This window comes from Pseudomonas sp. (genome assembly GCF_030684895.1).
Lineage (GTDB): Bacteria > Pseudomonadota > Gammaproteobacteria > Pseudomonadales > Pseudomonadaceae > Aquipseudomonas.
Window position 1 is genome coordinate 56,479 of sequence record NZ_JAUXXP010000001.1, and the last position, 89,371, is coordinate 145,849.

79 protein-coding genes and 1 tRNA gene (1 of these 80 cut by a window edge) are annotated in these 89,371 nt (G+C 62.6%); 42 read left to right on the forward strand and 38 right to left on the reverse strand.

Features of this window, described 5'->3' with window-relative positions:
• The 9 genes from Q8M42_RS00270 to Q8M42_RS00310 form a co-directional block, all read left to right on the forward strand.
• Positions 1-1,979: the 3' portion of a putative virulence factor gene (locus tag Q8M42_RS00270; protein ID WP_304865752.1), read on the forward strand. The gene continues 727 nt to the left of window position 1, outside the view; the window shows 1,979 of its 2,706 coding nt (coding positions 728-2,706); its start codon lies off the left edge, out of view; it ends in the stop codon at positions 1,977-1,979.
• 3 nt (positions 1,980-1,982) lie between these two features.
• Complete coding sequence (locus tag Q8M42_RS00275; protein WP_304865749.1) at positions 1,983-3,011, forward strand: hypothetical protein; 1,029 nt, start codon at positions 1,983-1,985, stop codon at positions 3,009-3,011.
• On the forward strand, positions 3,008-4,987 hold the full coding sequence (locus tag Q8M42_RS00280; protein WP_304865746.1) for a vWA domain-containing protein: 1,980 nt from the start codon (positions 3,008-3,010) through the stop codon (positions 4,985-4,987). Before Q8M42_RS00275 ends, Q8M42_RS00280 begins: the two co-directional genes overlap by 4 nt.
• Before the next feature lie 3 nt (positions 4,988-4,990).
• Positions 4,991-5,686, forward strand: a complete 696-nt coding sequence (locus tag Q8M42_RS00285; RefSeq protein WP_304865743.1) for an ABC transporter ATP-binding protein — start codon at positions 4,991-4,993, stop codon at positions 5,684-5,686.
• Positions 5,673-6,899, forward strand: a complete 1,227-nt coding sequence (locus Q8M42_RS00290) for an ABC transporter permease (RefSeq protein ID WP_304865740.1) — start codon at positions 5,673-5,675, stop codon at positions 6,897-6,899. The genes Q8M42_RS00285 and Q8M42_RS00290 overlap by 14 nt, the downstream gene beginning before the upstream one ends.
• Positions 6,900-6,933: 34 nt before the next feature.
• The gene (locus Q8M42_RS00295) at positions 6,934-8,466 is read left to right on the forward strand and encodes an SUMF1/EgtB/PvdO family nonheme iron enzyme (RefSeq protein WP_304865902.1); all 1,533 of its coding nucleotides are present in this window, start codon (positions 6,934-6,936) and stop codon (positions 8,464-8,466) included.
• Between the two features lie 14 nt (positions 8,467-8,480).
• Positions 8,481-9,194, forward strand: a complete 714-nt coding sequence (locus Q8M42_RS00300) for a hypothetical protein (RefSeq protein WP_304865738.1) — start codon at positions 8,481-8,483, stop codon at positions 9,192-9,194.
• A gap of 12 nt (positions 9,195-9,206) precedes the next feature.
• On the forward strand, positions 9,207-9,698 hold the full coding sequence (locus tag Q8M42_RS00305; RefSeq protein WP_304865735.1) for a hypothetical protein: 492 nt from the start codon (positions 9,207-9,209) through the stop codon (positions 9,696-9,698).
• A 77-nt stretch (positions 9,699-9,775) separates the two neighbouring features.
• Entirely contained in the window at positions 9,776-11,437 is a 1,662-nt protein-coding gene (locus tag Q8M42_RS00310; protein WP_304865732.1) for a VWA domain-containing protein, read from the forward strand.
• A gap of 9 nt (positions 11,438-11,446) precedes the next feature.
• On the opposite strand, the gene Q8M42_RS00315 is transcribed toward Q8M42_RS00310, so the two are convergent.
• The 9 genes from Q8M42_RS00315 to Q8M42_RS00355 form a co-directional block, all read right to left on the reverse strand.
• Entirely contained in the window at positions 11,447-13,399 is a 1,953-nt protein-coding gene (locus Q8M42_RS00315; protein WP_304865728.1) for a DUF4105 domain-containing protein, read from the reverse strand.
• Entirely contained in the window at positions 13,396-13,716 is a 321-nt protein-coding gene (locus tag Q8M42_RS00320) for a DUF2388 domain-containing protein (protein ID WP_304865726.1), read from the reverse strand. The genes Q8M42_RS00315 and Q8M42_RS00320 overlap by 4 nt, the downstream gene beginning before the upstream one ends.
• A gap of 364 nt (positions 13,717-14,080) precedes the next feature.
• Positions 14,081-14,398, reverse strand: a complete 318-nt coding sequence (locus tag Q8M42_RS00325; RefSeq protein WP_304865723.1) for a DUF2388 domain-containing protein — start codon at positions 14,396-14,398, stop codon at positions 14,081-14,083.
• Between the two features lie 79 nt (positions 14,399-14,477).
• Positions 14,478-14,684, reverse strand: a complete 207-nt coding sequence (locus Q8M42_RS00330; protein ID WP_304865721.1) for a DUF1127 domain-containing protein — start codon at positions 14,682-14,684, stop codon at positions 14,478-14,480.
• Positions 14,685-14,950: 266 nt separating this feature from the next.
• Positions 14,951-15,166 (reverse strand): DUF1127 domain-containing protein, encoded by a 216-nt coding sequence (locus Q8M42_RS00335; RefSeq protein ID WP_090254359.1) that lies wholly within the window; start codon positions 15,164-15,166, stop codon positions 14,951-14,953.
• A gap of 381 nt (positions 15,167-15,547) precedes the next feature.
• Complete coding sequence (locus tag Q8M42_RS00340) at positions 15,548-16,999, reverse strand: NAD(P)(+) transhydrogenase (Re/Si-specific) subunit beta (protein WP_304865714.1); 1,452 nt, start codon at positions 16,997-16,999, stop codon at positions 15,548-15,550.
• A 2-nt stretch (positions 17,000-17,001) separates the two neighbouring features.
• Complete coding sequence (locus Q8M42_RS00345; protein WP_304865712.1) at positions 17,002-17,316, reverse strand: NAD(P) transhydrogenase subunit alpha; 315 nt, start codon at positions 17,314-17,316, stop codon at positions 17,002-17,004.
• A 14-nt stretch (positions 17,317-17,330) separates the two neighbouring features.
• A complete protein-coding gene (locus Q8M42_RS00350; RefSeq protein ID WP_304865710.1) occupies positions 17,331-18,452 on the reverse strand; it encodes a Re/Si-specific NAD(P)(+) transhydrogenase subunit alpha in 1,122 nt (373 codons plus the stop codon).
• Between the two features lie 554 nt (positions 18,453-19,006).
• The gene (locus tag Q8M42_RS00355) at positions 19,007-19,915 is read right to left on the reverse strand and encodes a LysR family transcriptional regulator (RefSeq protein WP_304865708.1); all 909 of its coding nucleotides are present in this window, start codon (positions 19,913-19,915) and stop codon (positions 19,007-19,009) included.
• A 196-nt stretch (positions 19,916-20,111) separates the two neighbouring features.
• On the opposite strand from Q8M42_RS00355, the gene Q8M42_RS00360 reads away from it, so the two are divergent.
• A complete protein-coding gene (locus Q8M42_RS00360; RefSeq protein WP_160014009.1) occupies positions 20,112-21,290 on the forward strand; it encodes an acyl-CoA dehydrogenase in 1,179 nt (392 codons plus the stop codon).
• A gap of 166 nt (positions 21,291-21,456) precedes the next feature.
• Positions 21,457-22,680 (forward strand): CaiB/BaiF CoA-transferase family protein, encoded by a 1,224-nt coding sequence (locus Q8M42_RS00365; protein WP_304865705.1) that lies wholly within the window; start codon positions 21,457-21,459, stop codon positions 22,678-22,680.
• A 6-nt stretch (positions 22,681-22,686) separates the two neighbouring features.
• Here the strand turns inward: Q8M42_RS00365 and Q8M42_RS00370 are convergent, their stop codons facing one another.
• The 3 genes from Q8M42_RS00370 to hmpA are packed head-to-tail and all read right to left on the reverse strand — an operon-like array spanning position 22,687 to position 25,330.
• Complete coding sequence (locus Q8M42_RS00370) at positions 22,687-23,877, reverse strand: NnrS family protein (protein ID WP_304865703.1); 1,191 nt, start codon at positions 23,875-23,877, stop codon at positions 22,687-22,689.
• Positions 23,864-24,118: a transmembrane sensor/regulator PpyR gene (locus Q8M42_RS00375; protein WP_304865701.1), complete on the reverse strand. Its 255-nt coding sequence runs from the start codon at positions 24,116-24,118 to the stop codon at positions 23,864-23,866. Before Q8M42_RS00375 ends, Q8M42_RS00370 begins: the two co-directional genes overlap by 14 nt.
• A gap of 30 nt (positions 24,119-24,148) precedes the next feature.
• A complete protein-coding gene (hmpA, locus tag Q8M42_RS00380; protein WP_304865699.1) occupies positions 24,149-25,330 on the reverse strand; it encodes an NO-inducible flavohemoprotein in 1,182 nt (393 codons plus the stop codon).
• 174 nt (positions 25,331-25,504) lie between these two features.
• On the opposite strand from hmpA, the gene norR reads away from it, so the two are divergent.
• Together norR and Q8M42_RS00390 are read left to right on the forward strand one after the other, a co-directional pair.
• Entirely contained in the window at positions 25,505-27,058 is a 1,554-nt protein-coding gene (gene norR / locus Q8M42_RS00385; RefSeq protein ID WP_304865697.1) for a nitric oxide reductase transcriptional regulator NorR, read from the forward strand.
• A 180-nt stretch (positions 27,059-27,238) separates the two neighbouring features.
• The gene (locus Q8M42_RS00390; protein WP_304865695.1) at positions 27,239-28,474 is read left to right on the forward strand and encodes an HD-GYP domain-containing protein; all 1,236 of its coding nucleotides are present in this window, start codon (positions 27,239-27,241) and stop codon (positions 28,472-28,474) included.
• 8 nt (positions 28,475-28,482) lie between these two features.
• On the opposite strand, the gene Q8M42_RS00395 is transcribed toward Q8M42_RS00390, so the two are convergent.
• The 5 genes from Q8M42_RS00395 to Q8M42_RS00415 form a co-directional block, all read right to left on the reverse strand.
• Complete coding sequence (locus Q8M42_RS00395; RefSeq protein WP_304865693.1) at positions 28,483-28,935, reverse strand: hypothetical protein; 453 nt, start codon at positions 28,933-28,935, stop codon at positions 28,483-28,485.
• Between the two features lie 59 nt (positions 28,936-28,994).
• Complete coding sequence (locus Q8M42_RS00400; protein WP_304865691.1) at positions 28,995-31,814, reverse strand: M66 family metalloprotease; 2,820 nt, start codon at positions 31,812-31,814, stop codon at positions 28,995-28,997.
• Between the two features lie 458 nt (positions 31,815-32,272).
• A complete protein-coding gene (locus tag Q8M42_RS00405) occupies positions 32,273-32,512 on the reverse strand; it encodes a hypothetical protein (protein ID WP_304865689.1) in 240 nt (79 codons plus the stop codon).
• On the reverse strand, positions 32,481-33,053 hold the full coding sequence (locus tag Q8M42_RS00410) for an N-6 DNA methylase (RefSeq protein ID WP_304865687.1): 573 nt from the start codon (positions 33,051-33,053) through the stop codon (positions 32,481-32,483). Before Q8M42_RS00410 ends, Q8M42_RS00405 begins: the two co-directional genes overlap by 32 nt.
• 91 nt (positions 33,054-33,144) lie before the next feature.
• Positions 33,145-33,221: transfer RNA gene (locus Q8M42_RS00415), tRNA-Arg, on the reverse strand.
• A gap of 348 nt (positions 33,222-33,569) precedes the next feature.
• Between Q8M42_RS00415 and gabD the strand changes: the two genes are divergently transcribed.
• The 3 genes from gabD (at position 33,570) to Q8M42_RS00430 (ending at position 38,027) form a co-directional block, all read left to right on the forward strand.
• Entirely contained in the window at positions 33,570-35,018 is a 1,449-nt protein-coding gene (gene gabD, locus Q8M42_RS00420; RefSeq protein ID WP_304865685.1) for an NADP-dependent succinate-semialdehyde dehydrogenase, read from the forward strand.
• A gap of 177 nt (positions 35,019-35,195) precedes the next feature.
• A complete protein-coding gene (gabT, locus tag Q8M42_RS00425) occupies positions 35,196-36,476 on the forward strand; it encodes a 4-aminobutyrate--2-oxoglutarate transaminase (RefSeq protein ID WP_304865683.1) in 1,281 nt (426 codons plus the stop codon).
• Between the two features lie 339 nt (positions 36,477-36,815).
• A complete protein-coding gene (locus tag Q8M42_RS00430) occupies positions 36,816-38,027 on the forward strand; it encodes an HDOD domain-containing protein (protein ID WP_304865681.1) in 1,212 nt (403 codons plus the stop codon).
• A 16-nt stretch (positions 38,028-38,043) separates the two neighbouring features.
• Here Q8M42_RS00430 and Q8M42_RS00435 read toward each other — a convergent pair whose 3' ends face one another.
• Positions 38,044-38,916 (reverse strand): LysR family transcriptional regulator, encoded by an 873-nt coding sequence (locus Q8M42_RS00435; protein ID WP_304865680.1) that lies wholly within the window; start codon positions 38,914-38,916, stop codon positions 38,044-38,046.
• Positions 38,917-39,029: 113 nt separating this feature from the next.
• Between Q8M42_RS00435 and Q8M42_RS00440 the strand changes: the two genes are divergently transcribed.
• The 5 genes from Q8M42_RS00440 to Q8M42_RS00460 all read left to right on the forward strand — a co-directional run bounded on the left by Q8M42_RS00440 (position 39,030) and on the right by Q8M42_RS00460 (position 41,944).
• Positions 39,030-39,743, forward strand: a complete 714-nt coding sequence (locus tag Q8M42_RS00440; protein ID WP_304865678.1) for a class I SAM-dependent methyltransferase — start codon at positions 39,030-39,032, stop codon at positions 39,741-39,743.
• Between the two features lie 97 nt (positions 39,744-39,840).
• Entirely contained in the window at positions 39,841-40,215 is a 375-nt protein-coding gene (locus Q8M42_RS00445) for a hypothetical protein (RefSeq protein WP_304865676.1), read from the forward strand.
• A gap of 97 nt (positions 40,216-40,312) precedes the next feature.
• The gene (locus tag Q8M42_RS00450) at positions 40,313-40,804 is read left to right on the forward strand and encodes a DUF4189 domain-containing protein (RefSeq protein WP_304865674.1); all 492 of its coding nucleotides are present in this window, start codon (positions 40,313-40,315) and stop codon (positions 40,802-40,804) included.
• A gap of 151 nt (positions 40,805-40,955) precedes the next feature.
• Positions 40,956-41,453: a DUF4189 domain-containing protein gene (locus Q8M42_RS00455; protein WP_304865672.1), complete on the forward strand. Its 498-nt coding sequence runs from the start codon at positions 40,956-40,958 to the stop codon at positions 41,451-41,453.
• A gap of 80 nt (positions 41,454-41,533) precedes the next feature.
• A complete protein-coding gene (locus tag Q8M42_RS00460; RefSeq protein WP_304865671.1) occupies positions 41,534-41,944 on the forward strand; it encodes a hypothetical protein in 411 nt (136 codons plus the stop codon).
• A gap of 74 nt (positions 41,945-42,018) precedes the next feature.
• On the opposite strand, the gene Q8M42_RS00465 is transcribed toward Q8M42_RS00460, so the two are convergent.
• Positions 42,019-44,910 carry an EAL domain-containing protein gene (locus tag Q8M42_RS00465; RefSeq protein WP_304865669.1) on the reverse strand — a complete coding sequence of 964 codons (2,892 nt, stop codon included), beginning with the start codon at positions 44,908-44,910 and terminating at the stop codon, positions 42,019-42,021.
• An 84-nt stretch (positions 44,911-44,994) separates the two neighbouring features.
• A complete protein-coding gene (locus Q8M42_RS00470; RefSeq protein ID WP_304865667.1) occupies positions 44,995-45,429 on the reverse strand; it encodes a BLUF domain-containing protein in 435 nt (144 codons plus the stop codon).
• Between the two features lie 200 nt (positions 45,430-45,629).
• Between Q8M42_RS00470 and arsS the strand changes: the two genes are divergently transcribed.
• From arsS to Q8M42_RS00495, 5 genes are read left to right on the forward strand one after another with little or no spacing between them, the layout of a single operon-like run.
• Entirely contained in the window at positions 45,630-46,595 is a 966-nt protein-coding gene (gene arsS / locus Q8M42_RS00475; RefSeq protein ID WP_304865899.1) for an arsenosugar biosynthesis radical SAM (seleno)protein ArsS, read from the forward strand.
• Between the two features lie 49 nt (positions 46,596-46,644).
• Complete coding sequence (locus tag Q8M42_RS00480; protein ID WP_304865665.1) at positions 46,645-48,036, forward strand: sodium:solute symporter; 1,392 nt, start codon at positions 46,645-46,647, stop codon at positions 48,034-48,036.
• Positions 48,036-49,004: a hypothetical protein gene (locus Q8M42_RS00485; protein ID WP_304865663.1), complete on the forward strand. Its 969-nt coding sequence runs from the start codon at positions 48,036-48,038 to the stop codon at positions 49,002-49,004. The genes Q8M42_RS00480 and Q8M42_RS00485 overlap by 1 nt, the downstream gene beginning before the upstream one ends.
• Positions 48,997-51,138, forward strand: coding sequence for an FAD-dependent oxidoreductase (locus tag Q8M42_RS00490; RefSeq protein WP_304865662.1), 2,142 nt, complete (start codon positions 48,997-48,999; stop codon positions 51,136-51,138). The genes Q8M42_RS00485 and Q8M42_RS00490 overlap by 8 nt, the downstream gene beginning before the upstream one ends.
• A complete protein-coding gene (locus Q8M42_RS00495) occupies positions 51,138-51,851 on the forward strand; it encodes a DUF3047 domain-containing protein (RefSeq protein WP_304865661.1) in 714 nt (237 codons plus the stop codon). Before Q8M42_RS00490 ends, Q8M42_RS00495 begins: the two co-directional genes overlap by 1 nt.
• 99 nt (positions 51,852-51,950) lie before the next feature.
• Here the strand turns inward: Q8M42_RS00495 and Q8M42_RS00500 are convergent, their stop codons facing one another.
• Positions 51,951-53,021, reverse strand: coding sequence for a fatty acid desaturase (locus Q8M42_RS00500; RefSeq protein WP_304865659.1), 1,071 nt, complete (start codon positions 53,019-53,021; stop codon positions 51,951-51,953).
• A gap of 99 nt (positions 53,022-53,120) precedes the next feature.
• Here Q8M42_RS00500 and Q8M42_RS00505 point away from each other — a divergent pair, with 99 nt between their 5' ends.
• The 3 genes from Q8M42_RS00505 to Q8M42_RS00515 all read left to right on the forward strand — a co-directional run bounded on the left by Q8M42_RS00505 (position 53,121) and on the right by Q8M42_RS00515 (position 57,038).
• Positions 53,121-54,134: an AraC family transcriptional regulator gene (locus Q8M42_RS00505; protein ID WP_304865657.1), complete on the forward strand. Its 1,014-nt coding sequence runs from the start codon at positions 53,121-53,123 to the stop codon at positions 54,132-54,134.
• The gene (locus Q8M42_RS00510; protein WP_304865655.1) at positions 54,131-55,207 is read left to right on the forward strand and encodes an FAD-dependent oxidoreductase; all 1,077 of its coding nucleotides are present in this window, start codon (positions 54,131-54,133) and stop codon (positions 55,205-55,207) included. Before Q8M42_RS00505 ends, Q8M42_RS00510 begins: the two co-directional genes overlap by 4 nt.
• 325 nt (positions 55,208-55,532) lie before the next feature.
• Positions 55,533-57,038 carry a methyl-accepting chemotaxis protein gene (locus Q8M42_RS00515; protein ID WP_370870290.1) on the forward strand — a complete coding sequence of 502 codons (1,506 nt, stop codon included), beginning with the start codon at positions 55,533-55,535 and terminating at the stop codon, positions 57,036-57,038.
• Positions 57,039-57,050: 12 nt separating this feature from the next.
• Here Q8M42_RS00515 and Q8M42_RS00520 read toward each other — a convergent pair whose 3' ends face one another.
• Positions 57,051-58,277 carry an NADH:flavin oxidoreductase/NADH oxidase family protein gene (locus Q8M42_RS00520; RefSeq protein ID WP_304865651.1) on the reverse strand — a complete coding sequence of 409 codons (1,227 nt, stop codon included), beginning with the start codon at positions 58,275-58,277 and terminating at the stop codon, positions 57,051-57,053.
• A gap of 77 nt (positions 58,278-58,354) precedes the next feature.
• On the opposite strand from Q8M42_RS00520, the gene Q8M42_RS00525 reads away from it, so the two are divergent.
• The 4 genes from Q8M42_RS00525 to Q8M42_RS00540 all read left to right on the forward strand — a co-directional run bounded on the left by Q8M42_RS00525 (position 58,355) and on the right by Q8M42_RS00540 (position 61,555).
• Entirely contained in the window at positions 58,355-58,771 is a 417-nt protein-coding gene (locus Q8M42_RS00525) for a MerR family transcriptional regulator (RefSeq protein WP_304865649.1), read from the forward strand.
• Between the two features lie 122 nt (positions 58,772-58,893).
• Positions 58,894-59,865, forward strand: coding sequence for a hypothetical protein (locus Q8M42_RS00530; RefSeq protein WP_304865647.1), 972 nt, complete (start codon positions 58,894-58,896; stop codon positions 59,863-59,865).
• Between the two features lie 95 nt (positions 59,866-59,960).
• On the forward strand, positions 59,961-60,134 hold the full coding sequence (locus Q8M42_RS00535; protein ID WP_304865645.1) for a hypothetical protein: 174 nt from the start codon (positions 59,961-59,963) through the stop codon (positions 60,132-60,134).
• A gap of 107 nt (positions 60,135-60,241) precedes the next feature.
• Complete coding sequence (locus Q8M42_RS00540) at positions 60,242-61,555, forward strand: FAD-binding oxidoreductase (RefSeq protein ID WP_304865643.1); 1,314 nt, start codon at positions 60,242-60,244, stop codon at positions 61,553-61,555.
• Between the two features lie 126 nt (positions 61,556-61,681).
• On the opposite strand, the gene Q8M42_RS00545 is transcribed toward Q8M42_RS00540, so the two are convergent.
• The gene (locus Q8M42_RS00545) at positions 61,682-62,368 is read right to left on the reverse strand and encodes a Crp/Fnr family transcriptional regulator (protein ID WP_304865641.1); all 687 of its coding nucleotides are present in this window, start codon (positions 62,366-62,368) and stop codon (positions 61,682-61,684) included.
• Positions 62,369-62,460: 92 nt separating this feature from the next.
• Here Q8M42_RS00545 and Q8M42_RS00550 point away from each other — a divergent pair, with 92 nt between their 5' ends.
• Positions 62,461-62,985 carry a DUF962 domain-containing protein gene (locus Q8M42_RS00550; RefSeq protein WP_304865639.1) on the forward strand — a complete coding sequence of 175 codons (525 nt, stop codon included), beginning with the start codon at positions 62,461-62,463 and terminating at the stop codon, positions 62,983-62,985.
• A 406-nt stretch (positions 62,986-63,391) separates the two neighbouring features.
• Here the strand turns inward: Q8M42_RS00550 and Q8M42_RS00555 are convergent, their stop codons facing one another.
• Both Q8M42_RS00555 and Q8M42_RS00560 read right to left on the reverse strand, forming a co-directional pair.
• Positions 63,392-64,135 (reverse strand): hypothetical protein, encoded by a 744-nt coding sequence (locus Q8M42_RS00555; protein ID WP_304865637.1) that lies wholly within the window; start codon positions 64,133-64,135, stop codon positions 63,392-63,394.
• 102 nt (positions 64,136-64,237) lie between these two features.
• Positions 64,238-65,050 (reverse strand): helix-turn-helix domain-containing protein, encoded by an 813-nt coding sequence (locus Q8M42_RS00560; protein WP_304865635.1) that lies wholly within the window; start codon positions 65,048-65,050, stop codon positions 64,238-64,240.
• Positions 65,051-65,176: 126 nt separating this feature from the next.
• On the opposite strand from Q8M42_RS00560, the gene Q8M42_RS00565 reads away from it, so the two are divergent.
• On the forward strand, positions 65,177-65,608 hold the full coding sequence (locus tag Q8M42_RS00565; protein WP_304865634.1) for a hypothetical protein: 432 nt from the start codon (positions 65,177-65,179) through the stop codon (positions 65,606-65,608).
• On the opposite strand, the gene modC is transcribed toward Q8M42_RS00565, so the two are convergent.
• The 7 genes from modC to nirB form a co-directional block, all read right to left on the reverse strand.
• Positions 65,591-66,733: a molybdenum ABC transporter ATP-binding protein gene (gene modC / locus Q8M42_RS00570; protein WP_304865632.1), complete on the reverse strand. Its 1,143-nt coding sequence runs from the start codon at positions 66,731-66,733 to the stop codon at positions 65,591-65,593. The genes Q8M42_RS00565 and modC overlap by 18 nt on opposite strands.
• Entirely contained in the window at positions 66,733-67,410 is a 678-nt protein-coding gene (gene modB, locus Q8M42_RS00575) for a molybdate ABC transporter permease subunit (protein ID WP_304865630.1), read from the reverse strand. The genes modC and modB overlap by 1 nt, the downstream gene beginning before the upstream one ends.
• 12 nt (positions 67,411-67,422) lie before the next feature.
• On the reverse strand, positions 67,423-68,181 hold the full coding sequence (gene modA / locus Q8M42_RS00580) for a molybdate ABC transporter substrate-binding protein (protein ID WP_304865628.1): 759 nt from the start codon (positions 68,179-68,181) through the stop codon (positions 67,423-67,425).
• A 260-nt stretch (positions 68,182-68,441) separates the two neighbouring features.
• Positions 68,442-68,732 carry a hypothetical protein gene (locus tag Q8M42_RS00585; protein ID WP_304865626.1) on the reverse strand — a complete coding sequence of 97 codons (291 nt, stop codon included), beginning with the start codon at positions 68,730-68,732 and terminating at the stop codon, positions 68,442-68,444.
• A gap of 24 nt (positions 68,733-68,756) precedes the next feature.
• Positions 68,757-70,118, reverse strand: coding sequence for an OprD family porin (locus Q8M42_RS00590; protein ID WP_305282866.1), 1,362 nt, complete (start codon positions 70,116-70,118; stop codon positions 68,757-68,759).
• Between the two features lie 280 nt (positions 70,119-70,398).
• Entirely contained in the window at positions 70,399-70,776 is a 378-nt protein-coding gene (nirD, locus tag Q8M42_RS00595; RefSeq protein ID WP_304865045.1) for a nitrite reductase small subunit NirD, read from the reverse strand.
• Positions 70,776-73,334, reverse strand: a complete 2,559-nt coding sequence (gene nirB, locus Q8M42_RS00600) for a nitrite reductase large subunit NirB (protein WP_304865043.1) — start codon at positions 73,332-73,334, stop codon at positions 70,776-70,778. The genes nirD and nirB overlap by 1 nt, the downstream gene beginning before the upstream one ends.
• A 545-nt stretch (positions 73,335-73,879) precedes the next feature.
• Between nirB and Q8M42_RS00605 the strand changes: the two genes are divergently transcribed.
• Positions 73,880-77,947 carry a bifunctional nitrate reductase/sulfite reductase flavoprotein subunit alpha gene (locus tag Q8M42_RS00605; RefSeq protein ID WP_304865041.1) on the forward strand — a complete coding sequence of 1,356 codons (4,068 nt, stop codon included), beginning with the start codon at positions 73,880-73,882 and terminating at the stop codon, positions 77,945-77,947.
• A 190-nt stretch (positions 77,948-78,137) separates the two neighbouring features.
• Here Q8M42_RS00605 and Q8M42_RS00610 read toward each other — a convergent pair whose 3' ends face one another.
• The 3 genes from Q8M42_RS00610 to hemF form a co-directional block, all read right to left on the reverse strand.
• Positions 78,138-78,764, reverse strand: coding sequence for a bifunctional 2-polyprenyl-6-hydroxyphenol methylase/3-demethylubiquinol 3-O-methyltransferase UbiG (locus Q8M42_RS00610; protein WP_304865039.1), 627 nt, complete (start codon positions 78,762-78,764; stop codon positions 78,138-78,140).
• Between the two features lie 4 nt (positions 78,765-78,768).
• Complete coding sequence (gene aroE / locus Q8M42_RS00615; RefSeq protein ID WP_304865037.1) at positions 78,769-79,593, reverse strand: shikimate dehydrogenase; 825 nt, start codon at positions 79,591-79,593, stop codon at positions 78,769-78,771.
• Between the two features lie 90 nt (positions 79,594-79,683).
• Positions 79,684-80,601, reverse strand: a complete 918-nt coding sequence (gene hemF / locus Q8M42_RS00620) for an oxygen-dependent coproporphyrinogen oxidase (RefSeq protein WP_304865036.1) — start codon at positions 80,599-80,601, stop codon at positions 79,684-79,686.
• Positions 80,602-80,783: 182 nt separating this feature from the next.
• Here hemF and Q8M42_RS00625 point away from each other — a divergent pair, with 182 nt between their 5' ends.
• Positions 80,784-81,761, forward strand: a complete 978-nt coding sequence (locus Q8M42_RS00625) for an NADPH:quinone reductase (protein WP_304865034.1) — start codon at positions 80,784-80,786, stop codon at positions 81,759-81,761.
• 81 nt (positions 81,762-81,842) lie between these two features.
• Here Q8M42_RS00625 and Q8M42_RS00630 read toward each other — a convergent pair whose 3' ends face one another.
• From Q8M42_RS00630 to Q8M42_RS00640, 3 genes are all read right to left on the reverse strand, one after another.
• A complete protein-coding gene (locus tag Q8M42_RS00630) occupies positions 81,843-82,400 on the reverse strand; it encodes an L-threonylcarbamoyladenylate synthase (protein ID WP_304865032.1) in 558 nt (185 codons plus the stop codon).
• 54 nt (positions 82,401-82,454) lie between these two features.
• Positions 82,455-83,558, reverse strand: coding sequence for a DNA-processing protein DprA (dprA, locus tag Q8M42_RS00635; protein ID WP_304865030.1), 1,104 nt, complete (start codon positions 83,556-83,558; stop codon positions 82,455-82,457).
• Positions 83,559-83,654: 96 nt separating this feature from the next.
• Positions 83,655-84,680 carry a LysM peptidoglycan-binding domain-containing protein gene (locus tag Q8M42_RS00640; RefSeq protein ID WP_304865028.1) on the reverse strand — a complete coding sequence of 342 codons (1,026 nt, stop codon included), beginning with the start codon at positions 84,678-84,680 and terminating at the stop codon, positions 83,655-83,657.
• A 152-nt stretch (positions 84,681-84,832) separates the two neighbouring features.
• On the opposite strand from Q8M42_RS00640, the gene def reads away from it, so the two are divergent.
• Genes def through Q8M42_RS00665 form a run of 5 tightly spaced genes read left to right on the forward strand, consistent with a single transcriptional unit; the run spans position 84,833 to position 89,360 of the window.
• Positions 84,833-85,339 carry a peptide deformylase gene (def, locus tag Q8M42_RS00645; protein ID WP_090378757.1) on the forward strand — a complete coding sequence of 169 codons (507 nt, stop codon included), beginning with the start codon at positions 84,833-84,835 and terminating at the stop codon, positions 85,337-85,339.
• 53 nt (positions 85,340-85,392) lie between these two features.
• The gene (gene fmt, locus Q8M42_RS00650) at positions 85,393-86,337 is read left to right on the forward strand and encodes a methionyl-tRNA formyltransferase (RefSeq protein WP_304865025.1); all 945 of its coding nucleotides are present in this window, start codon (positions 85,393-85,395) and stop codon (positions 86,335-86,337) included.
• Positions 86,334-87,647: a 16S rRNA (cytosine(967)-C(5))-methyltransferase RsmB gene (rsmB, locus tag Q8M42_RS00655; protein WP_304865023.1), complete on the forward strand. Its 1,314-nt coding sequence runs from the start codon at positions 86,334-86,336 to the stop codon at positions 87,645-87,647. Before fmt ends, rsmB begins: the two co-directional genes overlap by 4 nt.
• Before the next feature lie 12 nt (positions 87,648-87,659).
• Positions 87,660-89,033: a Trk system potassium transporter TrkA gene (gene trkA, locus Q8M42_RS00660; RefSeq protein ID WP_304865021.1), complete on the forward strand. Its 1,374-nt coding sequence runs from the start codon at positions 87,660-87,662 to the stop codon at positions 89,031-89,033.
• A 9-nt stretch (positions 89,034-89,042) separates the two neighbouring features.
• Positions 89,043-89,360: a hypothetical protein gene (locus Q8M42_RS00665; RefSeq protein ID WP_304865019.1), complete on the forward strand. Its 318-nt coding sequence runs from the start codon at positions 89,043-89,045 to the stop codon at positions 89,358-89,360.
• Positions 89,361-89,371 lie beyond the last annotated feature (11 nt).

The following is an 89,371-nucleotide window of genomic DNA, read 5'->3' on the forward strand; positions in this document are numbered from 1 at the left end:
GTGAAATCGACGAGCTCAGTGAGGCTTACCTGAGCTTCGCCAAAACCCTGAGCCGCCTGGGCAACGCCGACCGCGTGTTTGCGCCGCTCGATGCCCTGGTACGGCAAACCGACAAAGGCCTGTCGCAGGCCGACAGCATCATGAACGTCGACATGCTGGAGCGCCTTGGCCGTGACAGCGACAAGCCCGTCAGCGTACGCCCATTCAGCAACGGCGAGCTGCAAGCTGCGGTTGAACTGACCCTGGCCCAGCTCGCGGTACTGACTGCCGAGCTGGTATTCCCACTGGTGGAGCCGACCAGCGATCCGCTGTTCGAGCAGGTCGATCTGCTCGACTTCCCCGGCTATCGCGGTCGCCTCTCGGTGGAGTCGCTGGACGACGTGCGTCGCGCCGTCAGCAGTGACGAAGCCAGCCCGGTGGCGCAGCTGATTCTGCGCGGCAAGGTGGCTTACCTGTTCGAGCGTTACACCGACAGCCAGGAAATGAACGTGCTGATCGTCTGCACGCCGTCCAACAAGCAGTCGGATGTCACCGCTGTCGGCCCGGTACTGACCCGCTGGATTGAAAAAACCCAGGGGGCCAAACCGGAAGAACGCGCCCTGCGCAAACCCGGCCTGCTGTGGGCCATTACCATGTTCGACATGCGGATCACCAGCGACCTCGACAAGGGCGAGGACCTGCTGCGCCTAGGCTGGGGCAGCGGCGGCATGATGAAGATGACCATGCTCGAACGCTTCGGCCAGTACACCTGGCTGCAAGAATGGACAGACAATCAGCCGTTCAACAACACCTTCCTGGTGCGCAAGCCACGCATGAAGGTGACCTTCCTCGATGTGCTGGATGGCAATGAAATCGGCATCAACACCGCGTCCCAGGATTCACTGACGCTGATGCACAACACCTTCGCTGAAGACGAAACCGTGCAGCGGCATGTCCATCAGCCCGCGCAGGCCTGGGCTGCCATGTTGGAACTGAACGACGGCGGCATGAGCCGGATCAGCCAGTACCTGCGCGGCGTGGCCCTGCGTGAAGTGAAGCTTGGGCGTATCCGTGAGCAGTTGGATGAAGTCGTGCACCTGCTGGATAACCGCCTCGGCCACTGGTTCCAGGCCGAAGGCGCTGGCGAGCTGGAGAAGAAGCGCAAAATCGCGCAACAGATCTTTGAAATGATCTGGCCGCGCCGCGTTTTGCTGGGTGAGCTGCTGCAAAAAATGCAGCTACCGGACGACCTGCTACGCGGCCTCTACCTCAACGCGGGCGAAGATGCTGCGCAGCCAGTAACCAGCGAAAAAACTGCGGATGGTCCAGCCAGCGGCGGGGCACTCAACCTGGGGAATGACTTCGCCAGCGATGACGGCTTCAGCCTGTTTGGCGATGTGCCGGCCGCGCCGACCGCCAGCAACGCCGTGCGCTCCACCGGCAGCGATGCGCGCTTTGCCCAGGCCGTATTGCGCGAATGGATCAGCCATCTGCGCCATCTGCCGGAAGACGTGCGCCTGCTGACCTTCCTGGGCTTTTCCAAACCTGCAGTTGAGGCACTGGTCGACGAGTTGGTGACGGCCGCCAACCGCCTAAATCTGCAAGAACGCCTGCTGCGGACAATCGTCAGCACCGAGCAAATTGGCACCAAACGCGAACAACTGGCAGGGCGTCAGGTGCTCACTGCGAAAACCCTACTGGGTGACTTTATCGGCTGGCTGGGCTTTATCGACATGCCGCTGGAACTGCGCCCGGATAGCCGCATCGAGCACGGCGCCAAACTGTTCCAGGCCCCACCGGCGATTGCCCCCGGCAGGCTGCCGGAGCTGACGCCGCAGCCACTGGAGCACAGCCGCAATTATGTCGGTGACTGGCTGGTGGCCCTGAGCAAGGTTGCCGAAGACAACGCCGGGCACAGCGCCGGTCGGGAAATTACACCAGAACAGAACGAAGCGTTGGGCAAGGTGCTGGCCACCCTGCACGCTAATCGGACGGAATAAGTCATGCTGAGAATCGAACTCAAGGCCGCACAGAGTGGCCAACCCGGCCACGGCGAACTGACCATCCATGGTTGGGCGCAAGACACTGACGGCCTCGAACTGACCGTGCAACGCAACCAGGACGGCCGCTACCTGGCCGCCAATGGCCAGTGGGACAGCAACCCGGTATGGCATCCCCTCGACAGCCTGAGCCTCAACGATGAGGTGCTCAACGGCGAAGTCGGCCCTTGGTTGATCGACCCGCTGATGCAAGACCCGCAAATGGCCTACATGCTGCAACTGCGCAACACCGACGGCAGCGACAAGGGCGTGGTACGGATCATCGGGGCAATCCTCTCATCCATGGCCGCCGGTAACTCCCTCAACGATGAGAAGCGTGCCCAGCGTCCGGCTCAGGTCGTCGTGCCGCCCACACCGGAGCCCGAACCCGAGCCACAACCCCTGCCCGAGCCTGAGCCAGAACCCGAATTGACGCTCGAGCTGGAGCCTGAGCCAGAACCGATCATTCCCGAGCCTCGCCAACCGGCCGTCGCGCCCGAGAAGAACGGCAGCAAGCTGTGGCTGATTCTGCTGATTGTGGTGCTGCTGGTCGCTCTGGCTGCAGCAGCCTGGTGGTTCTTCCTGCGCACGCCCGACGCAACATCGTCAGCCAACAGCCCGGCCTCGGCCAGCAGTAGCAATGCCTTGCCGTGCGGCCCTGAAGCACTGAGCGAAGGTAAAGACGACCTGGTGTTTATCCAGACCTGCCTGAAATCCAGCCCGAGCAGCGAGCAAGTTCTGACGGTGGTCAACGCCGCCAAAGAGGCCAAACGCTGCGGCGTGGTCCAGCGTATTTATGCGCACAAGGCGCAAGCCGGTGATGCCGCCGTGGCCTTCGCCTATGCCCGCGAATACGACCCGCAGCACTTCAAGAGCGGTGGCTGCATCGAAGCGGCTGACGCTGAAACAGCCGCCTACTGGTACGAAATCGCCGTGAACAACGATCCGGCCAACCAGGAAGCCAGCCAACGCCTGGAGGCACTGCGCAAATGACTGTACGTCCATTCAACCTGCCTCTGATCGCCGGCTTTCTGCTCAGTGGCCTGGCTGCGCCCGCACTGGCCAACGACAAACCGTTGTTGCAAGAAGGCAAGCAGACCCTCTACCAGCGCGTGCTGACCACGCCCAGCTGCCAGCTTGCTGACAGCGCAGGTGCCACTGCCGGCAAGGCTCAGCCAGCGTTCACCCGCTTCTACGTCTATCAGCGCGAGCAATCGGGCAACGCCGAATGGCTGAAAGTCGGCCCGGACAGCTACGGTAAGACCGTCGGCTGGATCAAGGCCGACTGCGCCGTGGACTGGAAAATGCAGATGACCCTGGCCCTGACCAACCCGGCCGGACGTGATCCGCTGCTATTTTTCAAGGACAAGGCCAAGCTGGAAGAGTTGTTCGCCAAGGAAGACCCGACACCGCTGCTCAAGCCGATTCAGAACAATATGAAAGACAAGGGTCGCGACCCGGCCGTGGTCGCCCGCGAGCCGGACTACGCGGTTGATCTGGCGAAAAACTTTTACCTGCTGCCGGTGCTGGATGCCGAAGAGGTGTACACCGAAAAAGGCTTTCAGGTGCGTCTGCTGAACGTCGCCTCAGTCAGCGCCGAGCCCTCCGACAAGAGCAAGGCCGACGCCAGCAACGCCACCGCCAACGAAGCCAATACCCTCAAAGGCTTCAGCGCGGCAGTGGTGTTCGTGATCGACTCGACCATCTCCATGGGTCCCTACATCGACCGCACCCGTGAGGCGGTGAAACGCATCTACGGCCAGATCGAACAGGAAAAACTCCTCGATCAGGTCAAGTTCGGTCTGGTGGCGTACCGCTCCAGCACCAAGGCGGTACCGCAACTGGAATACACCAGCAAGATGTTCGCTGACCCGAGCACGGTGAAAGACGGCAAGGACTTCCTCGCCAAAGTGGCCGAGCTGAAACAGGCCAGCGCATCGAGCAGCAGCTTCGACGAAGACACCTACGCTGGCGTGATGCAGGCGTTGGATCAGGTGAAATGGAATGAATTTGGCGCGCGCTACATTGTGCTGGTCACCGATGCCGGCGCACTGGACGGTGACAACAAACTCTCCAGCACCGGTCTTAGCGCCGAGCAGGTGCGTCTGGAAGCCAAATACCGCGGCGTGGCGATTTACAGCCTGCATCTGAAAACCCCGAGCGGCGCGAAGAACCACGCCTCCGCCGAAGCGCAGTACACCGACCTCTCAACCAACGCCTTCCTCAACAAGCCGCTGTACTACCCGGTGGATGCCGGTAACGTCGACAGCTTCGGCTCCATGGTCGACAGCCTGGGCGACGCCATTACCGCCCAGGTAAAAGCCGCCTACCGTGGCGATATGGCCGCTGGCAGTGCGCTGGGGGCTGATACTAAATACGCAGGCGACAGCGCAACGGACAAAGCCATTGTTGAGGATGCCGCGCTGCTCGGCCACGCCATGCGTCTGGCCTACCTCGGCGAGAAAACCGGTGCCAGCGCGCCTCCGGTATTCCAGGCGTGGATCAGTGACCGCGACTTCGTCCAGCAGAACGTGCCCACCACCGACGTACGCGTGTTGATGACCAAAAGCCAACTGAGCGACCTCAGCGATGTGGTCAAACAGATCGCCGATGCCGCCAACGAAGGCCTGATCTCCCCCAACGACATGTTCGAGCGCCTGCGCTCGGTGGCTGCCACCATGGGTAAAGACCCGAACCAGCTCAAGGACAAGACCATCAAGGTGGCCGACATGGGCCTGATGGCCGAGTACCTCGACGGTTTGCCGTACCTCAGCGACGTGCTGAGCCTGGATGAGGAGACCTGGAAAGGCATGGAAGGGCTCGATCAGGAGAAATTCATCCGCCGCCTCAACACCAAGCTCAAGTACTACCAGCGCTACAACGCCGACGCCGACCGCTGGGTGTCTCTGGCCCCAGGCAGCGACGCCCGCGAGCACGTTTACCCGGTGCCGCTGGAGGCCTTGCCCTAAGCCATGCTGCAGATTGAGAACATGAGCATCCGCCGTGGCGCCGACTACCGCATCAGCTTGCCGCGCCTGACCTTAGCGCGCGGTGAGGTGGCGGCGATCACCGGTGCCAGCGGCTGCGGCAAAAGCACCCTGCTGGAAATCATCGGCCTGATCCTGCGCCCGGAACAGCTCGGTCGCTATCAATTGGGGGATGCCGGTGGCCTGGATGTCGCGGCTCTGGTTCAGGCCGATCAGCAATCGCAGCTGGCGGACATCCGCGCTCAACGCCTCGGCTTTGTGTTGCAAACGGGCGGCCTGCTGCCCTTTCTCACCGTGCGGCAGAACATCGAGCTGCCCCGGCGCATGCTCGGTCTACCGGCAAAAAGCGAACGGGTAGAAGAAGCCATCGCTCGCCTGCGCCTGCAAACGTTGCTGGAGAAGCGCCCGGCGCAGTTGTCCATCGGCGAACGTCAGCGCTGCTCTTTCGTCCGCGCCATTGCCCACGAGCCGGACCTGCTGCTGGCCGATGAACCCACCGCGGCCCTGGACCCGCATCAGGCGCGCAACCTGTTCGAGTTGATCATCGAGATCGTCCAACGCTTCCAGATTGCCGCCCTGCTGGTGACCCACGACTGGGACCTGGTCCGCGATTGCGGCATCCGCAATGTCGTCGGCACGCTGCACGACGGTAAAGGCACGGTGTTCCATGACGCCGTCTAAACGACGCCCCAGCCTGCTTCTGCTGGTCGAGCTGGCCGCCCGCGACCTGTGGCACGACCGCAAGGTCTCGTTGTGCATCGTCGCCTCGCTGGTGGCGGTGATCGCGCCGCTGCTGCTGCTGTTCGGCCTCAAGCACGGCGTGGTGTCGCAGTTGAATAACGAACTGCTCAGCGACCCGCGTAATCTGGAAGTGCGCATGCTGGGCAATTACAACCTTGCCGGCGACTGGTTCGAGCAGGTGCGCAACCAGCCGGGTGTTGGCTTCGTCATTCCGCTGACCCGCTCGCTGAATACCACCGCCGACCTGATGCGCGACAACCAGCATTTTGTCGCCAACGCGGAAGTCATCCCCAGCGCCAGCGGTGACCCGCTGATCGGCACATTGCCGGCTCCAGCCACTCAGCAACAGGTGCTGCTCAGCGCCAGCGCGGCCAGCAAACTTGGCGTGAAAAGCGGCGATCAGATGCGCCTGCTGGTGCTGCGCAAACTGCAGGGTAACAACGAGCGCGGCGACTATGCCGTGACCGTCGGCGGCGTGCTGGAGCACAACCTGTTTACCCGTCCGGCCGTACTGGTTCACCTCGACCTGCTGGTGGCCATGGAGAACTTTCGCGACGGCTACGCCGTGCCGCAATTCGGGTTCGACAGCGGTACGCCAGCGCCCGTTCGTGAGCGTTACGCCCGCGCGCGGATTTACGCGCAAGGTCTGGACGATGTCGCCACCATCGCCGCCAGGCTGGAAGGCGAACGGATTGAAAGCAGCACCCGCGCCGCCGAGATCGAATCAGTCAAAGCCATCAGCCATGTACTCGGGCTGATCTTCGCGGTAATCGCCTGGACTGCGGTGATCGGCTGCGTAGCCTCGCTGATCGGTGCCTTTCTGGCCAACATCGACCGCAAACGCAAAGACCTCGCCCTGCTACGCCTGCTGGGCTTCCAGCGCTCGGCGGCCGGGCTGTACATCATGGTGCAAGCGGCGCTGTTGACCTGCCTGGCATTTGCCCTTGGCTACGGCGCGTACCTGATCGGCAGCAGCGTGTTCAACAGCGCGCTGGGTAACAATCTGGTGGGCGATGGTTTCGTCTGCAAGCTGGAAAATATTCATATTCTGCTGGCCTTCGCCAGCGCATTGCTGCTCGCCATTCTGGTGGCGGCTGTAGGAGGTTTTCGTGCGATTCACATTCAACCGGCTGAAAGCCTGCGTGACCTCTAACGCAAGCGGTGCGGCGCTGTTGGGTGGCGTGCTGTTGGCCACCTGTAGCCTGAGCGCCCAGGCCGCCTGGGAAGAAAAGTACTACAACCCCAAGCCGGCGGATGAGGACGTCACTCTGCCAATGCCCTGCGAAGGCTCCCTAACCCTGCGTAAAGTGCAGGTGCCGGTGGCCAGCCCGATGGGTGATTACGGCGTGACCCTGGGCCAGGACAGCGATGAATGGGGTTATATCGAGCAAGCCCGACCGAGCTTTATCGCCGGCAGCTTTACCGTGCAGAAGCCGGCACCGGGCCGCTATTACCTGCTGGCCAAGTACGAACTTAACGAGCTGCAGTATCAGGCGGTGATGAACGACACCTGCCCGACACCTTCGGCCAAGCTGCGCCTGCCGCAAGTGGGCATCAGTTGGTTCGACGCCACCGCCTTTGCCGATAAATACAGCCTGTGGCTGCGCAAAAATGCTGCAGCCAAACTACCCAAGGAGGACGGTGCCGCAGGCTTCCTGCGTCTGCCCACCGAAGCAGAGTGGGAGTTTGCCGCCCGTGGCGGCATGGCAGTTTCTCAGGCTGAATTTCGCGACATCCGCTTCCCCACCCCGGACGGCGGCCTGGGCGGCTATGCCTGGTTTGCTGGCGCGCAATCAGCCAACGGCAAGTTGCAGTTCACCGGCCTGCTCAAACCCAATCCGCTGGGCCTGCACGATGTGCTGGGTAACGTCGATGAAATGCTCTTCGAGCCGTTCCGCCTGAACAAACTGGATCGCCAGCATGGCCAGGCCGGTGGTTACATCGTGCGCGGCGGCAACTACCTGGTCCCGCAAGCCGAACTGCGTACTGCCCTGCGTCAGGAGCAGCCGTACTATTCTGCCGGTGGGGCCAGCGCCAGCGCGCAGACCAAGCTGAAAACCAGCGGCGTGCGCCTGGCCCTGGTGGCTCCAGTGCTGACCTCGCGCGAGCGCATCAAGCAGGTCGAGCAGGACTGGAAGAAACTGGGCACACCCGCCGCCGGCAAAGCGACCGAGAACAAGGATCAACGCGCCGACCCGGTCGCTGAGATCAGCAGCATCGCCAACACGGTTGAAGATGACGCGCTCAAGCAGCAGCTGGAAAAACTGCGCAACGACCTGCGCGCCAACAGCCAGGCTCGCGATGAGCAGCGCGATCAGGCGATTCGCTCAGAGCTGCAACTGGGGGCTTTCCTCTGCACTAAACTGAAAGACGATGGCCTGTTCCTGGATACCCTTGAGGGTAACTTCGAGCGCAGCTGTGGTGCCAACAGCGAAGAGCCGGCCAGCCGCTGCGAGGCACGCAAGGAACAGCTGGAAGGGCACCGCAAAGTGCTGGACTTCATGCTCAACTATTACGCCGACAGCGTCGTCAGCACAGGGCTCAACTACACCCCGGCCACCATCGAACCGCAGGTGGCCATGGTCGCTCAACAGATGACCGCACGTAGCAAAAGCAACCTCCGTGACTACCTGAACAACCACTGGCAAAACCTCTCGGCCTACATGAAGAACGGCAAAGTGGCACGCAGCCAGTGGCTAGACTCCTGCAAATCGATTTAACCAAGGACGCAGACATGAACGCAGTAACCATGCTGGCTAACCCCATGAAACTGGCGACAGTGAGCCTGCTCCTGATGCTGACGGGGTGCCAGACCACCGGCTCCAGCAGTGCCGCTCCGGCAGACCCACGCCTGGTCAACAGCAATTCGGCTCAGTTTTTTAGCAAGTCGGGCTGGCAAGCCTGTGCCGGTGGCGCACTGGTCGGCGCTCTGGCCTGCCAACTCGGCAACCCCAGTGAAAAAACCCAATGCATGATTGCCGCCGGCTTAGTCGGCTGCGGTGTAGGTATGGGGGCCAACTACTACCTGGATAATCAACGCAGCAAATACGCCAACGCCGAAGATCGCCTCGATGCAACCATTGCCGACGTGCGCAAGGACAATCAAGAGCTGACCGCCCTCAGTGATACGGCTCGCAGCGTAATCGCCGACGATAAGCGCAAAATTCAGCAGATCAAGCAAGACATCGCCAGTAACAAGCTTCAGCGCGCCCAGGCCCAGCAGCAGATTGCTGATATTGATGCCAACACCAACTACCTGAAAAAGACCCTGGCCGATGTGCGCTCCAAGCAACAGGAGTGGGTGAAAGTCGCCGCGGCTGAGCGCAACAGCGGTGCCCGTACCGACACCCTGGATGCTGAAATCAACAAGATGCAGAAGCAGGTTGCCCAGCTGGAGTCGGAAATCGATCAGCTCTATCAGCAACGCTCCTCCATCCAACTGGGCTAAGGAATATTCGCTATGTCACTCGCACGCGCTTTTATCCTTCTGAGCGCAGCCGCCACGCTTGGCGGCTGCGCAGTCACCGCAGAACAGTGTGACCCGCGCAATGCCGACGCAGGGTTTGCCACCAAGTTTGGCTGCAACACCCAGGGGGTTTACTCACAGCGAGTGGATGACAAGGAAAAGGTCCTTCTCGATGAGCAAAAGACCAATCAACTGTTCCGTGAGGTGTATGCGTCGATTGAGCTGGAAAAATCAGCCGTCAAAGGCGACCTGAAAAGCCAGCAGCAGCAATATGCGGCGCTCAACAAATCCCTTACCGCGCTGCTCAATGAGCTGAAAAGCAGAGCCAAGGGGAACCAGCGCATCGAAGCGGAGATCGCAGGTATTGAGAAAGACCTGAACACCATCAATCAGCAGGACAATCCAGCCATGTTGCAAAAGCAGCATGAACTGCAAAAGCTCCGCAACAAGGTGTCCAGCCTTGAAGGCGATCTTGGCCTGCGTTGATCCTCGAGTTACGGCCCGCCTACCGGTTACCCCGGTGGCGGGTTTTTACTGAACCCTCCAGCAGGTAAACCAACGCCATGCAGCGCATCTCTCGCCTGTCCACCGAAACCCGCAGTGCAGCAGATGCACTCACCGGCTATGGCGAGCTGACGCAAATCCTGCGCCGCCATCTACCACCCAGCACCGCCGCGCTGTTTGCCAAACCGAAGCAGGCTGACGGCAACATCGTGGAGTGGTATTCGGACCTCGGCGGCCAGCCGGTGCCCTTCAACCAACTGAGTGAGGGCGAGCAACAGCAGGTACGCCATCTACTCAGCGAGCGACTGACCTCCATCGAGGAACTGGCCAAACAGCTGGACAGCCAGGGCGGTGACGGAGTGCGTCAGGCTGAGTTGCTGCGCCAGGCGGCCAGCCACCCGGATACCGCAACCCTGTATTCACTCAACGGCCAGCCGCTGGTGACCTTCTGGGGCGGTGGCCAACCTCCGCCACCACCACCCTCGCTGGCGGCCGCAGCAGCTGCCGGAACCGCCACGCCACTGATTGAAGCCGGCGAGCCAGCACCGCGCAAACGCCGTTGGTGGTTGTGGCTGCTATTGGCGCTGCTGGTGCTGGCCCTGCTCGCCGCGCTCTGGTGGTGGCTGTTCTGCCGCGACAAGGCAGAGCCAGTGCCTCCGGTAGAACCTCCCGTGGCGCAAGAACCTGTCACGGCGCAAGAACCAGCGGCAGAACCCGAGCCAGAACCCGAGCCGGTGGCCGAGGAACCTGTTGTCGAAGAGCCCATGGAGCCTGAGCCGAAACCTATCCCTGAGCCAGAGCCAGAGCCGGTGCCACCGCCAAAACCGGAGCCCAAACCAGAGCCCAAGCCCGACCCGGCCGAACGGCTGAAAAAGCGCATCGACGGCATCGCCCGCGACTGCAAGGCGCTGCAGGCAATGCAGAAAGACGAACCACTGCTCAAGGACAACGCGGCCCTGCGCAAGCAGGTTGAGGACAACCTGGCGAAAAACTGCAAAGAACAACTGATCACCAACGCCAAGAACCTCTGCCCGGACGAACGCCCGAAAGAGTTGGCCCCTGAAATAGTCATCGTCTTCGATGCATCCGGTTCCATGGATATCAGCATGCTTGCCACCGAGAAGGAGATCGAACAAGCCGCCATGGTGCAGGGTGTGGCCAACATCGCCACGCAACTGCTGCTAGGCAGCAACGCGCCAAACACCATGCAGCGGTTGTTCCGCGAGCCGAAGCGCATCACCACTGCACGGGAAGCCACTACCGCTGTGGTGCAAAGGCTGCCCAGTGACGTGAATGCCGGCCTGGTGCTGGTGGAGGATTGTCCGGGCGCGCGCAGTGTTGGCTTCTTCACCCCGAGCCAGCGCGGCAATCTGATCTCGCGCCTGAACGGCATACGCCCGGTACAGGGCACACCGCTGGCCGATGGTATTGCCAAGGCCGGGCAGATGCTCGACGGGGTCAACCGTGAGTCGATCATGCTGGTGGTTTCAGACGGTGGCGAAAGCTGCCGCCAGGACCCCTGTGCCGTGGCGCAGTCCCTGGCTCGCAGCAAGCCACACTTGAAGATCAACGTAGTGGATATTCTCGGCACCGGAGCGGGCAACTGCCTGGCCGCCGCCACTGGCGGTCAGGTCTTCACGGCACGCAACGCTGCCGAGCTACAGGTAATGACCAATCAGGCGGCCAAAGACGTACTGCCACCGGCCCACTGCACACCTTGACCTAAATCCTCAGGGCAGCTGCAGGCCGCCGCCAGCCTTGTGCAGCGCGCGCAGATGCTTACCCAGCTGCGCCAGGTTGGCCTCAGTGGCCTGTAGCTCGGCCAGACGCGCCGGCTCCAGCAGGGTGCGCACTTCCTGGTCGAGGTCATCACTGAGCTGACGCAGCTGCTGCTGACGCACCTGGCTTTCGCTTTCCAGGCGCTGCCATTCGGCGCGCTGCGGCAGGCCGTAGCCGCCCTCAAGCAATTCGGCCGGGCGACTGAGAAAACCGCTGTTGGCGAGGATCTGCTGCAGCGCGCCTCCGGCCTTGTTCAATGTCGGGTCAACACCGTCACGGCCGCTCAGGTAACGGCGTTTAAGCTCATCCTGAGCCAATAAAAGCTGTCGGCGTAACGCCGCCTGTTCGAGCAGCAGCAGGGCTGCGCTGGTGCGCAGATCGGCGCGGACGAACCAGGGCTGTCGCTGCTCGGCGGGCTGACTCAACCAGTCCTCGACCTGCTTCTGCTTGATCGGCAACTGCGCCTGCAGCACGCTGAACATGGCCTGATAGCGGTCACGGAACGAGTCGAAGCGATAACCCACGCGCAGCGCCTCGGCAGAGTCGCTCAGTACGCTGCGGTCGGCCAGATCGCGGGCCACCAGGGTGTCAAGCAGGCCGTTGGGCATGATGCTGTCGAGCGCATGCAGGCGCGGGTGCTGGCTGCCGCTGCGCAGCAGCTTGAGGGTTTCCACGGCGCAGTTGTTGGAGATAAACCAGTAGTCGCCGTCGTAACTCCAGTGCTGCTCGGCGGCGCGGGTGACCAGTTGTTCAAGCTGCGTGCGATCCAGCTTGAGCGGTACCGAGGCCAGGCTGCGCAGTTCAACCTTGGTGTACTCCTCGATCACCTGAGCCAACGGCAGAACAAATAGCCGCGACGGATAAACACCGGTCAGACCATCCCAACTGGACAGTTGTACATCGCCGACAAAGGCGCGGTAGGAGAGCACCAGATGCTCCTGCAGATCCAGCCGACAGTCCGGCCCCAGCGGCCGGCCAGGCGCACAAATGACCAGGCGCAGCATGCTGTGCCCCCAGCGACTGGCCAGCGCGTCGTTGGCCTCGGCCAGCAGGTAATCCACTTGATAAACGCGCTGCGGGTCGATGCTGCCCAGCGGCTGGCGAGCGAAGTCGCGCCCGGCATTCAGGTAGGCCAAGCCTTCGGCACAGGGCTGCTGATTCGCCGGTGTCCAGGCGAAGTGCGCACTCAGGTAACGCGCCAACGAGGGCCGGCGACAGGCGTAGCTGGGGTCGAGGAGGAAGTACTCCATGTTGACCGCGAGAAACTCGCGCGGGTTGCTCAGCTCGTAGCTGTCCGGGCTGCGCGCGACTTGGTGATTGTTCTGCTCGCGCGCGCCGCGCCGACCAACCTGCTGCGGCCAGCCGGCCAGATCGAGCAGCAGCGGGTCATCACTCAGGGTAAAGCGCCGCGCCGTCTGACCGCGGCAGTCATCCGGCAAGCCAACGGCGCCGAGGCTCTGTTCACGCTGGCGACACTGGCGCTGCAGCTGCCGCTCTGCCTGCGGCCAGAGCCGGGCGCGGTCATATAAATGGGTGATTTCATGCAGCACGGTCGCCAGCAGTTCGCGGCGCACAGTGCCATGGAGGCGTGAGGTCAGGGCGGTGGCACTGCTGCCATCGCTTAACGCCGGCAGCAACTTGGCGTTCAGCTCGATACCGCTGAATCGCCCAGCGCGACCATAAACCTGCGCAGGCAGAGCGCCCCAGCGCACGCTAACGCGGCGGTCGAGTCGCTGCTTGAGCTGTGGCGGCAAGGCGGCCAGCGCGTCATGCAACAGTTGCTGGCTGGCCTGGCGCTCAGCAGGGCTGAGTTCGGCGCCCGCGAGCTGCAGGCGCAACTCGGCCTGGCTGCAGGTGCTGGCCAGTAACGCCAGCCCAAACAGCCAGGTACGCGGCCAACTCACAGCGCCAGGATGGCTTCGGCCAATACCAGGTCGGAAGCACCTTGCGCCTCAGGCACCTGGCTGCGGATGGTGCCGATGGCGGCTTCCAGTTGCGCGCCACGGATCTGCCCTTGGCTGGCGACGAAGCTGGCCGCATCGTCACGCGCCGCGAGTACGACTTTCGAGTCGCGCACCGAGGTGGTGGTATCCGAGGTGAAATCGAAGGTGCGATCCAGCGCGCGTACGATGATATTGCTGGTCGCCACCAGGGTTTGCGCCTGTACAGTGGCACTGAACAGAACAACTGCAACTACGGCACTGAGCAAGATAGGGCGCATATGCATCTCCAATAATCAGCCATCACGTCGTTTGGACTGGCTTAGACGGGCAGTGTGCCACACAGTTCCGCCAGCGCTTCTGGCCAAGCGCTGGCGGCACACATACCCAGCTCCTGTTTAGGAGCTCGCGAGCTAGAGTCATGCAAGGCAAAAGCAGGCGAGAAACGCAGCGTAGCGGAGTAACAGCCAACGGCTGGCCCGCAGGGTGAGCGAAGCGAATCACGCGGAGTGTACGAGTTGTACATAAGCATTACTCGTTTCACTCGCCCCTTCGGGGTCGCGCTGAAGCGCGTTAGCCGCAAGCGGCTTCCGAGCCTGCTTTTAACGCCGCAGGACCGACGCGCAGCAGATCGTAAATAGGTTCTCAGAGGCTAAGGATGGCCGTCGCCAACTGCATATCGTCGCCCTGCAGCGTCGGCACCTGCTGACGAATATGCTGCAGAGCGGCCTCCAGGCGCACCCCACGGATGTTGCCCTGACTGGCGACAAACGCAGCAGCGTCGTCGCGGGCGGCCAACACGATCTTGTCATCAGTAAAGGACGAGGACACATCGGAGCTCGCTTCCGAGGTCGCCCCAACCGCCCCGACCACCGCATCGGTGGTGACCACAAAGCTGGTGGCGCTTGCCGTGCCGGCCAGCGCCAGTAATGCCGCAAGGCTTAAGGTCTTTATCGCATTCATATCCACACTCCTGAAAAGGCCCAACAGACAGGCCGAGTTCAGTGTAGACCCTGACTGTACGGGTTGGTTGCCAGGCGGCTTAGCGCCAGAACGGCTTGGCCAGCTCAGCCTGCCGCTGCGCCTCGGTGATACCTGCATCGGCCAGCTGGCGGCTATCGAGGCGCGCCAGTTGGCTGCGGGTACGCATATTGCGCTGCCAGCCGCACAGCGCTGCATAGGCGCGTAACCAGAGCGGCTGATTTACCTGAATGTTTTGCGAGGGCTGGTGTTTAAGCGTGCGTTCCATGGCGCAATTCCTTGTCAGAGACAGAAGAGGGCAGCCTATGGTGCGCGGGCGGGAGCAGCAGATGCAGAGACAGCGCACAGGAATTGTTATGGCGCAGTTAGCTTTTGAAAAGAACTGTACTGCTTAACAGAGCAGCAGACTGTTACAGCCAAGCCATTGCCTGGGCACTTTTCCCGCCACATAAAAAGAAAGCCCCAGCACGCAGGGCGCTGGAGCTTTCAAAAATCCCATAAAGGGAGGAGCAGAAATCGGTGTCTGGGCAGCAGTTAGCGCCAGAAAGGCTTGCTCAGCTCTGCGTGACGCTGTGCTTCGCTGATACCGGCGTCTGCGAGCAGACGGGAGTCCAGACGAGCAAGCTGGCGGCGGCTAACAACGCGGCGCTGCCATTGCAGAACAGAGGCGAGCATACGCAGCGGCAGAGCGCTGGAGCCGGTGGACTGGCTGTGATCGAAAAACAGGTCGGAACTGAGGGTACGTTCCATGATGGTCATCCTTCCGCTTGTGGCGGGTCAGTGGTGTGTTGCGATGGGAGAATTATTGCCGTTGCCCCCGCTTCGCTGTAGCCACAGCTGGATGAAATTGCAGCATAAATAGATAGTTTGCTTTGTAACTGTTTAGCCTGTTTTGAACTCAACTGTACTGGCTATAAGTGCTTTAGCCTAAAAAATGCACATAAGCAGATAAAACGCCTACACATGTGTATCGATTGCAGTGAATACACACAGGTACAGTTGCAAATTGCACTTATGTGACAGCTGACCTGTTTTTCAGATTTATCCCTGGAAAAAACACTTTCCTGATCAAGCAGACAGAAAAAAGCCCGACTCTTGAGCCGGGCTTTTTCTACAACGCTGCAGCGAGGATTACTCGACCGCTTTAACCATGTCTTCGATGACTTTCTTGGCGTCGCCGAAGACCATCATGGTCTTGTCCATATAGAACAGTTCGTTGTCCAGGCCGGCGTAGCCGCTGGCCATCGAGCGCTTGTTGACGATCACGGTCTTGGCTTTATAAGCCTCAAGGATCGGCATACCGGCGATCGGCGACTTCGGATCGTTCTTCGCGGCCGGGTTGACCACGTCGTTGGCTCCGAGCACCAGCACCACGTCGGCCTGACCGAACTCGGAGTTGATGTCGTCCATCTCGAACACTTGCTCGTAAGGCACTTCGGCCTCGGCCAGCAGTACGTTCATGTGGCCCGGCATACGACCGGCAACCGGGTGGATCGCGTACTTCACGGTCACGCCACGGTGGGTCAGCTTCTCCGCCAGCTCCATCAGCGCGTGCTGAGCGCGGGCTACCGCCAGGCCGTAGCCCGGAACGATGATCACGGTGTCGGCGTTGGTCAGCAGGAAGGCCGCATCGTCACTTGAGCCGGACTTAACCGGGCGAGCTTCCTGAGCACCGGCAGGACCTGCTGCTTCAGTTGCGCCGCCGAAGCCCCCGAGGATCACGTTGAAGAACGAGCGGTTCATCGCCTTGCACATGATGTACGAGAGGATCGCACCGCTCGAACCCACCAGGGAGCCGGCGATGATCAGCATCGAGTTGTTCAGCGAGAAGCCGATACCGGCCGCCGCCCAACCCGAGTAGCTGTTGAGCATCGACACCACCACCGGCATGTCCGCACCGCCAATCGGGATGATGATCAGCACGCCGATCACGAAGGCCAGGGCCAGCAGGATGGCGAAAGCGGTGATGTCGCCAATGAAGGTGTACACCAGCCCCAGACCGAGAATCGCCAGGCCGATGGCCAGGTTGACCCAGTGTTGGCCCTTGAACTGTACCGGTGCGCCCTGGAACAGGCGGAACTTGTACTTACCCGAGAGCTTGCCGAAGGCGATCACCGAACCGGAGAAGGTGATGGCACCAATGGCCGCACCAAGGAACAGCTCCAGGCGGTTACCGGCCGGAATCGCATCGCCCAGCGCTGCAACAATACCCAGGGACTGCGGCTCAACCACGGCGGCAATGGCGATAAACACCGCAGCCAGGCCGATCATGCTGTGCATGAAGGCGACCAGCTCCGGCATCTTGGTCATTTCGACGCGTTTGGCCATGATCGTGCCGACCGTGCCGCCGACTAGCAAGCCGACAAGCACGTAACCGATACCGGCGGTGGCACTGCCTTGTGCTAAAGAGAGAGCACCGAGCTTGTAGATCAGGCCAACGGTGGTCAGCACCGCCAAACCCATGCCAAGCATGCCAAACAGGTTGCCGCGACGCGAGGTAGTCGGATGCGACAGCCCTTTAAGTGCCTGGATAAAGCAGATCGAGGCAACAAGGTAGAGAACAGTGATCAGATTCATGCTCATGGTCAGTTCTTCTCCACAGGCGCTTTAGGCGCTTTCTTCTTGAACATTTCCAGCATGCGCCGGGTGACCAGGAAGCCACCGAACACGTTGACCGCAGCCAGAGCCACGGCCAGGGTGCCCATGGTTTTACCCAACGGGGTCACGGTCAGGGCAGCAGCCAGCATGGCGCCGACGATCACGATCGCGGAAATTGCGTTGGTCACCGCCATCAGCGGGGTGTGCAGGGCCGGCGTCACGTTCCATACCACGTGGTAGCCCACGTAGATGGCCAGTGCAAAGATGATCAGGTTGTAGATGCCGTCGGAAATCATATCCATGTGCGGTACTCCCCTTAGCCGTTGGTGCGCACGACGTTGCCGTCGCGGCACATCAGGCACGCGGCGACGATGTCGTCTTCAAGGTTGAGGTGGAACTTGCCTTCGCCGTCGATGACCAGCTTGAGGAAGTCCAGCAGATTGCGTGCGTACAACGCCGAAGCATCCGCCGGCACCAGGGCCGCCAGGTTGCTGTGGCCGACGATGGTCACACCATGCTGCACCACCACCTGCTCGGCGACGGTCAGCGGGCAGTTGCCGCCTTGCGCTGCAGCCAGGTCGATGATTACCGAGCCAGGCTTCATTTCCGCCACGGTGGCGGCATGCAGCAAGGTCGGCGCTTTACGGCCCGGGATCAGCGCGGTGGTGATGACGATGTCAGCCAGCTTGGCCTTCTCGTGCACCGCCTTGGCCTGACGCTCCATCCACGACGCCGGCATCGGCCGGGCATAGCCGCCGACGCCTTGGGCGCATTCGCGCTCTTCATCGGTCTCGAACGGCACGTCGACGAACTTGGCGCCGAGCGACTCGATCTGCTCCTTCACCGCCGGGCGCACGTCCGAAGCCTCGATCACCGCACCCAGACGCTTGGCCGTGGCGATGGCCTGCAGACCGGCCACACCAGCGCCGAGAATCAGGATACGCGCGGCCTTAACGGTACCGGCAGCGGTCATCAGCATCGGCATAAAGCGCGGGTAGTGGTGCGCGGCCAGCAGCACGGCTTTGTAGCCGGCGATGTTGGCCTGTGAGCTGAGCACGTCCAGGCTCTGTGCGCGGGAAGTGCGCGGGGCAGCTTCCAGGGCGAAGGCGGTCACGCCGCGAGCATTGATGCGCGCGATGGTCTCGTTGCTGAACGGGTTGAGCATGCCCACCAGCACCGCGCCGGCTTTCATATGCGCCAGCTCAGCGTCGGTCGGAGCGACCACTTTCAGCACCAGATCGGCAGCAAAGGCAGCGGCGTCGCTACCAATAGCCGCGCCAACCGCTTCATAGGCGCTGTCCGGAATGCTCGCGCTCACGCCAGCACCGGTCTGAACAGTCACCTGATGGCCTTGGCCGATCAGCTTCTTGATGGTTTCGGGAGTTGCGGCAACGCGCGTCTCACCAGCATGGGTTTCGAGAGGAACACCGATGTGCACTTCAATTCTCCTGCGTGATCTTTTTGGTGAACCGGCGCACTGCGGATGGCACGCGGGCATTAGGGAGGATCAGCACAAACCCGCTCAGGCTAAAGTTGCACAATGGCGGGGCGCGGCATTTTGCAGGCGATAGCCATAGCCTTCAAGGCGTTATGAAGTAAAACCTTGTGATAACTACAAGTCACTGCATGACCTTACAGACAGCTAATTCATGGCAGCCCTTTTGGGGCAAGGCCTGTAGCGCATTCACCGGGGCAAAACAGCGCTTATCCATTCCCGAGACAAATACAGCGCCATCAGATCAACGGCGGCGCCCACTATTACGGGATAAAGCGCTGTTTCATTGGGCTGCAGCAGCGTTTGTGTGCAAAAAATGCAACACCCAGTACCGGCCAAGCGCAGAGATAGTGTAGCCATTCAGATAGCTGACTACGGGGTCAACATAACTCCGGCGCGCACTCTAGGCGGCCTGTCTCGTGAGGTAAAGTAATTTCCGACAAATTGCCGCCGAAGGTTTGACGGCCTTTTGCGCCAACAACCTGACAAGCTGTTGTCTATTTCAAGCCATTCGCCAGGGCATAGGCATGCGCCTCGCGCACCAACCAGTCGCGCAGCAGCAGCAATGCCGCCGACTCCAACTTGCGCTCAGGAATCATCAGGTAATACGCCTTGTCGGTCGGCAGGCTGAGCGGCGCGGCAATCACCAGGCGACCTTCATCCAGCTCACGGCGAATCAGAAACGGCGGAATCAGCGCCACGCCCATCTCGTGCATGGCCGCCTGGGCCAGCATGGAGAACAGCTCATAACGCGGCCCGGCCATGTCCCGCGCGGTATTCAGCCCCTGGGCGTTGAACCACTGGCGCCAGGCGTAGGGCCGCGTGGTCTGCTGCAAGAGCGGCAGGCTGGCGATCTGTTCGGCGGTAAGCTGCGCCTGCCCGGCCAGTAGCGCCGGGCTGCACACCGGCATCGGGTTCTCACCCATGAGTAAATGCGCCTGGGTACCGGACCAGTCGCCATCGCCGAAGTACACCGCCGCGTCGAACTCGGTATCGGCAAACAAAAAGGGTCGGGTGCGGTTGGTCAGGTTGACCGTGATCTGCGGATGCAGGCGCTGAAAGTCCTTCAAACGTGGCAGCAACCATTGCGTGCCGAAGGTCGGCACCACCGCCAGCTCGATGCTCATCGCGCCCTGCTGGCCCATCACCGCCAGGGTGTCGCGCTCCACCGCATCCAGCTGCCCGGCCACTCGCCGCGCGTAGGATTGCCCGGCCTCCGTCAGCACCACGCCACGGCGTGAACGGCGGAACAGCTCGATATTAAGGAAGGTCTCCAGCGCGGCTATCTGCCGGCACACCGCGCCCTGAGTCAGGCTCAGCTCCTGCGCCGCCTTGGTAAAACTCTGGTGCCGAGCAGCGGACTCGAAGGCGATCAGGGCGGCGGTGCTGGGGATCTTGCGGCGCATCTGTGCGTCACTCTCACTTAGAGCTATTAAATAGACTGATTAAAGCTATCTCGAAGTGAGCAATTCGCACAACTACGTGCGCAATACTCGTTTGCCTGCCTGCCACAAGCGGCCTAGGATCAATCCACTCACCGGCGAGCGCAGCGCGGCTGCGCAGATACCCGCCCTATCACTGACTGATTTCGAGGTTTTCGCGATGGCCAAGGCAAGCTTCAACTGGATCGACCCGCTGCTGCTCGACCAGCAACTGACCGAAGAAGAACGCATGGTGCGTGACAGCGCCCAGCAGTTCGCCGCCGACAAGCTGGCCCCGCGCGTACTGGAAGCCTTCCGCCATGAGCAGACCGATCCGAAAATCTTCCGCGAGATGGGCGACACCGGCCTGCTCGGCGCCACCATTCCCGCCGAATACGGCGGCAGCGGCCTGAACTACGTGTGCTACGGCCTGATCGCCCGCGAAGTCGAGCGCATCGACTCCGGCTACCGCTCGATGATGAGCGTGCAGTCATCCTTGGTGATGGTGCCGATCTTCGAATTCGGCAACGAAGCGACCAAGCAGAAGTACCTGCCCAAGCTGGCCAGCGGCGAATACATCGGCTGCTTCGGCCTGACCGAACCGGATCACGGCTCCGACCCAGGCTCAATGATCACCCGCGCGAAGAAGGTCGACGGCGGCTACCGCCTGACCGGCGCGAAGATGTGGATCACCAACAGCCCGATCGCCGATGTGTTTGTGGTCTGGGCCAAGGATGACGCGGGTGAAATTCGCGGCTTTGTGCTGGAAAAAGGCTGGCAAGGCCTGAGCACCCCGGCGATTCACGGCAAGGTTGGCCTGCGTGCGTCGATCACCGGTGAAATCGTCATGGACAACGTGTTCTGCCCGGAAGAAAACGCCTTCCCCGACGTGCGCGGTCTGAAAGGCCCGTTCACCTGCCTCAACTCCGCCCGTTACGGCATCAGCTGGGGCGCGCTGGGTGCGGCCGAGTTCTGCTGGCACACCGCGCGGCAGTACACCCTCGACCGCAAACAGTTCGGCCGCCCGCTGGCGCAGACCCAACTGATCCAGAAGAAACTCGCCGACATGCAGACCGAGATCACCATGGCCCTGCAAGGTTGCCTGCGCCTCGGCCGGATGAAGGACGAAGGCACCGCCGCGGTGGAAATCACCTCGATGATGAAGCGCAACAGCTGCGGCAAGTCCCTGGATATCGCCCGTATGGCCCGGGACATGCTCGGCGGCAACGGCATCAGCGACGAGTACGGCGTGGCCCGCCACCTGGTCAACCTGGAAGTGGTGAACACCTATGAAGGCACCCACGACGTCCACGCGCTGATCCTTGGCAGGGCGCAGACCGGCCTGCAGGCGTTCTTCTAGAATCGGTTGAATATCTGCTGCGCTTGGTAATGCTGCGTTGAAAACAGGTTCGGAATGCTCATTGACTGCAGTCAACTCCGCTTCCTCACCTGTTTTCGCCTTGCCTGACCTGCGCTCGCGACGATCTTAAACCGATTCATACCCTTTCATTTTTACGAGGCTCACCATGCCCGGCGCCCTATCCCATATCCGCGTACTCGACCTGTCCCGCGTATTGGCTGGGCCTTGGGCCGGGCAGATTCTCGGTGACCTCGGTGCAGAGGTGATCAAGGTCGAGCGCCCCGGCTCAGGCGATGACACCCGCCACTGGGGCCCGCCCTATGTGAAAGATGCAGACGGCAACGACTCGCGCGAAGCGGCCTACTTCCAGAGCGCCAACCGTAACAAACAGTCGGTGACCCTGGATTTCACCCAGCCGGAAGGCCAGCGCCTGGTGCGCGAGCTGGTGCAGAACTGCGACGTGCTGCTGGAGAACTTCAAGGTCGGCGGCCTGGCGGCTTACGGTCTCGATTACGCCACGCTAAAAGCCATCAACCCACGGCTGATCTACTGCTCCATCACTGGCTTCGGGCAAAACGGGCCCTACGCCAAGCGCGCCGGCTATGACTTTATGATCCAGGGCCTCGGCGGGCTGATGAGCCTGACCGGCAAGCCCGACGGCGAGGAGGGCGCCGGCCCCATAAAGGTCGGCGTCGCTCTTACCGATATTCTCACCGGCCTGTACGCCACGGTCGGTGTGTTGGCGGCGCTCAACCAGCGTGAACAGTCCGGCATCGGTCAGCATATCGACGTGGCACTGCTCGACGTGCAGGTTGCCTGCCTGGCCAACCAGGCAATGAACTACCTCAACACCGGCATCTCGCCCAAACGCCTGGGCAACGCCCACCCGAATATCGTGCCCTATCAGGATTTCCCCTCGGCCGATGGCAACTTCATCATTGCCGTGGGCAACGACGGGCAATTCCGCAAACTTTGCGAGGTCGCCGGCCTTACGGCTTTGGCCGACGACCCGCGTTTTTCTTCGAACAAGGCTCGCGTCGCCCATCGCGCCGAGCTGATTCCGCTGCTGCGTCAGGCCACGGTATTCAAAACCACTACCGAATGGGTGACGCTGCTGGAAGCTGCCGGCGTACCCTGCGGGCCGATCAACGACCTGGCCCAGGTGTTTGCCGACCCGCAAGTACAAGCCCGCGGCCTGCGCCTCGACCTGCCCAACAGCCTGGGCAGCACGACACCACAGGTCGCCAGCCCACTGCGCCTGTCCGAAACCCCAGTGCAATACCGCAACGCTCCACCGCTGCTGGGCGAACACACCGAGCAGGTACTCACCCGCCACCTGGGTCTAAACGCAGAGCAGATTGCCGCCTTGCGTGAAGCTGGGGTGCTGTAGAACGCACTAACCCGGTTGCCCATCCACCCGCGCCGTCCAGAACATCACCGCGTAGTGGCGTATGAACAGGGCAAAAGCCACGATCCACAGCAGGCTGGAAAGCCCCACTCCCGCAGCCGGCGCAAACGGCACCAGCAGCACCCGCGCCAGCACGGCCAGCTGCAGGCTGGCAAACGCCCAGCCCATCACCGCAGGTGGCTGCAACGGCCGGCCGGTATGACCGAGACTGACCCGCGCGAGCATCGCCAGAATCGCCCCGCCGACCGTACCCAGCGCCAGGGCGTGATAGGCCAGGCTGGCGTTGTGCAGCCAACCGGCATGCCAGGCCGCCAAAGCCAGTAACGCCAGCGGTAGCCAGGCGTAGGCCAGGTGCAATGACCACAGCAGCGGCACGCGCCAGATTCCGCTGTTGTACCAGTGCCACAAACGCAAACCATGCAGCGCAACCAAAACCAGCAACAGCGGCAACATCCATAGCGATGGCTGCAAGGCCAGACCACTGGCAAATAGCAGCGCCAGGCTTAGCGACAACAGCAGCACCAGCAGATCCAGGCGCGGCCTTGGAGCAACAGGTGCCAGTCGATTGAGACCACGCTGGGTGAAGAACGGAATCACCCGCCCGCCGATAACGCTCACCAGCGCAGCAATCAGCCACAACCCGGCCAATGCACCGCGCCGCTGCAAGGCACCATCACCCAGCGTCAGGCCATACAGCAGCAACCACTCGCAGCCGGCCATCAGCAACACCACGACCACCAGCGGGTAGTTGCACCATTGGCGCACCGCCCATAGTTGCCGCCCAAGCAACAACGCCAGCAACGGCAGAAAGGGCAGTTGCAGCGCCAGCAAGAGTGGCAACGGCGCACCGAGCAGCCAGGCCAGTCGCGCCAGTAACCAGAGACTGAACAGTGCCGCCAGCGGCCAGCCACTCAGCCCCGGCCGCCCCGTCCAGTTCTGCACAGCGGTAAGCAGAAAGCCGGCAATAATCGCCCCGGCAAAACCGAACGGCAGCTCATGCCGGTGCCAGGCCAAACTCCCGCCCACCGGCTGCCAACCCGGCAGATAACCCAGCAATGCCGCCGCCCACAGGCCAATCGCCAATACGGCAAACAGCGCGCCACCGAGAAAGAACGGGCGAAAGCCCAGCCGCCAAAGCGGCGCAATGCTCAGCTCGCGCTGCCGGTCACGCAGCCACACAGCAAGGCTCCTGTTGCTTGCGCAGATGTTGCTGCGCGGCCAGGCGCAGCACATAACCGAGCTTAAGCAGGCCTGGACCAATGATCGTCAGCGAGTGCGCCGTAACCAGGCTGCCCATGCTCAGCTGCGCCTCCAGGCCATAGGCGCCCAGCAGGCCGCTGAGCAACAGCAGCACGCCGGCCAGCAGCATGCGGTTCGCCAGTTGCAGTACCCGCGATGGGCAGGACAGATACGCCAACATAATCACCTCCCAGGCTGTTAAGCCTCTGTTTTAGCTATCCAGCGCGCTGGCCGGACCAAAGAACTCGTAATGACTCTGCGCCGCCGGCACGCCGAGGCTGTGCAGATGGCGTTTGACCTGCGCCATAAACGGCTTGGGGCCGAGGAAGTAGGCATCCAGATCGCGCTGCTCGGGCAGCCACTCAGCCAACTGTTCCAGGCTGAGCAGGCCTTCGGCATCGCCCGCATCACCCTCACGCGGCTCGCTGTAGCACACGTAGTGACGCAGTTGCGGACGCTCAGCGCGCTGCGCCTCCACCCAATCACGGAAGGCGTGCACACCGGCGTGGCGAGCGCAGTGGATAAAGTGAATATCGCGGCCGCTGTCGCGCGCCGCCTCCAGCATGCTCAGCGCCGGGGTGATGCCGACGCCCGCCGTGATCAGCACCAGCGGCTTGGCCGACTCGCGCAGGACGAAATTCCCCGCCGGGGCAAACAGCTCCAGGCTGTCGCCGACCTGCAGTTGGTCATGCAGGTAATTGGAGACCTTGCCGCCGACCTCACGCTTCACACTGATGCGGTACTCGCGGCCATTGCTCAGGGCCGACAGCGAGTAGTTACGCCGCTGTTCGTCGCCGTCTAGCAGCAGACGCAAACCGATGTACTGGCCCGGCTGGAAATCCACCAAAGCGCCGCCATCGGCCGGTACCAGGTACAACGAGACGATCTCCTCGCTCTCCAGCACCTTGCGGCTCAGGCGGAAACTGCGCGCGCCGCGCCAGCCACCCTCGGCATTGGCGTTGGCGTTGTAGGCGGCCTCTTCGGCACCCATCAGGATGTCCGCCAGCTGCCCATAGGCCACAGCCCAGGCCTCGATCACTGCATCGGTGGCGATCTCTTCACCCAGCACTTCACGAATCGCCCGCAGCAGGCAGCTGCCGACAATCGGGTAATGTTCGGGCAGGATCTGCAGCGACACATGCTTGTTGACGATCTGCCCAACCAACGGCCCCAGCGCCTCCAACCGGTCGATATGCCGGGCATACATCAGCACCGCATTGGCCAGGGCACGCTGTTGGCCACCGCTGGCCTGGTGCGCCTGATTGAACAGCGCGCGCACCTCGGGGTACTCGCTCAGCATCATCTGGTAGAAGTGCCGAGTCAGTGCTTCACCGCCGCTTTCCAGCAGCGGTACGGTGGCTTTGATCAGGGCGTTTTGGGCAGGGGTCAACATAGTGCTTCCTCGTCAGGGCGACACGCTGCACTTGCGCAGCGCTTCGGTTCATATCACTCTGGTTATTACAGGAATCGTGCCAATTATTTTATTTATACAAATCATAGACTTATAAATACCTATGTCTTTATGACAGCAGACATTATGAGTCTTAATGACAACTATCGTGTCCTTATGACAGCAAATCCACTGCTTACCGCGCTGATTCCCCTGGTCGCCGATCTGTCCCGCGAGCTGCCGGAAGTCGAGCGCTATCGCCGCCTGCTCCAAGCGCTGCGGCAGCTGCTGCCGTGCGATGCCGTGGCGCTGCTCAAGCTCGATGGCGATGTACTGATTCCGCTGGCCGTGGAGGGACTGAGCGCCGACACCCTCGGCCGGCGTTTCAAGCTCAGCGAACACCCGCGCCTGCAGGCGCTTCTGGCGCAACGCGGGCCGACCCGCTTTGCCACCGACTGCGACATGCCCGACCCCTATGACGGCCTGGTCGACGGCCATCGCGGCCACTTGCCCGTGCATGACTGCCTCGGCTGCCCGTTGTATGTGCAGGACCAGCCCTGGGGGCTGCTGACCCTCGACTCGCTGGACCCGGCGAGCTTCGGCCGGGTCGATCTGGACAACCTGCAGGCCTTTGCCAGCCTGGCCGCTGCCACCGTGATGGCCAGTGAACGGATCAACGCGCTGCTGCAACGCGCCGAGGATCAGCACCAGCTGGCCGAGGCCTACAAACAGGCCGCAGGCCAGCAACGCCCGCGTGAACTGATCGGCCAGAGCGCCGTGCACAAGCGCCTGGCAGCGGAGATTGCGCTGGTCGGCAACAGCGAGCTGAGCGTGCTGATCAGCGGCGAAACCGGGGTCGGCAAGGAGCTGGTCGCCGAAGCCCTGCACGCCGCTTCGCCCCGCGCAGCCAAGCCGCTGATCAGCCTCAACTGCGCGGCACTGCCCGACAACCTGGTGGAAAGCGAACTGTTCGGCCATGTGCGCGGCGCCTTTACCGGCGCGCACAACGAGCGGCGTGGCAAGTTCGAACTGGCTGATGGCGGCAGCCTGTTTCTCGATGAAATCGGCGAACTGCCGCTGGCCGCGCAAGCCAAGCTGCTGCGCGTGCTGCAGAGCGGCCAGCTGCAACGGGTCGGTGCCGACCAGGAACAGCGGGTCAACGTGCGCGTGCTGGCCGCCAGCAACCGCGACCTGGCCGAGGAAGTCCGCGCCGGGCGTTTTCGCGCCGACCTCTATCACCGCCTCAGCGTCTACCCGCTGAAAGTCCCGGCACTGCGCGAACGCGGCCGCGATGTCCTGCTGCTGGCCGGCTACTTCCTCGAAGAAAACCGCGCCCGTCTGGGCCTACGCAGCCTGCGCCTGACTGCCGAAGCCCAGGCCAGCCTGCTGGCGTACAGCTGGCCGGGCAACGTGCGCGAACTCGAACACCTGATCGGCCGCGCTGCACTCAAGGCCCTGGCCGGCTGCAGCGAGCGCCCACGCATCCTCAGCGTCGACAGCGCGCACTTGGACCTGCCGACCAGCCAAGCCGCCGCAACACCTGCAACTCAAAGCGCAGCAGAGCCGCACAGCGAACTGCCGCTGCGCGAAGCCCTCGACACCTACCAGAAGCAGCTGATTAGCCAGGCCCTCAGCCGCCACCAGCACAAATGGGCCGCCGCCGCCCGCGAGCTGGGCATCGACCGCGCCAACCTGATCCGCCTGGCCAAACGCCTGGGTCTGCAAAATTAATCCGCCATTAGCCCGCGCAGCACCACACAACGGCGGTTCCGTGGCTAATCTTCAAGGCGGGTGCGGCACTTGCTCAACGCGCGCGGAAAACCCACACCACCAATAGGCAAATGCAATTTGCTGCCCGCACGGCATGGGTAGCTAATGGCCATCACCCAGCTACTCCCCTGGAGAGCCTCCATGGCCGACGAAGCCAAAGCGGACCGCATCAAAGTCGACGCAGCCAACCTGACCATCGGTATGTACGTGGTCGAACTGGACCGACCATGGACGGACACCACCTTTCTCTTTCAAGGCTTTCGCATTCGTCAGCAACAGGACATTCGCCTGCTGCAGGAAGTCTGCAGTTACGTCTGGGTGGATGCTCGGCAATCCGTCGCCGTGCATGATCAGGTCGCGGCCAATATCGCCCAGCCGGAAGCACTGCAGCCGGTCATCGCCAAGGTCGATTTCAACCTGGAAATGCTCCAGGCCGCCCCCACCTGGAACGCCGCGCGCGAAGAGTCGTTGCGGATTCTGCAGGCGGTAAAGCTCGGCCAGGAGCTGGATGTTGAAGCGGTCAAAGCCGTCATCAAAGACTGTGTCGAAAGCATCCTGCGCAACCCGGCCGCCATGCTCTGGCTGGCACGCATTAAGAACAGCGACGCCTATACCGCCGAACATTCGCTGCGCGTCTCCATTCTCTCGATTGCCCTGGCCAAGGAGCTGGGCCTGCCGGCTTATCAGCTCGAACAGATTGGCGTGTGCGGCATGCTCCACGATGTCGGCAAGATCAAGGTGCCCAACGAGATCCTCAACAAACCCGGTGCGCTGACCGCCGAAGAGCTGTGCATCATGCAGAGCCACGCTGCCGAAGGGCGCAAACTGCTGATGAGCAACCAGCAGGTCACCGCCGCCACCGTCGACGTCGCCTACTCACACCATGAGCGCCTGGATGGCCAGGGTTATCCGCGCGGCCTGAATGCCAGCAAGATCCCTTACTTCGCCAAGATCATCGCCGTGGCAGACAGCTATGACGCGATCAACAGCGACCGCGTGTACAGCAAGGGCAAATCCAGCCTGGAGTCGCTACGCATCTTGCTGGAGGCGGTCAACAGCCATTTCGACGAAGAGATTGTTAGCAGTTTTATCCGCATGGTCGGCATCTACCCGCCAGGGGAAATCGTCGAGCTGACCAATGGCGAAGTCGGCATCATCATCGGCTGCCCACCTGGCAACAAACTCAAACCCAGGGTACTGCGCGTGCTCGACGGGCAGAAGCAACCCTGCAAGGAAAGCATCATCGACCTGGGAAAAACCGCCAACGACCCCAGCGGCAAACCCTACCGCATCCACGAAGTGCACAGCAGCGGCGCCTTTGGCATTCATATAGATGATTACCGCAGCAAGGGGCTGGTTGTCCCGATGCATTTATAGCGCAGCAGTTACAAACCCGTGCTGCCCGGCGGGCACACTCCCAGGGCTGCCAACTCCTCCAACGGCACCCCGCCGGACAGGTACTGCTGGCAGGTTGCTGAAGGCGCAGCAGGCGGCGGAGACGCATCGGTGACAACCTCGCTGACCACACTCGCTTGCAGCGTGCCGCCGAGTCGCAGAAAGGCTCGCGCCTGACCGCGCTGCAGCCAGATGCCTTCATTCTCGATGGCCGCCAGGCGTATGCCACCCGGCAATACCGCGTCGAACTCAACCCGCTGCGCGGCCACCTGACCGATGCTGAGCAACGCCCAACCGCCGCCACTGCTCTGGCGAAACAGGCCATGCAGCTGCCAATGCTCAAGGCCCGTCAGGGGCTTTGCCGAGGGCAGTATCCACGGCGGATCGGCAGGCAGCAGATCACTCGGCAGTTGCACCGCGCCCACCGGAAATGCCAGGCACAAACCCAGCACCGCTCGGCTTATAGCAACCCTGATGCGCCGGGTGGCTACGCTGCACTCGGTCATAGGCTCGGCACGGGATCTCGCCGTTGTGCGTAGTCGATAAAGCTCATCAGGTTGCGGCTCTTCAGCAGCGGCAGCAAGGCATGGTCATTCAGCGACAAGCCAAACCACTTCTGATTAACCCCGCCGGTGCAGCCGTACATGATCAGCTTGCCACGGCCATTGGTGAGGAAGCCCTGGGACAGGTCCACACAGCGCCCGGCGTACTTCAACTGGGGCAGAGCAGCAAAGTCCCAGGCTTGTGTATCGCGCTGCGCATCGCAGTCGCTGAGGCTGATGTCGTTGGTTGCCGTCAGGCATTTGCTCGGCTGTGCAACGCTGCGAATACGCCCGCTGGCATCGACCAGCCACTGTTCATCAACTCCGCCCGCGCACTGCGCCTTGGCCGCTACGTAGGGGCTCCACACACCCTCCTTCAGCTCCGCGCGTACACAGTTGCCATTGTTCATGGTGAAGCTTTGCGGCGCTGGGAGCAGAGGGCGCTGATCAAACTGCAGGGTTAGCAATAGCGCGTCGAGTGCCGCGCGCGCGGCATCACTGCTCGCCAGTCGAGAACCATGGGCATCCAGCCAGCGGTTCAGGCGCAGTGCACGCTCCTCCTGACTTTTCAGCCGCTGCATCACCTGCAGAGCAGTCGCCGACAGCCCCTCCGTTTGCTCGGCATAGCTGTCATAGAGCAGACGAGCCTCGCCGGTTAAGGCCAGCACCGGCTGGTTGGCAATCGCCTCCAACGCCGCTTGCAGCTTCGGCCGCTCTTCGTTGAACAGCGCCTTGAAACGCTCCTCGCGACCCACCACTACGGGAGCCGGCATCGCGGGTAAGCCCTGAGCAATGGCCAGGCTGGCCAGATCAACCGGGTTGTCGCCCGGTGCCTCGCGGCACTGCAGGGTAGCCGCCAGCGGCCGCTCGGCCTGCGCCAGGTTGATATGCAGCTTGTTGGCGTTGCTGCCCATGCGCAGCGGAGCAATGGCGATGCGCTGGCTGGCGCCGCCGACAAACTCTACTTTCAACCAGCACTGCTTGCTGGCCGCAGCGTCATTGGGGGCAGGCAGGTCATATACCTGGCCCCAGTTACCACGCAGCGCCGGGTAGAGCACGCCGCTGTTGGCCACCGGGTCATAGCCGCCGAGGAGAGTGAAAACCGGCACCCCGAACAGACGTGGCTTGCGGTAGTTGCCATCGGCGCTGTTGTACCAGACCTGATTCGAGCTCGGCACCTTGGGCTGGTTGACCTCCATCTTTCGCGTGCTCGCATCCCACTTGCGGTAGCCCGTAGGCGAATCGGTTGCCCAGACTGCACGGTTATTCAGGTTGGGCTGAATCCAGTTCTTGGTGCTGTAGCCGGTGTAATGGGTATAGCTGGACAACGCACTGGTGAAATCGCCGCCCGACATGGCATCAGGCGCAAATGCATAGGCGTCGGCAAACAGCGGTGTACCGCTCATGGCTGCGCTCTTGTTACGCGCCCACAGCAGGTTGGCGCGCATGCGCTTGCGGTAGGCGATATAGCCCCAGCCGCTGTCGTGATGATGCACGGCCAGAAAATAGTTGCCGTCTTTCTCGCCCGGATAATGGCCTATGCCGTAGTGGTGACCGATTTCATGGCTGAATTCATTCCCCACCGAGCTGTACAGCGTGAGGATGCCATTGCCACCGCTCAATCCATGGCTCTGTACGCCATTGGTGTAATTGCCGGCAGCATGGTGCGCCACCGCGCTCTGCGTCAGTTGCGGCTGCTGCTGGCTGACCATTCCCGCACTGGTGATACCCCAATTGGCCAGATTGATCCCGGTGCTGAAGGTCGATTTAGCGGTGTTCTCACGCATATCGCCGCTGTAAACATCGCCGTTCACCGCACTCGCCGTGTCATAGATAACGCCGCTGCCGACCATCACCCGATCCAGCTTGACGTCTTCGTAATAGCTTGCCAGCAGACGGGCCACAGGCACGGTCTGGAAGTACTCGGTAGCGGCCTGGGCAGTGCGTGCGCGAAACCAGTGACCATTACCGGTAGGCGGCTCGGTCAGCATGCCCAAGCGAATCGACTGCACCACCAACTCGGCCGGCGCGGCAAAATCGAAGGCCGCAGCGCTGCGCTCGCCACGCCGGCCGCGCTCATCGATAACCTGCAGGCTCATCCCCGGCCGGACCCAATCCCAAGGCAACACCGCAGACCAGGCACGCCGTGAATAAACCACATCAGGGCGACTATCCGCCCCGGTGCGATCCGCCCTGGGCAACCGGTCCGGCTCGCTCAATACCAGCTCACCTTTGAGATCACCGTCCACCGTCACCTGCACACGCAGCTGTTGCGGCAGCGGCTCTGTCGGCAGCGGGGTTACCAGCAACAGCGCCTCACGCTCGCTGGTTAGGCGCGGCATGTTCTTCGCCTCGTTGCCCTGCGGATCGACCGAATGGCTCTGCACGAACTGCAGCATGGCCGCCAGATCACCGCTCAGATCATTGCGCACCGCGCGCGGCTGGCCGTCTGCCGCAACATCGTAAAAGCCCTGCGCATTGACCTCATCAACCACCGCAGCGGGCGGCTCGGGGAAGGTCTCACCAGGCGGTGGCGCAACCACCGGCGGCTCTACTGGAGGGATCACTGGCGGCGTGACGGGCGGCTCCACGACCGGGGGTTCAACGGGCGGCACCACAGGTGGCGCGACCGGCGGCGTAACCACGGGCGGCTCAGTCGCCGGCGGACGACTGCCAGTGTTATTACCGCCGCCACTGCTGCTTCCACCACCGCCGCCACCTAGATCCAGACAACCTGTCAGATTAACCAGCGCCAGCAACAACAGGCTTACACGAAGCATGATTTCTCAACCTTATTCTGGAAAATCGTAATAGCGGCCGCACAGTCACCCAGGCCGCGCAGAGGCAGCTCGACATAGGGGTAAACGTCATGGGATAGGCAGAAGTAGCGGGCGAGAACACGCGGGAGTGGTAACCCCTGAAAAACTCGAAACATGCGAGCGGCTCGATATGGTTTCGCGCATCCATGCACTCGATGATTTTCCTATGCGCCGTCACCTTGAATGGAAACCGGCATAAGCGAGCGCGCGAGCATAATTAAAGCTGCTAAGCCGGTCAGTTTTCTGACTGATCGCTGTGATAGTTCTCACAGATTGACTGCGCATCAGTGGCGACTGCCACTAGCCCCCGCAGACCGCTGTGCCGAGCGCACTGTTCATTCAACGCACGGTTTGGCTGGCACCTCTTCTCCAACCTTGGAATACTTCGGCCCATTGCGCATAGAACCACTCCGAACCTCTCAAGCAGAACCCAATGACCAAAGAGCAGTTACAGAAGCTCGAAACCGATCTTTGGCGCGCCGCCGATAGGCGGTCTGCTTGAACTCTTCGCGCAGCTTGTCGAAGTCGATTTTGCTCAGGTCCCAGGTGCGGCCCTTGCGCACGATCTGGTAAGCGCCTTGCGGTTCTTGCTGATGGAAGGCTTCGGCGTTATCCACCACCACGCTTTCATCCAGCAGCTCGTCGATACGCCGGGTCACTGTTGAGGCGGGTCAGTTCGTCATTCATGGCCAGCAGGCCGTCGATAAATTCCTCTTCGGTCTTGCCGTCTTCCTCGATCACCACGCCGACATAGCGGCCGGGGTTGAGCGAGTAGTCCTGCTCTTTTACTTCTTCCGGGTTGGCCAGCTTGCACAGGCCGGTGACGTCTTCGTATTGGGCAGCGGGAAAACGCTCTTGCAGCCAGTGAATATGCTGGAAGTAGCTTTCCGCCCCCTTCACTTCGCCATGAAGTTTTTCCAGGGCGGTTTTCAGCGCCTTGGTTTCGCGGTCGGTGCTGCCGCGTTTGCCTTCGGCTTTGGCGGCTTCGGCCAGGCGCTTTTCGTGCTGGCGCACGGCCTTGTCCAGACGCTTGAGGTTGGCATGCAGGCCGGCGAAGAAAGGGTCGAAAGTTGCGCGCAGGGCATGCTGGGCCTGGTTCTTCGCATCCACCTCGGCATCGTCCAGGTGCTTGGCCTGGTAGGCGGCGTAGGCATCCTGCAGCGGCTTGAGTTCGATCCATTGCTCACGCAGGGCTTGCACCGCTGCGCGGCCTTCGGCTTGATATTTGCCCGATAGTTATCGCCAAACGAAAAAGCCCCGGATTTTCATCCGGGGCTTTTTGCTTTGAAGATGGCGCACCAGGCGGGATTCGAACCCACGACCCCTGCCTTCGGAGGGCAGTACTCTATCCAGCTGAGCTACTGGTGCAGCGCGGGCGCAATCATACGCATCTCGCTGGCGGGCGTCCATGTTGCTGCCTTGTTCGCAATTCTGCACGGCAGTGACTGGCCAGCTGTCTAGCCACATAAAGCGGGTGAATACGTGCAATATTCCGTTAATTTTTTCGAACAGGCTATTGCCCTTTACCCCTTGTGACCCTAGGATTCGTTTGAGATTTCAAACGCTCTTGCTAAAACTGTGTGCAATTCCGGGTGATTGGTCATCCGAGGGGCATACATCAGCAGCCAGGGTGCACACACCGAACCTACACGCGCCGCTTGGCGGCGCACCCAGCGCAAGTGCCGATACCAGGGTGTCGGAATTTAGGAGACTGCCATGCAACTGAAAGACACCCAGCTGTTCCGTCAGCAGGCTTATATCGACGGCACTTGGCTGGACGCCGACAGCGGCCAGACCATCAAGGTCAACAACCCGGCCACCGGCGAAATCATCGGTACGGTGCCGAAGATGGGCGCAGCGGAAACCCGTCGCGCCATCGAAGCCGCCGACCGTGCGCTGCCGGCCTGGCGTGCCCTGACCGCCAAAGAGCGCTCGAACAAGTTGCGCCGCTGGTTTGAACTGCTGATCGAGAACCAGGACGACCTCGGCCGCCTGATGACGCTGGAGCAGGGCAAGCCGCTGGCCGAAGCCAAGGGCGAGATCGTTTACGCAGCCTCCTTTATTGAGTGGTTCGCCGAAGAAGCCAAGCGCGTGTATGGCGACGTGATTCCGGGCCACCAGCCGGATAAGCGCCTGATCGTAATCAAGCAACCCATCGGCGTGACCGCGGCCATCACGCCGTGGAACTTCCCTGCGGCGATGATCACCCGTAAAGCCGGCCCGGCTCTGGCCGCCGGTTGCACCATGGTGATCAAGCCCGCGTCGCAGACGCCGTTCTCCGCCCTGGCCCTGGTTGCTCTGGCCGAGCGTGCCGGCATTCCGAAAGGCGTATTGAGTGTGGTCACCGGCAGCGCCGGCGAAGTTGGCGGTGAGCTGACCAGCAACCCGATCGTGCGCAAACTGAGCTTCACCGGCTCGACCGAAATCGGTCGCCAACTGATGGCCGAATGCGCCAAGGACATCAAGAAGGTCTCGCTGGAACTGGGCGGCAACGCGCCGTTTATCGTGTTCGATGACGCCGACCTGGATAAAGCCGTCGAAGGTGCGCTGATCTCCAAATACCGCAACAACGGCCAGACCTGCGTCTGCGCCAACCGCCTGTACATTCAGGACGGCGTATATGACGCCTTCGCCGAGAAGCTGGCCGCCGCTGTGACCAAGCTGCAGATCGGCAACGGTCTGGATGAAGGCACCACTACCGGCCCGCTGATCGACGACAAGGCCGTGGCCAAGGTCCAGGAACACATCGCCGACGCCCTGAGCAAAGGCGCGCGCCTGCTCACCGGTGGCAAGCCGCACGCACTGGGCGGCAGCTTCTTCGAGCCGACCATTCTGGTCGACGTGCCGAACAACGCTGCAGTGGCCAAGGAAGAAACCTTTGGCCCGCTGGCACCGCTGTTCCGCTTCAAGGACGAGGCCGACGTGATCGCCATGTCCAATGACACCGAGTTCGGCCTGGCCTCGTATTTCTACGCCCGCGACCTGGGTCGCGTGTTCCGCGTGGCGGAAGCCCTGGAATACGGTATGGTCGGCGTTAACACCGGGTTGATCTCCAATGAAGTCGCGCCGTTCGGCGGCGTGAAAGCTTCGGGCCTCGGCCGTGAAGGCTCGAAGTACGGCATTGAGGATTACCTGGAAATCAAATACCTCTGCCTGGGTATCTAATCCTGGCGACGTAGCAGTAACCCCGCCGAAGACGCACGAGAGCGCTGCGCCTTCGGCTTTTATATGGACATAGCTGTGGCCGAGCGTGCTGAGACAGTCGATCATCGAATACTGCCAAGCCGCCGCCGGTGACACATCCTTGAACCACGCCGAGATAAATCGGCGAATGAGGACATCATGAGCAAGACCAACGAATCCTTGATGCAACGCCGCACCGCTGCCGTTCCGCGCGGCGTGGGCCAGATCCACCCGATCTTCGCTGAGTCGGCGAAGAACGCCACCGTGACCGACGTTGAAGGTCGCGAATTTATCGACTTCGCCGGCGGCATCGCGGTACTCAACACCGGCCACCTGCACCCGAAAGTGATTGCTGCGGTGCAGGAACAGCTGACCAAGCTGACCCACACCTGCTTCCAGGTGCTGGCGTACGAGCCCTACGTCGAGCTGTGCGAGAAGGTCAACGCCAAGGTCCCGGGCGATTTCGCCAAGAAGACCCTGCTGGTCACCACCGGCTCCGAAGCGGTGGAAAACGCGGTGAAGATTGCCCGCGCTGCCACTGGCCGCGCTGGCGTGATCGCCTTCACCGGCGGTTACCACGGCCGCACCATGATGACCCTGGGTCTGACCGGTAAGGTCGTGCCGTACTCGGCCGGCATGGGCCTGATGCCCGGCGGCATCTTCCGCGCTCAGTACCCGTGCGAGCTGCATGGCGTGAGCACGGATGATGCGATCGCCAGCATCGAGCGCATCTTCAAGAACGACGCCGAGCCGCGCGATATCGCCGCGATCATCATCGAGCCAGTGCAGGGCGAGGGCGGTTTCTACGTCGCGCCGAAAGACTTCATGCTGCGCCTGCGCGCCCTCTGTGATCAGCACGGCATCCTGCTGATCGCCGACGAAGTGCAGACCGGCGCCGGCCGTACCGGCACCTTCTTCGCCATGGAGCAGATGGGCGTTGCCGCCGACCTGACCACCTTTGCCAAATCCATCGCCGGCGGTTTCCCGGTGGCCGGTGTGTGCGGCAAGGCTGAATACATGGACGCCATCGCTCCAGGTGGCCTGGGCGGTACTTACGCCGGCAGCCCGATTGCCTGCGCCGCAGCCCTGGCCGTGATGCAAGTGTTCGAGGAAGAGCAGCTGCTGGATCGCTGCAAGGCGGTTGGCGAGCGTCTGGTCACGGGCCTCAAAGCCATCCAGACCAAGCACAAGGCCATAGGTGATGTGCGCGCCCTGGGTGCGATGATCGCCGTCGAGCTGTTCGAGGGCGGCGACCTGCACAAGCCAAACGCCGCGCTGACCGCTGCCGTGGTGGCCAAGGCACGCGACAAGGGCCTGATCCTGCTGTCCTGCGGCACCTACGGTAACGTCTTGCGCGTACTGGTCCCGCTGACCGCCGAAGACGCGCTGCTCGACAAGGGCCTGGCGATCATCGCCGAGTGCTTCGCCGAACTGGCCTAAGCACGCAGCGTTAGACCAGCCATAAAAAAGACCCGCTTCGGCGGGTCTTTTGCTTTCGGCGATTGAGTAGGCCATCGAGCTGATAGCCAGGTGTTATTGGTAGATAACAATTCATAGCCTGCACCATGCCGCTCGACACAGCCTTAGCGGCTGCCTCTGCGGCGCTTTGTAGGACAACCAGACCGCTCTAGCACGGCCTATTCAGACCGCATAAGAAAGTTGACGAGTTGTTCAGCACTTCGTCGGCCGACGCTGGTTTTAAAGTGGCCAGCCCTTACACTGCGCGCCGTCATACCGCTGACGCCATTATTTTGCCATCACGCTTCCCCTGAGGTTTTCATGACTGCCCTGGCCAAGGCTCCGGAGATTTTGATCGCCGAAGCAGACCCCTGGACTGCCGATCTGCTCGTGCAACTGGTACTCGATGTGCGCGCCGATGCGCGGGTTATCCGAGTCAGCGATGGCGAGGCGGCGCTGGCCAAGTGCAAACGCCGCCTGCCCGCTTTGGTGATTGCCGATGGCGACCTGCCGGGCCTGGATGGTCTGGAATTACTGCGACAGTTGCGCCGCCATCCGCGCACTCCGGCGCTGCCATTTATCCTGATCAGCAGCCGTCTGGACGCCAGCAGCGTACGCGCCGCGCGACCACTGGCTCCGGCGGCCTACCTGGCCAAGCCGTTCAATGCCGAACAACTGCGCCAGCGCCTGCTGGGCATACTCGGCAGCACCCCAGCCGACGAAACAATGGTAGCCACACCACTGCTGGTCGACAGCCTGGATGACTACCTCAACGCGGTGCGTGAAGAGGGCCAGGGCGCGCCGTTGCTGGCCTCGGTACGCGACTCGGTGAGCCAGTGCCTGAATGGTGACGACAGCGACCTGCGCGAGCTGGAAGAAGTCTTTGCCCGCGACCCGCAGATCACTGCGCGACTGATCGCCGCCGCCAACAGCGCCGCGCAGCACCAGGGCGCACCCTGCCAGACCCTCAGCCAAGCACTTCCACGCCTGGGCCTGGCGCGCACGCTGAACCTGGTATTGGGCATGGCCGTGCAACGCAATGCGCGGCTCAGCGACCCACGCCTGGCCGAGCTGGCCAGCAGTGCCTGGGACAGTGCCCAACGCAGCGCCGAACTGGCGCGCTGGCTGGCTGGCGAGCTGCAACTGGATGCCGAGCTGTGCTTTACCGCCGCGTTGCTGCACAACATCGGCGAGCTGGCCTTGCTGCGCAGCCTGCAGGATTGGCAAGACGCCGGCGGCGTATTGCGCGATGAGGATATTCACCAGAGCTTCCAGCAACGCGCCGCCAGTTTCGGCTCGGCGCTGCGCATCCGCTGGCGCCTGCCGTTTGGCCTGCGTGAGCTGATCGCGGCGTTCTACAACCTCGGCAGTGGCGTATTTAGCCGCGAGGCGCTGGTGCTCAACCTGGTCTGCCAGGTGCTACGCCTGCGCAGCAACCAGTCGCCCAAAGAGCTGCGCGAGGAGCGCTGTGTACGCATGCTGCGCCTGGACCTCAGCCTGCTGGAGCGCATGCCGCTTGCAATCGCTAGCTGACTGCAGCGAACACGGATCAGGCCAGGACCTCGGCCAGCAGATCGAAAACGATACGGATACGCCGCGCCGTGCGCAGCTCGCGGTGGGTGACCAGCCAGATCGGCAGTTGAAAGGGCGCGACATCCTCCAGCACGCGCACCATGCCCGGGGTTTCCCGCGCGATCTCCTCCATGATTGCGCCGATGCCCAGGCCCTGGCGGACCATTTCCCAGTAGGTGACGGAGTTATCTGCGTAGCTGCGAAAATTCGTGTTGCTCAGCAGCAGGCCTTGGCCGTGCAGGTGATGCAGGTAATGGCCGGCGCGGTCCAGGCCGATAAAGTCATGCTGCAAAGCCTCTTCGGCCGTACGCGGTAGGCCATGTACGCGCACCCAGCTCTCGGACGCGTAGAAGCCGGCGGAACTCTGCCGGACCAACCGACCAATCAGCTCCGGTTGTTCGGGGCGCACATGGCGGATGGCGATGTCGGCCTCACGGCGCAATAGGTCGCTGAAACCGTCCGAAGCGACCACCTCAACCTGGATGCCGGGTGCCGCCTGGCGGATATGCAGGAGGATCTTCGGCATCAGGTACGCCGCCACCGCGTCGCTGGTGGCCACGGACACCACACCCTCCACCTCTTCCGAGCGCCCGGTGGCAGCGAGGCCCAACTCATGCGCCGCTGCGCCCATCACCCGGGCATGGCCCAACAACTCCTGCCCGGTGGTGGTCAGCGCCATGGCTTTGCCAACCCGCTCAAACAGCGTCACGCCCAGCGCCAGCTCCAGGGCGGCGACCTGGCGACTGAGGGTCGGTTGCGACTGGCCGAGTTTGCGCGCCGCCGCCGACAGCGAGCCGGTCTCTGCCGTCTCGAGAAAGGCGCGCAGTTGATTCCAATCGACCTTATCCATACGTAAATGCATATGTTGTCTGCAATTTATCGCAATACCCTGTAGTGGTGCGCAAGGATAGCATTCGCACTGTTGTTGGCTCTCGCCTTACATCCATGCACAGGACGCGCCCCATGCACTCACCCCTCATCTCCGCCAGCGACCAACGCACTGCAGCTGCAACCTCTGCTGCCTTGATCAACAAGGCACGTTTCTGGAACCGGATTGCGCGCAAGTACGCGAGTGATCCGATTGCTGACCTGGCCGGTTACGAGCGGACGCTGCAGCGCGTACAAGCCTTGCTGTCGACGGAGAATGAGGTGCTGGAGATCGGTTGTGGCACCGGCTCCACCGCCCTGCGTCTGGCGCCCGCTACGCGGCGGCTGGTGGCCACCGATGTAGCCGAGCAGATGATTGCCATTGCATGCGCGAAACTCGCCAGCCAACCCATGCCACAGCTGCACTTCAAGGTGGCCGACGCCGACGCACCTGCGGCCGAGCAGGGTGCCTACGATGCCGTGCTGGCGTTCAACCTGTTGCATCTCGTGACGGATCTGCCGCAAGCGCTGAGCTCGGCCATTAATGCCCTTAAACCAGGCGGCTTACTGATCTCGAAGACACCCTGCCTGAATGAAATGAACCCACTGATCCCCAAGCTGGTCCTGCCGCTGCTGCGCGCCATCGGCAAAGCGCCGCCTGTGCTGTGTTTCGACGCCCGCCAGTTACAGGCAGCCATGACCGCGCAAGGTCTGCAAATCCTGGCCGTCGAGCGCCATGGCAGCAAGGGCAAAGACTGGCGGGTGTTTATCGTGGCGCGCAAGCCCAATAGCCCGACGCTGGCGGCCTGATCAACGCCTGCACAACCCACCGTACTTGACGATTTTTACCACCCGGACCTGCTGGTCCGTCCCTTTGTTGCACCCATAAAAAACATTGGAGCTTGCCATGTACCTTCGCCCAATCACCGCACTGACCACCGCTTTCCTACTGTCCGGCTGCGCCGCCACCATCAACCAAAGCGGTCTGGAGCAACGCACGTCCCAGGCCATCGGCCAACCCACCGGGCAGTTCAGCATCACCGAGCGCACCGAAGAAACCGGCGGGCGCATCAACTACAACGTCAACACCAAGGATGGCGGCACCTACCGCTGCTACATGTACTCGGCCACCAGTTTCCAGAAGGCCATGAGCTTTGGCATGACGCCACATTCGGACGCTATCTGCACGCCTATGGCAGGTACGCCAGCCGCTAGCGGGCAACGCAGCAATACGTCCGGCAGCACCTGCAATGCCCTGCTGCAAGCGGCAGGTCGATGCTGATTGCCCGGGTTTCCCGGTCAGACATGGCCGGGAATTGCGCTCACTACACTCGACAGCGCTGATGATTTGCGCGGTCACTCATCGGGGTGTTAATGCCATGAAAAAACTGCTCCCTCACCTCCCTCTGCTATTGACTCTGCTAGTGCATGCAGATGCCCGCGCTGAAGGGCGCTGTCCCGATGGTTATTTTCCAATTGGTGGCGGTAGCGCCGGCTGGGAAGGCTGTGCGCCGATGGGGCCCGGAGCCGATGGCGCGCAAGAACCGCAACCCCAGTTGGAAACACGCTGGGGCGCGGTGGCGACTGCTGATGGTGCCTTGGGTGTTGCTGCCGGTCAGGCGTCCCAAGAAAGTGCCGAGCAGCATGCGCTGGCTCATTGCCAAACCCACTCCGAAGGCAAGGTCTGTAAGGTTCTTATCGCTTACTACAACCAGTGCGTCGCAGTCGCCTGGGGCGATGCAGGCAGCCTTTGGGCACGCTCGCCTGACGTATATGACGCGGAAGATATGGCACTGAGTAATTGCCAGCAGAAAACCACTAACTGCGACATCTACTACTCAGCCTGCAGTTATGCCGAACGCGTGCAGTGAGCAGCTTGGTATTACTCCCTGTTTTAGTGCTGACCAGAAGTAGAGGTCAGGCCCCGAGGGCAAACTTCTGTTATGTAAACTAAAGGGGGCGAAGTGATGTATTTCAATCGTACTGATGATTTGAGCGGTCAATCGTTTGGATGTTGATGCCATGAAAAAATTACCTCTTTACCTCCCTCTGCTGATTGTTCTGCTGATACATGCAGATGCCCGCGCCGAAGGGCGCTGTCCAGATGGCTATTTTCCAATTGGTGGCGGTAGCGCCGGCTGGGAAGGCTGTGCGCCTATGGGATCAGACGCGGGGACAGGGACAGCGGAGGAGCCGGAGCCTCAGTGGGAAACACGTTGGGGCGCGGTCGCTACCACAGATGGAGCGATGGGCGTTGCGGCCGGTCAGGAATCCGAAGAAAGCGCCAAGCAACAAGCATTGTCCGAATGTCAAACTCACTCCCAAGGCAAGCCCTGCGAGGTACGCATCGCCTACTACAATCAGTGCGTTGCGGTCGCCTGGGGTGATGCCGGGAGTCGCATGACCCGCTCGCCCGATCTGAAGGATGCGGAAGAGACGGCACTGCGTAATTGTGAAAAGACTACAACCAACTGCGACCTCTATTATTCCGCATGCAGTTATGCCGAACGCGTGCAGTGATGTGTGCGCTATAGATGACGTGCCCGCTCGCTCATTGAAGAGTTATATCCGCATACTCTTCAGACAATTGGAAAGTAAAAATGAAAGCAAAAAAAATCGGCATAGTTCTATTTGCCGCCATTGCACTTGCGGGCTGCGCCACCAGCCAGAATGTCCATATATACACGTCGGAAGAACAAGCGGGGATGACGGCGGACGGTGCTATCGCGACAATGCTTACGCCCTCAGAATTACGGAGCCACTTTGAGAATGCTGGCAAGGTTGCTAAGCCAACCGGGCATGTCTCCTACTGCAATGCAGGTGTCATGAGTGGCTCAGCAAGAAGTGATGCACTCGCGACCATTGGTGGTGTATGTGGTGGTGCAGATCAATTCACCATTGTGCGTGCTGTACCTATGCTGGATGCAGTCAGCACTTCAGTTGGAACCAGTTGCACGCGTTCCGAGATGATTATTTTCAGGTGCACCGGCGTGCAACCTAAACAACAGTAATTTTAGACTGCAGCACAAACTCACGGCCGTGACCTACCTTTTTCTCATTCGGAACAATAGAGAAGTAAATAATATCAAGGGCGGTCAAGAACCAGCTGCATCTGCACTTCACCCTGGGCGCTATCGGCCAGCTGAGTCAACGGCTGCGGATGGCCAATAAAATAACCCTGGGCATAGTCGAGCCCCAGTGCGCGTACGCAGTCGAGGGTGGCCTGGGTTTCGACAAACTCGGCCACCGTACTCAAGCCCAGCTGGTTAGCAATCTGCTGCATCGAACCGACCATGGCCTGGTTGATCGGGTCGCTCTCCAGGCCGCGGATAAAGCTGCCGTCGATCTTCACGATATCCAGCGGCAGATGGCGCAGGTAGGCGTAGGAGGCGAAGCCGCTGCCGAAGTCGTCCAGCGCCACTTTCAGGCCCAGGCTGCGCAGCTGTTTGATCCACTGCGATGACACCCCCAGCTCACCCAGGGCGACCATTTCGGTTACCTCGATGCACAGCTTGTGCGCCGGCAGGTTGTGCCGCAGCAGCTCGCTGTGGAGCATTTCGTGGAAGTGCGCGTTAAGCAGCGAGCTGGCAGTCAGGTTGAAGTTCACCTGGGCCAGTTGCTGCACATGCCGCGGGTTGTCCGCCAGCCATTGCAGCAGGCGCATCACCACCCAGCGGTCGATAGCGCCGAGAAAGCCGTAGCGCTCGGCCGCACCGAGGAACTGCCCTGGGCTGACCCACTCGCCGCTGATCGGGTCGTGGTAGCGCAGCAGCACTTCATAACGCAGGCCGTCGCTGTCGCCCTGCAGCGCCACCACCGGCTGGTAGAACAGCTCGAAGTGGCCCAGCTCGATGGCCTCGCGCAGGCGGGTGATCCATTGCAGCTGGCGTTGATGTTCCAGCAGCACGCCATCGGCCGGGTTGAACTGCTGCACGCGGTTACGGCCCAGGTGCTTGGCCAGTTGGCTGGCGCTGTCGGCCCAGTTCAGTGCGGTCTCCCAGTCGCTGACGCCGCTGTCCAGCTCCAGCATGCCGATACTGGCCTGCACGCGAAACGGTCGACCCTGCCAGCTGAAGACGAATTGCTCGACGCAGTGGCGCAGGCTCTCGGCATGTTCCAGGGCAGCTGCGTTATTGATCTCACGCAACAGCACGGCGAATTCGTCGCCACCAATGCGTGCCAGTTCGGCATGCCGCGGCAGCTGGTGCAACAGGTGGCTGGATAGCTGGCGCAGCAGCTGATCGCCGGCCGAATGTCCGCAGAGGTCGTTGACCTGCTTGAACTGATCCAAATCCAGGCACAGCAGGTGGCTGAAGCGCGGCTTGCCCTGGCCTTTGAGACTTTCACGCAGCAGGCGCTCTAGCTCGCGGCGGTTGAGCAGACCGGTCAGCGAATCATGCGCGGCCAGGTACTGCAGGCGCTCTTCCAGGGCGCGGCGCTCACTGAGGTCGACCACGATGCCTTCGATGCAGTCCTGGGTCGGGCGCAGGTGCAGCGACAGATAGACCCAATGGCTCTGCCCGTCGCGTCCATGGATCTGACACTCCTGACTGATCGCCGGCTGCTCGTTGTGCAGCTGCGCCACCTGCGCGGCCCATTGCTCCGCGCCTAACAGCTGCTGCATGGACAGCTCGCGGCTATCCTGCGCCAGCCCCAGCAGCGCGACAAAACTCGGGTTGGCCTCGATCAGCGCACCACTGCGGGTGCAGCGGAAAATCCCCTCGCCGCTGCTGCTGAACAGCGCCTGGTATTGCTGCAGATTGCCCAGTGCCTGGGCCTTGCTGTGCAGCAGGGCGCGGCGAATCTGCTCCAGCTGTTTGTCGAGGATGCCGCCAAACAGCAGCATGCTCAGCACCGGCAGGTAGGCGTGCATGTAATTGAAGCCCGGCGGCAGCGGAATCACCCCACTGCGTCCCAGTGGCACCAACAGCATCAGCAGCAGCGCCGAGCTCCAGCACAGCAGGTAGGCGCTGGCGTAAGGCCGGCGCTGGCGCACGCCGAGGATCAGCAGCAACAGCTGGAACAGCCCGTTAAGCAGGATCAGCACGTTCAGCGTCTGGTAGGAGCGGAAGTGGCCGTAGCTGACAATGGTCCAGCCGCACACCAGCAGGGTCACGGCAAACAGCGCGTTGCGCAAATGGCGCACGCGACCCAGTTCAAGCTTCAGCGAGCTGGCGAGAAACAGGCTGCTGAAAATCAGCATGCCGGGGTTGGCCAGGTTGGCCATCTGGGCCGACAGCCAGACCCACTGTGGCCACAACAGGCTGGTGATGCCATGCAGGCTGGCGTTGTACAGCGCCACGCTGGCCACCGTCAGGCAGAACCACACCAACTGCGTTTCGCGCAGGGCGCTGAACTTCACCAGAAAGAACAGCGCCAGGCTGAGCAGCGCACCCAGCAGCAGGCCGCTGCGCATCCAGTGCTCGGCCAGCAATAGCGGACTTTGCTCGGCTGCCACCAACTGCATCGGCACACTCACCGCCGAGCCGCTTTGCACCCGCAGTAATAACGTGTGCGAGCCCTCACCAAGGCGCGGCAGGTTGAGCATAAAGTGCGGCGAGGGCGCGCCACGCTCGAGAAAATCGCGGTGGTCGCCGCTGTAGAAGGGCGCGATCAGCCGTTCGCGGTCATACAGCCAGACTTCGATGTCGTCGAGAAAAGGCCGGTCGATGATCAGATCAAGGCGTTCGGCCACCGGCGCATCGAGGCGAAATGCCAGCCACCAGGCGCTGGCCGAGTAACCCAGGCGCGGCACACCATCAATCCGTTTGCCTTCGCTGGCAATGCGCTGCTGCACCTCGCCGGCGGTCAGGTTACCGCTGGGGTCTTCCAGCACCAGGCTGGCGGGCACCTCCACCGGTTGCTTGAGCTGTTCACTGCTCAGCACCAGCAATGGCAGCTCGGCAAACGCCTGGGCGCTGCCCAGTGCAAAGCAGAGCAGCGCAGCCAGCAAGGGAAGGTTGAGCAGACGGTGCATCCTGGCGCCTCAATAAACTGCGAGGTGCGCCAAGGCTCAGGGTGAACACAGCTCGCCTGCTAAGCGAGTTGACGCTCGGGAATTCTAGCTGAGAACTGGCGATTTGATTGCGCTGACGGTCTCACTCAGCTCCAGCAGCAGGCCGGTAATTTGCTCGGCGCTCATGTTGAACGGATCAAAGCGGTCGCTGGCCGAATATTTCAGAAACAACTCGCGGTTGGCCTGCTTGGCCCCGGCCCAGCCCATGCTCCAGCTGCTGTAACGGCGCATGCTGATTTCGGCGTAGTCGAGGATGGTCAGGTCCTTGTGCCGGCTGTCATCCGCCAACCGGTTGTACAAGGCGTTCACCTCGGCACGCGGCCCTTCGAGTGCTTGCAGAAAGATATCGGCGTTGCAGCAGAGTATCCCGGTCAGGCCTTTGCCTGGGTTGTTGCGCTGTGAACTGTCGAGAATCTCGCGGATCAGCTCGGAAGAAACGCTATGACTGGCACGGCTGGCATAGGTAAGGCGGACTAACATAAGCAGATCCTCGCAGGCGGCGGGCAGGGTAACAGCTGCAGATTCTGCATTACTTGTATAGGATCTGTATAACTAATTACGCAACATTCTTCTGCCTGCGTGCGTAACAAAAACCCTCGGCCACTCTCTATAGTGGCTACTTAGCGGCTGACACAATCAGCCGGCGCGCCAGCATCAAGGAACCCAACACCGTGCATGCAATGTTGCCCTTGCTCGACCAACTGGCCTTTCCGGCCATCCGCCGTGGCCAACTGGAAGCGCTGCAGATCAACCTGACCTACCGCTGCAATCAGCGCTGCCTGCATTGCCATGTGAATGCCGGGCCGACCCGCACCGAGGCCATGACCGACGAAAGCCTGGCCCTGCTGCATCAGGTGATCGACGCGCATCCCGTGCAGACCCTCGACCTGACTGGTGGCGCACCGGAGATGCATCCGCGTTTTCGCGAGATCGTTATCCACGCCCGCCGTGAAGGCCTGCGAGTAATCGACCGCTGCAACCTGACCATCTTGAGCGAAACGGGTTATGCAGACCTGGCGCAGTTTCTCGCCGACCAAGGCGTCGAAGTCAGCGCCTCACTGCCCTGTTACTCGCGCGATAACGTCGACAAACAGCGCGGCGATGGCGTGTTTGATGCCAGCATCAAGGGCCTGCAACAGCTCAATGCCCTCGGCTACGGCCAACCCGGCAGCGGCCTGATCCTCAACCTGGTGTACAACCCGCAAGGACCGAGCCTGCCGCCACCCCAGCAGAGCCTCGAAGCTGATTACAAACAGCACCTGGCTGAAGACTTTGGCATCGTCTTCAACCACCTGCTGACCATCACCAATCAGCCGATTGCGCGATTTGGCAGCACCCTGGTCAGCAAGGGCCAGTTCAACGGCTATATGCAGCTGCTACGCGACAGCTATCGCCCGGAAAACCTCGAACCGCTGATGTGTCGCTCGCTGGTCAGCGTCGACTGGCAGGGCTACCTGTACGACTGCGATTTCAACCAGATGCTCGATCTGCCGCTGCAGCTGCCCGAGGTGATCGGGCGTGATCGGGCGCACCTGCGTGACCTGCTCAATGCGTCGCTTAGCGGCAACCCTATTGTTACCCGCGATCACTGTTACGCCTGCACCGCCGGGCAGGGCTCCAGTTGCGGTGGCGCCCTGAATGACTGAACAAACCGCACCCTACGCGACTGCATAACCATTAATTAAGGATTGAGCCATGCAACCCACCAGTCTCACCGGCCTGTTCTTCTGGGGTTTTCTGCTGGTCTACGGCGCGTTGATGCTGGCACTGGCACCGCGCGCTGTAAGCCTGGGCGGCTTCTTCAATGGCGAGGACAACCAGGGCCGCAGCGCCAGCCCCTGGCTGATCACCTCCAGCATCTTTATCAGCTGGATCTTCGCCAAATCGGTGACCAACGCCGCCAATCTAGGGGCGACTTACGGCCTAATCGGCGGCCTGGCCTATGCCATGTACTGGTTATCGATCCCGCTGACGGGTTTTGTGATTTATCGCCTGCGCCGCCGTTTCGCAGCCACTGGGTTGGTGAGCTTTCTCAGCAGCCACTACGGGCGCGGTGCAGCGCTGGCGTTTTCTGCGGCGATTCTGATCCGCCTGTTCAACGAGGTGTGGAGCAACACTGCGGTGGTCGGCGGCTATTACGGCGACTCCGGCAGCATCGAATTTATTGCTTCGGCGTTGCTGTTTACCGCCGTCACCCTGGCCTACAGCCTGCGCGGCGGCTTGCGCAGCTCGATCCTCACAGATGCGGCGCAAGCGGCGATCTTCGTGATTGCCCTGGTCTGGGTGCTCGGCCTGGTGCTGCCGCAGCATTCGCCGACTGAGCTGGCCAGCACCAGCAATTGGGTGCTGAATGCCGGGGTCGACCTGCTGCTGGTCGCCGGCCTGCAGGCCTTCAGCTACGGCTTCCATGATCCGGTACTGACAGATAGGGGCTTTATCAGCGAAGAGAAGGCCATGCGCCGCTCCTTCGTGATTGCCGGGGTGCTGGGTTTTATCGCCATCCTCGCCTTCAGCCTAATCGGCGTGCACGCCCAACTTACCGGCCTGGCCGCCTCCGACAACGTACCCGCCGCCCTGGCCAAGAGCCTGGGCATCGGCGCGCTGCTGGTGATGACCGTGGTGATGGTTTCCGCTGCCGGTTCGACCCTGGATTCGACCTTTTCCAGCCTGGCCAAACTGGCCGGGCGCGAGCTGCCGAAACTGGCCGGCCGCGACCTCGGACAGAAAGCCATTGGCGTCGGCATGGCGGTGATGGTGGTGTTCGCCCTGCTCGGTAACCTGCCAATGATCGCCGGCACCGACATCCTCAAGGCCACCACCATCAGCGGCACCATGGTCATCGGCCTGGCCCCGGTATTCGTCCTGCACGGCCTGACCACTCCGACGCGGCTGGGCTTTCACCTGAGCTTCTGGACCGGCCTGGGCCTGGGCGTCGCCCTGACCCTGAACTGGATTCCACAGAGCTGGGCCATCGGCGACGGCAAATATGCGTTGCTGCTCGGCACCAACTTGTATGGCCTTGGGCTGTGTGTACTCGGCTATCTGCTGCCCGGTTGGTTGCTGCAGCGCAAAGCAGGCAAAGCCTGATGCGCGCCGGCCGCGACTGCCCGCTGGACTATCGCCTGACGCGGGATGCCTTTAGCGGCGAGCCGCTATTCGAGTGCGACACCCTCTATGTGGTCGGCGGCCTGTATGGCAATCGCCAGGCCCTGGCCGCCCTGCAACGACGCTTGGCCGCCGAGCCAAATGCACACGTGGTGTTTAACGGCGACGCGCACTGGTTTGACCGCGACCCGCAGATTTTCCAGCAGATCGAGCAAGGCCTCGTCGCCCACCTGCCGCTGCGCGGCAACGTTGAAACCGAACTCGGGCGCGCCGATGACAGCGGTGCCGGCTGCGGCTGCGCCTACCCGATGACGGTCGAGGAGGCGGTGGTCGAGCGCTCCAACGCCATCCAGCAGACATTGAACCGCACCGTGCAGGGCTTGCCGGGCATGGCCGAGCGCCTGGCTGCGCGGCCGAGTACGGCGCTGGTCAGCGTCGGCGGGCAGCGCGTGGCGATCAGCCATGGCGACGAACAGTCCCTGGCCGGCTGGAGCTGCTCGCGGGAATCGCTCGGCGAGCCGGAGCGCCAACAGCAGCTGGATAGCTGGTTTGCCGCGAACAACGTGCAGGTTCTGGCCACCAGCCACACCTGCTCAGCGGTGGCGTTGAACCTTGAGCATGGCGCGCTGATCAATAATGGCGCGGCCGGACTGCCGAATTTTGCTGGCGGCCGTTATGGCCTACTCAGCCGCATCGCCAAGACGCCGCACCCGGCAGCGTTGTACCGCTGCCAGCGCGATGGCCTGTATATCGAAGCCTTGCCGCTGAACTACGACCACGATGCCTTTCTCGCCGACTTCGACCGCCAGTGGCCTGCCCACAGCCCGGCGGCGTTGTCCTATCGTTCCCGGGTACTCGGCCAGCTGAGCGACCGCCCCGAGCATGCCCTACTGGCCGGTTTCAGCCTGTGCCAAAGCCTGTGCGCCCTGGAGGCGCTGACTGATGAATAGCCGCAAAATCGCCCTGATGGGCCTGATCCTCGCGCTGCTCGGCAGCTTCTTGGTCTTCGACATCGGCCAGTACCTCAACCTGGAAGCACTCAAAGCGCAGCAAGCGGCGCTGAATGCTCAAGTGGCCGCGCAGCCCTGGCTGGCGGCGGGGCTGTTCTTTCTCGCCTATGTCGCGGTCACAGCGCTGTCCTTACCCGGTGCGGCGCTGATGACCTTGCTTGGCGGGGCATTGTTCGGCTTGATCGAAGGCTTCGTGCTGATTTCCTTTGCCTCCACCCTGGGCGCAAGCCTGGCCATGCTCAGCAGTCGCTTTCTGCTGCGGGACTGGGTGCAGAGCCGCTTCGGTCAACGCCTGGCCGGGATCGATGCCGGGGTCGAGCGTGAAGGGGCGTTCTACCTGTTCGCCCTGCGTCTGGTGCCACTGTTTCCGTTCTTCCTGATCAACCTGGCCATGGGCCTGACCCGCTTGCCGCTGCGCACCTACTGGTGGGTCAGCCAGCTCGGCATGCTGCCCGGCACACTGGTGTACGTGAATGCCGGGCGTGAGCTGGGCCAGCTGGATTCCCTGGCCGGCATCCTCTCGCCGGGGCTGCTTGGCGCCTTTGTGCTGCTCGGGGTGTTCCCGCTGATTGCACGCAAACTGCTCGGGCTGATCCAGGCACGCCGTGTGTATGCCGGCTGGCACAAACCCAAGACCTTCGACCGCAACCTGGTGGTGATTGGTGCCGGCGCCGGTGGGCTGGTCAGTGCCTATATCGCCGCGGCGGTAAAGGCCAAGGTCAGCCTGATCGAAAAACACCAGATGGGCGGCGACTGCCTGAACACCGGCTGCGTACCTTCCAAGGCGCTGCTGCGTTCGGCCAAGCTGGCCAATGAACTGAAGAAGGGCACAGCCCTGGGCTTTACTGGCGTGCAGGGCACGGTGGATTTCCCTGCGGTAATGCAGCGCATCCAGCGGGTGATCGCCGATATCGAGCCCCATGATTCGGTGGAGCGCTACACCGGCCTGGGCGTCGAAGTAATCCAGGGTGAGGCAAAAATCCTCTCGCCCTGGGCGGTGGAGGTCAACGGCCAGACCCTGACCAGCCTCAACCTGATTATCGCCGCCGGCGCGCGGCCGCTGGTGCCGAAGATCCCCGGTATCGAGCAGGTGCAGGGCTATACCTCGGACACTATCTGGAGCCTGCGCGAGCAGCCGCGTTGGCTGCTGGTGCTGGGCGGCGGGCCGATTGGCTGTGAGCTGGCCCAGGCCTTCCAGCGCCTCGGCAGCCAGGTGATTCAGGTGGAATTGGCCGAACGTCTGCTGCCGCGCGAGGACGCCGATGCCAGCGAGCTGGTGTTGCAGAGCCTGCGCAGCGATGGCGTGGATGTGCGCCTGCAGCATCGCGCCGAACGCTTCGAGGTGGTCGATGGTGAGCAGCGCATGGTCGCCCGCCGCCTCGACACTGGTGAGGAGGTGACCATCGCCTTCGACGGCCTGCTGCTGGCCCTCGGCCGGGTGGCCAATGTCACCGGCTATGGCGCCGAGGAGCTGGGCCTGACCCTGCGCCCCAACGGCACCCTGGAAACCGACGAATACTTGGCCACGCGCTTTCCCAATATCTACGCGGTGGGCGATGTCACCGGGCCGTATCAGTTCACCCATGTCGCGGCGCATCAAGCCTGGTATGCGGCGGTAAATGCCCTGTTCAGCGGTTTCAAGCGCTTCAAGGTGGATTACCGGGTGATCCCCGCCTGCACTTTTACCGATCCCGAAGTAGCCCGCGTCGGCCTCTCCGAAGGCGAAGCCAAGGCGCAGAACATCGCCTATGAGGTGACCCGCTACGGCATCGACGATCTCGACCGGGCGATTGCCGACGAAGCCGCCCACGGCTTTGTCAAAGTGCTCAGCGTGCCGGGCAAGGACCAGATTCTTGGCGTAACCATCGTTGGCGAGCACGCAGGCGAGTTGCTGGCCGAATATGTGCTGGCAATGAAACACGGCCTGGGCCTGAACAAGATTCTCGGCACTATCCACACATACCCGACCATGGCCGAGGCCAACAAGTACGCGGCTGGCGAGTGGAAACGCGCGCATGCACCGCAAGGGCTGCTGCGGTTAGTCGAACGCTTCCATACCTGGCGCAGAAGCTGATGCGCGGCTTACTGCTAAGCCTGCTGCTCATCACACCGCTGGCCCAGGCGGAGAACCTGTTAATGCTTTGGACGGCTGGCCCGCCCAGCGGCGAATGGTCGGCGCCGTGGAAGCTGGCGGATATTCCCAAACTCAAGCCATCAGAGCGCACGCTGGTCGAGTTGGATGGCCAACCTCTATTGCGCATCAAGGCCGATGCGGCTGCCGGCGGCTTGCTGCATCCGCTGAATTTGCCTGGCGATCAGCCCTGGCAACTGAGTTGGCAATGGCGCACCGAACAGCGCCTGGATAAGGCCCGCTTCGCCACCCGCGAAGGCGACGACTACGCCGCACGGGTGTATGTGCTGCTGGATTACCCGCTGGATTCGCTGAGTTTTGTCACCCGGCAGAAGCTGCGCCTGGCGCGCACCTTTTTCGACCCCGACCTGCCGGCGGCAACCCTCAGCTACGTCTGGGATAACCGTGAAGCCCCTGGCACCCATGCCCGCAGCGCCTATACCGAAACGGTGGAGATGCGCGTACTGCGTGGCCCGGAAGCAGCGCTGGGCGAGTGGCTGACGGAGTCCCGCGATCTTCGCGCCGACGCCACTGCCGCCTTTGGCAGCGCGCCACGCAAGATTCTCGGCGTGGTGTTTGCCGCCGACAGCGACAACACCGGCGAGTCGGCCACCAGCTATTTCGCCGCCCCGCAGCTGCAGCTATCTAATCCGTAGGAGCGGGGGGGGACGCCCAGTTCCATGCCCGCGAACCCCTGCGATGCAAAAGCTTCGCGGGCATGGGTTAGGCACCCCCGCCGCTCCTACATTCATCATTCAGGCGACCTGAGTCTGTTTGATGGACTCGACCTGCTCGCGACACGTCCAGCGATTGGCCCGGGCAAAGGTGCCGAAGTCGTTAAAGCGTACGCCATGCGCGCGCATCACCTTGTGCGCGAACGGCACGCTGAGCTGGCGGATATAGAAGGGCTCCTTGACTACGAAATGGTGGATCGCATGGCTGCTGCCGAAGTTAAAGCAGAAGGCCTGCAGCGGCCACAGCCACCAGGGGTTGAGCACCTGGGTCTGCTGGATCACGTTGCCCGCCTCGACATCGCCGTAGTAGTGCATGTTCGAGCTGACAAAGTGCAGGCAAAAGGTGCGCAGTACGTTGGGGCCAACCAACACCACTACAGCGATATTCACCACTGCCATCACCTGCAAGGTGATCGCAGACCAGGCTACAGGCGCACCGAGCGCGGCCGCCGTGAAATCGATCAGGTGGAAGCCGAGAAACACATACCAGGTGCCCCAATTGAGCAGCCCCAGCGGCGCGTAGACCTTGAGTGTGCGGGTCAGAATCAACCGGCGGTGCTTGGGGTTCGTCGCCCGTAGCCAGCGAATAAACGAGCTCATCATGTTGTCGCCGACCATCAGCAGGCGGGCAAAGCCCCAGGGCTCGCCATTGGTGATGGCACGCTCTTCCGTATCCTGCTCGCTACCGGACACCTTGTGGTGATTAAGGTGTAGATGGCGGCGCACCCAGGGGTTGATCGTGCTCGGCCGCGCCAGCCAGACCAGCGCCATCATCAGGTTGTGCGGCACACGGCGCTTGCGAAAGTACATCGAGTGGATCAGGTCATGTTCCAGCTCGTGGGTCAGCGAGGCGAAGAACGCATTCAGCAACAAGCACGCCCACCAGGCCAGATAACCGCCGATATACAGCGCCGCCGAAGCGATCATCCCAACCAGGGCGAAGGTCAGGATGCCCGCACCGAGGGCGTCCTGATGCTTAAGCAGGGGAAAGCGCTGGCGCAGCTCGACACCGTGGGCCATGACCTGTTGGCGGATCAGCGCGGCGCGTTGTGCGTCATTTAATGCAGCAGTGCTTGCAGGGGAGTGGGGCATGCCTACATCCTCTTGTTGATGAGGCCACCACTGTGCCGCGAACCCCGGGCCTGCGCCTGACCCTGAACGCCAACCTGTTGACCGGACCCGCCAATCTGCATGACTGCCGAACCCACAACCCTGGCCAGCTGGACCCGCGCCCTGCGTAAGCAGCTCGATGCGCTGGGCCTCGACAGTGCCGCGTTGTGCCAGGCTGCGGGGCTAGAGCCGAGCCTGCTTGACGACCCCAACGCACGTTGCCCGCTGTCTATCACCACGCGCTTGTGGCAACTGGCCGTTGAGGCCAGCGGTGACCCGGCGCTGGGTCTGAAGACCTCGCAGTTCGTCAGCCCGACCACCTTTCACGCCCTCGGTTACGCCCTGGTCGCCAGTAGCAGCCTGCGCGAGATGTTCGAGCGCATCGTGCGCTATCACCGGGTGGTCAGCGATGCCCTGGAACTGGAGTTGCGCGAATGCGCCGACTGCTACGAGTTCCGCTTTCGTGTACCACCCGGCAGCCCGCCACCAGCCGCCGAGGCGCTGGATGCCTTTGCGGCGATCTATGTGCGCAGCTGCCGCAATCGTCTCGGTCGCGACTTCGCCCCACTGGCGGTTCATCTACAGCGCGCCGCACCGATGGATGCGCAGCCCTGGCATGCAGTCTTCCGCGCGCCACTGTTGTTTGCCGCACCTGAAAACCTGCTGCGCTTTCCCCGCGCCGCCTTCGAGCAGCGCCTGGACGACGGCAACCCGGAACTCGCCGAACACAACGAGACGGTACTCAAACGCACCCTCGAACAGCTGCAGCACGCCACCTGGACGCACAAAGTGCGCGCCTGCCTGGAGGCCCAGCTACCGGATGGTGAACCGTCCGCCGAACGTATCGCGCAGACCCTACATCTAAGCCTGCGCAGCCTGCAGCGCCATCTGGCCGATGAAGGCCTCAACTATGAAAGCCTACTCGCCGACACCCGCCAGCGCCTGGCCCTGCAACATATGCGCGACCCACGCTGCTCGATCAGCGAAATCGCCTACCTGCTCGGTTTCGCCGACACCAGCAGCTTCAGCCGGGCGTTCAAGCGCTGGACCGGACAAGCGCCCAGCCATTACCGCGAAGGACTGAAACAGCCATGAAGCATTACGACCTGCTGTTAATCGGCGCCGGTCACGCCCACCTCGGGGTGCTGCGGCGCTGGGCCTTGGTCGAGCGGCCGCCGGGGCGGATCGCCCTGCTCAGTGCCGGGCCCGTGGCTTGGTATTCCGGCATGCTGCCGGGGCTGCTGGCTGGACGGCATCGGCCGGAGGATTGCCAAGTCGAGCTGCAGGCGTTGTGCCGCGCGGCCAAGGTCGAGTTGCTTATCAGTCCGGTGGAAAGCCTCTCTGCCGCCCAGCAGCAGGTGCAACTGGCCGACGGGCAAACCCTTAACGCCAGCTGGCTGTCGCTAAATGTCGGCGCCCAGATTGCCACTCCTGAGCAACACGGGGATGCGATGCATCTGCTGGCGGTAAAACCCTTCGATAAGTTCCTGACGGGTTGGCAGCAATGGCAAGCCATGCCAGAGCCCATGGCGATTCTCGGCGGCGGTGCCGCAGGGGTCGAGCTGGCGTTGGCCTTGGCCTTGGCCGGAAAGGTGCCGCAACTGGCGCTGTTCTGCGCCGGTCATCTGCTCGATGGTTTGTCTGCTGGCGTGCGCCTGCGCGCCCTCGGCCATCTGCGTCAGCGCGGCGTCTGGGTGCGTGAGGATTGCCCAATCAGCCGCATCGAGGACGACTGCCTGTTCAGCGGCGACGAGCCGGTCTGGCGCGGCCAGCGGCTGTTGCTAGCCAGTGGTGCCAAGGCCTTTGCCTGGCCGGCCCACAGTGGCCTGGGCTGCGACGAGAACGGCTTTGTATTGATTGCCCCGACTCTACAGAGCTACACCCACCCGACGATTTTCGCCGTGGGTGATTGCGCCAGCCTGCCCGGCGCACGCAAGAGCGGGGTGTACTCGGTACGCCAGGGCCCGGTGCTGGCGAATAACCTGAATGCTGCACTGCGCGGCCTGGCGCTCAAGCGCTACCGCCCACAACGCCAGAGCCTGGCGCTACTCGCCACCGGCGACGGCGGCGCACTGCTGGACTGGCATGGGCACAGCGCCGGCGGGCGACTCTTTGGGCGCTGGAAGGACTTTCTCGACAAGGGTTTTATCCAGCGTCATCGGCTTTAAGCACTGATCCACCTGCGACCAAAGTGCCATGGCCCTCAACCGCCATGGGTGCTCGAATCAACCTCCCACCAAAGGTTGGCCGTAGGGAGCGTCACCCGCTATGGTCTATAGAATTGCCGACAACGGCCGATTGCCTACCCAGGCATATCCAGCAGCACGCACTCCGGTTCCAGCAGGCATGGCCCGCCCACTCTACAGCGGCGCGCCACAGGCAGTTTCTGGTCGTGGTTCGACCAGAATAAAAATAATGAGGTTTGTCATGCGCTCTGCGTTTATTACCTATCCCAAGGCCTGCCTGCTGCATGCCATTGGGCTGGCTGGATTGATGGTGACGTACCAGCAGATCCAGCTGCCCTGGTTTATCAGCATTCCGTCCTTTCTGCTGCTGGCCCTGTGGCCGTGGCTCGGGCCCTGGCAGCGCCAGCATGAAGAGCAGCCGGAGCATGTCAATCCGCAGCACGAGTCGTTCAGCTCCCTGACCCAAAGCCTGTCGCGGCACACCTGCCAAAACGCCTTGGCCGCGGCCGAAGTGGCGCATGCCGCGCAACAGTTGGCCGGCAAACTGCAATCGCAGTTGAGCGCCACCGAGCAGATCAACCAGGCCGCCGAGGCCATCACCCATACCGAACAGGACAACGCCCAGCGCGCCGCACAGACCTTGCTGGCGGCGCAAAGCGTGCGGCAGAACAGCAGCAGCGGGCAGCAGGAACTGCGTGAGGCGATTGATGCCATGCAGCACCTGAGCGCGCAGACGGCGACCAGCCGCGAGCTGATTGACGGCCTGAGCAGCCGCACCGAGCAGATCGAGAAAGTCACCCTGGTAATCCAGTCGATTGCCAGTCAGACCAACCTGCTGGCGCTCAATGCCGCCATCGAAGCCGCCCGCGCCGGCGACCTCGGCCGTGGCTTCGCCGTGGTGGCCGATGAGGTGCGTAACCTGGCCGGGCGCACCAGCAGCGCCACCGAGGAAGTCGGGCAGATCGTCAGCGATATCCGCCAGCAGAGCGCGGCAGTGGTCAGCCATATGCAGCAGCAGGCCGAACAGCTGACCCTGGCCGCGCAGCAGGTCGAGCACACCGGCGCGCAACTGCAGGGGATTGCCGAACTGGCGGTGGACGTGGAAAACCAGGTCAGCCAGATCGACAGCGGCACCCGACAGAACCACGAACGTCTGGCCGAGCTCTCGGTAGCGGTCGGCCAGTTGCGCGGCGATGTCGGCGACAGCGAAGGGCAGACCCGCCAGCTCAGCAGCGCCGCCGAACGCTTGGTCGGGCAGGCGGAAAGCGTCAGTGAGCAGCTGGCCGAAGTCGGCCTGGATGACTATCACCAGCGCATTTATGACCTGGCCCGCAGCGCCGCAGCACAGATTGCTGCGCAGTTCGAGGCGGACCTGCACAGCGGCCGGATCAGCGCCAGCGACCTGTTCGACCGCCACTACCAACCAATAGCCGGCAGCTTCCCGGCCAAGTACAAGACCCGTTTCGACAGCTACGCCGATCAGGTGCTGCCGGCCATTCAGGAGCCGCTGCTCAGCCAGCATGAAGGCCTGGTGTTTGCCATCGCCTGCACCGCCGAAGGTTATGTGCCGACGCACAACAACGCCTTCAACCACCCACCCTGCGGCGACCGCGCCGTGGACAGCCTGAAAAGCCGTAGCAAGCGCCTGTTCAACGACCGCACCGGCATCCGCTGCGGCAGCCATCAGCAGCCGCTGCTGCTACAGACCTATATGCGCGACACCGGCGAGCTGATGCACGACCTGTCGGTGCCGATCATGCTCCAGGGTCGGCACTGGGGCGGATTACGCCTGGGTTACAAGCCGGAGCCCTAAACCTGAACTAAGTTAACCCGCCGCCATCAGGCGCTTGTACTGCCGAGTGCGCCGCGCGCTTTTCAGCTGCTCCAGCAGCAACGCGCGCAGCGGCGACACCCCGGCGTGGGTGTGCTTGCCCAGGCTGAGCTGGCGTAGCTGGAATTTCACCACCGCCATATACGCCAGGGAGGCCAGCGCCTTGTGCTTCCAGCGGATTGGCGCCAGCTCGGCGCTGCTCGACTGCCCGGCCTGCCACTGTTTGGGCAGCGCCGGGTTGATCGCCAACGCGGTGGCGATCCCGGCCAAGGCCACACCGCTGGCCAATACCTGCTCGACCACCGGCAAGCGGCGAATCCCGCCGGTGACCATCACCGGCATGGTGGCCGCAGCGGCGATCTCGCCGGCAAATTCGAGGAAGTACGCTTCGCGCGCCAAGGTGCGTCCGTCGCGGGCATCGCCCTGCATGGCCGGGGCTTCGTAGCTGCCGCCGGACAGTTCGACCAGATCAACATCCAGCTCATTGAGCAACTGCACCACACGCTTGGCGTCGGCCGCATCGAAGCCGCCGCGCTGGAAGTCCGCCGAGTTAAGCTTGACCGCCACGCAGAAGCTCGGCGCCACCAACGCGCGCACCGCCTTGACCACCTCCAGCAGCAGGCGCGCACGGTTTTCCAGCGTGCCGCCCCAGCTGTCCGTGCGCTTGTTGCTGATCGGCGAGAGAAACTGGCTCAGCAGGTAACCGTGCGCCGCGTGGATCTGTACGCCGGTAAAGCCGGCCTGTTCGGCCAGCTGCGCAGTACGCGCAAAACGCTGGATCAATGCCTGGATTTCCGCCTCATCCAGCGCCTTGGGCACGGGGAACATCTTCGACAGGCCGCCCAGCTCCAGGGCCACGGCCGAGGGCGCGACGGTCTGCTGACCAAGGTTGGCCTGCATCTGCCGGCCGGGGTGGTTGATCTGCATCCAGAACTGCGCGCCCTGGGCACGGCCGATGCGCGCCCACTCGCGGAATTTTTCCAGCTGGCGGTCATCCTCCAGCACCACGCCGCCGGGGCCGGTCATCGCGCGGCGGTCGACCATCACGTTACCGGTGAGCAGCAAGCCTGCACCGCCCTCGGCCCAGGCCTGGTAAAGCCGCAGCAGTTCGGCGGACGGGCCCTGGCTGGCGTCAGCAAGGTTCTCTTCCATCGCCGCCTTGGCGATGCGGTTGGTGATGGTCGTACCGTTGGGCAGTTGCAGCGCTTGGAAGGCAGTCATGGCGTACTCCGGGGTAGCAGGTGAAGCAAGGCTAAGGTTAAAGTCAACTTTAAGGTCAATAGCCCGGAGCACAGATGATGAAAATTGGTGAACTGGCCACCCGCAGCGGTCTGGCCGCCTCGCGCATTCGCTTTTACGAGGCCAGCGGGCTGATCAACGCTCAGCGTCAGGCCAACGGCTATCGCAGCTATACGCAGCAGACCCTGCAAACCCTGGGCATTATCAGCTGCGCCCAACAGGCCGGTTTCAGCCTGGAGGAAATTCGCCGCCTGCTGCCCGATGCCAACCCGCAGGGCTGGGCGCATGAGCAGATGCTCGACAGCCTGCAACGCAAGGTCGTCGAGATCGAGGCGATGCAGCAACGTCTGGCGCAGAACAAAGCGCAGCTGCTGACCATCATCGCCACCATCGAGAGCAAACCAGATGGCATGCCTTGCACGGAAAACGCCGAGCGGGTGCTGGCCAATCTGCGCGACGCGCACGCCAGCCAGTAAGTCCATACCTGCCGTCTGCTGCGGCGGAAGCGGCTAGCCGCGCGCCTATACTCAAACACAGGGGGAATAACTTCAGCACTCCATTGGAGTAGGGGCTGGCACCCAGCAGGCGGAGGCTTGCCATGTCGAGTCTGCGCGTCGTTCTGCTCACTCTGCTGCTGGCAGTGGCGGGCTGTGCCAGCACTCCGCCGATTCAGGTAAGTGCGAGTACCTGGCAGCAGGTCGACCGTGAGATCACCACCCTTTCACGCAGCGCCGCACAACAGGCGCGCGAGCATGCGCTGCTGTCGATGGAGCAGTGGATGGACCTGGTGTACCAACAGACCGACGAGGAATTTATCCCCTGGTTTTCCGGCTACTGGACCCAGCAGTGGATGAGCGTCAAGGTTTCCTGGTACCGCCTCAGCAGCGGTGGCGCGAAGGACCCCAGCGTCAAACGCCTGGCCCTGTACCTGCAAGAGCAATACCGCGAGCGCGTGCTGGAACCGGTCGCCGAGACCGACGATCCACAGCAGATCATGGCGCGCAGCACCTGGCTGTACATTCAGCATCTCGATGAAAACCTGCCGCGAATTGCCCAGCAATATGACGTGCCGCGCGAGCAGTTCCACCAGCGCCTCAAGGCCATTCCGGCCATCACCCAGGCGCCTGGCGCATCGCTGTATGAACTGCTGCACGCCGAACCGCTCACCGAGTTGCCGGCCTATAACGCCTTTATCGAGCGCATTCGCAATGCCCCGCGCGGCCTCGGTGACTGGTCGGCGGACCCAGGCATTTCCGCCGTGGCGCAACACACCAGCGAGCGCCTGGTGGACGACCTCGCGGTCAGCGGCGCGGCCGGCGCCTTATCGGCGCTGATCGGCGGCCCCGCCGGCACCACGGTGTCCCTTGGCGTGGCGCTATTTACCGCCGTCTCGCGGGAAAACGCGCGACCCGCCAGCGAGGCGCAGCTGCGCAAGAACCTCAACGCCGCCTTCGATGATGAGTGGCTGGGGCTGATGCGCAGCACCGAGCACGGCGTTCTGGCCGGTGTGCATCAGCTGTCCGGGCAGATCGAACGGGGCCTCATGGTGCCGTTTCGCTATCAACCATAAGCCTGCCCCGCGCCCATGATTGTTTAGCCAGCAGCAATCTGAATATGCGAAAAACACGATTTAACCAACAGTCGCCGACGTGCGAGTCTGCCGGTATGAGTGAACCGATAGCCAATCTGCGCCGCGTCTTCCGCTTCTGCCTGTGCAAGGCCGAGGGACGTTTCGGCATTGATCGGCTCAGCCCGCTGTTACCGGAAATCCTCGCCTTCTGGGCCCTGTGGCATTGCCGCCACGCGCGCCCGCCGGATGCCCTGAGCCTCCCGCGCTGAGTACTTCAGCCGTCTGCCTATTGTGTGCTGCACGCGCCTGCCCTGGCGCGAACCGCTGAGCCGTCTGCTCACGACAGCACCCGCTACCCGCCCCCAGGAACCGCCTTATGAACGCCGCCATCAAACCCGTAACACCCGCCGCCGAGCGCTGCCCGTCCTACTACAGCGCCACCCTCAATGAAGAAACCGACTACCCGACCTTGCAGGGCGAGGTCAGCGTCGATGTGGTGATCATCGGTGGCGGCTTTACCGGCGTGGCGTCTGCCGTGGAGTTGGCCGAGCGCGGCCTCAAGGTGGCCATAGTCGAAGCCAACAAGATCGGCTGGGGTGCCACCGGGCGCAACGGCGGCCAGGTCACCGGCAGCCTGTCGGGCGATGCGGCGATGAGCAAGCAGATGCGCAACACCCTGGGCGAGGAAGTTGAAGACTTTATCTGGCACCTGCGCTGGCGCGGCCACGCCATCATCAAGCAGCGGGTGGAGAAGTACGCCATCCAGTGCGACCTCAAGCACGGCCATCTGCATGCGGCGATGAAGCCGGTGCATATGCAGGAACTGCAGGCCACCTATGCCGAAGCGCAGCGCCGTGGCATGGGCGCAGACGTGACCCTGCTCGACCGCGATGGCGTGCGCAGCCACCTGGCCAGCGACCTGTACAGCGGCGCGCTGAAGAACACCCGCAATATGCACCTGCACCCGCTGAATCTGTGCATCGGCGAAGCCAAGGCCGCCGCCAGCCTGGGCGCGTTGATTTTCGAGCACTCCGAAGTGCTGGAGATCATCCACGGCGCCAAGCCGGCGGTGGTCACCGCCCAAGGCCGGATCAACGCCAAGCAGGTGCTGCTGGCCGGCGATGTGTACCACAAGCTGGAGCCGAAAAAGCTCAAGGGCATGATCTTCCCGGCCATGGGCGGCATCGTCACCACCGCGCCGCTGGGTGAGCTGGCGAAGGAAATCAACCCGCAGGACCTGGCCGTGTACGACTGCCGCTTCGTCCTCGACTACTACCGCATGACCGCCGACGGCCGCCTGCTGTTCGGCGGCGGCTGCAACTACTCGGGGCGTGATTCGCGGGATATCGCCGCCGAGCTGCGGCCCGGCATCGAGCAGACCTTTCCGCAGCTCAAAGGCGTCGACATTGATTTCCAGTGGAGCTGCGCCATGGGCATCGTGATCAATCGCATCCCGCAGCTGGGCAAGCTCTCGGACAACGTCTGGTACTGCCAGGGCTACTCCGGCCACGGCATCGCCACTACCCATATCATGGGCGAGATCATGGCCAACGCCCTGACCGGCACGATGGGCCACTACGACACCTTCGCCGCCTGCTCACAGATCAAGGTGCCGCTGGGTGATGTGTTCGGCAACCCGATGCTGGCCGCCGGCATGTGGTACTACCAGATGCTGGAAAAGCTGCGCTAAGCGTTAGGTGGGTTGGGTTGAGGGGCGCAGCGCCGAAGCCCAACGAAGCCCCGCAGCCCGCATGCAATCCGGGGAGCGATCGTTCCGCTGACCGCGCTTCCCGGATTGCGCCAAGGCTTATCCGGGCTATTGGCTGGAAAAACTACGCAGGCGGTCGAGGTCGAGGAGTTCGATCTCGCCATAGGTCAGGCGAAGAATGCCCTGGCTTTCCAGCTCCTTGAGGATCTGGTTGGTGGTTTGCCGGGAGATCGCCAGCATCAGCGCCAGCTGTTCCTGGGGCAGGTGCAGCACGCGGCGCGGCTCGCCTTCGCCGTAGTTCTCAGCAATCAGCAGCAGGCGCCGGGCCAGGCGTGGGGCGGCGGGCAGCAGGCTCATATCTTCCAGGGCGATAAACGCCAAGCGCAGCTTGTGGCTCATCAGCAAAGCGAAGTCACGCCAATACTGCGGCTGCTGTTCGAGCAGCGCCAGCAGCCGCGCCTGCGGCACCAGCAGCAGGGTGGAGGGGCCTTCGGCAAAGGCATCGTGGGTACGCGGCTGACCATCGAACAGGGAGATCTCGCCAAACCAGTAGGGCGGCTCGACCAGGGTCAGCAACGCTTCCTTGCCGGTGGCACTGACTGCGCCAATGCGCATGCCGCCCTCGACCACCGCATACAGCCCGCAGGGTTTTTCACCCCGGCGAAACAGCACCTGCCCGGCCGCCAGTTGCTGCACCTGAGCAGCCGCCAGCAGCGCCTCCTGCAAGGCGGCGGGTAGGGCGCTAAACCAGTGCCCCTGACGCAGGCGCGCCTGATAGCGGTGCTCGCTGTTCATCGACGGCTCCAAGCGGTTTGTCGGCTAGCTGACAGAGCGCTACGTGGGCGTGGGTTCATGCTGGCCACCTGTCTTGCATAAGGAAAATAATAATGAAAACCCTGGTTGATCATCTGGCTCAGTACGCGGCGTATCACCGCGACCAACGCAATATTCTCAGCCACTTTATCGGTATTCCACTGATCGTTGTGGCGGTCGCCGTGCTGCTGTCGCGGCCCGGCTTTGAGCTGCTCGGTCTGTGGCTTTCTCCAGCCCTATTGGTGGCCCTGGCGGCTGGGGTGTTCTACCTGCGCCTGGACCTGCGTTTCGGCCTGCTGATGGCGCTGCTGCTGGTGCTCAGCCTATGGGCGGCGGCAGGCCTGGCCGTGCAGTCGACGGCGCTGTGGCTAAGCAGCGGCATCGGCCTGTTTGTGATCGGCTGGATCATCCAGTTTGTCGGCCATTACTACGAAGGGCGCAAACCGGCGTTTGTCGATGACGTGATGGGCCTGGTGATCGGCCCCCTGTTCGTCGCCGCCGAAGCGGCCTTTCTGCTGGGCCTGCGCAAAGAGGTCGAACAGTCCATCGTCGAGCGCGCCGGGCCGACCTGTATTCGCGAGAAGAAAGCCACTGCCTAAGGCTGCCAAGACCGTTAAGCCGTAGCCCGGATGTAATCCGGGAGCGGTTATGCGGCTGGCCCAAACATCCCGGATTGCATCCGGGCTACACGGCGGCTGATCGCTTCCCGCCTAGAACCTATTCAAGCTCTCGCGAGCTAGAGTCCTGCAAGGCGCTACGTTAGTAACAGCCTCCGGCTGGTCAAAACAGGCGAGGAAGCGGACTGGGCTCGCACGCGAGTGTACTGGTGTAAATGAGCACTACTCGTTTCACTCGCCCTTCGGGTCGCGCTAAAGCGCGTTAGCCGCAAGGGCTTTCCGAGCCTGTTTTACTCGCGTTGCTCGCCCTTCGGGCCAGCCTGCGGCTGTTACTCCCGGTGGTCGTTGTAACGCCACAGGGCCGACGCGCAGCAGATCGTAGGCGAACTCAGTACATCGCCATCCATTGCGTGGTCAGCGAGCGCGTTTGCCGATGCACGGTGATCGGCGCAAATGGCCGGCCCGAGGCGCTCTGCAAGGCGCTGCTCTGGCTGTTGAGGTCGACCAGCGCGGCCTTGAGGTATTCCCAACGGGTTTTCAGCTTGCCCACCTGCGGGTCGGCCTTGCCATCCAGCGCGGCCAGTTGCGCATCCACCGAGGGCACGATCTTGCGTTCATCCTGGCCGAGGTAGGTATCGGGCTGTTCGCGGGCGGTTTCGAAATTGCCGAAGTAGGCGCGGCTGAGGTACTGCACTGAGAGGTATTCGAGCTTGGCGGACAGTTCGCTGTCATCCGGGCCGGCCAGCTTGCGGGTTTGCTCGAGCACGCCGAGCAGGGCCTTGCTGAGGTCCTCGGGGTAGCGCCAGGGCATGTCATCCTCGCTCGGGCCGAAGGCCACGCCACGACGAATCTGCACCACCAGTTCCTGATGGGCGCCGCGCAGGGCATCGCTGTTTTGCGGCAGGCTCTGCACCGCTGCGGCCAGGGCCTGCAGATCGGTTTCCAGGGCATCCTGGTGTTTCTTTTGGAAACCCTCACCGCGTAACAGCATCAGGCTGCTGGTCACCCGGCTGGCCTGCACTTGAACCTGTTCCTGGGGGGTAACGGCCTGGGCAAAGGTCAGCGGCGAGAGGCCGGCCAACAGCCCGATAACCGCAAGCAATAGCGAGCGAGACAGCGTTGTAGAACGCATACGTGGGGTGCTCCTTATTATTTTTGTGAGCAGTGCTGAACCAGGTCAGCTTATACAATCGCGCGCCACAGGGTACTGCACTGAATACTGGAGAAAAGCAGCCTAAAGAGTGATTTCGTCGGAAAGATGCGTCGATTCGGCCAAGTCACGCAGGTACTGCGCGCTGAAGGCATCGGCCGGAAAAAAGGTTTCCAACGCCAGTTCCGCCAGGGTGATGTCATTGGCAGTGCCAAACACTGTGGTGGTGCCGATCAGGCTGATCACACCCTGCTCGCTGGCAAGCTGCAGCGGCATCAGCACCGTATCGCTGTCGAACTGTGCGGGCGCCGCCGGTCCCGGATAGGCGTTCAACTCATCCCATAGCACCTGCAGCTGAGCATCACCGCTGGCCTGAATGTCGCGCTGCAAACGCGCCAGCAGATAGGCGCGCCACGGCCCCAGGTTGACGATACGCGGGGCCAACCCGCCGGGGTGCAGACTCAGGCGCATGACATTGATCGGCGGCACCAGCAACTCTGGAGCGATGCCCAGCAGAAAAGGCGCGAGGGCGCTGTTGGCCGCCAGCAAATTCCAGTGGCGGTCGATGGTCAGTGCCGGGTAGGGCTCGTGGGCCTTGAGCAGCAGTTCGATGGCGCTGCGTGCGGCGGCCATGGCCGGCTCGGACAGCGCGCGCTGAGTGAACAGCGGTGCATAGCCGGCAGCGCTAAGCAGGCGATTGCGTTCGCGCAACGGAATCTCCAGCTGCTCGGCGAGCAACAGCAGCATCTCGCGGCTGGGCTGGGCGCGCCCGGTTTCAACGAAACTCAGGTGGCGGGTGGAGATATCGGCCTCGCAAGCGAGGTCGAGCTGGCTCAGACGACGATGCTGGCGCCACTGACGCAGCAGAGCCCCGACGGGCTGGATTTGACTGTTCATGGGCATCGACGATAGACCAGCAAGGTCATTGCGGCCATTACCTGCGAGGTAATCGACGCGGCGCGCGGTTCGGCGAAATCTAAGGGCCAACCCGCCATTTCGGCGGTCCTTTGTGGAGACTTCACCATGACCACCGTGCACCCTTCGCTGTTACTGCGCCGTGCCCTACTCGCCGATGGCCTGGTTGGCGTAATCACCACCGCGCAACTCCTACTGCTGACTAACTGGCTCAGCAGCCTGCTGGCTCTGCCGGGTGAGTTCCTCTTCGGCATCGGCGTGGTGCTGATTCCGCTGGTGGCCTTTCTGCTCTGGCTGTCCCGCCGTGAAAGCATGGCGCGGGCAGCGGTCTACACGGTGATCGGCCTGAATGCACTATGGGTGGTGCTCAGTCTGCTGGTGCTCCTGAGCGGCTGGTTCACGCCGAACGTGCTGGGCTACGCCTTCGTGATCGTCCAGGCTGTTGTGGTACTGGTGTTTATCGAGTTGGAGTGGCTGGGGCTGAAGCGCTCGCAGGTCATCCCCGGCACGTTTGCCCCGGCATCAGTGAGTGCTCAGTAACGACACCGACTTAACCTGCGCCCACAGCGACTGTTCGCGCTGGATCTGCAGGCGGTCGAAGGAGTAACGGGTGATGCGGGCGATCAACTGCTCGCCGCCCACCTGCACACGCACCAGCACATGGGCTTGCTCGGCAACATTGATCCAGTCCAGCACCCGCGCTGGCAACAGGTTGAGCACGCTGCTGTCCTCGGCCTGCTGCAGGCTCAGGCTGACATCACGCGCCTTGACCTTGATCCGCACCGACTGGCCCAGCGGCAGCGGCCCATGGGGCAAGCGCAGGTTGATCGGGCTATCCGGCAATTGCAGGTAGAGCAGCCCGTAAGCCTGATCGTGCGCCGTGACTGTGCCGTCCACCACCGCCTCGGCATCGTCTTCAAAGACAAACGGCAGGTCGGCGCGCAGCAGGGTTTCCTTCAACGGGCCACTGGCGCTGACCTTGCCGTCTTCCAGCAACACCAGGTGATCGGCCAGGCGCGCCACCTCATCCGGCGAGTGGCTGACATAGACAATCGGAATCTCCAGCTCCTGATGCAGGCGCTCCAGATAGGGCAGCACCTCCTGTTTGCGTTTGAGGTCGAGAGCAGCCAGGGGTTCGTCCAGCAGCAGCAGACGCGGGCTGGTCAGCAGAGCGCGGGCGATGCCGACGCGCTGCTGTTCGCCGCCCGAGAGCTTGCCCGGCAAGCGTTCCAGCAGATGCTCAATGCCAAGCAACTCGACCGCTTGCTCCAGGGCAATCCGCCGCTGCGCAGCGGGGATGCGCTTGAGCCCGTACTGCAGATTGCGCTGCACCGTGAGGTGGGCAAACAGGTTGGCATCCTGAAACACGTAACCCACGGCGCGCTGATGCGCCGGGACGAAGAGGCCCTGAGCGCTGTCCTGCCACAGCTCACCGTTAACCTGCAGGTAGCCTTCGCTCGGTTGATCCAGCCCGGCAAAGCAGCGCAGGCAGCTGGTCTTGCCCGAGCCGGAATGGCCGAACAAGGCGCTGACGCCGCGCCCCGGCAGGTTCAGTTCGACATCCAGGCTGAAGCCCACATGCTCAACCTTGAAGCACGCCTGGATTGCCCCCGGCTCGGCTACCTTGCGAACAGCCGCTGAGCGGCGCGAAAAAGGCCAGATCATTACCACCCCTGCTTGCCACTACGCCCTGAATACAGCGCCAGCAGCACGATAAAGGAGAACAGCACCATACCGCCCGCCAGCCAGTGGGCCTGGGCGTACTGCATGGTTTCCACAAGACTGTAAATCTGCACAGACGCCACCTGGGTCTTGCCGGGGATGTTGCCGCCAATCATCAGCACCACGCCAAACTCACCCACGGTATGGGTAAAGCCGAGAATCGCCGCCGTGATAAAGCCCGGTTTGGCCAGTGGTAGCACCACGCTGAAAAATGCGTCCCAAGGTCCGGCGCGCAGGGTGGCAGCGGCCTCCAGCGGCCCCCGACCAATCGCCTCGAAGGCGTTCTGCAGCGGCTGCACGACAAAGGGCAGGGAATAGAACACCGAGCCAATCACCAGCCCGGTAAAAGTAAAGGTCAGGGTGCCGAGGCCGAGGCTCTGGGTCAGCTGGCCGATAAAACCGTGCGGGCCCATGCTCACCAGCAGGTAGAAGCCGATCACCGTCGGCGGCAGCACCAGCGGCAGGGCGACAATCGCGCCAATCGGTTGCTTCCAGCGCGAGTTGGTACGCGCCAGCCACCAGGCAATCGGCGTACCGATCAGCAGCAGTAACAGGGTGGTCAGCGATGCCAGCTCAAGCGTCAGCAGTACCGCAGCGAAATCAGCTTTGCTCAGTGGCATCGCAACAGCCTTTTAAAGTTGGTAGCCGTAAGACTTGATGATCTTCGCCGCCTTCTCACCTTTCAGGTACTCGGTCAGGGCTGCCGCGGCGGGATTATGTTCGCCTTTCTTGAGGATCAGCGCATCCTGCTTGATCGGCGTGTGCATCTGCGCCGGTACCATCCAGGCCGAGCCACTGCTGAGCTGGCCATCCTTGTACACCTGCGACAGCGCAACAAAGCCCAGCTCGGCATTGCCGGTGGCAATGAACTGATGCGCCTGGGTAATGTTCTGCCCTTCAACCAGCTTGTCTTTAACCGCCGCACTCAGGCCGAGCTTGTCCAGCACTTCGGTGGCAGCCAAGCCGTATGGCGCGGCTTTCGGGTTGGCGATCGCCAGGTGTTTGTACTGATTGGCCTTGAGCACCGCGTCGCTGCCATCCAGGTAACCCGGCTTGGCCGACCACAGCACCAGGCTGCCAACTGCATAGGTAAAGCGCGAGTCACTGACGCCCAGGCCCTCGCTGTCGAGCTTGGCTGGGGTGCTTGCATCGGCACTGAAAAACACCTCGAACGGCGCACCGTTCTGAATCTGCGCATACAGCTGGCCAGTGGCGCCGAAGGAGGCGACCACGCTGTGCCCGGTGTCCTTCTCAAACTCACTGGCAATCGCCTGCAGCGGCGCGGTGAAGTTGGCGGCCACCGCCACCTGCACCTGTTCGGCCAGGGCGTGGCTGCTGAATGCCACGGCGGCGAACAGGCTCAATAACGTACTGGGGATAAAACCTTTCATTGGCTAACTCCTGATTTGATTGTTGGGTGAATCGTTCAACGCTGACCATTGGGATCAGAGTAAATGTCTGCAAATGCACAGATAGGCATACGAACTTCATGCCTTTACAACTGCTCGCCGTAATTACCCAGCCACATGGATGTAGTGATAAAGCGGATGCACATAGCGCTCGATTCTTTTAAAACACTTTACCTTCGCTGTATCCATTCATATATAGCGATAGAACCAGTGAAACTCCGTAATGCATGCAGGGACAGTCCTCAGCTAATGAGGTACTCGGCCAGGCGCTCAACCAGCTCGGGCTTGGTCTGGGTCAGCCAGCGCTGCAGCGCCAGCACCTGCCATTCTTCGGCCCGCTCCAGCGGTAGGCTGGGCACAAAGTCACCGAGAAACAACCCAAGGCTGTGAATGTTCACCTTGTAGCCGGCTTGTTCAACACACACCAATAACTCGTGCAGAACAGCACGCAACTCAGGCTGCCAAAAAGCATCTTCGAGGATTTCTGTCTCCAGACGGTGTCGATTGAGCTCAAACACATCATCCTGCCACACGTCCTTACTCCTGCCGGCCTTGAGTTATAACAGCGGCAGGCTGTAGCTGACGATCAGGCGGTTCTCGTCCAGATCGGTCGCGGCGTTGCTGCGGAAGGTCGCATTACGCCAGGAGAAACCCAGGCCTTTCAGCGGGCCGTCCTGCAGGGCGTAGTCCAAACGGAAATCGCGTTCCCATTCCTTGCGGTCGCTGGCAGCAGAGTCGATGTTGCTGCCGGACAGGTAGGTTACGGTGGCTTTCAGGCCCGGTACCCCAGCGCTGGCAAAGTCATAGCCGTATTCGGCCAGCCAGGTGCGCTCGCCGGCACTGGCGAACTTGCCGATCTGCCGGTCGGTGATCAGGTACGCAGTGGCACCATCACCCTGGCTGACAAACGGGAAGGCGCTGTCGCCGGAGACTTGCTGATAGCCGGCGCTGAGGGCGTGGCCGCTCAGGCTGTAGGTGAACAGCGCGCTCCAGGTGTTGTTGTCGACTTCACCGGCGTTGCTGTCGCTCGCTGTCCAGTAGCCGCTGCTCTTGTAGCCTTGGGCGCGGCCAGCAGCGCTGCCGTTCTTACCGTCGGAGCCGCTGTTGAAATAACGCAGGTCGGTCTTCAGCGCGCCAACTGGCAGGGCCAGGTTGTGGGTCAGGCCTAGGAAGTGCTGTTTGTAGAAGTCTTCCAGGCTGCCGTAGTAGTACTGCGCGGTGAGGTCCTTGGTGATCTTGTAGTCGCCACCGGCAAAGATAAATTCGTTGGAGTCAGCCAATGCTGTGGTGGCTGGGGTGCCGTTGGGGCGGGTTGCGCCACCGATACGCAGGCCGATATCGTCGGTGGAGCTGCGGGTCTTGGTGCTTTCCAGCTGGCCGGCGGTGAGGGTCAGACCGTCGATCTCGGCGGAGGTGATTTGTGCGCCTTCAAAGGTTTGCGGCAGCAGACGGCCATCGTTGAAGTTGATCACTGGCAGCTTGGGCTGCAGGGTGCCGAGGCGTGCTTCGGTCTTGGAGAAGCGCACCTTACCGGTGACGCCCGCCTTGCCGTAGTTGTCCACCGCGCTGCCGTCGCTTTCCAGGGGGAACAGCGCGCCTGGGGTGCGGCTGCGGTCGGCTTTGCCGGTACGGCCGCCGCTGTCCAGTTTGACCCCAACCAGGCCGATGGCATCCACACCAAAGCCAACGGTGCCCTGGGTGTAGCCCGAGACAAAGTTGAGCTGGAAGCCCTGACCCCACTCTTCGGCTTGCGAGCTGCGCGAAGCGGCCAGGCCTACGTCATCCTGGCTTTCGCGGTTATCGGCGTTGAAGTAGAAGTTGCGCAGGTTCAGCGTGGCTTTGCTGTCTTCGATAAAGCCGGCGGCGGTGACCTGATTGGCGATGGCGGCCAGCGTAATCGCTAGGGTGGTTCTGTGCACTGTGCTTACTCCTGTGTGTTGTTATTAGTGTTGTGACGGCAATGCAACCAGAGTTGGCTTCGCATCAGTGCAATACCGCTGTATATCTTTGGATATAGCGCTATACGAGCAACAGAAATTGCAAGCAACCCTCTGATTTGCCGAGAGGCCGACAAGCTATAGGGTCAACCGATCATGCAAGCTGGAGCGTATAAAGCCAAAAGCTGACTTTTAAGTCAAGTAATGCTTTGTTCAGTCAATGCGCCGGAGCTGACTACGTCAGCCCCGTTCACCCATCGCCTTAGCTCAGGCCAATTTCCACCCGGTCACCCTGCAAGCGCACCGGCCAGGTGCGCAGTTGCTGTTCGGGGTATTCCAGGCAACTGCCGTCTTCCAGACGGTAGTGTTGTTTGTACAGCGGCGCAGCGATGACCAGATCACCGGCCAGGCTGCCGACAATGCCGCGACCGATGACGTTGGCGCCGGACTTCGGATCGCGGTTATCGACGGCATACAGCTGTTTGCCGCTGGTCTCGTCAGGTAGGTAGAACAGTGCGACCTGGGCGCCGTCGACCCAGGCGACCACGCCGGAATTGGCCACCAGATCGGCACGGTTGCACAGGGCGCGCCATTGCACGCTGGTTTGTTCGACTGTTGCGGTTGCGCTCGACTGGCTCATCAGACCACCTCCTCGAATAGCGGAATAAGGGCAAGCTCGTCGGCGCGCACCGGGCGGCGCTGGCCGCGCTCCTCGACAAACTGGATATCCGGGTCGCCGCCCTGCTGGTTGACGAAGGTGCGGAAGCGCTTGAGCTTCTCCGGGTCCTTCAGAGCGTTGGCCCATTCGCACTCGTAGCGGTCGATCACCAGCTGCATCTGCGCTTCCAGTTCGGCGGCGAGATTCAGGCTGTCGTCGATGATCACTTCCTTCAGGTAATCCAGGCCGCCTTCCAGCGACTCGCGCCACACCGAGGTGCGTTGCAGGCGGTCGGCGGTGCGTACGTAGAACATCAGGAAACGGTCGATGTAGCGGATCAGGGTTGCATCATCCAGATCGGTGGCGAACAGTTCGGCGTGGCGTGGGCGCATGCCGCCGTTGCCCGCCACATAGAGGTTCCAGCCGTTCTCGGTGGCGATCACGCCAACGTCCTTGCTCTGCGCCTCGGCACATTCGCGGGTGCAGCCGCTGACGGCGAACTTGATCTTGTGCGGCGAACGCAGGCCCTTGTAGCGGTCCTCCAGCAGCAGCGCCATGGCCACGCTGTCCTGCACGCCGTAGCGGCACCAGGTGCTGCCCACGCAGGACTTCACCGTGCGCAGCGACTTGCCGTAGGCGTGGCCGGTCTCGAAGCCGGCGGCAATCAGTTCGGCCCAGATATCCGGCAGTTCGTGCAGCTGCGCACCGAACAGGTCGATGCGCTGGCCGCCGGTGATCTTGGTGTAGAGGTCGTATTTCTTCGCCACCGCGCCGATGGCCAGCAGGCCGTCCGGAGTGATTTCGCCGCCAGGAATACGCGGCACCACTGAGTAGGTGCCGTTCTTCTGCATGTTGGCCATAAAGGTGTCGTTGGTGTCCTGCAGCGGCACCAGCGCCGGATCGGTGATCGAGCGGTTCCAGCAGGAGGCGAGGATCGAACCCACCGCCGGCTTGCAGATGTCGCAACCGACATGACCACGGCCGTGCTTGGCCAGCAGCGCCTCGAAGCTCTCGATGCCTTCGACGCGAACGATGCCGTACAGCTCCTGGCGGGTGTAGGCGAAGTGTTCGCACAGGCTCTTGTCCACCACCACGCCGCGCGCAGTCAGCTCGTGCTCGAACACCTGCTTGAGCAGCGCCGAACAGCCGCCGCAACCGGTGGCGGCCTTGGTACAGGCCTTGAGCCCGGCCAGGTCGCCGCAACCGCCGTCGATGGCGGCGCAGATCGCGCCCTTGCTGACGTTGTGGCAGGAACAGATGGTCGCGGTATCCGGCAGGGCGTCGGCACCCAGCGCCGGGGCGCCTTCGCCTTGCGGCAGAATCAGGCAGGACGGATCGGCCGGAAGCGCAATGCCGTTCTGCACGTACTGCAGCAGGGTGTCGTAGTAGCTGTTGTCGCCGACCAGTACAGCGCCGATGGCCTGCTTGCCGTCGGCGGATACGACCAGACGACGGTAGCTGGCGTTGGCTTCATCGATAAAGCGGTAGCTGCGCGAACCGGCGGTGGCGCCGTGGGCATCGCCGATAGAGCCGACATCGACACCGAGCAGCTTGAGCTTGGTCGACATATCCGCGCCCATGAAGGGCTCGCTGTCTTCGCCGCACAGCTGGGTGGCGACGCTGCGGGCCATCTGGTAGCCCGGTGCAACCAGGCCGAAGATGCCGCCGTTCCACGCCGCGCACTCGCCGATGGCGTAGATGGCCGGATCGCTGGTGCGGCACTGGCTGTCGATGGCCACGCCGCCGCGCGGGCCGAGTTCCAGGCCGCACTGCTTGGCGATGGCGTCCTGCGGGCGGATACCGGCGGAGAACACGATCAGGTCGGTCTCAAGGAATTCATCCCCAGCAAAGTTCATCCGGTAGCGGTATTCGCTGCCCGGGGTGATCGACTGGGTGCCGCGTGACAGGTGCACGCTGACGCCCAGGGCTTCGATCTGTGCTTTGAGTGCCAGGCCGCCGTGATCATCCAGTTGCACCGGCATCAGCCGTGGGGCGAATTCCACCACATGGGCTTCCAGGCCCAGGGACTTCAAGGCGTTGGCCGCTTCCAGGCCGAGCAGGCCGCCACCGACCACTACACCACGGCGCGCGCTCTTGGCGGCAGCCTGAATGGTGTCAAGGTCGGCCAAGGTGCGGTAGACCAGGCGCGAATCGCCTTCGGCGCCTTCAATCGGCGGCACGAAAGGGTAGGAGCCGCTGGCCAGCACCAACTGGTCGTAGGGGAAGCTGCCCTCGGCGGTGATCACTTCGCGGCGTTCGCGGTCGATCTCCAGCACCGGCACGCCCAGGTGCAGGGTCACGCCCGGCGTCTGGTACAGCGCGACACCGCTGAGGGCCAGGGATTCGGCATCGCGGCCGGTGAAATACTCGGAGAGGTGCACGCGGTCATAGGCGCGCAGCGGCTCTTCGCTGAATACATGCACGCGGTACTGCGCCAGCGCGCCACGCTCGATCAGTTGCTCGACGCAGTGATGGCCGACCATGCCGTTGCCGATGATGATCAGCCGTTGCTGGTCTGTGGAGGTATCTGTGCTGTTCATGGCATTTCCCGGCCGAAGCTCATCAGGTTTTTCTGCGGCAATAAAAAAAGCGCCTGAAACCTTGCGGTTTCAGGCGCCTTTGCCTGTTCTGTGCGGTGCCTTTGAGTGACACCTGATACCCATTACCTATAGAGGCTAACGATCGCCATTGATCGAATGGGCGGCCCGAATGTGGCGGGCTCGCTGGGGCTCATGCAGCGCCTGTGCCAGTTTCCCCGCAGCAGCCTGCGGCCCGCATTGCAGCGGGCTACAGGCGCAGTTGCAGGCTCACCTGCCCGGCGCAATAAAGACCCAAAAAGAGGCGAGCAGAGCAGCCTGCTGCCCCATTATGAGTCGCGCAAAACCGGCCCAGCTGTCCCGCACACACCTCGCCAGGCCTTGCCACGCGGGCGTTCAAGCCGCCCTGGCGAACCCTGGCGCGTGCCTTGCTATAGACCAATCCAGGTAATCAACGCTGATTGCCCATCCACGACAAAGACGCCGTGCCACTCCCGTTTCGACGGAGGGTTGCATGGCGTTTTGCGTTTCAGGTGCAGGAGAGGGGTGTGGCGAACAAAACCGTGCGAAGTGTCTGTCCCTATTGCGGCGTCGGCTGCGGCATCGTCATGCACGTGGAAAACGGCAAGATCGCCAAGGTCAGCGGTGACCAACAGCATCCGAGCAACTTCGGCCGCCTGTGCACCAAGGGCAGCACCTGCGCCCAACCGCTGAACGAATCCGGCCGCATGCAGCACGCCTACCTGCGCAGCGAACGTAACCGCGACCCTGGGCAAATCGCCATGGATGCGGCCATCAGCGCCGCCGCCGCCCGCCTGCGCGCGATCCTCGACGAACACGGTCCGGACGCCATCGCCCTGTATGTCTCCGGGCAGATGTCGCTGGAGGCGCAATACCTGGCCAACAAGCTGGTCAAAGGTTACCTGGGCAGCAACCAGATCGAATCCAACTCGCGCCTGTGCATGGCCAGCGCCGGCAGCGGCTACAAACTGTCGCTGGGCGCCGACGGCCCGCCCGGCTCGTACCAGGATTTCGACAAGGCCGATGTGTTCTTGGTTATCGGCGCAAATATGGCCGACTGTCACCCGATCCTGTTTCTACGCCTGATGGCACGGGTCAAGGCCGGCGCCAAGCTGATCGTCGTCGACCCACGGCGCAATGCCACGGCGGACAAGGCCGACCTGTTTCTGCAGATCAAACCGGGCAGCGACCTGCTGCTGCTCAACGGCCTGCTGCACCTGCTGCACAAGAACGGCCACACCGATCCGGCGTTTATTGCCGAGTTCACCGAAGGCTGGGAGGTCATGCCGGACTTCCTCGAAAGCTACACCCCCGAATACGTCGCCGCCCACACCGGGCTCAGCGAAGCAGCGATCCGCCAGGCCGCACGCTGGATCGGCGAAGCCGGCGAGTGGATGAGCTGCTGGACCATGGGCCTCAACCAGAGCACCCACGGCACCTGGAACACCAACGCCCTGTGCAACCTGCACCTGGCCACCGGCAAGATCTGCCGCCCCGGCAGCGGGCCGTTCTCCCTCACCGGCCAACCCAACGCCATGGGCGGCCGCGAGATGGGTTATATGGGCCCCGGCCTGCCGGGCCAGCGCAGCGTGCTGGTGGACGACGACCGCGCCTTTGTCGAGCAAGTATGGGGCGTGCCGACCGGCACCCTGCACACCCGCCTGGGCGGCGGCAGCGTGACGCTGTTCGAGGATCTGGCCGCCGGCAAGGTCAAGGCCTGCTGGATCATCTGCACCAATCCGGTGGCGAGCATGGCCAACCGCTCCACGGTGATCGAAGGGCTGAAGGCCGCCGAACTGGTGATCGCCCAGGACGCTTTTCTCGATACCGAAACCAATCGCTACGCCGACATCCTCCTGCCCGGCGCGCTGTGGGCCGAAGCCGAGGGGGTGATGATCAACTCCGAACGCAACCTGACCCTGATGCCGCAAGCGGTCGAACCGCCCGGCGAGGCCATGGCCGACTGGCGGATCATCGCCGAGGTGGCCTGCGCCATGGGCTTTGCCGACGGCTTCAGCTACGAATCAGCCGAGCAGGTGTTCGAGGAAATCAAACGCTTCCACAACCGCAAAACCGGTTATGACCTGCGCGGCGCCAGCTACCCGCGTCTGCGCCAGACGCCGCTGCAATGGCCCTGCGCCAGCGAGGCGGGCGACGGGCGCATGCCGCTGCGCTACATCAACGACGGAATCAGCCAGACGCTGCACATTCGCGAAGACGGCAACACGCCGCGCCTGGCCTTTGCCACGCCCAGCGGCAAGGCGCAGTTCTTCCCGCGCCCGCACCTCGATCCGGCGGAAATGCCCGATGCCGACTTCCCCTTTGTGCTCAACACCGGGCGCCTGCAGCACCAGTGGCACACCCTGACCAAGACCGGCAAGGTCGCCACGCTGAACAAGCTCAACCCCGGCCCCTTTATCGAAGTGCACCCGCAGGACGCGGCCGCCCTTGGCGTGCGCGACCGCGACCAGCTGGAAGTCCGCTCGCGGCGTGGCCAGGCCGTGCTGCCAGTGCAGATCAGCGACCGCGTGCTGCCCGGCGGCTGCTTTGCGCCGTTCCACTGGAACGATGTGTACGGCGACAACCTGGCGATCAACGCGGTGACCAGCGACGCCATCGACCCCATCTCTCAGCAGCCGGAATTCAAGTTCTGCGCCGTCAGCCTGCGGCGTATCGAGCTGATCGCCCATCAACGCCTCGACTCGCCGGCCGCCGAGGCAGTCGACAGCACTCGCCTATCTCACCCGCCCGAGGAACTCGCGATGTCCAGCATCGAAACCTTTGCGGCCCTGGTCGGCGTGGATTGCAGCGCGCCGCCGCCCCTCAGCGAAAGCGAGCGCAGCTATATGGCCGGCTATATCAGCGGCTTGCGCAGCAACCCCGGCGGCGGTGTGCCCAGCCTGCCGAGCCAGGCGCCCCTGGCCGAGCCGACCCGCCTGTGGCTCGACGGCATGCTCGCCGGGCTATTCAGCCGCGTCACACCCTCGGCACTGGCAGCGACCCCTGCGGTAACCCTGTTGTGGGCCTCGCAAACCGGCAATGCCGAAGCGCTGGCCGAACGCCTGGCAGCACATCTAAGCGAAGCCGGGGTGGCCGTGGCGCTCAGCTGCATGGCCGATTACCCACCGCAGCAACTGGCAAGCGCCGGCTCGGTGTTGCTGCTCAGCAGCACCTTCGGCGACGGTGATGCGCCGGACAACGGCCAGGCCTTCTGGAGCGCCCTGCAGACCAGCGACCTGCGCTTGGAAAATCTGCGCTATGCGGTACTGGCGCTTGGCGACCCGAATTACGAGCAGTTCTGCCAGCACGGCAAAAACCTCGACCGCCGCCTGGCCGAACTCGGCGCCACACCGCTGCGACCTTGCCTGGATTGCGACAGCGATTTCGACGACGCAGCAGCGGCCTGGCTAAGCGAGCTGCTGCCGTTGCTGCGCCCAGTCGAAACGGAAGTTGCACATAGCGCCGCCATGACCGAGCCCGCCAGCACGCAGCGGGTGAGCAAAACCCAGCCGCTACCCGCGCGTCTGGCGCTTAACCTGCGCCTGAACGCAGCAGGTGCAAGCAAGGACACCCGCCAGTTCGCCTTCGCCCTGGGCGACTCCGGCCTGACCTACGAAGCCGGCGATGCCCTCGGCGTATGGCCGCGCAATTGCCCGGAGCTGGTCGAGGAAGTGCTCGAACTGGCGCACCTGGACGGCGAGCAACTGGTCAACGTGGCCAAGGTCGGCGACCTGCCGCTGCGCGAGGCGCTGACCAGCCATTTCGAAATCGCCCGACCAAGCAACGAAGCCCTCGCCCTGGTCGCCGAACGCAGCGCCAGCAGCGAGCTGCACAGCCTGCTTGGCGAGCGCAAAGCCGAGCTGAAGGACTGGCTGTGGGGCCGCCAACTGGCCGATGTGCTGCAGGCCTATCCGGCTGAACACACGGCAGGCGAGCTGCTGGGCAGCCTCAAGCGCCTGCAACCGCGCCTGTATTCGATCTCATCGAGCCCCAAGGCGCATGCCGACGAAGTGCACCTGACTGTTTCCGCCGTGCGCTACGGCAAGCGCAAGGGCGTGGCCTCAACCTTTCTCGCCGACCGTGCGGATAACCGCGAAGTACCGCTGTTTGTGCAGAGCAACAAATACTTCCGCGTACCACAGGATGGCGACGTACCGATGATCATGATCGGCCCCGGCACCGGCGTGGCGCCGTTTCGCGGCTTCCTTCATGAGCGCCGCGCACGCGGCGATGCCGGCAAGAACTGGCTGTTCTTCGGCGAGCAGCATGCCGCCAGCGACTTCTACTACCGCGACGAGCTGACGGCGATGCAGCACGACAGCCTGTTGACCCACCTCAGCCTGGCCTTCTCCCGTGATCAGGCGCAGAAGATTTACGTGCAGGATCGTATTCGCGAGCAGGGCGGCGAGCTGTGGCGCTGGCTGGAGGAGGGTGCGCAGCTGTATGTCTGCGGCGACGCCAACCGCATGGCCAAGGATGTCGAGCAGGCGCTACGCGATGTGGCGCGCGAGCATGGTGGCTTGAGCGAGGAGCGCGCCGCCGAACATATCCGCCGTCTGGCCGAACAGAAGCGTTATCTGCGTGATGTGTACTGATTAGGGTGGATCACGCTTCATCGATCCACCATTGCGGTGGACGTGAAAAACGACGTCCACCCTACGGACTGAGCCAGGCTCTGCCCCTGTTTCGTAGCCTGGATAAGCCGAAAGCGCAATCCGGGTATCACGGCATCACCGAGCCCCCTTTCCCGGATTACCCTGCGCTAATCCAGGCTACAGCCGAGCGTTAGCTGCGCCGCCAGACACTGGCCAGCCAGGGCTGCTGCTCACGCGGCAAACCCGCCGGGCGGTAGTAATGCTGAAGCTCGCTAAAGCCGGCGGCGTTGAGCAGCACGCGCCAGTTGGCCAGGTCGTGATAGGCGCCGTAGCGCTCGCCATTCCAGCCTTCCTGGTTCTCACCACGGGGGTTGGAGCTGAACAACACGCCGCCGGGTTTGAGGGTGGCATGCAGCTGCTTCAGCACCCGTGGCAGTTCCTGGCGGGGAATATGAAACAGCGAGGCATTGGCAAACACCCCGTCGAAGCGCTCCGGCGGCAGATCAAGGGCGAGAAAGTCCTGCTGCCAGGCTTCGCAGCCACTGTCGGCGCGGGCCATTTCGACAAAGCGCGCGCAACCATCCAAACCGACGGCGCTGTGGCCCATGGCGCTAAAGGTACGCAGATCGCGCCCAGGGCCGCAGCCGAAATCGAGAATCTGGTAGGGCGCCGTGGCCTGGATATGCGCGAGCAGGGCGGCGATATTCTGGCTGACATCGTGGTCGCGGGTGCCCTCGCGAAAGTCTTCGGCGCAGTCCTGATAATGGCGCAGGGTCAGTGCGCTGATCTGCACCAGTTCGTCGGCACTCAATCCCACAGTCTTAGCCCTCGGCCAGCAGGCGGCGCAGTTCGGCCAACACCGGGGCGCTGACTGGACGCACATCGCGCCACAGGGCAAAGGCTTCGGCGGCCTGCTCGACCAGCATGCCCAGGCCATCCAAAGTGCGCGCCGCGCCGTGCTCGGCAGCCCAGCGGTTAAAGGCGGTCAACTGCTTGCCGTACATCATGTCGTAGCACAGGGTATGGCCGGGCTGAATCAGGCTTGGCGCAATCGGCGGCAGCTCGCCGGCCAGGCTGGCCGAGGTGCCGTTGATAATCAGGTCCACCGGCGCATCAATCCAGTCATAACCGCTGGCAACCACCGGGCCCAGGTCGGCGAACTCGCGGGCCAGTTGCTCGGCCTTCTCCACCGTGCGGTTGGCAATCACCAGCGCCGCCGGCTGCTCGGCCAGCAACGGCTCCAGCACCCCGCGCACCGCGCCGCCAGCGCCCAACAGCAGGATGCGTTTGCCCTTGAGGGCTACCCCGGCATTCACCGTCAGATCACGCACCAGGCCGGCGCCGTCAGTGTTATCACCAAGCAGGCTGTCGTCGGCAAGCTTCTTCAGGGTATTCACCGCACCGGCGCGTTGGGCGCGGGGGCTGAGCTGATCAGCGAGAGCAAACGCCTGCTCCTTGAACGGCACGGTGACATTGGCACCCAAACCCTCGGCAAAGAACCCACGGGCAAATCCGGGGAAGTCCTCCAGCGGCGCGAGCAGGGCTTCATAACTCAGCTGCTCGCCGGTCTGCTGGGCAAACAGGCGATGAATCAGCGGCGACTTGCTGTGGCCAATGGGGTTGCCGAATACGCCGTAGCGGTCCATAAAAAATCCTTGCTGATTACAGAGTTCGTAGCCCGGATAAAATCCGGGAACGGTCGCTGGAACTCCCCGGATTTCATCCGGGCTACGCAATTACGCCTTGGCCGAGAGCCAATCGCGGTCAGTGAGGAAGTATTCGGTCAGGCGCGCCTCTTCACTGCCCGGCTCTGGCTTCCAGTCGTAGCCCCAGCGTACGTGCGGCGGCAGCGACATAAGGATCGACTCGGTACGCCCGCCGGACTGCAAACCGAACAGGGTGCCACGGTCAAACACTAGGTTGAACTCGACATAGCGGCCACGGCGGAAGGCCTGAAACTCGCGCTCGCGCTCACCATAGGGGGTCAGCTTGCGGCGCTGCACGATGGGCAGATAGGCGGCGATATAGGCATCGCCGATGGCACGCATAAAGGCGAAGCTGGTGTCGAAATCCCACTGATTCAGATCATCGAAAAACAGCCCGCCAATGCCGCGCGGCTCGCCGCGGTGCTTGAGGTGGAAGTAGCGATCACACCAGGCCTTGAACTTCGGGTAGACCTCGGCACCGAAGGGCGCGCAGGCGTCATGGGCGACCTGGTGCCAGTGCCGGCAGTCCTCTTCATTGCCGTAGTAGGGCGTCAGGTCGAAGCCGCCGCCGAACCACCAGACCGGCTCTTCACCTTCTTTCTCGGCGCTGAAGAAGCGCACGTTGGCATGGGAGGTCGGCACATAGGGGTTTTCCGGGTGGATCACCAGCGATACGCCGAGGGCCTCGAAACCACGCCCGGCCAGTTCCGGCCGATGCGCACTGGCTGAGGGCGGCAGGCTGTCGCCGAACACATGGGAGAAGTTCACCCCGCCCTTTTCGATCAGCGCGCCGTTCTCCATCACCCGCGTGCGGCCGCCACCGCCGGCTGGCCGCTGCCAGGCATCCTCGAAGAAGTCGGCACCGCCGTCTTCGGCTTGCAGAGCAGTGCAGATACGGTCTTGCAGATCCAGCAGGTAGGCTTTGACGGCCTCAGTACGGTCACTCACGGCGGCACCTTGAAAACGGGTAAGGCCAGGCGGCACGTGGCCGCGGGGAAAAATGGGCGGCCAGCATAACACCAGCCACCCCACGGCCGCAGTTGACGGCGGTCAATGCAGACGATTGGATAACGGCACTTTTCTGCCCGTGCGGGCATCATCCAGGCATTCAATCGCGGAAGACTCTGAAAATGGCCATGCGCATCCAATTCAACCGTCACGGCGGCCCGGACGTTCTCGAATACACCGACTACACCCCTGCCGCCCCAGGTCCGAATGAGGTACGGGTGCAGAACCAGGCAATTGGCCTGAATTTTATCGACACTTATTTCCGCAGCGGCCTGTATGCGCCGCCAGCGCTGCCGTCCAGCCTGGGCACCGAGGGTGCAGGGATCGTCGAGGCGGTGGGCTCGGCAGTGAGCGGCTTTCAGGTGGGCGACCGCGTGGCCTATGCCACCGGGCCGCTGGGTGCCTACAGCGAACTGCATGTGCTGCCGGCCGAGAAGCTGGTGAAACTGCCGGACGCAATCAGCTTCGAGCAGGCCGCCGCAGTGATGCTCAAGGGGCTGACGGTGCAGTACCTGCTGCGCCAGACCTATCCGCTGCAGGGCGGCGAAACCATTCTGTTTCATGCTGCCGCAGGCGGGGTTGGCTCCTTTGCCTGCCAGTGGGCCAGGGCGCTTGGGGTCAAGCTGATCGGCACCGTCAGCTCCGCCGAAAAAGCCGCACGGGCCATCGATCAGGGCGCTTGGGTGACCATCGACTACAGCCATGAAAACGTCGCCCAGCGCGTGCTGGAACTGACCGCTGGCAAGAAGTGCCCGGTGGTCTACGACGGCGTCGGCAAGGACACCTGGGAAACCTCGCTGGACTGCGTGGCACCGCGCGGCCTGCTGGTCAGCTTCGGTAATGCGTCGGGCGCAGTCAGCGGGGTCAACCTGGGCATCCTCGCGCAAAAAGGTTCGCTGTTTGTCACCCGCCCAACCCTGGCCGGCTACGCCGATACACCTTCCCGGCTACAAAGCATGGCTGATGAACTGTTCGCCATGATCGCCAGCGGCCAACTGCAGGTGGAGATCAGCAACCGCTATGCGCTCAAGGATGCGGCGCTGGCGCAAAGCGCCCTGAGCGCACGGCAGACCACGGGCTCGAGCATTCTATTGCCTTGAAACCAGGTAGCCCGGATGTAATCCGGGGGGCGATGTCGGGCCATCCCCGGATTGCATCCGGGCTACGAGATGAAGCGCAACCTACGACGCCCTGACCACATCGCCGCTGATCAGATCACGGATCAGGCTGGGGTTCTTGCGTCCGCCCAAGGCACCGCCAAGCACAGCATCCAGCTGGCCAGGGAAGTACTGCTCGACACGCAGACGCGAACGCGCAGACGGGCGGCCTGCCGGATTGGCCGAAGTCGACACCAACGGGCCGGTCAGCCGGCACAGCGCCCGCACCTGCGGATGATCGCTGACGCGCAGGGCAACGCTGTCGTGCTGGCCGCTGATCCATTCGGGCAAGCGGTTCTGATGCGGCACCAGCCAGGTGTTGGGCCCCGGCCAGCTGCCGGCCAAGCGTGCCAGCCAGATTTCCGGCAGATCTTCGAGAAGAAAGTCGAACTGTTCGATATCGGCGGCCACCAGAATCAGTCCCTTGTGCACGGGCCGATCCTTTAGCGCCAGCAAGCGCTCCACCGCTTCGTCATTCCAGGGATCACAGCCCAGCCCCCATACCGCCTCGGTCGGATAGGCAATCACCCCACCATTGCGCACCACCCGTGCGGCTTGCTGTATCTGCCAGTTGCTGACCATTCACTGCTCTCCGCTAAACACTTGACGGGCAGTGTATCCAAGCCAAGACCCTGTTCAAGGTGCGCGGCCCACCCAGCGGCCATTTTCACAGGCAACGCGGCCGTCCAGTTCCAGCTCGGTCAACGCCGCCAGCACCTCGGCCAACGGTAAGCCACTGGCGACCACCAGCGCCTCGCTGCTATGCGGCGCGGCATGCAACAGCGCCAACAGTGGATGACTGGGAAGCTCCGGCTTGTGCGCAGCACTGGCGGGTGGCTGCGCCTGCCAGCCGTGCAAGGCCTGGAGAATATCTTCGATACTTTCCACCAGCGTGGCGCCTTCGCGAATCAACTGATGGCAGCCCCGCGCGCCGGGATGATGGATCGAACCGGGAATCGCATAGACCTCGCGGCCCTGTTCGGCGGCCAGACGCGCGGTGATCAGCGAGCCACTGGAGGGGCTGGCTTCCACCACCAGCACGCCAACGGATAGACCACTGATGATGCGATTGCGCCGGGGGAAATTGCTCGCCTGGGGCGGACAATCCAGCGGCAACTCCGACACCAGTGCACCACCACGGGCAACGATATCTGCGGCGAGTTTCTTGTGCCGCGCCGGATACAAACACTGCAAGCCCGTACCAAGCACCGCCACCGTCTTGCCGCCGGAATCCAGTGCGCCCTGATGGGCCGCGCCATCAATGCCCAGGGCCAAACCGCTGGTAATCACAAAGCCGCCACCGGCCAGGCTGCGGGCAAAACTCTGCGCCGTATCCAGCCCTGGCCGCGATGCACGCCGACTGCCGACCATGGCCAGTTGCGGCTGCTCCAGCAGCGCGGGGTCACCCTCAATAAACAGCAGCGGCGGCGCATCCGCCAACTCGGCCAGCAACCCCGGATAAATCACGTCATCCCACATCAGCAAATGATGTGTATCAGCGTCCAGCCAAGCCAGGCTTTGCGCGGCGCGTTCACGTACCTCGACGCTGCGCCGCGCGTCACTGCACGCCTGCGGCAAACCCAGAGAACGCCAGGCGCTGGCCGGTGCGCTGAGCGCGGCAGAAGCACTGTCGAAGGCACTGAGGAGTTTGCGAAAGCGGCGAGGGCCCAACTCCGGCAAGCAGTGCAGGCGCAGACGGGCTTCAAGCTCAGCTGGGGAAATAGCAGAAGGTTGCGACATGCGGATCATCCTTGATCGGTCGCGCCGCACAGCGGCAGGGTGGCGGCCAGGGATGGCACGCCATAAAAAGCCCCGCATTTGCGGGGCTTTTCGGTGTTACGGATTACGCACTTTGTCCATCAGTTCAAGCGAGCGAGAAGCCCCAAGCACCAGGCCATAGCTAAGTTTGTCGTAGGTGCGGAACACCATCAACAAACCGGAACGCTCGTCCGGAATCTTCACCGATTCGCCCGTTACGCGGTCGCGCACGGTTTCACCGGTCTTGTAGATCGCCAACACGTTGCCTTCGCTCAGGCCATCACGGGCGCCCTTGTTGATGGTGACCACATCGAACTGACCAACCTGAGTCACGCCGCGCGGCACATCAAGGATCACACCGTTGATCTCGCCAGCTGGTTCACTCGGCATAAAGGTCGAGTTGATCGCACGCTCTTCGGTAGGGAACAAACGGTCACCGAGACGTACTTCCTGAGTCGAGCGACTCAGCAGCATAGTGCCGACATCGCCTTCCTCGGCAACGATCTCACCCGAGCCGATATCATCGGCGTTGATCCCAAGGAATTCCTGGGTGTCCGGGTCCGTGTAGGTTTTACCCTGACGGAAGATGCCGTAAGCCGGCGCCGCTTCATCAAAGACCCCACGGGCATACACACGATCACCAGCGCCACTGACAACGCGCTCGGCGTTGCCGGCAACGATATACGGCGCACCCAGGAACTGTTCAGGGGTATCGACTATGCGGTTGCTCAGCAGAAAGCTGTTGATTGCCTCCAATGGAATCGCCGGGATAGCTTCAGCCATCGGCGTGCTACGCACCTGTGGCGACAGCTTGATGGTGCCGCGCGACTCGCCGCGGTTGAGCATCAGGCGTGGCTGACCATCGATATACACCAGGCTGAGTTGGTCACCCGGATAGATCAGATGGGGGTTTTCCACCTGTGGGTTGGCGTGCCAGATTTCTGGCCACTTCCACGGCTGGCTGAGAAATTTGCCGGAGATATCCCAGAGGGTATCGCCCTTGACCACGGTATAACGGTCTGGGTGACCGTCCTTGAGTTGCACTTCGGCCTGGGCCAAGCCACTTGCCGCAAGCAGCAGCAGGGCGAGTAGTGATTTCCTCATGCGGTGAATCCCTTTATTATGTGTCTTCACGTGGAGCGCCCTAGCGCCGCGACAAAACCCAGTCGTGCTGCGGCGTGAAGCCGTTTTTCAATGCTGCTCATCATCTTAGCAGCGGATTTTGACTTTATTCCACAAGTGCATCACAAACGCATATGGCGATCCTGAATATCCTCGAATTTCCCGATCCGCGCCTGCGCACCATCGCCAAGCCGGTGGACGTAGTCGATGACGCCTTGCGTCAGCTGATCGATGACATGTTTGAAACCATGTACGACGCACCCGGCATCGGCTTGGCGGCGACGCAGGTCAACGTGCACAAGCGTCTGGTGGTGATGGATCTGTCCGAAGACAAGTCCGAACCACGGGTGTTTATCAACCCCGAGTTCGAGCCGCTGACTGATGAAATGGATCAGTACCAGGAAGGCTGCCTGTCGGTGCCGGGCTTCTACGAAAACGTCGACCGCCCGCAGAAGGTCAAGATCAAGGCGCTGGACCGCGATGGCCAGCCCTACGAGCTGATCGCCGAAGGCCTACTGGCCGTGTGCATCCAGCACGAGTGCGACCACCTCAACGGCAAGCTGTTTGTTGATTACCTGTCTAATCTCAAACGCGACCGGATCAAGAAGAAGCTGGAAAAGCAACATCGCCAGCAGGCTTGAGCCACACCTTTCAAAGGCTTGCTGCGGCAAGCCTTTTTCTTTAGCGAGCCCCCATGACTGAAGCACTGCGTATTGTCTTTGCCGGCACACCGGAATTTGCCGCCGAACACCTCAAGGCCTTGCTCGACACGCCACACCAGATCATTGCCGTGTACAGCCAACCGGATCGTCCAGCCGGCCGTGGCCAGAAACTCACCCCCAGCCCGGTCAAGCAGCTCGCCCTGCAGCACGATATTCCGGTGTACCAGCCGCAGACCCTGCGCGACCCCGTCGCCCAGGCCGAACTGGCGGCGCTCAAACCCGACCTGATGGTGGTGGTGGCTTACGGCCTAATCCTGCCGCAAGTGGTGCTCGATATCCCGCGCCTGGGTTGCATCAACAGTCACGCCTCGCTGCTGCCACGCTGGCGCGGCGCCGCACCGATCCAGCGTGCGGTCGAAGCCGGTGATGCTGAGTCCGGCGTTACCGTGATGCAGATGGAGGCTGGCCTGGATACCGGGCCGATGTTGCTCAAGGTCAGCACGCCGATTGCAGCCGAAGACACCGGTGGCAGCCTGCACGACCGCCTGGCCACACTCGGCCCACAGGCCGTGATCGCCGCTATCAGCGGCCTGGCCGCCGGCAACCTAGTTGGCGAAGTGCAGGACGACAGTCTGGCCACCTACGCGCACAAACTGAACAAGGATGAAGCGCGCCTGGACTGGAGCCGCCCGGCCATTGAGCTGGAGCGTCTGGTGCGGGCCTTTCACCCCTGGCCAATCTGCCATAGCACGCTAGGCGGCGAGGCATTGAAAATACACGCTGCAGAGCTGGGCGATGGCAGTGGCGCCCCAGGCACTATTCTCGCCGCCGATAAATCCGGTCTGACTGTGGCCTGCGGCGAAGGCGCGCTGCGCTTGAATCGTCTGCAGCTGCCCGGCGGCAAGGCGCTGAACTTCAGTGACCTGTACAACAGCCGCCGCGAGCAGTTCGCCACTGGCCTGGTGCTCGGGCAATGAACCCGCGCCTGGCCGCCGCCCGCTCCCTGGCCGTGGTGCTCAATGGCAAAGCCTCGCTGGGCAGTAGCCTGCCGCCGCTACTGGATAAGGTCGAGCAGCGCGACCGTGGCCTGGCCCAGGACCTGGCCTTTGGCACCGCGCGCTGGCAGCCCCGCCTGGCATTGATCGCCGAAAAGCTGCTGCAGAAACCCTTTAAAGCCGCCGACCGTGATGTCGAGGCGCTGCTGCTGATCGGCCTCTATCAGCTGTTCTACACACGCATTCCAGCGCACGCCGCCATCGGCGAGACGGTGGCCTGCGTCGACAAATTGAAGAAACCCTCGCTCAAGGGCCTGCTGAATGCCGTGCTGCGCAATGCCCAACGCGAGCATGAGTCGCTGCTGGCCGAACTGGATCGCGATCCGGTGCTACATACCGCTCACCCGCGCTGGCTGCAAAAAGCCCTGAAAGCCCAGTGGCCGGACCAATGGGAGGCCATCTGCGCGGCCAACAACGCCCACCCGCCGCTGATTCTGCGGGTCAATCGCCGCCTCGGCAGCCGTGATGACTACCTGGCCGAACTGCGCCGCGTAGGCTTTGAAGCGGAGCCCTGCAGCTTTAGCCGTGACGGCATCCGGCTGCTGCAAGCCTGTGATGTCACCACCCTGCCGGGTTTTGCCGAAGGCCGCGTCAGCGTGCAGGACGAAGCGGCGCAACTGGCTGCCGAACTGCTCGACCTGGCGCCCGGCCAACGCGTGCTAGACGCCTGCGCCGCGCCCGGTGGCAAGACCTGTCACCTGCTGGAAGCCGAGCCCGCACTGGCCGGCGTAGTGGCCGTGGATCTGGAAGAAAAGCGCCTGGTGCGCGTACGCGAGAACCTCAAGCGCCTGGGCCTGGAGGCCGAGCTGATCGCCGCCGATGGCCGTGACCTGGCGGCATGGTGGGACGGCAAGCCGTTCCAGCGCATCCTGCTCGACGCGCCCTGCTCAGCCACCGGGGTGATCCGCCGGCACCCGGATATCAAACTGACCCGCCACGCCGATGACATCCCCGCCCTGGCTAAGCTGCAGGGCGAACTGCTGGACAGCCTGTGGCAGACCCTGGAGGTCGGCGGCATCCTGCTTTACGCCACCTGTTCGGTGATGCCGGCGGAGAACAGCGAGAATATTGCTGCCTTCCTGACGCGCACTCCGGGTGCTCGCGAGCTGGATATCGCCGGGGCGTTTGGTATCAAGCCGGCCCACGGTCGCCAGCTATTCCCGCAAGTAGACGGCCACGACGGCTTCTACTATGCCAAGCTGATGAAAATCGCTGCCGCCCCGCGCGGCTGAGGAACAGACTGCATGAAGATCATCATTCTCGGTGCAGGCCAGGTTGGCGGCACCCTGGCGGAACACCTGGCCAGCGAAGCCAACGACATCACCGTGGTCGACACCGACGGCGAACGCCTGCGTGACCTCGGTGACCGCCTGGATATCCGCACCGTACAGGGCCGCGGCTCGTTCCCCACGGTGCTGCGTCAGGCCGGCGCAGACGATGCCGATATGCTGGTGGCGGTGACCAACAGCGATGAAATCAACATGATCGCCTGCCAGGTGGCCTACAGCCTGTTCCACACCCCGACCAAGATTGCCCGGGTGCGTGAAGCGGCTTACCTGACTCGCAGCGGCCTGTTCAGCAACGAATCGATCCCGGTCGACGTACTGATCAGCCCCGAGCAGGTGGTGACCAACTACATCAAGCGCCTGATCGAATACCCCGGTGCCCTGCAGGTAATCGACTTCGCCGAAGGCAAGGCCCAGCTGGTGGCGGTCAAGGCTTACTACGGCGGCCCACTGGTCGGCCAGCAGTTGCGTCAGTTGCGCGAGCACATGCCGAATGTCGACACCCGGGTGGCGGCGATCTTCCGCCGTAATCGGGCGATCATGCCGCAAGGCGACACGGTGATCGAAGCCGATGACGAAGTGTTCTTTATCGCCGCCAAGGCGCATATCCGCGCGGTGATGAGCGAAATGCGCCGCATGGAAGATAGCTACAAGAAGGTAGTGATCGCCGGCGGCGGGCATATCGGCGAGCGCCTGGCCGAAGCTATCGAGAGCCGCTACCAGGTAAAGATCATCGAGATGAACCCGGCGCGCTGCCGCTACCTCTCGGAAACCCTCGACAGCACCATCGTGCTGCAGGGCAGCGCCTCGGACCGCGACCTGCTGGTGGAAGAGAACATCAGCGACGCCGATATCTTCCTGGCCCTGACCAACGACGACGAGGCCAACATCATGTCGTCCTTGCTGGCCAAGCGCCTCGGCGCTCGCAAGGTGATGACCATCATCAACAACCCGGCCTACGTTGACCTGGTGCAGGGCGGCGAAATCGACATCGCCATCAGCCCGCAGATGGCCACCATCGGCACCCTGCTGACCCACGTGCGCCGTGGCGATATCGAAAGCGTGCACAGCCTGCGCCGCGGTGCCGCCGAGGCCATCGAAGCGATTGCCCATGGTGACGCCAAATCGAGCAAGGTGGTCGGCCGCGCTATCGCCGATATTGACCTGCCGCCGGGCACTACCATCGGCGCGATCATCCGCAACGAAGAGGTGTTGATCGCCCATGACAACACGGTGATCGAGACAGGCGACCATGTGATCCTGTTCCTGGTCGACAAGAAATACATCCGCGATGCCGAGCGGTTGTTCCAGGTCGGTTTGACGTTTTTCTAGGAATCACCGATGAGCACTGAAGCCCTGGAAAAAATGCTGGCCAAGGGAATGGACAACGCCCTGCTGCGTTTTGGCCTGGGCAAGGGCTATCTGGATGCGGCTGAGTTCGCCAGGGCGGCGGAGCATTTGCAGCGCTGCGTTGAGTTTGATGCGCAGTATTCAGCTGCCTGGAAGCTGCTCGGCCAGGCGTTGAACAAACAGGGGCTCAGCGCCGAGGCGCGGGCGGCCTGGACGCAAGGCTTGCGGGCGGCAGAAGAGAAGGGTGACAAACAGGCGGGCAAGGAAATCAGCGTGTTTCTTAAGCGTCTGGACAAGCTCGCTCAGTAATCTAAGTAAGC

Coding starts and splice junctions, on each gene's coding strand:
- Q8M42_RS00560 (WP_304865635.1), bottom strand. CDS start 65,050: ATGAACAGTCAAATCCAGCCCGTCGGGGCTCTGCTGCGTCAGTGGCGC.
- Q8M42_RS00345 (WP_304865712.1), bottom strand. CDS start 17,316: ATGGATATGATTTCCGACGGCATCTACAACCTGATCATCTTTGCACTG.
- Q8M42_RS00465 (WP_304865669.1), bottom strand. CDS start 44,910: ATGCACCGTCTGCTCAACCTTCCCTTGCTGGCTGCGCTGCTCTGCTTT.
- Q8M42_RS00480 (WP_304865665.1), top strand. CDS start 46,645: ATGCAACCCACCAGTCTCACCGGCCTGTTCTTCTGGGGTTTTCTGCTG.
- def (WP_090378757.1), top strand. CDS start 84,833: ATGGCGATCCTGAATATCCTCGAATTTCCCGATCCGCGCCTGCGCACC.
- Q8M42_RS00490 (WP_304865662.1), top strand. CDS start 48,997: ATGAATAGCCGCAAAATCGCCCTGATGGGCCTGATCCTCGCGCTGCTC.
- Q8M42_RS00340 (WP_304865714.1), bottom strand. CDS start 16,999: ATGAGCATGAATCTGATCACTGTTCTCTACCTTGTTGCCTCGATCTGC.
- Q8M42_RS00450 (WP_304865674.1), top strand. CDS start 40,313: ATGAAAAAACTGCTCCCTCACCTCCCTCTGCTATTGACTCTGCTAGTG.
- Q8M42_RS00550 (WP_304865639.1), top strand. CDS start 62,461: ATGAAAACCCTGGTTGATCATCTGGCTCAGTACGCGGCGTATCACCGC.
- fmt (WP_304865025.1), top strand. CDS start 85,393: ATGACTGAAGCACTGCGTATTGTCTTTGCCGGCACACCGGAATTTGCC.
- Q8M42_RS00565 (WP_304865634.1), top strand. CDS start 65,177: ATGACCACCGTGCACCCTTCGCTGTTACTGCGCCGTGCCCTACTCGCC.
- arsS (WP_304865899.1), top strand. CDS start 45,630: ATGTTGCCCTTGCTCGACCAACTGGCCTTTCCGGCCATCCGCCGTGGC.
- Q8M42_RS00300 (WP_304865738.1), top strand. CDS start 8,481: ATGAACGCAGTAACCATGCTGGCTAACCCCATGAAACTGGCGACAGTG.
- Q8M42_RS00440 (WP_304865678.1), top strand. CDS start 39,030: ATGCACTCACCCCTCATCTCCGCCAGCGACCAACGCACTGCAGCTGCA.
- Q8M42_RS00535 (WP_304865645.1), top strand. CDS start 59,961: ATGAGTGAACCGATAGCCAATCTGCGCCGCGTCTTCCGCTTCTGCCTG.
- gabT (WP_304865683.1), top strand. CDS start 35,196: ATGAGCAAGACCAACGAATCCTTGATGCAACGCCGCACCGCTGCCGTT.
- Q8M42_RS00505 (WP_304865657.1), top strand. CDS start 53,121: ATGACTGCCGAACCCACAACCCTGGCCAGCTGGACCCGCGCCCTGCGT.
- Q8M42_RS00290 (WP_304865740.1), top strand. CDS start 5,673: ATGACGCCGTCTAAACGACGCCCCAGCCTGCTTCTGCTGGTCGAGCTG.
- norR (WP_304865697.1), top strand. CDS start 25,505: ATGACAGCAAATCCACTGCTTACCGCGCTGATTCCCCTGGTCGCCGAT.
- Q8M42_RS00625 (WP_304865034.1), top strand. CDS start 80,784: ATGGCCATGCGCATCCAATTCAACCGTCACGGCGGCCCGGACGTTCTC.
- Q8M42_RS00630 (WP_304865032.1), bottom strand. CDS start 82,400: ATGGTCAGCAACTGGCAGATACAGCAAGCCGCACGGGTGGTGCGCAAT.
- Q8M42_RS00665 (WP_304865019.1), top strand. CDS start 89,043: ATGAGCACTGAAGCCCTGGAAAAAATGCTGGCCAAGGGAATGGACAAC.
- Q8M42_RS00365 (WP_304865705.1), top strand. CDS start 21,457: ATGCCCGGCGCCCTATCCCATATCCGCGTACTCGACCTGTCCCGCGTA.
- Q8M42_RS00455 (WP_304865672.1), top strand. CDS start 40,956: ATGAAAAAATTACCTCTTTACCTCCCTCTGCTGATTGTTCTGCTGATA.
- Q8M42_RS00510 (WP_304865655.1), top strand. CDS start 54,131: ATGAAGCATTACGACCTGCTGTTAATCGGCGCCGGTCACGCCCACCTC.
- Q8M42_RS00525 (WP_304865649.1), top strand. CDS start 58,355: ATGAAAATTGGTGAACTGGCCACCCGCAGCGGTCTGGCCGCCTCGCGC.
- Q8M42_RS00275 (WP_304865749.1), top strand. CDS start 1,983: ATGCTGAGAATCGAACTCAAGGCCGCACAGAGTGGCCAACCCGGCCAC.
- Q8M42_RS00545 (WP_304865641.1), bottom strand. CDS start 62,368: ATGAACAGCGAGCACCGCTATCAGGCGCGCCTGCGTCAGGGGCACTGG.
- nirD (WP_304865045.1), bottom strand. CDS start 70,776: ATGAGCCAGTCGAGCGCAACCGCAACAGTCGAACAAACCAGCGTGCAA.
- Q8M42_RS00320 (WP_304865726.1), bottom strand. CDS start 13,716: ATGCGCCCTATCTTGCTCAGTGCCGTAGTTGCAGTTGTTCTGTTCAGT.
- Q8M42_RS00280 (WP_304865746.1), top strand. CDS start 3,008: ATGACTGTACGTCCATTCAACCTGCCTCTGATCGCCGGCTTTCTGCTC.
- Q8M42_RS00330 (WP_304865721.1), bottom strand. CDS start 14,684: ATGGAACGCACGCTTAAACACCAGCCCTCGCAAAACATTCAGGTAAAT.
- Q8M42_RS00325 (WP_304865723.1), bottom strand. CDS start 14,398: ATGAATGCGATAAAGACCTTAAGCCTTGCGGCATTACTGGCGCTGGCC.
- Q8M42_RS00375 (WP_304865701.1), bottom strand. CDS start 24,118: ATGTTGGCGTATCTGTCCTGCCCATCGCGGGTACTGCAACTGGCGAAC.
- Q8M42_RS00495 (WP_304865661.1), top strand. CDS start 51,138: ATGCGCGGCTTACTGCTAAGCCTGCTGCTCATCACACCGCTGGCCCAG.
- Q8M42_RS00520 (WP_304865651.1), bottom strand. CDS start 58,277: ATGACTGCCTTCCAAGCGCTGCAACTGCCCAACGGTACGACCATCACC.
- modB (WP_304865630.1), bottom strand. CDS start 67,410: ATGCCACTGAGCAAAGCTGATTTCGCTGCGGTACTGCTGACGCTTGAG.
- gabD (WP_304865685.1), top strand. CDS start 33,570: ATGCAACTGAAAGACACCCAGCTGTTCCGTCAGCAGGCTTATATCGAC.
- Q8M42_RS00555 (WP_304865637.1), bottom strand. CDS start 64,135: ATGCGTTCTACAACGCTGTCTCGCTCGCTATTGCTTGCGGTTATCGGG.
- aroE (WP_304865037.1), bottom strand. CDS start 79,593: ATGGACCGCTACGGCGTATTCGGCAACCCCATTGGCCACAGCAAGTCG.
- Q8M42_RS00515 (WP_370870290.1), top strand. CDS start 55,533: ATGGTGACGTACCAGCAGATCCAGCTGCCCTGGTTTATCAGCATTCCG.
- Q8M42_RS00470 (WP_304865667.1), bottom strand. CDS start 45,429: ATGTTAGTCCGCCTTACCTATGCCAGCCGTGCCAGTCATAGCGTTTCT.
- Q8M42_RS00500 (WP_304865659.1), bottom strand. CDS start 53,021: ATGCCCCACTCCCCTGCAAGCACTGCTGCATTAAATGACGCACAACGC.
- dprA (WP_304865030.1), bottom strand. CDS start 83,558: ATGTCGCAACCTTCTGCTATTTCCCCAGCTGAGCTTGAAGCCCGTCTG.
- Q8M42_RS00530 (WP_304865647.1), top strand. CDS start 58,894: ATGTCGAGTCTGCGCGTCGTTCTGCTCACTCTGCTGCTGGCAGTGGCG.
- Q8M42_RS00435 (WP_304865680.1), bottom strand. CDS start 38,916: ATGGATAAGGTCGATTGGAATCAACTGCGCGCCTTTCTCGAGACGGCA.
- Q8M42_RS00360 (WP_160014009.1), top strand. CDS start 20,112: ATGGCCAAGGCAAGCTTCAACTGGATCGACCCGCTGCTGCTCGACCAG.
- hmpA (WP_304865699.1), bottom strand. CDS start 25,330: ATGTTGACCCCTGCCCAAAACGCCCTGATCAAAGCCACCGTACCGCTG.
- modC (WP_304865632.1), bottom strand. CDS start 66,733: ATGATCTGGCCTTTTTCGCGCCGCTCAGCGGCTGTTCGCAAGGTAGCC.
- Q8M42_RS00305 (WP_304865735.1), top strand. CDS start 9,207: ATGTCACTCGCACGCGCTTTTATCCTTCTGAGCGCAGCCGCCACGCTT.
- rsmB (WP_304865023.1), top strand. CDS start 86,334: ATGAACCCGCGCCTGGCCGCCGCCCGCTCCCTGGCCGTGGTGCTCAAT.
- Q8M42_RS00430 (WP_304865681.1), top strand. CDS start 36,816: ATGACTGCCCTGGCCAAGGCTCCGGAGATTTTGATCGCCGAAGCAGAC.
- Q8M42_RS00310 (WP_304865732.1), top strand. CDS start 9,776: ATGCAGCGCATCTCTCGCCTGTCCACCGAAACCCGCAGTGCAGCAGAT.
- modA (WP_304865628.1), bottom strand. CDS start 68,181: ATGAAAGGTTTTATCCCCAGTACGTTATTGAGCCTGTTCGCCGCCGTG.
- Q8M42_RS00335 (WP_090254359.1), bottom strand. CDS start 15,166: ATGGAACGTACCCTCAGTTCCGACCTGTTTTTCGATCACAGCCAGTCC.
- Q8M42_RS00460 (WP_304865671.1), top strand. CDS start 41,534: ATGAAAGCAAAAAAAATCGGCATAGTTCTATTTGCCGCCATTGCACTT.
- Q8M42_RS00640 (WP_304865028.1), bottom strand. CDS start 84,680: ATGAGGAAATCACTACTCGCCCTGCTGCTGCTTGCGGCAAGTGGCTTG.
- Q8M42_RS00390 (WP_304865695.1), top strand. CDS start 27,239: ATGGCCGACGAAGCCAAAGCGGACCGCATCAAAGTCGACGCAGCCAAC.
- Q8M42_RS00445 (WP_304865676.1), top strand. CDS start 39,841: ATGTACCTTCGCCCAATCACCGCACTGACCACCGCTTTCCTACTGTCC.
- Q8M42_RS00400 (WP_304865691.1), bottom strand. CDS start 31,814: ATGCTTCGTGTAAGCCTGTTGTTGCTGGCGCTGGTTAATCTGACAGGT.
- Q8M42_RS00285 (WP_304865743.1), top strand. CDS start 4,991: ATGCTGCAGATTGAGAACATGAGCATCCGCCGTGGCGCCGACTACCGC.
- Q8M42_RS00485 (WP_304865663.1), top strand. CDS start 48,036: ATGCGCGCCGGCCGCGACTGCCCGCTGGACTATCGCCTGACGCGGGAT.
- Q8M42_RS00355 (WP_304865708.1), bottom strand. CDS start 19,915: ATGCGCCGCAAGATCCCCAGCACCGCCGCCCTGATCGCCTTCGAGTCC.
- trkA (WP_304865021.1), top strand. CDS start 87,660: ATGAAGATCATCATTCTCGGTGCAGGCCAGGTTGGCGGCACCCTGGCG.
- nirB (WP_304865043.1), bottom strand. CDS start 73,334: ATGAACAGCACAGATACCTCCACAGACCAGCAACGGCTGATCATCATC.
- Q8M42_RS00540 (WP_304865643.1), top strand. CDS start 60,242: ATGAACGCCGCCATCAAACCCGTAACACCCGCCGCCGAGCGCTGCCCG.